This is a genomic window from Pseudomonas sp. SM4 (assembly GCF_051913165.1).
Taxonomy (GTDB): domain Bacteria; phylum Pseudomonadota; class Gammaproteobacteria; order Pseudomonadales; family Pseudomonadaceae; genus Aquipseudomonas.
This window is the reverse complement of record NZ_JBODOE010000005.1, coordinates 54,522-167,690: the sequence shown is the minus strand read 5'-3', so window position 1 is coordinate 167,690 and position 113,169 is coordinate 54,522. Positions and strand designations below refer to the sequence as shown.

Here is a 113,169-nt window from a genome sequence, read left to right as displayed (position 1 = left end):
ATAGCACCTGTTGATGATGCCGCCGTGAAGCAAAAGCGACTGGTGCTGGAACTCAAGAGACGTCGGAGTTTTGAGCAACGCTTGAAGGCCTACGGCGAAGCAAGCCAAGCGCTGAAAGAGTGCGTCACAATCGGTGAGTTGGCCGAGCAGCAGGTTCTGCTGTTACAAAAGAGACTACACAGCAGCGCTACAGCCTGGAGGAAAAAGATCTATTCCAGCGCTTTTCCTTCCACCAGCTTGGAGCTAGTGGATACCCGAATGAGCGGCGGCGGTGAGTTGCAACTGCTAGTAGGATTTAACACGCTCGCCGCACCAGCACAGCACGTATCGAACGCTTCAGCTCTACGCGCAAGCCTCTTGGGCTTCTACCTTGCCTACTGGCAGTACATGCTCAGCGAACGAGGAGGCTTGGAGTTACTTCTGCTGGATGATCCCCAAGAACTGCTTGATGGAGATAACCGCGATAGGTTCGCTGAAGCTATATATGAAATCTACAAAGCCAACGCGCAATTAATCATCACAACGCATGACACTCGCTTCGCCTTAGCAGTAGCTAGACGCCTACAAGGCAAGCCAGTTACTTTTAACCATCAATATATACATCCAGCTACAGCCACCCGCGGCACCATCTTTCTGACACCCAGCATCACCACCGTTCAAGCGGCATTTGAACAGTTCAGGGCTCACCCAGACGATGCAAGAACGGCCCAAGATTATCTCTCAGAATGTCGTGTATTTCTGGAGGGTCGAATGGGAGATCTTTTCGATGACCGTGCGTATCCTGCTGCCGCGACGGTGAGCTTCGCGCCCACACTCAGTGACCATCTGGGCCGACTGCGCGGCTTGATCAAGAATCCTCCAAATGAATTGTTCAAGAGCCCGGTCATCAGATCCTTCGTAGGCGACCACGCTCTAAACGATGGCTCTCCAACACTGGCGCTGCTCAACAAATCCCATCACAGGGATAAGGAAAGAATTCGCCCACAAGACGTGTCCGACATCAAAGAGCATCTCGAGCGGCTACGTAAGGGTGTAGAACGTGCGCATGAAGAGTTCCGCACCTTCAACCGCCGCGAGCCATTAACTATACCTTCTACGAAATTGCCGGCTTTATGCCCCGCCGAAGTTCCGGATTTTAAGGTTTTTATCCAAGCCTCCCTTAAAGCGTTTGTAAGAGGTGCCTCGGTCGGCGACTCCCAGGAAGTCGAATTTGAAGAAGTTAATTCCGACTGGTTCAAGTCCAAAGCCTTTTTTTATATCAGGTCGAACACATTAGGGTTCGCAGGTCCACAGGGTAGCGTGGCGATCGTAGAGATAGAGGCATCCGCTCCAGCGGATCACCAAATTGTCATCGCACGTACAGGGAAAGATGTTTTTGCCCGCCGGTTGCTGAAGCCGCAGCATTCAGAACTTATTACACTAGCCGCCGAATCACCTGATCCACGAAGAAGTCCTCCGACGCAGTTACTGCACGAAAATCAAGTGCTGCTGCATTCAATTGTAGGAATGTTCTTCGGCAGCCTTGATTTCGTGCCCAGTTCCAAAAATGAGGCAGTGCAGATACCGGCAGTTCCGCAGATCCAAAAAGTCCAGTCCGCTTACCGTATTAAAGAAGATAGCGCCATCCCCCTTGCGCTTCCTGGTCAGATTGCACTGGGCGGTGCAGCCATTGCATTGGGCGAGTTCGATGCTCATCTCGACGAATATGTTGCCTTGCACCTCGACGATGGCACCAGTCTATTCAAGCGAGTCGGGGCCCAACTACCTGCACCACTGCAACACCTTCGCCAATTTGAGTCTATTGGAGGACTGGGTTTGGCGGATATTCTTGCTATCGACTGTGAGCACAATGGACTTAGGAGAGTTATGCATGCTGTATCAATCATCGGCGTTTTGTATAGGTAAACCCGATGAAAACTTCACATGACGGCGTCCGAACTGGCTATCAATTCTCATTGGATAAATACTTAGATACTAAGCCAAACTCCACATAATGAGACACGATCTGATAGGACAACAACTGCAAGGGCGGGCTATCACTGCGCGCACCGATCAACTGGGCGCCCATAAAAAGGTGCTGATTTATTTTAAATAATAAACCAGCACTGTTTTTTGAGTGCTTTCAAACAACCAGAGAGATATTTTGAAAGTTGTGATTTCTACCTCCCCACTATGTAAATAGGTATCCAGTTTTTCGGAAACCCCTGTTCATTCCAGACCTTCGAAAACTTAGCTTGCCCCCAAAAGTCATCGGTAGCATAAAAGACGGCATAGAAAACACTATAATCCTTGTCCCCCGTATACCCTTTGACATCTGCAGCAATTTGCTCAATTGTGGATTTAAGCTTTTGCTCGTCCGCCGCATATTTATATTCCACAGCCGCATACAACTCGGGTATCAAAATATCCGGCTTATACTCTTTAGCTGTTTTTATGAAATTGCTTTTCGGCGATTTTGAGCTTGTAAAAATAAACCCAAGCGTTGACTTTACTGCGTTATATACTTCAGTCTCGGTCTTTGGGGAGAGATTATTTTTGGAAATAATCACAGCGGTATTCTTAAGGACCGTCTCTAGGTACTGCAACCCAGAGACTCTGTCGTATTTCTCACTGCTCGACTCCATAAATTCAAAAGACGAAAGAAACACATTCATCTTAGCTAGAAAAACACTGTAAGGCTCTCCTGACCAGTAATGATCCATCTCAAATTTATCACGATAATTAAGACACAAAGGATCACGACCAAATATCTTGTAAAAAACACCTAAGTAGTGTTCGAGGTTTCGCGTATCCAAGTAACAGACAGCGCTCAAATAAATGGATTGTAATATTCCATAGAAAGGACTTACAAATTCGTCATCGCCATCGAGCAGATATTGAGGTGGAATATCAGTTTCTTCTTTAAGCTCCCACACTCCCCAGTCAACTTGGTGTTGCGCGACTTTTATCTCAAGCTGCCTTGCTTGAGAAAGCAACACTTTAATTCGACTCTCTAGATATTCCAATGATCACCCCTACAACAAACACAATAAAAATCCATAAACAGCCAGCTGTACGCCGCACAAGCGTACACAGCGAGTAACTCGAGGAATTAGCCATACTTCATTGCCGCAACAAATACTCAAGCAAACCCCTCATTAAGTTTTTGATTTGATTTGTTGGCATCTTTGCCTCAAAGCCATTTGCATCTTTGAAACAGAAGCCTTCGCACGACCGGTGATCATCTGGAAAGGGGCTTATTCTACAATGCGCAACAGCGTTCCTCATGCGTCGAACTACCTCACTCAAATTCAAATCCTGTAACTCTTTGCCTACACCTGCATTTACAATGCACTCTGGACTGAACCCCCAAGACACCAATTCCTGGAGGGCGATTTCAGGTATTAATTCCCGCATTTTTTCATGCGGAAAAAACAAAAGCCCTATAAGTCCATTCAATAGCTGCGTAGTTTCATACTCACCATTGTAGGTATCAACAAGTTCTAGGCTACGACGCATAAAAACTCGTTCAAAATCGCCAAAGTAACTCACGCAGCCACCTCTAGTATATAAATCCCAACACAATTTACGTGACAACTTCCGCCACTCATTGTCCAGAGCCCCCTCAAAAGCTTATGAGTTCACTAATTGAAGCGAAAGCACGCGCAATGGAGTAAAAGCGAGAAAACCTACTCCGAGGCTACGAATTTTTTAGCCGTATGTCTATGACCGATAGATTACATCCACGTTGAACCGACTCTGGCCAAAGCTAAAAGGCTCATAACCACTAGTGCAAAATGCGCTACCCAAACTAAAACAACAAAATGACCAAGCCCACTTACTGCCTCGTTAACCTAGGCAAAACCACCCCCTCAGCCAACCTCTCCACCCCCAACCGCACCCTCTCCCCACCCTGCTCAATCACCACCCCATCCCCCTCCACCGCCACCAACGTCACCCCAGGCCCCACCTTCTCCCCCTGCAAAAAGCTCCTCGGCGGCCCATCGTTCAGGCTCAGTATCGCCACCGCCCCCCGACTCCCCGCCATCACCCCGCTCACCTTGATATCCACCGGCGCCGTTTGATTGGAAAACCACTGCAACGCCGGGCTATCACTGCGCGCTGCCAGCAACTGCGGGGCCGCTGCCGGGGTGTGGGATTCGGCGGAGGTCAGCAGCAGCGACGACCATGTCGCCACGCCTACCAGCGCGGCGAGCAGTGCGAGGGCCTGGACCATTTGGGGTGGGGAAATGCGTGCGGTGAAGGTCATGGGTTGAATCTCCTTTTTATCCCTGCTGTCAGCCTACGCGGCAATTCTCTCCGTTTTATTTCACACGCCTTACATGTTGGCCGTGCACGATGGCGCAGGACGCAAAGGAGCGCGCGCGCGATGAACAGGCAACAGGGTTTTACGCTGATCGAGTTGATGGTGGTGCTGGTGATCATCGGCATCGCCAGTGCGGCGATCAGCCTGAGTATCAAGCCCGATCCGTTGCAGTTGCTGCGCAAGGATGCCGAACGTGTGGCGCAGTTGCTGCAGGTGGCGCAGGCGGAGGCTCGGGCCGATGGCCGGCCGATTGTGTGGGTGAGTGATGCCAAGGGGTTTCGGTTTAGTCGGCGCAGTGACAGTGGCAAGGGGTTTGATCATTTCGCGCAGGATCTGCAGTTGCGGCCGCGTGCCTGGCAGAGTCCGAAGATGGAGGTGCGGGTGGAGCCGAAACAGAAGGTTGTGCTGAACGCTGAGTGGATTAATCCGCCGCTGCAATTGACGTTGTCGGATGGCTTGAATCGCTTGAGTGTGCTGCGTGATGGCAGTGGAAGGATCAGCCTGCAATGAAGCGCCAGCAAGGGTTTACGCTGATTGAGGTGATGGTCGCGATTCTGTTGATGGCGGTGGTGAGTTTGATTGCCTGGCGGGGGCTGGACAGTGTGACGCGGGCGGACAGTCATTTGCAGGCGAGCAGTGAGCAGAGTGACGGTTTGTTGCGCGCGCTGAACCAGTTGCAGCGGGATGTGGAGATGCGCGCGGGGGTTGAGTTGACCGAGCCGAAGAAGGTTGGGGTGGATGATGAGCCGCCGAGCGCCCCGCCCGCTCTGACTGTGCGCAGTAGCGACAGTAAGGGGTTTCGGCTGGACATTATTCGTACGGCGGCGGATCAGCCGGGGGCTTTGCAGCGGGTGCGCTGGTGGGTCAAGGGCGACACGTTGTATCGGGCGGTGGCTGAGGCGCGGAGTCGGTATCCGCTGCCGGCGCCTGGGAATGGGGTTGCTGTTTTGAGTGATGTCAGTGATGTGCAGGTGCGGGTTTGGGAGGTGGATAAAGGGTGGCGGCAGTTAAGTGGGAATCGGCGGGAGGATCCGTTGGGGTTGGAGATTCGGTTGAGTCGGGGGACGGCGCAGGGTGTGGAGAAGTATCGGCAGGTGATTGGGCCGTTGGAGTGACATATATCCCTTCTGATCGGATATTCCTGTAGGAGCTGCCGAAGGCTGCGATCTTTTGACTTTGATTTTGAAGATCAAAAGATCGCACCCTTCGGCAGCTCCTACATTTGGATTGGGGGTAGTCAGTTGGGGGGTGGTTGGCTGTGAGGCCGCCATCGCTGGCGAGCCAGCTCCCACAGGGGTTGGTGGTGTTGGCGGGTGTGGGTTAGCTGAGGACGACTACGCCGCCGGGGAGTTCGGTGCATTTGATGCCGTAGGCATCGCGGATGAGCAGTGCGACGCCGGCGAGTTGGTCGAGGCTGAAGCGGGCCTGGACGCGGCGTTGGCCGAGTTCGCGGTTGAGCAGCAGCAACATGCCGGGGCGGTAGCGGTTGATCTCGTCGATCATTTGGCTGAGGGTCGCGCCGTTGAAGACCAGGACTTGTTGGCGCCAGTTCATCACGGCGGCTGTGTCGACACTTTGTACGCTGCCGACTTGCCGTGCGTCGTAGGTCACTTGCTGGCCCGGTTCGAGGCGCAGGCTGCGACCTTCAATATCCACTTCAACCGCGCCATCGAGGCAAGTCACGCAAACTTGTTGATCGGTGTTGCGCAGGTTGAAACGTGCCTGACTGGCGCGCAACCACCCTCCTCCAGCCTGCATCGCCAGCGGCAACCGCGCGGTCTGCACTTCGACTTCGCCGCTGACCAGTTCAAAGCCCTGCACGCCGTTATCGATGGAGCGTTGATTGATCCGCGTCTGGGTGTTCAGCTCCAGGCTCACGCCTTGCGCCGGTTCGAAACGACGCTGCTGGCCGACTTCGGTGATGTAGTCGGCGCCGAGCCCTTCGAAGCCGCCGGGAATGGTCCCGCGCACCAGCAAAAACGCAGCCGACGCAGCAATCGCGCCCCCGAGAAAAGCACGTCGACCAAACCCGCGTGGCGCCTGCATTTGCTCCATGGCCGGTTGCAGTTGTTGCCACAACCGCTTGGCCTCTTCGAACGCGCGGGCATGCTCGGCGCTCTGCGCGCACCATTCGCGCAAGGCGCGGGCGTCGGCCACGGTGGCGCGGCCGGAGGTCAGCAGGACCAGCCAGTCGCGGGCTTCGCTGTGCAGATTGTCGGCCGCCGATGGCTCGGCAGGTGTCAGTCGAAAGATGTTCAAACGCGCAGATTCTCAACGAATTGATCGGGCACTATTCAGAAGACGGTTTTCCGGCCCCGCGACCGAACCGCTGAAACACTTTTCTTTCCAGTTTCGCGGCGCAGAAGCCCAGTGCGGCTTTGATTTCCTTCTCGACCATGCGCGTGGAGATGCCGAAGCGCTGGGAGATTTCCAGGTGCGGCGCCTCCTCCAGACGCGCGGCGATGAAGATTCGGCGACGGCGTGCGGGCAGTTCGTAGAGGGCGTTGAGCAGTGACTGGATTTCCTTTTGCCCACCGACCACTCGCGCCGGGTCGAGGGCTTCGTCGCCGATTTGCAGCAGCTCCTCGACTTCCTCGCCGGTGAGCAGGCGCGCATCGGCCTGGCGGCGGTCGGCGGCGATGTTCAGGGCCATGCGATAGAGGTAGGCATTCGGCCGCAGGACGTTCGGCGGCGTCTCCATGCGGTCGACGCGCAGGTAGGTTTCGTGCAGCACGTCGTTGGCCAGATCCTCCGAGCCGAGACGCCGGCGCAGGCGCACCCGAAAGTCCTCGTAGGACGTCAGGAACAGTTGGACCATCGAACCTTGTCCGGTGTCTTTCATCCCCCGGAAACTCCTTCCCATTTCGTGCATTCCATGCGTTTCCCTGACGACTCCGGTAACAACAGCAACGTGACCGGCTGACGCAAGGCGCTGGGCGTCGGCCGGTCGATTTTGAGATTGCGAAAACTTTCCACCAGCGCGTTGTCGCGCCGTACATCGCCGGTCGAAGTGACCAACCGGTTGTGTTGCACCAAGCCGTCGCGGCCGACCCAAACCTGCAACACCGCGCGATAACTGCCCGGACGGGTCATCGGCGAGCGGCACAGGTTGCGCTCGATCGCTGCTTGCACCGCTGTCGCGTAACTGCGGTTGACGGCGACGCTTTCCGGCGTCTGTTTTTGCGGCGGCGCGGGCACGTCTTCGACCTGCGCCACTTGCAACGTAAATGCATCGTCGCGGGCATAACGCGCCATCAAACCGCTGCCGCCGAGCAATCGACGCAGGGCATCGGCGGCGGTGAATTCACCATCCACCGCCAGCGAGCGACGACCGCGACTCAACTGGCTGTCGACCAGCACCGCAACGCCAGTAGCGTGGCTGTACTGATCCAGCGCGCGGGCCAGATCCTGTGCCGGAATGTGCAGCGTCATCCGCAGGTCTGCCGGCACCGCGTCGGCCATGGCGTGGCTCGCCGCACAGCCAAGCAGCCACCCCAGACACATCCGGCGCACAAGCCTCGTTGAACGCTGAAAACCGTCCGTGGAATTGCCTCGCTGCACGGCTGACGAATCCTTGGAAATCGTCATCCTGAGGGCTGTTTATGAATCTGGTGTGACGGGCGGTGCAAAAAAACCATCACGGGAATTGCGCACGGCTTGCACTAGACTCAAGCCAAAGCGCGGCCCCGTCGGGCCGGCCAGGAGGCGAGCATGAACACACTGTGGCGATTGAGCCTTGGCGGGCTGTTGTTGATGGCGCTGTCGAGCGCTTATGCCGAGCAGCCGTTGGGATGTGTCGAGGTAACGGTCGGCGGTTACAAGGCGCCGAATTACGACTGTTTGAGCCAGCAGATGGGCAACAACCCTGAAGGCGCTGCGGCGGCAGAGAAGAATCAAGAGGCGCTGAATGTGCCGGTGAATAAGCGTCCGCCGAATCAGGTTGGGCTGGCGACGCCGGCGGCGACCAGTACGCGGATGGGCAATACCTTTGGCACCTCGGTGAAACCGCAACGGCCGGCGAATTAGGGCAACGTCACAATCAAAAGATCGCAGCCTTCGGCAGCTCCTACATGGGATTTTGATCGTTCCCTGTAGGAGCTGCCGAAGGCTGCGATCTTTTGATCTTCAATCGCTAGGCGTTTGGCGAAAGCTCACCGCGAGGCGGTTCCAGCTGTTGATGGTGGTGACGGCCATGGTCAGGTCAACCAGTTCACCTTCGCTGAATTGCTCGCGCGCCTGCTGATACACCTCATCAGGCACGCGGCTTTCCGCCAACAACGTCACCACCTCCGCCCAGGCCAACGCCGCACGCTCGCGCGGGTTGAAGAAGTTGCTGTCGCGCCACACCGCAATCGCATACAGGCGCCGATCACTCTCCCCGGCCCGCCGCGCGTCCACCGAGTGCATGTCGGTGCAGAACGCGCAGCCGTTGAGTTGTGAAGCACGGATGCGGATCAGTTGCAGCAGCGGCTGCTCGATACTTAGGTTGGCGGTCAGCGCCTCCATGGCAATCATCGCTTTCATCGCCTTGGGCGAAGCGTTGTAGTAATCCAGGCGCGGGGACATGGCGGTTCTCGGTGGACGGAATAATGACTTCACCGTAAACGCCGACAGCGGCGCATTACAGCCCCAATTGCACGGAAAACCGCTACACCACTGAATCCCCGCCAAACACCAATCCCCCTGTAGGAGCTGCCGAAGGCTGCGATCTTTTGATGTGGTCTTTTGAAAAGCGAGATCAAAAGATCGCAGCCTTCGGCAGCTCCTACAGGGATTGCGCCAATTTTGGGTTTTTGGGGTGCGCAACTGTTGTGGATCACGCTTCAGCGGTAATCTGGCCGGCACGCCTAATAGCCTCGGGAGCCTCGTCGGTATGGAACTTCATGTCGTGATCAACGGCCGCAAGGATCTTGCCGGTCAGTTGTATCAGCAGTTGCGCGGTGCCATTGAGTCAGGGCGCCTGGCCGCTGGCACGCAATTGCCGCCCAGCCGTCTGCTCGCCGAGCAACTGGGGATTTCGCGCAAGACCATTTCCGACACCTACGCGCAACTGACCTACGAAAACTTCCTCACCGGGGTGATCGGCAAAGGCACCTACGTCAACGCGCGCCGGGCGCAGGTCCAGCGCAAGCAAAGCCACAGCGAACTGGCCAGTGCCGAAGTGATCGAGAGCTGGCGCAATCTGCCGGTGTTTCTGCGCCACCCGACGCTGGAAGGCTCGCTGCGCTACGACTTCATCGGTGGTGCGACCAGCAAGGGCCAGTTTCCGCAGGATGACTGGCGCCGCTGCGTCGCCCATGCGATGCGCCAGATGGGCCAGTCCAAGGGTTTCTACAGTGTCGCCGAAGGCCTGCCGGCGCTGCGCAATGCGATTGCCCGGCACATCGCGTTTTCCCGTGGGATCAACTGTCAGGACGAAGACATCGTCGTGTGCAACGGCGCGCAACAGGCGCTGGACCTGATCACCCGCGTGTTGATTCGCCCCGGCAGTCTGGTGGCGATGGAAGATCCCGGTTATCCGCCGGCACGCCTGCTGTTCGGCACCCATGGCGCCGAGGTGGTGGGGATTCCGGTGGATGCCGAGGGCATTCAGGTCGAGCACATTCCCGATGGCACGCGCCTCATCTATGTGACGCCGTCGCACCAGTTTCCGCTGGGCATGCCGATGAGTCAGGCGCGCCGTGAAGCCTTGCTGGCTCGCGCTCATGAGTTGGGCGCGATCATCATCGAGGACGACTATGACAGCGAGTTCCGCTACGAAGGCCGGCCGACCGATTCGCTGTTCAATCTCGATCAGCGCGGCATGGTCGCCTACGTCGGCACATTCTCGAAAACCCTTTTGCCGGAATTGCGCCTGGGTTATGCGATCCTGCCGCCGGCGATTCTTGAAGCGGTGATCCGCGCCAAGCAACTCACCGACCTGCACGCCTCGACCCTGCCGCAATGGGCGCTGGCCAAGTTCATCGCCGAGGGCTGCCTGCTCAAGCATATCCGCCGCTGTCATGCGATCTACGCGCAGCGCCGCGAGCGGATTCTCGCGCGTATGGCGACTGATCTGGCGCCATGGCTGGACGCGGTGCCGGCCAGCGCCGGGTTCCATATGGCGGTGTTCTGCAAGGTGCCGATCGACCTGGCGCTGGTGATCGAGCTGGCGAGAAAAGTCGAAGTCGGTTTGTACTCGATCAACGGCTTCTATTATCAGCAGCCGCCAAAAAACGGCCTGTACTTCGGCTTCGGCGCCATCGAAACCCTGGACATCGATATCGCCCTGGATCGCTTGCGCGACATCCTGCAACAAGTTGCCTGAATGATTGGCCTAAAGATTTAACCGCCGATTGGTTATTGGTGTTCAGGGGGTGCAGGCCTATCCTGCACAGGCGTTATCCCTCAATGAGCAGGATTCGTCCGGCCTGATTCAGGAGTGTGAGCAATGTCCAACGAAGTGATCAATACGGTCCAGGTGCAGGCCGCCGCCGGCCGCTCGGATGAACTGGGCAAGCAACTGCAGAAGATAGTTGAAACCCTGCGCGAAACGCCGGGCTGCGATTCCTACCTGGTCGACCGCTGCCCCGAGGACAGCCACCGCTGGACGGTCAGTGCGCGCTGGCAGTCGGAAGCGGCGATGCAGGCGCATTTCAACCGGCCCGAGGCGCAAGGGTTTATTGACCTGATCGATAGTCGATTGGCCAATAGTGTGGACTTCAATAGTTTCCCTATCGTCTGAGAGCAAGATCAAAAGATCGCAGCCTGCGGCAGCTCCTACAGGGTTTTGTGTCGTTCGATAATTAAATGAACGACACAAAAAACTGTGGGAGCCTGGCTTGCCAGCGATGGCGTACTCAAACACGCTGAATAACCTCCAATTGGTCACCCAATCTTCCCGAATATTGGCCGTTTGAATGCGCCACCCTGCGGACTACTGTGATTGCACCCCCAACCCTCACAGGTAGCCCGCCATGAAAACCCTGCCCTTCTTCGCCGCCGCCCTCGCCTTGAGCCTCTGCGCCTCGGCCGCTTTCGCCCACGACCCCTCGGAAAAAGTCACCGTCCTCCAGGACCAGATACTGAAAAACGCCCCTGGCAAAAAAGCCATGATGATCGAGGTCGACTACAAACCCGGCCAGTCCTCCATCGCCCACAAACACGACGGCACCGCGATGGCCTACGTGCTCGAAGGCGAGGTGATTTCCCAGGTGAAGGGCGAACAGGCGATCACCTACAAGAAGGGTCAATTCTGGTACGAGCCCGCCGGCTCCGAACATCTGGTCTCGAAAAACGCCAGCAAAACCAAGCCGGCGAAGTTGCTGGTGTTCATGGTGCTGTCGCCGGATGAGCAAGTGCTGATTCCGCTGAAAAACTGATGGATGTTTAATCAGCCATAAATAAAAAGGCGCAAATCATCGATTTGCGCCTTTTTATTTCCCGACGCAATTAACCGAATCGGGTTACAGCGAATAAAACTATTCAACAGCAAACCAGACAGCGAATTGTCAGGTTACTTAAAGCTTGACGGGGTTAGTCTGAATTAACTGCCGTCATTGACGACAACTTAAAACTTTCCGACTGATGTTGTTTCACGGGAGAAACACCATGAAACTTGCGTTTGCCAGTGTGTTGGCGATATCGGTTTTAACCTTGTCCGCCTGTTCGGTCCCTACCGCCCCGAAAGCAGTCTCATCCCTGGATACGTTGCTGCCTCATCCAACCGGCCGCAGCAGCGCCACGTTGGTCAAAAGCGGCCCCGGTGTTTCCCTAGGCGTGGTCTACAGCCCGAGCACCCAGACCAACCGCGAATACCTGCGCGACTACCAGGCCAACGCCGGCACCGGTTTCGGCCAGAGCCTGCTGGTGCAACCGATCCACGATGCCTACGTCGCCAGCTCAAAACCAGACATGGCGGTGGAATGGGTCAACGCCTCCTTACAGCGTCAATTCGGCTCAGTGACGGTGTATCCGGACATACAAAGCCTGCGTGCGGCCCGGCCAGATGTGGTGGCGATCGTCGACACCCACAGCCAACTGATTACTTCACGCAGCTCCGATATCAAGGCCGACGTCAGTGCCGATTTTTATGATGCGCGGTTGAACTATATTGGTACGGCGAAAGGTTCGGATGCACGGGAATTGACGCCGGTGTGGGCGGACTTCAAGCGTTCGGAAGAGATCGTGGCGGATATTAATCAGCAGCAGGATGTGCAAGTTCGGGCGCTGCAGAAGTTTGACCAGTCGCTCAACAATTTAGTCGCACGGCCTGCGGACAAAGTGTCGATGTTTGATAGTCAGCAAGGTCAGAAGTTGTATTGAGATAAAGGGCGCCATCGCGAGCAGGCTCACTCCTACAGTTGGAATGCGTTCCCCCTGTAGGAGTGAGCCTGCTCGCGATGGCGCCAGTTCTGACGACAAATTCTCTCCCAGTCATACGAAACCCAGGCCGTCCACTGTCAGAGTTGACAGTAGACGGTCATCGGTCGCCAGTTTCCTAATGAGCCTCTCCGATTTGAACGGCTGCAATGAATGTTCAAGTCATCGGAATATTGCAAACACGAGACTCAGTCATGACTACCGTACAGCTTGAACCGAAGATACCGGCCCATCTCGACTTTGATTTCGCCGGCAAAGGTGAGCTCATCATCAATATGCCAGACCACGAAATAGGCGTCGGTGCGGGTGTCGACACGGACGCCAACAACAATATCGTCTACGTCGCCAACTCCGATCGCAAGTTCGTCATTGGCAGGATTCGGCCAAACGGCGAACCTGATCTGACTTTCGCGGATGAAAGCCAGCTCAAAGATGAATTTGCCGAAGGTTATGCTTCGTCTGCAACCAGTGTTTCAGTCATGCCTGGCACCGGAAGAATTCTGCTCAGCGGCGGCTACACAGGCAAAATGGGGTACCTCCCCGCTTTCGCCCTGTTTGACTCGAACGGCAGATACGTAAGGGAGTTTGGCAATGAAGGCAAAGTCATTGTTGCCCTTCCCCTCGGAGCCCGAACACTGCAGCAGTCTGATGAGTCTGCACAGGCGTCAGTCAGCGTTAACAGCCATCCAGTCGTTACTAATGACGGAGGAATTCTGTTTGTTTCAAACGGGTACATCATTCGACTAAAAAGCGATGGCAGCACGGATGAGGGTTTCAACCATGGCATGGGCTACATCAACGTCACGCACGCGGAATATCAGCTGACTACCAACTGCCTGTTGCAGACCGACCCGGATTTTATTCTGGTGGGTGGCATTGCCCGGGTCAACGGAAAGCATTTCGGGATGATGGCTCGCTACCATATGACAGGCGAGCTGGACACAAACTATGCAAAAAACGGCTTTTACTTTCTCACCTCTTTGAAAGCGTTCAGCCGTCTCTTCAAATTAGTGGCCATCGATAAAAAAAGGGTGATTGGCATTGGCAGCTTTGACTCGGAGTCGAAAAAAGGGTTGCTCATTTGCGTGGATGAGAACGGAGAGACTGACCTCAACTTCAACAGCGGTGCCCCCGTACTGACACCCGATGATGCAATACCACATTTCGTTTGGAACAGCGGCGCAGTAGATACCGAAAACCGTGTGTTAACCGTTAGCGATTCAATGACCAACTTCGACGACCTCAACGCCATCGCGATTGCACGGTACTTGCCGAATGGAAGTCCTGACACCTCATTTGCCCCGCGAATCGGCTGGACACGAGCGAAAGCGTCTCAAGGGGAAGCCATCTCCGTTGATACGCTCGGGCGAGTTGTGGTCATCGGCACCACGGCATTTACTGAGAATCTTAAGCGTCCGAAGCTGCTGCGCTTTATTGCTTGAACCAACGCATCGCTCCTTAGCACCTGAACTGGACAGCTTTCAGGTATAAAAAAGCCCCGGCATCTCTCGACACCGGGGCTTTTTCATTCAGCCACTACTTACGCCAGTTCAAGCTCGGCATTCGCAGCAACCGCAGGCACTACCGCTTGCCCACTCAACGCCAGATCCAGCAGTTCACGGTTGGCCACTGCATACATGGCGTAGTCCGTGCCGCTCGCAGCGCGGATTTCCACCAGCATGGCGCGCCAGCGCGAGATCATGCTTTCGTGCTGTTCCATCCACAGCGCCAGGCGTGTTTCCACGTCCTGAGTGCCGTCGCCCTGTTGCAGGACGGAGATGGTGATCGCACGTTGTTGCCAGTCGACGTCGTCACGGAACGCTTCACGGGCCAGGGCTTGCCAGTTGTTTTCAACCGGCAGTGCGCTGATCTGTTGCAGGTACCAGGTGATGTCCAGCGCGCTGCCCACGGCGAAGTAGGCTTTCGCCACTTCGGCAGGGTTCTGGCCAGTCACGTCGGACGCTTCGATGATCGGCAGCAAGGTGTACAGGTGCGAGGTGCCCGCAACCATACGCGCCAGCAATTCCGGCACACCGGCTTCGACGTACGCCTGATAACGCGCCTGCCAGTTTTCACGGATTTCGCCGCTCAGCAGTTCGTCGAGTTTCAGGCCCAGCTCTTTCAGGTGCGGACCGAAATGCGCGACGTCACGGGCAGCGTTCTGCTCGTTGCGACGGGCACGCAGGAACCAGCGCGTGGCGCGACGGCCCAGACGCATCAGCTCGTCCATCAGTTCCAGCTGCACGTCAGCGCTGACTTGGTAGTCCAGCGCTTCGATCTGACGGAACCAGTGCGGGAGGTGGAAGATGTCGCGCACGATCACATAAGCGCCGGCCACGTTCGCCGGGCTCATGCCGGTCGACTCTTTGAGTCGTTGAACGAAGGTGATGCCCATGTGGTTGACCAGGTCGTTGGCGATCTGGGTGCTGACGATCTCGCGCTTCAGACGGTGACGACGCATGGCTTCGGAGAACTTGCTGACCAGCGTCGGCGGGAACGCCGTTTCCATGTCGCGGGTCAGGTAATCGTCGTCCGGCACCAGCGAGCCCAACAGCTGCTCTTTGAGATCGATTTTGCTGTACGAGATCAGCACCGACAGCTCAGGACGGGTCAGACCGTGGCCTTCGGCAATACGCTCGTTGATCTGCTCTTCGGTCGGCAGGAACTCGATGGCACGGTCCAGCTTGCCACGGCCTTCCAGATCGCCCATCAGACGCTTGTACTCAGCGATGCGCGCATAAGCACGACGCGCCGCCAGCGACAGCGCCTGAGTCTGCTTGTAGTTGTTGCCCAGCACCAGATTGCCGACTTCGTCGGTCATGCTCGCCAGCAACTGGTTGCGTTGCTTGTCGGTCATGTCACCGGCCTGAACCACTTCGTTCAGCAGGATCTTGATGTTTACTTCGTGGTCGGAACAGTCCACACCACCGGCGTTGTCGATGAAGTCGGTGTTGGAACCACCGCCATTCAGACCGAATTCGACACGACCCAGTTGGGTCATGCCGAGGTTACCGCCCTCGCCCACCACTTTGCAGCGCAGCTCGTTACCGTTCACGCGTAGTGCATCGTTGGCCTTGTCGCCGACATCGGCGTGGCTTTCAGTGCTGGCCTTGACGTAAGTACCGATACCGCCGTTCCACAGCAGATCCACCGGCGCCTTGAGCAAGGCGTTCAGCAGTTCGGTCGGGGTCAGCTTGTCAGCCTTGATGTCGAAGCGTTCCTGCATCTGCGGGGAGATTGCGATGCTCTTCGCGCTGCGCGAGAAGATACCGCCACCTTCGGACATGATGCTGGTGTCGTAGTCGGTCCAGGCCGAACGCGGCAGGTCGAACATGCGCTGACGCTCGACGAAGCTGGTCGCCGGGTTCGGGTTTGGATCGATGAAGATGTGCAGGTGGTTGAAGGCCGCGACCAGTTGCAGCTTGTCGGACATCAACAGGCCGTTACCGAACACGTCACCGGCCATGTCGCCGACGCCGACAACAGTGATGCTGTCTTCCTGAACATTGATGCCGCGCTCGCGGAAGTGACGTTGTACGCCGACCCACGCGCCTTTGGCGGTAATGCCCATTTTCTTGTGGTCGTAACCGGCCGAACCACCGGACGCAAACGCGTCACCCAGCCAGAAGCCGTAGTCGATGGCAATGCCGTTGGCGATGTCGGAGAAGGTCGCAGTGCCCTTGTCCGCTGCCACTACCAGGTACGGGTCGTCATCGTCGTGGCGAACCACGTTCAATGGCGGCACCAGCGCGCCGTCTTTCAGGTTGTCGGTGATGTCCAACAGACCAGAAATGAAGATGCGGTAGCAGGCGATGCCCTCGGCCGCGATCTCGTCACGGCTGCCGCCCAGTGGCAGGCGACGCGGCAGGAAGCCGCCCTTCGCGCCCACTGGCACGATGACCGAGTTCTTCACTTGTTGAGCTTTAACCAAGCCGAGGACTTCGGTACGGAAGTCTTCTTCACGGTCGGACCAGCGCAGACCACCACGAGCGACGTTACCGAAGCGCAGGTGCACGCCTTCAACGCGTGGCGAGTAGACGAAGATTTCGAACTTCGGCACTGGCTTCGGCAGTTCAGGGATCGCGTGTGGGTTGAACTTGAAGCTGAAGTACGACTTGTTCTGGCCGTTGGCATCAGTCTGATAGAAGTTGGTCCGCAGCGTGGCTTTGATCAGATCGAGGTAACGACGCAGGATGCGGTCTTCGTTGAGCACCTGAACGTCGTCCAGTGCGGTCAGAATCGCTTGTTCCAGACGCTGTTGCTTGTCTTCCAGATCGTCGTCGCTGAGCTTGCGCGCCAGATAGAAGCGGGTCTTGAACAACCGGGTCAGCTCACGAGCGATGTCGGTGTGGTTGTTCAGGGTGCTGGCGATGTAACCCAGATCGAAGCCCAGACGAATCTGCTTCAGGTAACGGGCGTAAGCGCGCAGCAGTGCGACGTCGCGCCAAGGCAGGCCGGCGGTCAGCACCAGACGGTTGAACGCATCGTTCTCGGCTTCGCCACGGACGATGTGGACAAAGGCGTCCTGCAGGGTGTCGTTGAGTTGCTGGATGTCGAGGTCCAGACCTTCAGCGGCGGTGAACGCGAAGTCGTGAATCCAGAACTCGCGGCCATTGGTGTGACGCAGACGGTACGGGAATTCACCCAGCACGCGCAGGCCGAGGTTTTCCAGAATCGGCAGCACGTCGGACAACGCCAGCGGCGTGTCGGCGTGGTACAGCTTGCAATGCAGCTCGCGTTGGCCGGAAACCTGACCGAGCGGCTGATAGAAGCTCATCACCAACGGATTTTTTTCGTTGAGGCTCAGCAGGTGCTGCATGTCGACCACGGCCGAATGCGCTGCGAAACGCTCGCGATAACCGGCCGGAAAGCCTTTCGGGAAGTCGGCCAGCACGTTGGTGCCGTGGGCTTCGCCGAAGCTTTCGACGGTCAGTGCAGCGTAATCGTCCTGCCAGCTGCGGCAGGCTTGCACGACTTCTTTTTCCAGCAGCACCGGGTCGATGTCGAGACGGTTTTTCGGGTCGACACGCAGAATCAACTGCACGCGCGCCAGCACCGACTCGGAGAAGAACGTCCAGAATTCGCAATCGGAAGCCTTCAGGCGCTCCATCAGCACTTGCTGGATCTTCTGGCGAACTTCGGTGGAGTAGATGTCGCGCGGCACGTAGGCCAGGCAGTAGCAGAAACGACCGTACGGGTCTTTGCGCAGGAACACGCGGATCTTGTTGCGTTCCTGGATCTGCACGATCGACATCACCGTGGTGAACAGTTCGTCGACCGGGGTCTGGAACAGGTCATCACGCGGCAGCACTTCCAGCACCTGCGCCAGTTCCTTGCCCAGGTGAGCCTTGGACTGGAAGCCGGAGCGCGTTTCGATTTCTTCGACCTTGCGGCGGATGAACGGGATGACCCGCACGCTCTCGCCATACACCGAGGAGGTGTACAGGCCCATGAAGCGGTGTTCCTTGATGACTTTGCCGTCAGCGTCGATTTCACGGATCGACACGTAATCCGGGTAAGCCGGACGGTGTACACGGCTCGGGTGCGCAGCCTTGGCGAACGACAGCAGGGTCGGTTCGCGCAGGTAGTTCACCGCGTAGTCTTCGATGCGCAGGTCATCGTAGGTCAGGCCGGTGCGCAGCAGTTTGGTCAGGCCGAGGAAGGAGTTCTGGTCGTACTCGATGTGGCCGCCATCGGCCTGATCGGTGACCACGAATTCTTCGTAGCCGAGGAAGGTGAAGTGGTTGCCCACCAGCCATTCCAGGAAGCTTTTGATTTCGTTCTTTTCGTCGGCATCGACGGCAAACGCGCTGTTGTCGAGCTGGGTGAGGATGTCCTGCACCTTGGCTTTCATCGGCTCGAAATCGGCGACCGCAACGCGGACTTCACCGAGAACCTGTTCCAGCTCTTTGCTCAGCACATTCAGTTCGGCCGCGTTGGCGCAGCGGTCGATTTCCAGGTACATCAGCGATTCGTGCAGAACGCCTTCGCCGGTGCTGCCCTTCGGCAGGATTTCCAGCAACTCGCCCTTGCTGCCACGACGCACGCTGAGCACGGTGGTTTGCAGGGTGTGGATGCTGTAGCCGCGACGGTTCAGTTCGGTACGAACCGAGTCGACCAGAAATGGCAGGTCGTGGTGCAGGACTTCGACCGCGGTGTGGGTCGACTGCCAGCCATGACGCTCGTAATCGGGGTTGTAGACGCGCACTTGCGGTTGCGCGTGATCGAAGCGCTCAAGCAGGCGCCACGCAGAGAGAGTACAGCCAGCGAGGTCGGAGAGACGACGTTGAGTCAGCTCGTCCAGGGAAATGATGCCGAAGAATTGTTCAGCGAACAGCGCCACTTGTGGCAGTGCCTGTTCACTGATGTGCTGCGCCAGTGCCGCTTGCAGTTGGTGCTGGAAGTCGGCTTTGCTGGCTGCGGTGAAGAACGCCATCTGTGGTACTCCGCTTAAGCTTGTTATTGATGGAAAGCGTCGCGTGCAACACCCCTTTCGGGGCTTGTGTCGCCCTGTTCCTGATTCTCGGGCAGAGGAAACAGAGGGACAGGTGGGTGAAGCTGGACGAGACACTCAGGTCACATTCACCTTCCATTGAATGGGCATCTGCAAAAGCGACTGCCGACGGTGCCGGCAATGCCTTTACGGGTGCTCATCCGTTGCGCAGCTTAATGGGTGCGACAATGTGTCTGCTTGCGGTGCTGCGACATATTCGGTCATCGGCACGTAAACCAAGGCTTTCGCACCGGTAAACACTAGCACTCGTGGCGCAAAACGCTGGTCTGAATCCCCGTTTTTACGGTACATGCGTGCCAGAAATGACCATTGACCCACGTCGCGTTCACGACACATCCTCTGACACTCTCACATGCAGAAATTCCCGAGGACTGGCAGAATCGCGCCCATTAGCGACCGACACGCCCCTTGAGGCAGGAATTGACCATGCAAATGACCACCGCCCTACTGATCGTCAACCCGTGCGACGACGAAGAAGACAACATGGCCATGCTGTGCTGCCACAGCGACAAGGGCGACATGTTCCTGATGAGCCGCTACCCGGATGAGGATGAGCTGGAGATCACCCTGGATGGCGAGCCTTCGACGCTCGACGGGGTGAAAGTCACGCTGACTTCGACGCTGCTGAAAATCGAGATCGCGGCGGCGGATGCCGATGCGTTGAATGGGGATGATGTGCTGGAGATCAGTTTCAATCCGGACATGGTGGACATGGATGAGGTTGTCGAGACCCTGAAGAACATCCTTGATGGGACGGGTACCTTCATTAACGAAGTTTGATGGTGTCCGGACTGGCCCCATCGCTGGCAAGCCAGCTCCCACAGGTATCAGCGGTGTGAACGCGATCTATGCAACACATCGGTCCCTGTGGGAGCTGGCTTGCCAGCGATGAGGCCTTCGCAGACAGCCAAAAGATCGCCGCCTGCGGCAGCTCCTGCATTGGAATGCAATCACCTGTAGGAGCTGCCGCAGGCGGCGATCTTTTGCCCTTTTCTACAAAATGCCGTTAGTCGCCACCCCCCGCGATGGATTAAAGTAACGCCCCCAGCCCCGGCGTTATCCGAACGCCCGTGGCCACCCCTTTCCAGGAACAGTCACCGATGGAACATCGTGAAGCGCTATTGGCGCTGCGAACCTTTCTTTCAACGCAGATTCTCGGCCAGGAAAAACTCATCGAGCGTTTGCTCATCGCCCTGCTCGCCGACGGCCATATGCTGGTCGAGGGCGCTCCGGGTCTGGCCAAGACCAAAGCGATCAAAGAACTCGCCGAGGGCATCGAAGCCCAGTTCCATCGCATCCAGTTCACCCCGGACCTGCTGCCGGCCGACATCACCGGCACCGAGATCTATCGCCCGGAGACCGGCAGTTTCGTGTTCCAGCAAGGGCCGATCTTCCACAACCTGGTGCTGGCGGACGAAATCAACCGCGCCCCGGCCAAGGTGCAATCGGCGCTCCTCGAAGCCATGGCCGAGCGTCAGGTCAGTGTCGGCCGCAGCACCTACGAGCTGTCGCCGCTGTTTCTGGTGATGGCCACACAGAACCCGATCGAGCAGGAAGGCACGTATCCGTTGCCAGAAGCGCAGCTCGACCGTTTCCTGATGCACGTAAAAATCGGTTTCCCGGATGCCGCCGTCGAACGCCGTATCCTCCAGCAGGCCCGTGGCGAAGCGCTGAACGGTGAGACCAAACCCGAGCGCCGTGTCAGCCAGCAGGCGATATTCGCTGCACGCAAGGAAATCCTTGGTTTGTACATGGCCGACGCCGTGGAGGAATACCTCGTGCAACTGGTCATGGCCACCCGTACGCCGGCCAAGTTCGACCCGGAAATGGCCGAGTGGATCGCCTATGGCGCCAGCCCGCGCGGTTCCATCGCCCTCGACCGCTGCGCCCGCGCCCATGCCTGGCTGGCCGGTCGCGATTTCGTCAGCCCGGAAGACATTCAAGCGGTGCTGTTCGACGTGTTGCGTCACCGCATCATTTTGTCGTTTGAAGCCGAAGCCGCCGGCATCGATCAGGATCGGGTGGTGCAGCGGATTCTCGACGTCGTAGCCGTCGCTTGACCCCCATGAACGCCCCCCTGCCGTCCGAACCGGGCATCCGCGTCAGCCTCGCCGAGCTGATCGAGATGCGCCACCGGGTGCGCGAAGTGCAGCTGTTTTCCACGCCGAGCCAGCGCAGCCCGCTGATCGGCCTGCACCACTCGAAATTCCGTGGTCGCGGCGTCGACTTTGATCAGGTGCGGGTGTATCAGGCCGGCGACGACGTGCGCACCATCGACTGGCGCGTGACGGCGCGCACGCAAGAGCCGCACACCAAGCTGTTCCATGAAGAACGCGAACGGCCGATTTTCATCATGGTCGAGCAAAGCACGCGGCTGTTTTTCGGCTCCGGGCTGATGTTCAAATCAGTGCTGGCGGCGCAAGCAGCGGCATTGATTGGTTGGGCCGCACTGGGCCACAACGACCGGGTGGGCGGGCTGGTGTTCGGTGACAACGAACACTACGAAATCAAGCCACGGCGCAGCAAGCAGAGCCTGCTACAACTACTCAACCGCCTGGTGAAGGTCAATCAGTCGCTGCACACCGAGCGTGAGCCGGATCGCGATGCCTTTGGCGTAGCCCTGCGCCGCGCCCGCGAAGTGCTGCGGCCCGGCAGCCTGGCCATCGTGATCTGCGATGAACGCGCGTTGTCCGACAGCGCCGAACAACAGTTGAGCCTGCTGGCACGCCATTGCGATCTGCTGATGCTGCCCATCTCTGATCCGCTGGATCACGCCCTCCCCGCTGCCGGCCTGCTGAGGTTTGCCGAGCGCGGCGCACAACTGGAACTCGACACGCTGAATTTCGACCTGCGCCAGACTTATCGCGCCCAAGCCGAAGCACGCATCGCCCGCTGGGAACTGCTCGCGCAAAAGTTGCGGGTGCTGCTGATGCCGCTGAGCACGCAAAGTGAAATGGTCGAGCAGATGCGCGAGTTCCTCAATCCGCAGCGTCCGGGGAAAGGTCGATGAACGGCCTCGAACAACTGCAACCGCTGATCTCGCCGCCACCGATTGCCTTCTGGCCTCCGGCGCCTGGCTGGTGGCTGCTGCTTCTGTTGCTGCCGCTGCTGGGTTTCGCCGCGTGGAAGCTGCGCCGTTTCATTCCCATGAAGAAACGCCCGATCGTACGCGCGGAGCAGCCGCTCGACCCGGTGCGCATCGCCGCCCTCGCCGAACTGGCGCAGATGCCCAAGCCCTACGACGGCGCCCCGGCCGGTGCCTGGCTGCAACAACTCAACGGCCTGCTCAAACGCCTGTGCCGCAACCATTATCCGTACAGCCAGAGCCACACCCTCAACGGGCGTAAATGGCTGGCGTTCCTTGATAACCGCTGCCCGGCGGCGGGCCTGACGCGCTGGATGGTGCTGGTCGAAGGCGCGTACAAACCGGAATGCAAACTCGACGATAAAGCCATCGCCGGCCTGACCCAAGCCGTCGACACGTGGATTCGCAAACATGTTTGAGTTCGCCTGGCCGTGGATCTTCGCGCTGTTGCCGCTGCCGTGGTTGATGCGCCTCGTATTGCCGGTGGCCGACAGCGGCGAACCGGCGCTGAAAGTCAGCTTTCTGTCCGACCTCGAAGGCCTCGCCCGCCGTCGCGCCCGCGCAAACCTGCCGGCGTGGCGCCAACAGGCGCCGTTCATGCTCCTGTGGCTGTTGCTGTTGACCGCCGCCGCGCGCCCGCAATGGCTCGGCGAACCGTTGCCGATTGCCGCCAGCGGCCGTGATCTGCTGGTGGCGGTGGACGTCTCCGGCTCCATGGATTTCCCAGACATGCAGTGGCAGGACGAAGACGTCAGCCGTCTTTCACTGGTTCAGCATTTGCTCGGTGACTTCCTGGAAAGCCGCGACGGCGACCGCGTTGGCTTGATCCTCTTCGGCAGTCAGGCGTACCTGCAAGCGCCACTGACGTTTGATCGCCACACGGTGCGCGTCTGGCTCGACGAGGCGCGGATCGGCATCGCCGGCAAGAACACCGCCATCGGTGACGCCATCGGTCTGGCGCTGAAACGCCTGCGCATGCGCCCGGCGCAAAGCCGTGTGCTGATTCTGGTGACTGACGGCGCCAACAATGGCGGTGAAATCGATTCATTGACCGCAGCCAGATTAGCCGCCAGCGAAGGCGTGAAAATCTATCCGATCGGCATCGGCGCCAATCCGGAAGACAGCGGTTCGACCGGTCTGCTCGGCGTCAATCCGAGCCTGGACCTCGACGAACCGGCGCTCAAGGCCATCGCCGAAGTCACCGGCGGGCAATACTTCCGTGCGCACGACGGCAAAGAGCTGCAAGCGATCAAGGACACCCTCGACCAGCTCGAACCGGTGACCCAACAACCGACCCAGGCGCGTCCGGCGCAAGCCTTGTATCACTGGCCGCTGGCGCTCGCCTTGTGGTTGAGCCTGTTATTGGTCGCCCGTGAATTGTGGCCGGATAACCCGCTGCAACGCCTGTTCACCAAGGAACTGTATCTGCAAAGTCCGCTGCCTGACTGGCGCGAGCGCCTCAAGCGCCTGCGTCTGCGGAGGCGCCGATGATCGCGCTCTGGCCGCACTGGTTCCGCCCTTGGTGGTTGCTGTTATTGCCGCTGCTCGGCTGGCTGATCTGGCAGCTCTGGCACCGGCAGAAACGTGCCGGGCGCTGGCAGATGATTTTGCCGCCGGCGTTTCATGCCACCTTGCTCAGCGGTGGCAGCGGGCGCGACAGCAAACTGCCGTGGATCGCCCTTGGCGTGGCGTGGCTGCTGACGATTCTGGCGCTGCTCGGGCCGAGTTGGGAGCGCGTCGAACAGACCAGCCAGAAACCCGCCGACCCGTTGGTGGTGGTGCTGGAACTGACCCCGGAGATGCTCGCCACCGACTCGCCGCCGACGCGGCTGGAACAGGCGCGGCGCAAGCTATTTGACCTGTTGCAGGCGCGCAGCGATGCGCAGACCGCGATTGTCGTTTACGCCGGCAGCGCGCACACGCTGGTGCCGCTGTCGGATGATCTGGCGACCAGTCGCAATCTGCTCGATGCGCTGAAACCGTCGCTGATGCCGGAAAGCGGTCATCGCGCCGATCTGGCGGTGAGCAAAGCGCTGGCATTGTTGAAACAGGGCGCGCTCGGTCAGGGACGGATTCTGCTGATCGGCTCTTCCTTGAACGAAGAGGAACGCCAAGGCATTCGTCGTGCGCTCAGCGGTGAATCGGCGCAACTGCTGATGCTCGGCGTCGGCACCGCTGAAGGTGCGCCGATTGCCCAGGAGGACGGCAGCTTCCTCAAAGATGAACAAGGCGCGATTCGTGTGCCGCAACTCGACAGCCCGGGCCTGAGCGCATTCCTCAACAGCGTCGGTGGTGAATACCACCCTGCCCGCCTCGACGAGGCGGATCTTGGTGCGCTCGGCCTGCTCAACGGCCCGCGCAGTCTGCGCGACGATGGCCAGACCGTACGCCTGGATACCTGGGCCGATCAGGGTTACTGGCTGCTGTTGCCGCTGTTGTTGCTGGCTGCGTGCGCCGGGCGGCGTGGCTGGTTGTTCTGCCTGCCGCTGCTGTTCTGCCTGCCGCAGCCGAGCTACGCTTTCGACTTCGAAGATTTGTGGCTGCGCCCGGATCAACAGGGCCTGCACTTGCTCAAGCAGAAACGCCCCGCCGAAGCGGCGCAACATTTTGCTGATCACCAGTGGCAAGGGGTGGCGTTGTACGAGGCCGGCGACTACAGTGGCGCCGCTCAGCGCTTCGCCGAAGGCAGCGATGCCCGCGCCCACTACAATCGTGGCAACGCGCTGGCAAAAAGTGGTGAGCTGGAAGCGGCGATCGATGCCTATGAACAGGCCCTGGAGCTGCAACCGGACTTGCGCCCGGCGCAAACCAACAAGGCGCTGGTAGAGAACCTGCTGAAGCAGAAACGTACGCCGCCGCCCGCCGAACCGGAACGCAAACCGACCGAGCAGAACCTGCCCGGCGACGAGCCGCCGCCCGCGACCGCCGCGCCGCCGGCCGTGAAAAGCGAAAGCCCGAGCGAAGCGCAACCGGCCGAGCCTGCCAGCGAACCGCCACCGACCACACCGCCGCAGCCCGGCCCCAATGAAATACCGGGCAGCGATGAGGAAGAGCAGACGGACACCGTGCCGACCCTGCGCCCAAGCGAGAACAACCTCGACGGCGAGCAGCGTCAGGCTCTGGAACAATGGCTGGGCAAGATCCCGGACGATCCGGGCGAATTGCTGCGACGCAAATTCTGGTACGAACAGCAACAACATCAGGATCAGGAAAACACTCGATGACCCGCTTCACCGCTCTCTTGCTGCCCCTGCTGATTTGCTCGGCCATCGCTGATGGCGCCGAGCTGACCGCCAGTGTGGATCGCAGTCGCCTGAACTCCGGCGAGACGGTCGAGCTCACCCTCGAAACCAGCGACGTCACCCAGTTTGGCAAACCCGACCTGACACCGCTGGAGCCGCTGTTCGAAGTGCGTGGCACGCGCCAGGTCAACCAGCTCAACACCCTCAATGGCGACAACCGCGCGACCACGCGCTGGATCATCACGCTGTTGCCGAAAGAGAACGGCAGCGTGGTGATTCCGCCATTGCAGATGGGCGACGTGCAGAGCCAGCCGATCACCGTGCAAGTGGTTGAAAGCGATACCCGCGAAGACAAGAACAGCCTCGATCCGGTGTTCATCGAAGCCAGCCTCGACCAGTCCAGCGTCTATGTACAGGCCCAGGCGATCCTGACGTTGCGCATCTACCATTCGGTGTCGCTGTACGACGACAGCAGCCTGACCCCGTTGCAAATCGCCGATGCGCGCATTGAGCAGTTGGGCGATACGCGCACCTACGAAAAAGACCTCAACGGCGTGCGGCATGGCGTGATCGAAATGCGATATGCGATCTATCCGCAGCACAGTGGTTTGCTGACGATTACCCCGCAAACGTTCAGCGCCACGCTGGTCGATACGCAGCCCGCACAAGACAACAATGCGCAGGGGCCGAAGCCGGGCAAACTGATGCGCGTCAGTTCCTCGGCGATCCCGTTGACGGTCAAACCCAAGCCGCTCACTTATCCGGTCGATGCCCCTTGGCTGCCGGCGCGCAGCCTGAGTTTGAGCGAGAGCTGGAACCCTGAACCGGAGCACACGCAGATCGGCGACTCGCTGACCCGCAGCCTGACTCTGAAAGTCGAAGGCCTGGCCAGTTCGCAACTGCCGGCACTGCCCGCCACCGACGTCAACGGTTTGCGCCGCTACCCCGATCAACCGGTGCTGAGCAATCAAAGCACCGAACGCGGGCTGGTCGGCAGCCGCGAAGAACGCGAAGCGCTGGTGCCGAGCCGCAGCGGCGCCATCGATTTACCGACGGTGGACGTGGTCTGGTGGAACACCTTCGAAGATCACCTGGAACACAGCAGCCTGCCCGCGCGCACGCTGCAAGTGGCCAACAACCCGAGCCTGCAGGTCGACACCCCGGCCGGTACGCTGCAACCGAGTGTCGTCGATAACGATGTGTTGTGGTGGTGGAAGCTCAGCACGCTGATTCTCGCCTGCACCACCCTGCTCGGCTTCGGCCTGTGGTGGCGCGCGCGCTGGCAGCCGGCGGTGCATCGCGCCGCCCAAACCGGCCCAAGCCCGCGCACCTTGATGGACGACATCAAACGCGCAAGCCAGGCCAACGACCCGCAAGCGACACGACAGGCGCTGGATGCGTGGGCACGTCAACAGCCGGAAACCCTGGCGGACATGGCGGCACGCTTTGTGCCCTTGTCGGATGCCCTCGACGGGCTCAACGGTGCGCTGTACAGCGAGACTGGCCAGCATTGGCAGGGTGAGGATTTGTGGCGAGCGATCCGCACGATTCCGACCGCTGAGCGCGTACACGACCCAGTGGGTGACAGTGGGTTGCCACCGCTTTATCCGAAGTAAAAGATCAAAAGATCGCAGCCTTCGGCAGCTCCTACAGGGGAGTGTATTCCCCGTGTAGGAGCTGCCGAAGGCTGCGATCTTTTGATTTGCTTTAGGTCGAGTGTTTCTATGGCAACTTGACCAGTACGATCTCATCAGAACCCTTTGGCAGTTCCAGCAAGTATTTCCAGGATTCAAGAACTTTTTGCCATTCCTGCAAGGTGAACTTGCTGTCTGGCTGGCCAATCCAGTCATCGTTGATCGATATATCGACTTGCACACCCTTTGTATCAATATTCAGAACAACGTCGTTTCCACCTGCACAAATTGATTGCTCTGTGCCGTTCATTACCGAAATCAAATACCCAAGCAACCGGTCGCAGGCAGCCGGGTGTTGTGCAATTGCAAGCAGTACGCTGCAGACATAAAGTTCATAACGTGCCCCTCCTGCCTGCCCAGGACTGACTTGCGCCATCTCATAAAACACCTCGCCCACGACAGGATGGTTTCCAGCAAAGTGATGAAAAAACTTCAATTCCATGAATTCTATCCAGCCTCAGGTGACTCATTTACTTCCTTTATATAAGAAGTAAAGCTTCCCCCCCCTAGATCCACATGCATCCGCCCGCACGGCTGGCATCGATAAACCGTAACTGCCCCTTGGTCTATCGTTTCGTAGAATTCTTCTTCAGACAGCCAGCGATTTGCTAGCGCACAGCCAATTTCATCTATCTTCTGTTCAGCCACCAGAGACATTTCAAACTCGGACGTCCCTCGCGACAGGTTAATAACGTGACCGCATACACAAGCAACCTTTGGCATGGCTACTGAAGCTTCCTTTTCTGTTCAAGCGCTGTCTTTGACTCACCGTAGTTCTTAAGAAAGAAACACATTGCGCACGGTGTCCATGTCCGACTGAATGGCTTTCAGTTCTTCGTCATCGGCCCCGGCTTCAACCAGACTCTCAACGCTGCACTGCCCGTACGTATCGATCAAAATAGTCAACATATCAACCGCGTAGGGACTATCTTTCGATAACTTCAGGCCTCGTCGGTGGCCTTCCATATAAATCGCAGTCTGCAGGATTGCATTCGGGCCATGTGCGTCTTTGCGCATCAGGCGCTCCAGTTCATCCTGAGCATAGGCAAACGCCTGCTCCGGACGAAATCCGAGCTCATCCATCGCGTGAAAATAAAGCCCTTTAACCATTCCTCTGGCCTGATTGAACAAGCTTTCAACGCGCATTTCCCTTCTACTCCGGGTCAATCAGCGGTAATTCGCAAGCAGCGAAAACGATATCAATATAGTGGCGCGATGGTAGGCAGCGGACGTCAGGGCGTCAATTTAGAAATCGACGTGATCGCGCGCGTCCTGCTCCCGGACAAGCCCCACCCGCGCAATAATCTGTAAACTCTCCCCTCTTTCGCCGCCCTTCATTTCCTCGCGGCCATCACCTCTTTAATTGTTGCGGAGTCCGCCTTGCGTCTGTTTCACACCTCCGACTGGCACCTTGGGCAAAACCTGCACGGCCAGGAGCGCGATTTCGAGCACGCCTGTTTTCTCGAATGGCTGCTGGATCAACTGAAACTGGCGCAGCCGGATGTGCTGCTGATTGCCGGTGACATCTTCGACACGGTCAACCCGCCGGTCAAAGCCCAGGAACGTCTCTACGACTTCATCGTCAGCGCCCACGAGCAGCAGCCGTTGCTGACCATCGTGATGATCGCCGGCAACCACGACTCCGGCTCGCGGATTGAACTGCCGGCGCCGTTGATGCGCCGTTTGCGTACGCACGCGCTGGGTCGGGTGTTGTGGCTGGATGACGGCCAACTCGATGCCGAGCGTCTGTTGCTGCCGTTGCCCAATGCCCAAGGCGAGATCGCCGCGTGGTGCCTGGCGCTGCCGTTCCTGCGCCCGGCGGAAGTGACGGGCGCGCATCTGGGCGACAACTATTTGCGCGGCATCGGTCAGGTGCATGAATGGCTGATCGAAGCGGCCAAGGCCAAGCGCAAACCGGGTCAGGCGCTGATTGCCATCAGCCATGCGCACATGGCCGGTGGCTCGGTTTCGGAAGATTCCGAGCGTAGCCTGATCATCGGCAATGCTGAAGCGCTGCCGGCCAGTCTGTTCGGGCCGAGCATCAGCTACGTCGCCCTCGGCCATTTGCACAAGCCGCAGAAGGTCAACGGTGAGGAGCGCATTCGCTACAGCGGTTCGCCGATTCCGTTGTCGTTCTCCGAGATCAAATATGAACATCAGATTCTCGACGTCCTGCTTGAGGGTGAAACCCTGATCAGCGTCGAGTCGAAACACATTCCTAGATCGGTCCAGCTCCAACGCATCGGCCCGGCACCGCTGCCCGAGATCCTGCTGCAACTGGCAGACCTGCCGAACATCGACCTGCTCGCCGAAACCCAACGCCAGCCGTGGCTCGAAGTGCGCGTAACCCTCGACGAGCCGCAACCGGATCTGCGCCACCAAGTGGAAAACGCCCTGCAAGGCAAAGCCGTGCGCCTGGTGCGTATCGCCGCTGAATACGCCGGCAACCGGGGCGCTGACGGCGAGGCGGACGGCACTACGCTGATCGAACTCGACCAACTGACCCCGCAGGAGTTGTTCAGCCGCGCCTGGCTCGACAACTACGGCAACGAAGTCGATGAGCAAACGCTGAAGGACTTCGCCGAACTGCTGCAAGACGTGCAACTGGAGGGCGAGCAGCCATGAAGATTCTCGCCATTCGCTTGAAGAACCTCGCCTCATTGGCCGGGCCATTCGAGATCGATTTCACCGCTGAACCGCTGGCCAGCGCCGGGCTGTTCGCGATCACTGGCCCGACCGGCGCCGGTAAAAGCACCCTGCTCGATGCGTTGTGCCTGGCGCTGTTCGGCGCCGTACCGCGCCTGAACAACACCGGCCGTGACGCCAAAGTCCCCGATGCCGACGGCGAAATCGCCACTGGCGACCCGCGCACCCTGTTGCGTCGCGGCACCGGTGAAGGTTATGCCGAAGTGGATTTTGTCGGTGTCGATGGCCGGCGCTATCGCGCGCGCTGGGAAGCCAATCGCGCCCGCGAAAAGGCCGGCGGCAAGTTGCAGGCCAGCCGTCAGAGCCTGCGCGACATCGATCAGGATCAACTGCTCGCCAGCCAGAAAGGCGAGTACAAAACCCAACTGGAAGCGGCACTCGGCCTGAACTTCGAACAGTTCACCCGCGCCGTGCTGCTGGCGCAGAGCGAGTTCAGCGCGTTCCTCAAAGCGGACGATAACGACCGTAGCGAACTGCTGGAAAAGCTCACCGACACGGCGCTGTACACCCGTCTCGGCCGCCGCGCCTTCGACAAGACCAAAGAGGCCCGCGAAGCGCACAAGCTGTTGCAGGATCAGGCCACTGGCGTCACTCCGCTCGCCCCCGAAGCGCGGGCGGAACTGGATGAGCGTTTCAACGCCGCGCAACAGCAACTGAAGTTGCAGCAGGCGCAACTCAAACAGCTTGAGCAACAGCACAGCTGGCTTAAGGATTTGCGGCTGTTGCAGGATGCACAGCAAGCTGCCACCGAACAATTGCACAGCGCCCGGCAGCAATGGGAAGGTCTGGCCGGCGAACGCGTGAAGCTCAACCGTCTGGAACAGCTCGGCCCGCAACGCCACCAGTTCGCGCGCAAAACCGAGCTCGATGCGCTGCTGACACCGTTGGCGGCACAGATTGCCGAGCACACCCGGCAGCACGCCGAACTGACTGAACGCCAGACGCAACTTGAGCAAGATCTCAGTGCGGCGAAAGTGGCCCTGACCGAAGCGCAGCAGCGTCAGTCGGAAAATGCGCCATTGTTGCGTCAGGCCTTCGAAGAGCAAAGCACCCTAGCCCGCCTGGCCAAGGATGTCGCCGCTTGCGCTGACGCCAAAACCAACGCGCAACAGCAGTGCAGCGACGGCCAGGGCGCCATTCAAGCCTTGCAGGAAAAACAGAGCGAGGTCGCTGAACGCTTGCAGCGCATCGCTGCCGAGCTTGCGCAAAGCGCGCATCTGGCGCCGTTGAGCGATGCGTGGAATGCCTATCGCGATCGTCTGCAGCAGCTGATGCTGATCGGCAATCGCCTGAACAAGGGCCAGGCCGAACTGGCGAGCCTCGAAGAAAACGCCACGCGCAGCGCCGATGAGTTCGCCAGCCAGAAGCAACAATTGGAGGTGCTGTTCAAAGAGGCCGGCGCCGAGCCGGATGCCGTCGCCGAACAGATCGGCATCCTCGGCACGCTGTTGCAGGACAACCGCAAACAACTGCGCGCCTTCGAAGACCTGTCGCGCCTGTGGGCCAGCCAGCAGGACCTGGACAAGCGCGGGGCCGAACTGCAACAACGCCAGCTCAGCGCTCAACAGGAACGCGAGCGCCTGACGCAGGACGGGGTGAAAAGCAAAGCCGAACTGACCGTCGCCGAGCAAACCCTCAACGTCACCCGCGAACTGCTTGAGCGCCAACGCCTGGCGCGCAGTGCCAGTGTCGAAGAGTTGCGTGCGCAGTTGCAGGACGATCAACCGTGCCCGGTGTGTGGCAGCAATGAGCATCCGTATCACCAGCCCGAAGCACTGCTGCAAAGCCTCGGCCGCCACGATGAAAGTGAGCAGGCCAACGCCCAGCAAGTGGTCGATCAGCTCAAAGAAAAGCTCATCGAACTGCGCGCTGAAGTCGGTGGCGTCATCGCGCAGCAGAAAGAACTGCTGCAACAGCAAGAACAATTGGCGAGCCAGCAACAGGCGCTTGCGCCGAGCCTCGAAGCCCATCCGTTGTCCGCGCAGTTGCTGAATCAGGACGCCGACAAGCGCGACGCCTGGCTCCTCCGCCAGAACGAGCAGTTGAACCAGAGCATCACGCAGGACGAACAGCGCCAGAGCGCCCTGCTCACCCTGCAACAGGATGCCGCGCGCCTGACTCAACAGTTGCGTCAGGCGGAAACCGCACATCAACAAGCCGCGCAGCACTTGAGCAATCAGCAGCGCGAGCTGAGCAGCGACCGTCAACGCCTCGACGAGGAACTGACGGCGTTTGGCACGCTGCTACCGGCCGACACCCTTGAAGCCCTGCGCCAGGAACCGGCGGCGACGTTCATGCAGCTCGACCGGCAGATCGCCGAACGCCTGGTGCAGGTCGAGCAGCAAAAGGAAGAACTGAGCGAACAGCAGCAACGCCAGCAGACACTGGAGAAAGAACAGGATCGACAGCTGACCCGCGTGCAGCAAGCGCAAGCGGCCGAGCAGCAATTCAACGCGCTGGCCGAACAGCAGCAAGTCTGCCAGCAAAAGCTCGCGCAATTGCTTGGCGAGCACAACTGCGCCGAGCACTGGCAGCAGAAGCTGGAACACGCCGTGGAACAGGCGCGCAACGCCGAAACCGCCACGGCGCAAGAACTGCAAAGCGTGCGCACGCAGTTGGTGCAGATCGCCGCTGAACTCAAGGCGCAGCAACAGCGTTTGCAGGCACTGGAAAGCGAGGACCAGGATCTGGCCGGCAAGATAGCCGACTGGCGCGCGCGCCATCCCGAGCTGGATGATGGCGGTCTCGAAGACTTGCTGCGAGTTGACGACGCGCAGTTCACCGAGCTGCGCCAGCGCTTGCAACTCAACGAAAAAGCCATCGAACAAGCCACGGTCTTGTTGCAGGAACGTGAGCGGTTACTGGTCGACCATCAAGCCCAAAGCAACGGCAATCTCGACGCTGAGCAACTCGCCACGGCCCTGACGGATCTGCAGAACCAGTTCACCGTCAGCGAACAGCAATGCGCCGAACTGCGTGCCGAACAGGTCGAAGACCAGCGCCGACAGAACGCCAATCAGGCGCTGGCCCAGCAGATTGCTGATGCCTACGCCGAGTATCAGCGTTGGGCGCGGCTCAGTGCGCTGATCGGCTCCGCGACCGGCGACACCTTCCGCAAGATCGCCCAGGCCTACAACCTCGACCTGCTGGTGCATCACGCCAACGTGCAATTGCGCCAACTGGTCAAACGCTACCGCCTGAAACGCGGCGGCAGCATGCTCGGTTTGCTGGTGATGGACACCGAAATGGGCGACGAATTGCGCTCGGTGCATTCGTTGTCGGGCGGCGAAACGTTCCTCGTGTCGCTGGCGTTGGCATTGGGCCTGGCGTCGATGGCGTCGAGCACGCTGAAAATCGAATCGCTGTTTATCGACGAAGGCTTCGGCAGCCTCGATCCGGAGTCGCTGCAACTGGCGATGGATGCGCTGGATGGTTTGCAGGCGCAGGGGCGCAAGGTCGCGGTGATTTCTCACGTGCAGGAAATGCACGAACGGATCCCCGTGCAGATTCAGGTGCAGCGTCAGGGCAACGGTTTGAGCACACTGGAGGTGAAATGAAAACGCTGTACTCGTTCCGCCGCTGCCCGTATGCGATGCGGGCGCGGATGGCGTTGCGTTATTCGGGTGTGCCGGTGGACATCGTTGAAGTCAGCCTCAAGGCCAAGCCAGCGGAGATGCTGGCGATCTCGCCCAAGGGCACGGTGCCGGTGCTGGATGCGGACGGTCGGGTGATTGATGAGAGCCTGGAGATCATGCGCTGGGCGTTGGCGCAGAATGACCCGCAGAACTGGTTGCTTGATGGCGATCCGCGAATTGCCGAGTTGATCGAGGCGAATGATCAGGGGTTCAAGGTTGATTTGAATCGCTACAAGTATGCCGAGCGTTATCCGGAGCAAGCGATGGAGGTTTATCGGGCTGAGGGTGCGGTGTATTTGCAGCGGCTGGAGGGGTTGCTGCAGGATCACGATTATTTGCTGGCGGATCATCCGAGCCTGGCGGATATCGCCCTGCTGCCGTTTGTTCGGCAGTTTGCGCATGTTGATCGTGAGTGGTTTGCGCAGACGCCTTATCCGCGTCTGCAGGCTTGGTTGCACAATTTCCTCGAGTCCGACCTCTTCACCTCGATTATGAAGAAATAACCCCACCTCTCCTGTAAATGGGTAACCCTGTGGTGAGGGGATTTATTGTGGCGAGGGGATTTATCCCCGTTCGGCTGCGAAGCAGTCGTGAAACCATTCTATGCGGTGTGTCAGGCAAATTTGAGTTGCAGGATTTGGGGCTGCTTTGCAGCCCATCGGGGATGAATCCCCTCGCCACAAATGTGTATATCTCCAGAAAAGTGGTCAGCCTGTTATAGGTTAGGCCAACACTTGGCACATCCCGAGCGCCATGCAATCCACTTCGAAGGGGCCGAGGAAATTGGCGGCGGCCTTCACCGGCGGATTCCCCGCCATCAGCCCCAACGTATTCGCCCGTTCGATGTTATGCGCAATGCTGTGATTGGCCTCTATGGCCCGCGCCAGGCCGCCCACCGAGCCTTGGCCGACGCCCAATAACGAGGCGCCGTTGGTCATGACCGCCAGACTGGCGATGACCCAAAGTCTGTAGCCTTTCATGCGCCGCCAACTCCCGCGAGTTCCGCCCGGTCGACCATCACGCTTTGCGAGCGGACTTCAAACTGGATGCCGGGGTGGGCGACGTCGATCGGCGCGTCGAAGGTGTGTTCCATCTGCGAGGCGATGCTGACGACCAACACCACGGCCAGGTAAAGACCGATGGTCAGGTAGGCGCCGCGTTTGGCTGAATGAAGGATTGCGCTGGCCATGGTGTTCTCCGTGGGCATGTTTCGATGGCCACAGGATTGATCAAAAAAGCCGGGGTAACCACTCAGGGTTTGCCATAGTGAACATCAGCTTCGTTGATTATTTAGCCGGTCTATTTGCGCATTCGAGAAAACCTATGACGCTACGAAACGCACACGAGGGCGACGATCAACACGCGCACAAACATGTAGGAGCTGCCGAAGGCTGCGATCTTTTGATCTTGAAAGTCAAAAGATCGCAGCCTTCGGCAGCTCCTACAGGGGAGTTGTGTGCAGGCGTTCAGTGTTGGGTTTTGTGATCCAGGGCGGCGTAGAAGTTGGCGCTCTGTTGCAGGTATTTTTGGGTGTAGCTCTGGGTGTGGGATTTTTTGCTGGCGATTTCAACGTTGGCACCGGCTGGCAGCACCACGGTGGCGGAGATGGCGGAAGCGGCGATAACGGAGAAGAGATTGAAGTTCATGGCGGTAACCCTCGTGTTCGGTTGGCTTGCTTGCCCGGTTGGGCTGTGAAGCAAACTTAACGCTCGAGGGTTGATCGCTTGAAATGCTTTGTAGCATTACCGGATATCAGCGCGATTAATACAAAGAGACAGGCCCCGTAAAACGGGGCCTGTGGCTTATTGTCGCACTAGAAACTTGAGATCGCTCGGGGCGTCCATTGGCAGTTTTTGCACGGTTTTGCCGAGCAAACCGGTCTTGCTGTCGCGTTCAACGACGACAATCTGGTTGCTCTTCTGGTTGGCAATCAGCAAGAACTTGCCGCTCGGATCAAGGCTGAATTCGCGCGGGTGATCACCTTCCACCGAACGCTTTTGCAGCTCTTTGAGCTGGGCGGTCGCCGGATCGATGCTGAACACCACCAGTTGATTGGCAGTGCCACGATTGCTGACGTAGAGGAACTTGCCATCCGCCGAGGTGTGCAGCGCAGCGCCGGCCTTGTCCGAGGTCGGCTGGCCGGCAGCCAGGTCAACCAGTTGCGTCTGGGTCAGTACGCCGTCGTTGTAATCGAACACCGCAACCTGCGCGCTCATTTCCATGCTCAGCCAGGCGTGTTTACCGTCAGCACTGAACAGCAGATGACGCGGGCCGCTGCCGGCCGGCAAGGCGACCGAGGCGGTTTTCGCCGGGGTCAGCGGCAAGTCCGGGTTGGCTTTCGGATCGAATTGGTAAATGAAGACCTTGTCCGCGCCCAGGTCATTGGAGAACACGTAGCGACCGTCCGGCGAGGAAACTGTCGAGTGCACGTGGTTCGAGGCCTGGCGCTCAGGATTGACCCGACTCGCCGGGTGCGCGCTCATTTGCACAACGGGTTTGAGCTTGCCGTCGGCACCGACCGGCAACACCGCCAGCGTTCCACCCGGATCTTCCACCACCGAATAGTTACTGACGAACAGATGGCTGGCGTCAGCGCTGAGGCTCGAATGGGTCGGCTCGTTGCCCAGGCTCTGCACTTGATTGATCAGGGTCAGGGCGTGGGTTTTCGGATCGATCGAATAGCTGCTGACGCGGCCGACCGGGTCTTTCTGGCCCGGGCCGTTTTCATTGACCACGAACAGACGGTGCTGGTCTTTGGACAGGGTCAGCCACGACGGGTTTTCGCTCTTGACCACTTGCAGCGGCTTGGCCTCGATCTGGCCAGTGGCGCTGTCGAAGTTCATGCGATAGATGCCTTGGCTGGTGCCGGCGGTGTAAGAACCGACCAGCAACTGAAAGCTTTCTGCAGAGGCCGTGGACAGGCCCATGGCACCGACGCTGCCGGCCATCAGCAGCGGCCAGAATTTACGCATTTTCATCAGTCTCATCCTCGTCGTCGCTGCTGCTGACGACATCGCCATGGCACACCAGGCGGTGTTCGCCGATCGCTTTGGTTTCATTGAAATAGCCGATGATCAACCAGCTCTGCAGCGAGTCATCAAACGTCGCCGCTGCCACCTGGGCCGGGGTGAATTCCCAATGCTTGGCCGCACGACCATCGATGCATTCGATGTGCAGGTTGTCGTCTTCGTCGAGGGCGAATTCGAAGGCATGCAGGCCGTCGATTTCGACCATACCGCAGTGTTCGAGGGCGTTGAGAAGGGTTTGGGCAGTCATGGCAGTAAAGTCTTTCAGGGGGGAAACCGGCAATGATAGCTCAAGAAGCACACTCCCCCCTGTAGGAGCTGCCGAAGGCTGCGATCTTTTGATGTTGTTTTTTTAGATCAAGATCAACAGATCGCAGCCTTCGGCAGCTCCTACAGGGGTGTTTTCAGAGGGCTTCGCGGCTAGGTTTGCCGTCGACCAGGCGCTGGATGCGCAATGGGTTGGCGTTTTTCAGCGGCTCGGGCAACAAGCTGTCCGGGTAGTTCTGGAAGCACACCGGGCGCAGGAAACGGTCGATGGCCAGCGTGCCGACGGAGGTGCCGCGCGCATCGGACGTTGCCGGGTATGGCCCGCCGTGGACCATCGAGTCGCACACTTCGACACCGGTCGGATAGCCGTTGAGCAGAATGCGCCCGACCTTCTGTTCCAGCAGCGGCGTCAGTTCGGCGAAGCGCTCGAAGTCCGCCAGCTCACCGATAATCGTCGCCGTCAGTTGCCCATGCAGGCCGTGCAGCGCGGCGCTGAGTTGGGCTTTGTCGGCCACTTCGACAATCACCGTGGTCGGGCCAAACACTTCTTCCTGGAGCACTTCATCGCCATCGATCAACAGGCTGGCGTCCGCCTTGAACAACTGCGGCTGCGCCTGATTGCCTTGCTGCGCATTGCCCGCCAGATGCTCGATGCCAGGATGCGCCATCAGCTTCTGCAAGCCTTTGCCGTAGCTGCCAAGGGTGCCAGCGTTGAGCATGGTTTGCGCCGGTTGATCACCGATCAAACCAGCGACCTGCTGCACGAACGCGCTGAACTCTGGCGAGCGAATCCCGATGACCAGACCCGGATTGGTACAGAACTGACCGCAGCCCTGCACCACCGAGGCGGTCAAATCGCGGGCGATGGTTTCGGATCGCTCGGCCAGTGCCTGCGGCAAAACGATCACCGGGTTGATGCTCGACATCTCGGCGAACACCGGGATCGGCTGCGGGCGCGCGGCAGCCATGTCGCACAGCGCACGACCCCCCTTGAGCGAACCGGTGAAACCGACCGCCTGAATCGCCGGGTGCTTGACCAGCCATTCACCGACGCCACCGCCGTAGATCATGTTGAACACGCCCGCCGGCATCGCGGTTTTTTCCGCTGCGCGGATCAGTGCATCGGCGACCAGTTCTGCTGTCGCCATGTGACCGCTGTGGGCCTTGAACACTACTGGGCAACCGGCGGCCAATGCCGACGCGGTGTCGCCGCCAGCGGTGGAAAATGCCAATGGAAAGTTGCTCGCGCCGAACACCGCTACAGGGCCGAGGCCGATGCGGTATTGACGCAGATCCGGACGTGGCAACGGCTGACGATCCGGCAACGGCAAATCAATTCGTGCACCGTAAAAATCGCCGCGACGCAGCACTTTGGCAAACAAGCGCATTTGCCCGCTGGTACGCCCGCGCTCCCCCTGAATACGACCGGCCGGCAACGCGGTTTCGCGGCAGACCACGGCAACGAAGTCATCACCCAGCGCGTCCAGCTCATCGGCAATCGCGTCGAGAAACTGCGCGCGGCGTTCGGCGCTGAGGCTGCGATAGGCCGGGTACGCGGCAGCGGCGGCTTTGGCGGCGGCGTCGACTTCTTCAACCGTGGCCTGAATGAAATCGTGGGGCAGTTGTTCGCCCGTGGTGGCGTCGACCGATTGCAGTTTTACGTCGCCAGCGGCACTGCGCTGACCGCCGATGTAGTTGTGACCGAGAATCTGAGTCATGGGATCTCCTTAAAGGGTGCCGATGCTGTCCGGTTCAAACGCCGCTGGAACCGGAACGATGCCGTTGACCAGCGGTGCGCCGAATTCGGCCTGGCTGATTTCGAAGACGTCGCCCGGCTGGGTGCGGATGCCATCGGCAAACGACAGGGTCGCGGTGCCGAAGAAATGGATGTGCACGTCGCCGGGACGCAGGAACTGGCTGTACTTGAAGTGGTGGTATTCGAGGTTGGCGAGACTGTGGCACATGTTCGCCTCGCCACTGAGAAACTCGTTCTGCCAGAGCACTTCGCCGTCACGCAGGATGCGACTGGTGCCTGCCAGATGTTGAGGCAATTGACCGGTGCGAAGTTCCGGGCCATAGCTGCAACTGCGCAATTTCGAGTGCGCGAGGTACAGGTAATTCTTGCGCTCCATGATGTGATCGGAGAACTCGTTGCCGACCGCAAAGCCCAGTCGATAAGGCTTGCCGTCGTTGCCGATGAGGTAGAGGCCGGCCATTTCTGGCTCCTCGCCGGCGTCTTCGGCAAACGGCGGTACCGGGAACGGCTGGCCGGGGCGGACGACGATGCTGCCATCGCCTTTATAGAACCATTCCGGTTGCACACCGGCCTGCCCCGCCGCCGGTTTGCCGCCCTCCACGCCCCATTTGAAGATACGCATGGTGTCAGTCATCGTCGCTTCGTCGCCGGCTTGCTGGTGCATCTTGTCGCGCGCCGAAGCGCTGCCCAGATGGGTCAGGCCGGTGCCGCTGATCAGCATGTGCGCAGGATCCGGGTGGTCGAGTGGCGGCAGGATGCGCAGTTGTGACAGCAGTTCGGCGTAGTCGTGGCTGATGCCGAGGCCCAAGGTTTGCACTTGCTGCTCAAGGGTGTTGCCGGCCTCGATCGCGGCCAGGGCCAGATCGCGCACTGTGCGGGCGTCCTGCACTTCGCGCACCAGACCGTTGTCGACCACGCCGACGCGGCGTTCGCGGTTGCTTAATTCGAATTGAACCAGATGCATGATTTTCTCCTGTGTTATTCGAAACACCGCAGATCCTTTTAGGAGTGAGCCTGCTCGCGATAGCGGTGTGTCAGCCAAAAAGTTGTCAACTGATAGACCGCTATCGCGAGCAGGCTCACTCCTACAGGGGACCGGTGTTGGTCAGTCAGGTACGGGTTGCACCGCGGGCGCTGGCGGCGAATTGGTCAACCGGCAGCACGTGTTTGCGTTCCAGTACACGGTAGACGATGCCGGTCAGGATCAAGCCGAACACCATCACCCCCGAGAGGAAGTACAGCCCTGACGCCAGATTGCCGGTGTATTCCTTCAACGCCCCAATCACGAACGGCCCGATGTACCCGCCGAGATTGCCCACCGAGTTGATCAAGGCAATCCCCGCCGCCGCACTCGCACCGGCAAAGAACCGCCCCGGCAAGGTCCAGAACACCGCCGTGCAGGAAAACAGCGCGAACGCTACCAGACACAATGCCGCCAGTTGCGCCACCGGCAACGACAGCCAAGCGCTCATGAACAGACCAATCGCGCCCAGCACATAAAGCACGGCGAGGTGCCCGTAACGATCATTCAAACGGTCAGAACTGCGCGGCACGATCAGCAGACCGATGATCCCGAAGATGTACGGCACCGATGAGACGAAACCGGTGACCAGATCACTGCCGCCGAACTGTTTGATCAGCGTCGGCAACCACAAACCCAAGCCATAAATGCTCAACGTCACCGGCAGGTAAAACAGCGCCAGCAGCAACACGCGTTTGTCTTTCAGCGCATGCAGCGGGTTGCCGTGGCGGGTCTGGCCGTATTCCTGCAGATCTTTTTTCAGCTCGCCGGTCAGCCAGTCTTTCTCGGCCTGATCCAACCATTTCACTTGCTGCGGGCCGTCCGGCAACCAGCGCAATACCGGCCAGGTCAGCAGGATCGCCGGGGTGCCGATGACGATGAACAGCCATTGCCAGCCGTGCAGGCCGAGCACGCCATCCATACCGAGCAAACCGCCGGACACCGGGCCGGTGATCATCATCGCGATCGGTTGCGAAAGGATGAACAGGCCAAGGATCTTGCCGCGATGGCGCACCGGGAACCATTGGGTGATGTAGTAGAGCACACCGGGGAAGAACCCCGCCTCGGCCGCGCCGAGCAGAAAACGCATCACGTAAAAACTGTGCGGGCCCTGAACGAAGGCCATGCCGATGGTGATCGCGCCCCAGGTGATCATGATCCGAGCGAACCAGCGTCGTGCGCCGAAGCGTTCGAGCATCAGGTTGCTGGGGATTTCGAGAAGGAAGTAGCCAATGAAGAACAGCCCGGCGCCGAGGCCGTAAGCCGCATCGCCGATGCCGATGTCGGCGCCCATGTGCAGCTTGGCGAAGCCGACGGCGGAGCGATCCACATAGGCGATCAGGTACAGCAGGATCAGGAAGGGAATCAGTTTCAGCGTAATGCGCCGTATCAGCCGCAGTTCCTGGCTCATGAGATCGGTCTCCGATTGTTGTTTTTATAGAACCTCGGGGGACGCCTCTCTCGGTAAACCGTCAGGGCCATCCCTCCGTCGAAAACGACTATATAGTAATACTAATTCACCAACAACACTTCCAAACCTAGGATTTTGAGCTTAGATTAAGCCGTAGCTGGAACACTATAGTCATACAATAAGAGAATCGATCATGTCTGATAAGAAACCCACCCTGCGCTCCGCCCAATGGTTTGGCACGGCCGACAAGAACGGCTTCATGTACCGCAGCTGGATGAAGAATCAGGGCATCGCCGACCACCAGTTCCATGGCAAGCCGATCATCGGCATCTGCAACACCTGGTCGGAACTGACCCCGTGCAATGCGCACTTCCGCCAGATCGCGGAGCACGTCAAACGCGGGGTGATCGAGGCCGGTGGTTTTCCAGTGGAATTCCCGGTGTTCTCCAACGGCGAATCGAACCTGCGCCCGACCGCCATGCTCACCCGCAACCTGGCGAGCATGGACGTCGAAGAAGCGATTCGCGGCAACCCGATTGACGGCGTGGTACTGCTGACCGGTTGCGACAAAACCACCCCGGCGCTGCTGATGGGCGCGGCCAGTTGCGATGTGCCGGCGATTGTCGTGACCGGCGGGCCAATGCTCAACGGCAAGCACAAGGGCAAGGACATCGGCTCGGGCACGGTGGTCTGGCAGCTCAGCGAACAGGTCAAGGCTGGCACCATCACCATCGACGATTTCCTTGCAGCCGAGGGCGGCATGTCGCGTTCGGCGGGCACCTGCAACACCATGGGCACCGCGTCGACCATGGCCTGCATGGCTGAAGCACTCGGCACTTCGCTGCCGCACAACGCGGCGATTCCGGCGGTGGATGCGCGACGTTATGTGTTGGCGCACATGTCCGGCATGCGCGCGGTGGAGATGGTGCGCGAAGACCTTCGTCTATCGAAGATCCTCACTAAGGAAGCCTTCGAAAACGCTATTCGGGTTAACGCGGCCATCGGTGGTTCGACCAACGCGGTGATTCACTTGAAAGCCATCGCCGGGCGCATCGGTGTCGAGCTGGATCTGGATGACTGGACGCGCATGGGGCGCGGCATGCCGACCATTGTCGACCTGCAACCGTCCGGGCGTTTCCTGATGGAGGAGTTCTATTACGCCGGTGGTTTGCCAGCGGTGCTGCGCCGTCTCGGTGAAGCCAATCTGATTCCTCATCCGAATGCGCTGACAGTGAACGGCAAGTCGATCGGTGAGAACACCAAGGACGCGCCGATCTATGGCGAAGACGAGGTGATCCGCACGCTCGACAATCCGATTCGCGCCGACGGCGGAATTTGTGTGTTGCGCGGCAATCTGGCGCCACTCGGTGCGGTGCTCAAGCCGTCCGCTGCAACGCCGGAACTGATGCAGCATCGCGGCCGCGCGGTGGTGTTCGAGAACTTCGACATGTACAAGGCGCGGATCAATGATCCGGAGCTGGACGTCGATAAAGATTCAATTCTGGTAATGAAGAACTGCGGGCCGAAGGGTTATCCGGGTATGGCTGAAGTCGGCAACATGGGTTTACCGGCAAAGCTGTTGGCGCAGGGTGTGACGGACATGGTGCGTATCTCCGATGCACGGATGAGCGGCACCGCGTACGGCACGGTGGTCTTGCACGTGGCGCCGGAAGCGGCGGCCGGCGGGCCTTTGGCGACGGTGAAGGAAGGCGACTGGATCGAGCTGGATTGCGCCACCGGGCGTTTGCACCTGGATATTCCGGATGCCGAACTGGCGGCGCGCATGGCAGATTTGCAACCGCCGCAGCAATTGTTGGTGGGGGGGTATCGTCAGTTGTACATCGACCATGTGCTGCAGGCGGATCAGGGCTGTGACTTTGACTTCCTGGTCGGTTGCCGAGGGGCTGAAGTGCCGCGCCATTCCCATTAAGAGCAAAAGATTGCAGCCTTCGGCAGCTCCTACATTGGAATGCATTCCCCTGTAGGAGTGAGCCTGCTCGCGATTGCGGTGTGTCAGTCAGCAATTGTTCATCTGACACACCGCAATCGCGAGCAGGCTCACTCCTACATTTGCTTTTGTGTACTCCCTCAAGTTTGTCTGGTGCCTGCTATGATGCGCGGCATCTCCATCGCTCAGGATCGCGCCGTTCCCCATGGATTACCGCAAACCCTCCGACCGCAAAAGCATGCACTCGCGCATCGTCCAGGAACTGGGCATGCAGATCGTCTCCGGACGCTTCAAGCCCGACGACAAACTGCCCGCCGAAGCCTTGCTCTGCGAGGAGTACGCGGTCAGCCGGCCGGTGTTGCGTGAAGCCACGCGGGTGTTGGTGGCCAAAGGTCTGGTGTATTCCAGGCCGCGTGTGGGAACAGTGGTCAAGGCACGCCGCGAATGGCACATGCTCGACCCGGACGTACTGCATTGGCTGATGCAAAGCAGCCCGCAGAATGAATTTTTCAATGTGCTGACGAGTGTGCGCAGCATTATTGAACCGGCCGCCGCTGCCCTCGCTGCTCAGCACGCGACCGATGCCGATATCGCCGCCATTGGTGAGGCGTATCAGCGCATGGAAGCGGCGCCGACGCCAGAAGCGTTGTTGCAGCCGGATCTGGATTTCCACAGCCGGATTGCCGATGCGACGCACAACGATTTGCTGGCGAATCTGTGCAACATGCTCTCGGTGGCGATTGCCGAGGCGTTGAAGCATTCGAATCAGCGGCCGAATCTGCATGAGCTGGCGTTGCCGCGGCACAAAGCAATTCTGACCGCCATCGAAAACCGTGATGCCCTTGGCGCTCGCCACGCAACGCTGGTGCAGCTGGATGATGCGCGCAGTGCGCTCAGCGTAGTGCTCGGCACAGAACTCTCCTGAACACAAAAAAACCTGTGGGAGCTGGCTTGCCAGCGATGAGGGCTTAACATTCAACACTGATGTTGGCTGATAAGTCCGCTATCGCTGGCAAGCCAGCTCCCACAGGGTTTTGTGTGGATCATAAAATGTAAAAAAGCCGCAACCCTAGGTTGCGGCTTTGTCGTTTCAGCCCTTCAGATCAATGCGCAAACAGCGAGTTACCCTTCTGCCCCGCCAGTTTCTCCGGCTTGATCAGGAACTTCGCCAGTGCCGGCAGCAGCCACAGCGCACCGAACATGTTCCACAGCAGCATGAAGGTCAGCATCAGGCCCATGTCGGCCTGGAACTTGATCGCCGAGAAGATCCACGTGCACACGCCGATCGCCAGGCACAGACCGGTGAACAGCACCGCTTTACCGGTGGATTTCAGCGTCTGGTAATAGGCTTCCTGCAACGGTAGCCCTGCGCGCAGGAAACTTTCCAGGCGGCTGTAGATGTAGATGCCGTAGTCGACACCAATGCCCACACCCAGCGCCACCACCGGCAACGTCGCAACCTTCACGCCGATACCCATGAACGCCATCAGCGCGTTGCCGAGTACGGAGGTCAGCACCAGCGGCAGGACAATGCACAAGGTCGCCGCCCACGAACGGAAGGTGATCATGCACATCACCGCCACGCAGATGTACACCAGAATCAGGATGGTCAGCTCAGCCTGTTTGATGACTTCGTTGGTGGCCGCTTCGATCCCGGCGTTACCGGCGGCGAGGATGAATTCCAGGCCGTCCTTGTTGTTGTCCTTGGCGAACTCCTGCACCGCGTGAACGGCACGATCCAGAGTTTCAGCCTTGTGATCGTTGAGGAACACCAGCACCGGTGCCAGCGAGCAACTGTTGTTGTAAAGACCGTCGGCGCGGGCAATCGAGTTGTTCAGCACGTCCGGGTTACGCGACAGGGTTTCCCACTTCAGGTTGCCCTCGTTCATGCCCTTGATCATCTGCTTGGACACGGTCACCAGCGAGATCGCCGATTGCACGCCCTCGGTGTTCTGCATCTTCCACATCAGCTCGTCGATCGGCGCCATGGCTTCGTAGCGTGAGCAGCCTTCCGACTTGGTCTTGACCATCACCACCAGCACGTCAGAACTGGTCGAGTAGTTGTTGATGATGAAGTTGTTGTCCTTGTTGTAGCGCGAGTCCGGACGCAGTTCCGGTGCGCCCTGGTCGAGGTCGCCGATTTTCAGGTTCTGGCTGTACCAGAGGCCGCCACCGAAGGCGATCAGCGCCAGCACTACCGAGATGCGTGCAACTTTCGGGTTGGCGAAGTTCGACAGCAAGCGCCAGAAAGGATGTTCGCGATTCGCGTCTTTCTTGCTCTTGGCGATGGCGCGCTTGCTGATGCCGACATAGGAAATCGCCACCGGCAGCAGGATCAGGTTGGTGAACACGATCACCGCCACGCCGATCGACGCGCCAATGGCCAGTTCACGGATCACACCGATATCGATGATCAGCAGCGTGATGAAACCCACCGCATCCGCGAGAATCGCGATCATCCCCGGCAGGAACAGTTGCCGGAAGGTGCGCCGCGCTGCGGTCAGGGCGTTGTCGGCCTCGCTGGATTGCAAGGCGATACCGTTGATCTTCTGCACGCCGTGGGAAATACCGATGGCAAAGATCAGGAACGGCACCAGCATCGAATAGGGATCGAGCCCGAAACCGAAGAAGTGCATCAAACCAAGCTGCCAAACCACCGCCACCAGCGTCGTACTCAGTACCGCGATGGTGCTGCGCACGCAGTTGGTGAACCACAGCAGCAGGATCAGGGTGATGACAAACGCGATGCCGAAGAACAGCACCACCATCACCAGACCGTCGATCAAGTCGCCGACTTTCTTGGCGAAACCGACGATGTGGATCTTGATGTTGGGGTTTTGCGCTTCGAACTTGTTGCGGATCTTGTCTTCGAGTTCATGGGAGAACTGGCGATAGTCCAGCGCCAGCAACTTGCCCTGATCCTGCGGGTCCGGATAGGACTCCAGCAGCGGAATGTCGACGATGCTCGACTTGAAGTCGTTGGACACCAGACGCCCGACCTGGCCGGACTTGAGCACGTTGTTGCGCAGCAGATCGAGGCTGTCCTGCGAGCCGTTGTAGCTCTGCGGGATCACTTCACCGCCGGCAAAACCCTCTTCGGTCACTTCGGTCCAGCGTACGCTCGGGCTCCACAGTGACTTCAGGCCGGAACGGTCGACGCCGGAAATGTAGAACACCTCGTCGTTGATCTGACGCAGGGTCTCCATGTATTCCTTGGAGAAGATGTCGCCGTCGGTGGCTTCGACCGAAATGCGCACGGTGTTGCCAAGGTTCGCCAGATCGTTGCGGTGCTCCATCATCTTCTCGATGAACGGATGCTTGAGCGGGATCATTTTTTCGAAACTGGTCGACGGCCGGATCAGCGTCGCCTGCCAGAACAGGAAAATGCTCACCACCAGACAGATCAGGATTACTGCCGGGCGGTTGTTGAAAATCAGGCGCTCAAGAAACGTCGCCTTTTCCTGCTGAGGAGTGATCAAGGAAGTCATAGCCCCGCCTTCTTATTATTAACTTCGGCGCCGTTTGGCTGGGTCGTGTGCAGGCCACCCTGCCCGGTCAGAATCAGGTTGCCGTCGCCGGCCGCGGTGACGGAAGACAGCGAGATGCGATCCGGACGGTTGAACACGCTGAACGTTTCGCCGTTGTCGCTGCTGCTGATCACCGAGCCGCCGTTGCCGACGATCACAATCGAACCGTCCGGCAGCAAGGTTGCGCCTGAGAGGCCGAACTCCAGCGCACCGCGCGCGGCTTTCAGCTCGACCTGCTCCCAGCTGCTGCCGAAATCGGTAGAGCGGTAGAGGTTGCCGCGCAGCCCATAGGCCAACAGGGTTTGTGGCTGGGCCGTGCCGATCACGCCGAACAGCGAACCTTCGTACGGGCCTTCGAGTTTTTCCCAGGTCTGGCCGTCGTCGGCGGAGCGGAACATGCTGCCCGACTCGCCGACGATGAACAGCCCGGCATCCTTCACCGCCGCGATGGCGTTGAGGTGGAACTGGTCTTCGTTGTCGAGGCGATCGCTGACGTCTTGCCAATTCTTGCCGCCGTCGGTGGTTTCCAACAGCGCACCGTAAGCGCCCACGGCGAAGCCGCTGTTGACGTCCTTGAACCAGACATCGAGCAGCGGCGATTCACGTTTGAGGTCTTCAAATTGCTTGGTCCAGGTCAGACCGCCGTCTGCGCTGGCGAGGATTTGTGCGTCATGCCCGACCACCCAGCCGTGTTTGTCGTCGACAAAATACACGGCGGTGAGCAGTTGCCGGCTCGGCACCTTGGCCTGGGTCCAGGTTTTGCCCTGATCATCGGAATAAAGGATGTGCCCGCGATCCCCGACCGCCACCAGCCGGGTTCCGGCGTGGACAACATCGAGAATCAGGCTTTTCGCGGCTTTGCCGGATTCGGTGGCATAGACCACGTCGGCTGGGGCCTCGGCGGCGATCACCGGTGCCGATAACGTGGCCAGACCCAGCATGGACAGTGCTGTGGCCAGCAACGCGGTGTTGCGTAACGCCGGCGGGCGGCAACGACTCATAGACCTTCCCCTCTTTATTATTGTTAGGCCATCTGGCCTTCAAGGGCGCCGCAAGTGTGCTCCGCTGATGGCTGCTCAGGAGCATAGTCCTGAAACCCGCAATCCAGAGCCACTTCGGAAGCTGGCTCATCCTATCGGGCTTTCGAAACGTCTGACAATCGGCGCCACGTTATCTTTTGTTAACCGCACGGAATGAACGCATCCCCCTGTAGGAGCTGACGAGTGAAACGAGGCTGCGATCTTTTGATCCTGGTCTTTAAAGATCAAAAGATCGCAGCGTGCCGCAGCTCCTACAGGGATTTCGCGTTGTGATGACGGAGGATTCGTCGGATGGATGAGGGGAATCTTGCGGAGGGGACTTGCACGATCGGTATTATGGTATACCATCAGACGCACAGACACTCTCAATCCCCTACGGAGCAGCTCATGAGTTTCGAAATTCGCAAGATCGTCAGCTATGTCGAAGAAACCTTCATCGAAGGCGGCAAAGCCACTGACAAGCCAGTGACCATGGTCGGCCTCGCCGTGGTGATGAAAAACCCTTGGGTGGGCAACGGTTTCGTCGAAGACCTCAAGCCGCAGATCCGCGCCAACTGCTCCGACCTCGGTGCGCTGATGGTTGAGCGTCTGGTCGGCATCATCGGTGGCGCGGAAAAAATCGAGGCCTACGGCAAAGCCGCCGTGGTCGGCGCTGACGGCGAAATCGAACACGCCTCCGCCGTGATCCACACCCTGCGCTTCGGCAACCACTACCGTGAAGCCGTCAACGCCAAGAGCTACTTGAGCTTCACCAACAAGCGCGGCGGCCCGGGCACCTCGATCCAGATCCCGATGATGCACAAAGACGACGAAGGTCAGCGTTCGCACTACATCACTCTGGAAATGCAGATCGAAGACGCGCCGCGTGCCGACGAAATCGTTGTCGTGCTGGGCTGCGCCGACGGTGGTCGCCTGCACCCGCGCATCGGCAACCGCTACATCGATCTGGAAGAACTGGCCGCCGAAAAAGCCCAGTAATCACAATAAAAAGGCATTGCAGGAGCGCTCCATGATTCGGCTCACCGCTGAACTCACCCCGGCTGGCACCAGTTACCTGGCGACCGGCCAAGGCCAGCCCGTGGTTTTGATCCACGGCGTGGGCCTGAATAAAGAAATGTGGGGCGGGCAGATTGTCGGCCTGTCCAGCCAATACCGGGTGATCGCCTACGACATGCTCGGCCATGGCGCCAGCCCGCGACCGGCCAGCGGCACCAGCCTGCTCGGTTACGCCGATCAGTTGCTGGAGCTGCTTGATCATCTGAATCTGCCGCAGGCAGCGGTGATCGGTTTCTCCATGGGCGGTCTGGTCGCGCGGGCCTTTGCCCTGCATTATCCGCAGCGCCTGCAAAGCCTGGTGGTGTTGAACAGCGTGTTCAACCGCAGCGAAGAACAGCGTGCCGGCGTCATTGCTCGTACCGCGCAAGCGGCCGAACATGGCCCGGACGCGAATGCCGAAGCGGCGCTGTCACGCTGGTTCAGCCGCGAATATCAGGCGGCCAATCCGGCGCAGATCGCCGCGATTCGCCAGACCCTGGCCGGCAATGATCCGCAAGGCTACCTGACTACTTATGAATTGTTCGCCACCCAAGACATGTACCGCGTTGACGACCTGGGCAGCATTCAGGCGCCGACGCTGATCGCCACCGGCGAACTCGACCCGGGTTCGACTCCGGAAATGGCCGAGCAACTGGCTCGACGCATCCCCGGTGCAAAGGTTGCCGTGCTGCCCGAGCAACGGCATATGATGCCCGTAGAATCGCCGCGTCTGGTCAATCAGACGCTGCTGGAATTTCTCCAATTCGCACACTCCCGACAAAACCATATAAAGGGGATCGTTGCATGACACTCGCACGCTTCCAGATGTGCATCGGCGGAGAATGGGTCGACGCCCTCTCCGGCAAGACCTTCGAAAGCCTCAACCCGGCCACGGCGCAAGCCTGGGCCGAGCTGCCCGACGCTGATGAGGCGGACGTCGAGCGCGCCGTGCAATCGGCACAGACTGCTTTCGACAGCCCGGCGTGGCGCGGCCTGACCGCCACCGCACGCGGCAAGTTACTGCGCCGTCTCGGTGATTTGATCGCAGAGAACAAGGAACAACTGGCGCAGCTGGAAAGCCGCGACAACGGCAAGCTGATCCGCGAAACCCGTGGCCAGGTCAGTTATCTGCCGGAGTTCTTCCACTACACCGCCGGCCTTGCCGATAAGCTTGAAGGCGGCACGCTGCCACTGGATAAGCCGGATCTGTTCGCCTACACCGTGCACGAAGCGATGGGTGTGGTCGCGGCGATCATTCCGTGGAACAGCCCGCTGTATCTGACCGCAATCAAACTCGCCCCGGCCCTCGCCGCCGGCAACACGATTGTGATCAAGCCGTCCGAGCACGCCTCGGCAACGATTCTTGAGCTGGCGCGTCTGGCCCTCGAAGCCGGGATTCCGCCGGGTGTGGTCAACGTCGTCACCGGTTACGGCCCGAGCACTGGCGCCGCCCTCACCCGCCATCCGCTGATCCGCAAAATCGCCTTCACCGGCGGCGCGGCGACAGCGCGGCATGTGGTGCGCAGCAGCGCCGAGAACTTCGCCAAGCTGTCGCTGGAACTGGGCGGCAAGTCGCCGAATATCATCTTCGCCGACGCCGACCTGGACAGCGCGATCAACGGCGCGATTGCCGGGATCTACGCAGCGTCCGGTCAGAGCTGCGTGTCCGGTTCGCGGCTGTTGGTGCAGGACGAGATCTACGACGAGTTCGTCAATCGACTGGTCGAACGCGCCCAGCGCATTCGCATCGGCAACCCGCAGGAAGACAACAGCGAAATGGGCCCGATGGCCACCGCGCAGCAACTGGCGGTGGTCGAAGGTTTGGTCGCCGATGCCATCGCTGAAGGCGCGCGTCTGCGTACCGGCGGCAAGCGGCCAACCGATCTCGGCGAAGGCTGGTTCTACGAGCCGACGCTGTTCGAATGCGACCGCAATTCGATGAAGATCATGCAGGAAGAAGTCTTCGGCCCGGTGGCTTCGGTAATCCGCTTTAAAGATGAAGCGGAAGCGCTGGCGATCGCCAATGACTCGCAGTTCGGCCTCGCGGCGGGCATCTGGACGCGTGATTTGGGCCGGGCTCATCGCCTCGCTCGCGATGTGCGTTCGGGGATTATCTGGGTCAACACTTACCGCGCGGTGTCAGCGATGGCGCCGATCGGCGGTTTCAAGAACAGTGGCTATGGACGCGAAAGCGGCATCGATTCGGTGCTGGCCTACACCGAACTGAAAACGGTGTGGATCAACTTGTCTCAGGCGCCAATGCCTGATCCGTTTGTGATGCGCTAGGAGTCCTGCGAAATGATCGAACCCGGCATTTACAAAGACGTCATGAGCTCGTTCCCGTCCGGCGTCACGGTGGTTACCACTGTTGACCCGGAGGGCGGGATCGTCGGCATCACCGCCAGTGCGTTCAGCGCGCTGTCGATCGACCCGGCGCTGGTGCTGTTCTGCCCAAACTACGCCTCCGACACTTATCCGATTCTGCGTGACAGCAAGAAGTTTGCGATTCACTTGCTGTCGGCTGACCAGACTGCCGAGGCCTATGCTTTCGCCGGTAAAGGCAAGGACAAGGCCGCCGGTATCGAGTGGCATTTAAGCGAACTCGGTAACCCGATCCTCGCCAAAGCCACCGCGATCATCGAGTGCGAGTTGTGGCGGGAATATGATGGTGGTGATCACGCGATCATCGTCGGTGCGGTGAAGAACCTGATCCTTCCCGAGCAACCGGTGACACCGATGATCTACCACAAAGGCAAGCTCGGCCCGTTGCCTACCCTGGCCTGACAGATCCACACACATCCCACTGTGGAACTGCCCATTGTGGTGAGGGGATTTATCCCCGACCGGCTGCGAAGCAGCCGTAAAACCATCGCACGCGGTATGTCTGGCAAATCGCGGTTGCAGGTGTTGGGGCTGCTTCGCACCCCGTCGGGGATAAATCCCCTCACCACAGGGTTCATTCCAACAAGAGGATCTGCATTGTGAGGAGGAATGATGAGTAACGAAAAGTATGAAAAAGGCCTGAAGATCCGCACTCAGGTATTGGGCGAAGCCTACGTGCAGCGCTCGATCGAGAACGCCGACGACTTCACCCGCCCCCTGCAGGAAATGGTCACCGAATACTGCTGGGGCCATGTCTGGGGGCGTGAAGGCTTGTCGCTCAAGGAGCGCAGCATGATCAACCTGGCGATGATCTCGGCGCTCAACCGTCCGCACGAACTCAAGCTGCATGTGCGTGGCGCCTTGCGTAACGGCCTGAGTCGTGAGCAAATACGCGAAATTCTGCTTCAGGTCGGCATTTATTGCGGCGTTCCGGCAGCCGTGGACAGTTTCCGGCTGGCCCGTGAAGCCTTTGCCGAAGCCGAAGCCGACGCCGAAGCCCCAGTTAACCCCTCGGCTGTTTAGATGCCCGTCTGGCATGGACAGCCAACCGAAAGAGCGGACCCCATGAAACGCCAGCCCCTCGACGACAGCTTCAAGGTCAATCGCAACCCCGTTACCCTGCGCGAAATCGTGCTGGATAAACTGCGTAGCGCGATCATGAATTTCCAGCTCATGCCCGGTGATCGTCTGGTCGAGCGCGATCTGTGCGATCGCCTGGGTGTCAGCCGCACCTCCGTGCGTGAAGCCTTGCGTCACCTGGAATCCGAAGGCCTGGTCGAGTTCGCCGATGCCAAAGGCCCGCGCGTGGCGATCATCACCCTCGCCGATGCCGTCGACATCTACGAACTGCGTTGCGTACTCGAAGGTTTGATCGTGCAGCTGTTCACCCTGCGCGCCAAAGCCAAGGACATCAAAGCCCTGGAAAAAGCCCTCGACGAGAACCGCAAGGCGCTCAAGGACGGCGAACTGCAACAGGTGATCGACTCGGTGCAAGGTTTCTACGACGTGCTGCTCGAAGGTTCGGGCAACCATGTTGCGGCCACCCAGTTGCGTCAGTTGCAGGCGCGCATCAGCTACCTGCGCGCGACTTCGGTATCGCAGGAAAACCGTCGCGGCGCGAGTAATCAGGAAATGGAAAAAATGGTCGAGGCGATCAAGGGCGGCGATCCGCTGGTGGCGCATCAGGCCTGTGTTGATCACGTACGCGCTGCCGCTGCGGTAGCGCTCGACTACCTCAAGCGCAAACAGGAAGAGACCGGCGCAACCCCGGCCATGACCCTGCCGATCGCGCTGAAAGAACCCCGTATAGGTCACTGATATGTTCAGCCCGAGCTTTTGCCCGAAATGCGGTGGCCCTGACCTCGGTCAGCAGATACCGCCGGGCGATACGCACGAGCGCTTGATGTGCCGTGGCTGCGGTTACATCCACTACATCAATCCGAAAATCATTGCCGGCTGTATTATCGAGCAGGACGGCAAATACCTGCTGTGCCAACGGGCAATTCCCCCGCGCCCGGGCACCTGGACGCTGCCCGCCGGTTTCATGGAAAGCGGCGAGACCACCGAGCAAGCGGCCGTCCGCGAAGTCTGGGAAGAAAGCGGCGTGCGCGCGGAAATCGTCTCGCCGTACTCGATTTTCAGCGTGCCGAAGATCAGCGAGGTGTACATCATCTTCCGCGCGATCGCGCTGGAGATTACCGGGCAGTATGGGCCGGAGACCATGGATTACAAATTCTTCGCGCCTGAAGACATTCCGTGGGAGCAGATTTATTACCCGGCGATCCGGCAGATTCTTGAGCGCTATATCGAAGAGCGTCAGGCTGGGGTGTATGGGATTTACATGGGCAATGACGACAGCGGCAAGATCCACTTTATCCGCTGATTCAGCATGATCGTTCCCACGCTCCGCGTGGGAATGCAGCCCGGGACGCTCCGCGTCCCTGAAACGCCGAACGCGGAGCGTCCGAAGAGGCATTCCCACGCGGAGCGTGGGAACGATCACTAAGTGGTGTTGCTTAAATTGGGGCGATGCCTTCGACGATGATGATTTGCGCCCTCGCCCATTCTTCGCGGTAACTTTTCGCTTCCTGGTACGCCGCCGAGTGGTAGCACGCCACAGCCTTTTCATAGCTCTCGAACTCGATCACCACGCTGCGCTGCGGCGTCTCGCGCCCTTCCATCGCCTCGCTGCGCCCGCCTCTTGCCAGAAACTTCGCGCCAAACGCGGCGAAGGCTGCCGGCGCGCGCTGGGTGTATTGGCTGTAGTGATCGGTATCGGCTATATCCACATGAGCAATCCAGTACGCCTTCATAGTGACCTCTTTGTTGATTTTGTATTATGGTATACCAATATATTTCCAACGAACCCTGAGAGTCCAGCATGGCCTTCAACAGCATTGAAGAAATCATCGAAGATTATCGCCTCGGCAAAATGGTTTTGCTGGTCGATGACGAAGACCGCGAAAACGAAGGCGACCTGTTGCTGGCCGCCGACCGTTGCACGCCTGAGGCGATCAGCTTCATGGCCCGTGAAGCGCGCGGGCTGATTTGCCTGACGCTCACCGACGACCACTGCCAGCGTCTGGGCCTGGAGCAAATGGTGCCGGCCAATGGCAGCGTGTTCAGCACCGCGTTTACCGTGTCGATCGAAGCGGCGGTTGGCGTGACCACCGGTATTTCGGCGGCTGATCGCGCCTGCACCGTTGCCGCCGCTGTCGCGCCGAATGCCCGCGCTGAAGACCTGGTGCAGCCGGGCCACATCTTCCCGCTGCGCGCCAAGGAAGGTGGCGTGTTGACCCGCGCCGGGCATACCGAAGCGGGTTGCGACCTCGCCCGTCTCGCCGGTTTCACCCCCGCCTCGGTGATCGTCGAGGTGATGAATGACGACGGCACCATGGCCCGCCGCCCGGATCTGGAGGTGTTTGCGCGCAAGCACGGGATCAAGATCGGCACCATCGCCGACCTGATCCACTATCGCCTGAGCACCGAACACACCATCGAACGGATTGGTGAACGCGAGCTGCCGACGGTGCATGGCACGTTCCGTTTGATCACCTTTGAGGATCGCATCGAGGGCGGCGTGCACATGGCGATGGTCATGGGCGATTTGCGCCGTGAAGAGCCGACGCTGGTGCGCGTGCACGTGATCGATCCGTTGCGCGATCTGGTCGGCGCCGAGTACAGCGGGCCAACCAACTGGACGCTGTGGGCGGCGCTGCAACGGGTCGCGGCTGAGGGGCATGGGGTTGTGGTGGTGCTGGCCAATCACGAGTCGTCGCAGGCGCTGCTGGAGCGGGTGCCGCAATTGACCCAACCGCCACGGCAGTTCAGTCGTTCGCAATCGCGGATTTATTCCGAGGTGGGGACTGGCGCGCAGATTCTGCAGAATCTGGGGGTTGGCAAACTCCGCCATCTCGGCCCGCCGCTCAAATACGCCGGGTTGACCGGGTATGACCTGGAAGTGGTCGAAAGCATCCCCTTCAGCGAATAACCCACGACGAACACAAATCCAAATGTAGGAGTGAGCCTGCTCGCGATTGCGATGTGTCAGTCAACATTATTGCTGAATGTCACACCGCTATCGCGAGCAGGCTCACTCCTACAGGGGGGTTGCATTCCAGATCCATTTCTTCGAACCACAAAAAAGGACGGCCGCCAGATAACCGGTAAGGCAAAGTGCTTGCACAAAGTTTGGAATACCATAATATGATATTCCATAGACCGGACGCTTCAACGAACGTCCAGCTACTGCTCCCGACAGGCGGGCAACAACGCAAGCCCGCTCAAAAACACAACAATGAGGGCGTGAACATGGTGTTGAACAAAGCTGCAACCGCGATCTTTTTTGCGGGACTGCTCAGCGTCACCGGCCAGGCTGCAATGGCGGCCGAAAGCGTGAACTTCGTCAGCTGGGGCGGAAGCACCCAGGATGCACAGAAACAGGCCTGGGCCGATCCGTTCAGCAAGGCCAGCGGCATCACCGTCGTGCAGGACGGCCCGACCGACTACGGCAAACTCAAAGCCATGGTCGAGAGCGGCAACGTGCAATGGGACGTGGTCGATGTCGAAGCCGATTTCGCCCTGCGCGCCGCCGCTGAAGGCCTGCTCGAACCCCTCGATTTCAAAGTGATTCAGCGCGACAAGATCGACCCGCGTTTCGTCAGCGATCACGGCGTCGGCTCGTTCTTCTTCTCCTTCGTCCTCGGCTACAACGAGGGCAAACTCGGCGCCAACAAGCCGCAGGACTGGAGCGCCCTGTTCGACACCAAAACCTATCCCGGCAAACGCGCCCTGTACAAATGGCCAAGCCCTGGCGTGCTCGAACTGGCGCTGCTGGCCGATGGCGTAGCCGCCGACAAGCTCTACCCGCTAGATCTCGATCGCGCCTTCAAGAAACTCGACACCATCAAGAAAGACATCGTCTGGTGGGGCGGCGGCGCGCAGTCGCAGCAACTGCTGGCGTCCGGTGAAGCGAGCATGGGTCAGTTCTGGAACGGTCGCATTCACGCCCTGCAAGAAGACGGAGCGCCCGTCGGCGTGAGCTGGAAACAGAACCTGGTCATGGCCGACATTCTGGTGATTCCAAAGGGCTCGAAAAACAAGGACGCGGCGATGAAGTTCCTGGCCAGTGCCAGCAGCGCCAAAGGCCAGGCCGACTTCTCCAACCTGACCGCCTACGCCCCGGTCAACCTCGACAGTGTGGAGCGTCTGGATTCGACGCTGGCCCCCAACCTGCCGACTGCCTACGCTAAGGATCAGATCACTCTTGATTTCGCGTACTGGGCCAAAAACGGCCAGGCCATCGCGACACGGTGGAACGAATGGCTGGTCAAATGAAAATGGCGGCCACCGCGTCCCGTCCCTCCACTGCCACCGGCAGCGCCCAAGGCGCTGCCGGCTCGGCCCACGGAACACAGGCGGTTGCGATGCAGCAAGCCCCGTCCCTCAAACAACGCTGGCGCGGCGCCGGCAACCTCGTACCGGCGCTGCTGTTCATCGGCCTGTTTTTTCTCGCGCCGTTGATTGGCCTGCTGTTGCGCGGCGTGCTCGAACCGACGCCTGGCCTTGGCAACTATGAACAATTGTTCGCCAACTCCGCTTATGCGCGAGTGCTGCTCAACACCTTTTCGGTGGCCGGGTTGGTAACGCTGTTCAGCCTGCTGCTGGGCTTTCCACTGGCCTGGGCGATCACGCTGGTGCCGCGCGGCTGGGGTCGCTGGATTCTCAACATCGTGCTGCTGTCGATGTGGACCAGCCTGCTCGCCCGCACCTATTCGTGGCTGGTGTTGCTGCAAGCATCCGGCGTAATCAATAAAGCCTTGATGGCGATGGGCATCATCGATCAGCCGCTGGAAATGGTGCATAACCTCACCGGCGTAGTGATCGGCATGAGCTACATCATGATTCCGTTCATCGTCCTGCCATTGCAGGCGACCATGCAGGCCATCGACCCGATGATTCTGCAGGCCGGCTCGATCTGCGGCGCCAGTCCATGGACCAACTTCTTCCGGGTGTTCCTGCCGCTGTGTCGGCCGGGTCTGGCCTCCGGTGGCTTGATGGTGTTCGTCATGTCGCTCGGTTACTACGTGACCCCGGCGCTGCTCGGCGGGGCGCAGAACATGATGCTGCCGGAGTTCATCATTCAGCAGGTGCAATCGTTCCTCAACTGGGGCCTGGCCAGTGCCGGCGCTGCGTTGCTGATCGCGATCACTCTGGTGCTGTTCTACTTCTACCTGAAGCTTCAGCCGGAATCCCCGGTTGGCGCCAGTAACGCGAGGTAAGCCGACATGCTCCTGACCCCCAATGCGATGAGCCGGCGCATGCGCTTCGGCTTGTATGCAACCACCGGGCTGATCGGTCTGTTCCTGCTGTTGCCGATCGTCTTCATCGTGCTGCTGTCGTTCGGCTCCTCGCAGTGGCTGGTATTCCCGCCGCCGGGCTGGACGCTGAAATGGTACGGCCAGTTCTTCTCCAACCCCGACTGGATGAACGCCGCCGCGGCCAGCCTCAAGGTTGCTGTGCTGACCACGATCTGCGCCGTGGCCCTTGGTTTGCCGACTGCGTTTGCGCTGGTGCGCGGACGCTTCCCGGGCCGGGAAATGCTCTACGGCCTGTTCACCCTGCCGATGATCGTGCCGCTGGTGATCATCGCCGTGGCGGTGTACGCGCTGTTCCTCAAGCTCGGTTACACCGGGACGATGTTCGCCTTCGTCGTCAGCCATGTGATCGTCGCGCTGCCGTTCACCATCATCTCGATCATCAACTCGCTGAAGCTGTTTGATCAGTCGATTGAAGACGCGGCGGTGATCTGCGGCGCCTCACGGTTGCAAGCGGTGTTCAAGGTGACGTTCCCGGCGATTCGCCCGGGCATGGTTGCCGGCGCCCTCTTCGCCTTCCTCGTTTCGTGGGACGAAGTGGTGCTCAGCGTGATGATGGCCAGCCCGACCCTGCAAACCCTTCCCGTGAAAATGTGGACCACCCTGCGCCAGGACCTGACGCCAGTGATCGCCGTCGCTTCGACGCTGCTGATCGGCTTGTCAGTGTTGGTCATGGTCATCGCCGCCGCGCTGCGCCGGCGCAACGAAATCAGCGCCTGAGCGCCAGGAGTACGACATGAGTGCCGTGATCAAAGACGCTTCCCAGCAGAACGACAAACCCCTGGTCAGCCTGCGCAACCTGAACAAGCACTACGGCGACTTTGCCGCCGTCGACAACATCTCGCTGGACATCAAGGACGGCGAATTCCTCACCTTCCTCGGCTCCAGCGGCTCGGGCAAAAGCACCACGCTGTCGATGCTCGCCGGGTTTGAAACGCCGAGTAGCGGCGAAATCCTCGTCAACGGTGAATCGCTGGTGAATGTACCGCCGCACAAGCGTGACATCGGCATGGTGTTTCAACGCTATTCGCTTTTCCCGCATTTGTCGGTGCGCGACAACATTGCCTTCCCGCTGGCGATTCGCAAACTCGCGGCCGCCGAACGTGAAAAGCGCGTCGATGCGATGCTGAAACTGGTGCAACTGGAACAGTTCGCCCATCGTCGCCCTTCGCAGTTGTCTGGCGGCCAGCAACAACGTGTCGCCATCGCCCGCGCCTTGGTCTACGAACCACGCATTTTGCTGATGGACGAACCGCTCGGTGCGCTGGATAAAAAACTGCGTGAGGATTTGCAGGACGAACTGCGCCAACTGCATCGCCGTCTGGGCATCACCATCGTTTACGTGACCCACGATCAGGAAGAAGCCATGCGTTTATCGCAGCGCATTGCGATTTTCAGTCATGGCAAGATTGTGGGATTGGGCAGCGGTTACGACCTTTATCAGAACCCGCCGAATGCGTTTGTGGCGTCGTTCCTCGGCAACTCGAACTTCCTCAAACTCAAGGCGCAGAGCAATGCGGCGGCTTCGTTTGAAGGACAGTCATTATCGATTCGCCTGACCGCTGGTTTGTACACCGATCAGGATGTGCTGCTTATGGTGCGTCCGGAAAAAGCTCAGGCATTGAGCCTGTCGCAGGCAATCAGCGAACCTTTACCATCGGGTTGGAACGAGGTTTCAGCGAAGGTCGTAGAAGTGCTGTTCCTCGGCGAAAGCCAGACCTGCAGCGTGGTCACCTCGGGCGGCACGTCGATGACGGTGAAAGCACTGTCGGCGGCGGGCATGCCGCTCAAGGCTGGCGACCCGGTGCAAGTGCGCTGGGCCACGGCTGACGCCTGCGTTTACACCGAATGGACCGAAAGCGACCTCAACAAAGCCGCCGGCGCCCACTGAAACCCCCTGTAGGAGCTGCCGCAGGCTGCGATCTTTTGATCTTGCTGTGAAAAAACAAGATCAAAAGATCGCAGCCTCGTTTCACTCGACAGCTCCTACAGGAATGCATTGCAAATGTCGGAGCGGGCTTGCTCGCATAGAGGCTATCGCGAGCAGGCTCACTCCTACAATTGAACCGTGTTTGCGCCTCAGGGCCGCGGTGGCACTTTTTTTGATCTCAAGGCGCGACCGTTACATCGCCCTGACCGCTCTCGGCGAGTGCGGCAGCGACAAACCCCTCAGCCTTCTTGCGCTCGACAAACGACCGCACGTACGCCGCGCCTGCCTCCCGCCCACGGGGCACCGCCATGGCCTGGCGAATCGCCGTGAATGCACCGTCCAGCACGCGGTAACGCGCGTCGGCATCCGCGACTTTCTGCAATGGCTGACGGACACCGGCGGCGGCATCCAGGTGTTGCTCGATAAACAGATCGACCGCCCCAGCGGAGGTTTCTGCACGCTCAAGTTGCGCGTGCTTCAGCGTGCGACTGAGGAACAGGTCATAGGCTGCGCCTTTGCCAACGGCCAGTCGCAATCCTGGCTGATCGAGATCCTCGACGTTGCGATACGGTGCCTGCGCTTCGATCAGATAAGTCCCTTCAATAATCACGTACGGCTCGCTGAACGCAATCTGCGCCTCACGCACCGGCTCGATGGCGAGGAATGCCAGGTTCCACACGCCCTCCTCCAGCGCCGCGAAAACCTTGCCCGCCGCATCAAAGGTGCGCATCTCCAGTTCGACACCCAGCTCGGCAGCCAGCGCGATCGCCAAAGCCACCGAAACACCTTGCGGCGCACCATCTGCTCTGCGCTGCGCCAGCACCGGGTTACCGAAGTTGATGGCGGCATGCAGCACGCCGTCGGGCGCGAGATCGGCCATCACGGCCGGGGTGATTGCACTCATCGTGTTGCTCCCTGATTAGATAAGAAATCAGTGTGTGTCGTGACTGACAACTGTCGAGGACACAACACCCAGCGCGTAAGCCTTATGTCGGTGCCTGACAGGCACTCAAATGTTCCAGCGCCCGACGCGTCACCGCATCAATGTAAGCCGCGTCACCATAGACCCGCGCCAGCAGAATCGCCCCCTCGTAATCCGCCACCCATTGTCGAGCGGTCAGCAAGGCTTGCCCCTCATCGACCTGACCTTCCAGCAAATGCGCAAACGCCTTGGCCCATGCATCGAAAAAGCCGCGAATCGGCTCCAGCAATTCACTTTTACCGTACGCCGCATCGACCGCCACCACGCCCATCAGGCAACCAATCGAGTCATCCTGAAACAGCCGCGCAGCCTTGCGGCCCATTTTGCTCAGGCGTTCTTGTGGCGTGAGTTTTTCGTCGAAGGCCACGGCAAACAAGGTCTGGTTGATGACGTGGTGCGTCCAGTCGAGCACGTCACGCAGCAAGGCCTCCTTGTTCGGATAGTGGTGATAGAACGAAGCCTTGGTAAAGCCGCAAGCGGACGCAAGCACGTCCATGGTGGTGCCATGATAGCCAAGGCGCTTGAAGGTATTGGCGCACCGCAGAAGCAGCTCTTCACGGGGGATTTTCAACGGTCGCACGAGTATTTCCTGATCCGGATAACTGGCGGTGATTCTATGACATAAGCCTGCCCTTCTCAATTTGACGGTTACCAACTGTTCGTTTAGTTTCTATTTACCGAACAGATGGTCAGTAACTGGCCGCCGACAAAAAATCAGGGAAAGCAGAGATGAACGAAGCCAACAGTGGCCCCGGCCGAGTCACCCGCGAACAACGCGGTCAGTTGTTTTTGATCGGTCTGGATCGCGCCGGCAAACGCAACGCATTCGACAGTGCAATGCTGACGGACCTGGCATTGGCCATCGGCGAGTATGAGCGCAATGACGAACTGCGCTGCGCCGTGCTGTTCGCGTATGGCGAGCACTTCACCGCAGGCCTGGACTTGATGGAGCTGACGCCGAAACTGGTGTCAGGCGCCTTCAAGTATCCTGAAGAAGGCATCGACCCATGGGGCGTTTCCAAACCGCGCAGGCGTAAACCAGTGGTGGTTGCCATTGAAGGCATTTGCTGGACGGCGGGCATCGAATTGATGCTCAACGCCGACATCAGCATTGCCGCCACCAGTGCCCGTTTCGCTCATCTGGAAGTGTTGCGCGGGATCTCACCCGCCGGCGGTTCCACCGTGCGCTTCACCCGCGCAGCGGGCTGGACCGCCGCCATGCGCTACATGCTCACGGGGGAAGAGTTCGATGCCACTGCCGCCCTGCACATGCGCCTGCTGACCGAAGTGGTCGCACCCGGTCAGACTCTGGCACGCGCCATCGAATACGCCGAACGCATTGCCAAGGCTGCACCTCTGGCGATTCAGGCGACGCTGCAATCGGCGTTTCTGGCGCAGGATCAGGGAGACGATGCGGCACTGTCGAAGCTTGATGAACAACTGCTGGCCCTGATCAAAACCGAGGATGTCCGCGAAGGCGTCATGGCGATGATGCAAAAGCGCGAACCGCAGTTCAAAGGTCGCTGAAGGCTTTGCTCAACTCACTCGGAACAATTTCATGAACACCATGGCCGCAGCCTTCACCGAATCGATCCAGAGACAGGACATCGCCCTCATTGCCCGCGATGGTTATCCGTTGTCAGCCAAGCGCTACAGCGCGCCGGGCGCGGTCAAAGGCAACCTGATCATGGCCGGCGCCACCGGGGTGCAACAGCGCTTTTATCGGCGCTTTGCCGAGCATGCAGCGCGTCAGGGCTTCAATGTCCTGACCCTCGATTACCGGGGCATCGGTGAATCGAAGCCGGCTTCCCTCAAAGGCTTTGAGATGTCTTATCTGGATTGGGCTTATCAGGATCTGGCGGCGGCAGTGGATCTGCTAAGCCAGGAAGCGTTGCCGTTGTATTGGGTCGGTCACTCGTTTGGTGGCCATGCGATTGATCTGTTGCCCAATCACCCCGCCCTGACAGCTTGCTACACCCTGGGCAGTGGCGCGGGGTGGAGCGGCTGGATGTCCCGAACCGAGGCCTGGATAATCCGTCTGATGTGGACGTTTGTGCTGCCGGTGATTGTCGCCCGCAAAGGCTACATGGCCTGGAGCATGCTAGGCATGGGCGATGATTTGCCGCTGGGCGTTTACAACGACTGGAAACGCTGGTGCAAATTCCCCCACTACTACTTCGACGACCCCGAGATGAGCCATCTGCATGCGCTCTACGCCGAGGTCACAACGCCATGCGTTTTCGCCACGTCGGTCGATGATCCGTGGGCGCCGCCGCGTTCGCGCGATGCGTTTGTCAAAGCCATGGTGAATGCGCCGCTGACATTGCTGGATCTGCAGCCGCCACTGGGCAGCAAACCGTACGGGCACATGGGTTACTTCCGTGAAAGCGCACAGCCGTTGTGGGATGAGGTGCTTGATTGGCTGCAAAGCATCCCTGCATACACCACATAACTTGTAGGAGCTGGCGCAGGCTGCGATCTGTTGATCTTGCTGTTAAAAAAAAGATCAACAGATCGCAGCCTCGTTTCACTCGACGGCTCCTACAGGGGGTTTGTGGTGTTTAGGTGATCGGGGAGTAGCCTTCGATTTCGTCCGGCCAGGCGGTGAGGATTTCGAAGCCGGTTTCGGTCACCGCCACCATATGCTCCCACTGCGCCGACAACGAGCCATCCTTGGTCAGCACCGTCCAGCCATCGGGCATGTTCTTCACATGACGTTTGCCGGCATTGAGCATCGGCTCAACGGTAAAAATCATCCCGGCCTTGAGCTTCATGCCCTGATTCGGGAAGCCGTAATGCAGAATCTGCGGTTCATCGTGATAGACCTTGCCGATGCCGTGCCCGCAGTACTCGCGCACGACGCTGAAGCCTTCCTTCTCCGCCAGCGTCTGGATCGCGTGGCCGATGTCGCCCAACGTCGCGCCCGGTTTCACCACGCGAATCCCCGCGCACATGGCGTCATAGGTAGTCTTGATCAGATGCTGCGCCTCGGGTGTTGCCTCGCCGACCACGTACATGCGGCTGGTGTCGCCGAACCAGCCGTCCTTGATCACCGCGATGTCGAGGTTGACGATGTCGCCATCCTTCAACGGCGTGCCCGACGGAATGCCATGACACACCACATCGTTGACCGAGGCGCAGACGGTTTTCGGAAATCCGTGATAACCGACGTTGGCCGGCACGGCTTTCTGCACGTTGACGATGTAGTCGTTGCACAGCTGATCGAGTTGGTCAGTGGTGACGCCGGCCTTGACGTGTGGCACCAGCATCGCCAGCACTTCAGCGGCGAGTTTGCCGGCAGCGCGAGATTGCGCGATGTCGGCCGGGGTGTTGATCTTGATCTGGTTTCTCATGCGCTGACGGCTTCCTGAGTCAGTTGTTGCAGATCCAGCCCGCCGTTCTGTTCGGCGCGGATCAGCAAGCGGCAAATGGCGCTGTGGTCGAGGTTGGGATGCAGTTCGGCGAGCATGCCGATGCGCATCCAGTGCTCGGCCTGCGCGTTGATCGAGCGGCTGAGGGCGTTGCTGGAGATACGCAGGTTCTCGTGCATGTCCTCTGAAATCTTTACGATGCCCATATATGAATCCGATACGATGTGTATATGGAACGTATATTAGCCAAGCCTTATGCGAAATTGCAAATCAACCCAGCGCCGCATCGAAAAACGATGAGATAAGCCGACTGGAACGCCGCTCGGCCAGGCAGTACAGATAAGTTTCGGTAAAGAGTTCTTCGCCATCGATTCTGATCGTGCGGATTTTTGGATCAGCAATGAACTCCGCTTCCGACACCACACCCAGCCCCAACCCGCGCACCACCGCTTCACGCAACGCCTCACGACTGCCGATTTCCATGGCGATGCGCGGTTTTACCTGCGCCGCATTCAGTGCCTGCTCCAGCACCAGCCGCGTGGTCGAACCGGGCTCACGTTGCAGCAGGCGCTGCCCTTCCAGTTCTTCCAGGCGCACGCTGCCGCGATGGGCCAGCGGATGCTCATGGTGGGCAAAGAGGATGATCGCGTGCCGCGCATAACGCACCGAACACAATGCCGGATCATCCTGACGCCCGGCCAACACCGCGATATCGGTCACATAGTTTTCCAAATCCGACAACACCTGCGCCGAGTTACCCACGCGGATCGACACGTCGATATTCGGATGCTGTTGCAGGTAACTGTCGACCATTTCGATCACATGAAACGGCCCCACCGCACCGACCTTGAGCTGGCCGCTGTCGAGCCGCCCGGAATCACGCATCAGGTTATGCGCTTCCAGTTCCAGCAGGGCGATGCGCTGAGCGATAGGCAGCAGTTGCCGACCCACATCCGACAACTCGATCCGCCGCCCACGCCGGTGGAAAAGCTCAACATTGTGCTGACGTTCCAAGGCCTGCACCTGAGTGGTCAGGGTCGGTTGGCTCAAGCCTGACGCCCGCGCCCCGGCACTGAAACTGCCGTGGCGGGCGACGGCGAGAAAGGCCCGCAACTTAGCGCTCGACATCCATAGACTCCATCAATAGTTAACTGCCGTTTCCCATATTGAATTGATTGAATGACTGTCACGTGACAGACCTAGCCTGTGGCAACTCCCAACCACACCGTGGAATGCCATGAAAACAATTAACCAGTTTCTGCGTGCCGCCAGCCTTGCCGTACTTGCCTTGAGTGCCAGCCAGGTCTGGGCCAAGGACAAACTGACCATTGGCCTGATCCCTTCGGAAGACTCCCAAGCGATGATCGAATCGAGCAAACAAGTGCTCGACGATCTGCAAGCCAAAATCGGCATGCCGGTGGTGCCGTTCGTGGCCACCGACTACAACGGCATCATCGAAGCGCTGCGCTCGGGCAAACTCGACGTCGCCTACCTCGGCCCATTCTCCTACGTGCTGGCGACCTCGGTAGCCGATGTCGAAGCGTTCTCCGTGGCGGTGACCAAGAAGACCGGCCAGAGCGCTTACAAAAGCGTGATTCTGGCACGCAAGGACAGCGGCATTCATTCGCTGGCCGACCTCAAGGGCCATACATTCGCGTTCGTAGACCCGAGTTCGGCATCCGGTCATCTGTTCCCGAAAGCAGGATTGGAGCAGGCAGGGTTCGCCCCGGACACGCTGTTCAAACGAGTGATTTTCTCCGGTTCCCACGACGCCAGTATCCTCGCGGTCGAGAACAAGAAAGTCGACGCCGCCGCCGTGGCTGACCGCATCTTCGCCAGCGCCGTGGCCAAAGGCGTGGTCAAGCAGGATGACTTCGAAATTGTCTGGAGTTCCAGGCCGATTCCCGAATCGCCGATGGTCTGGCGCAAGGCGCTTGATCCGGAATTGAAGAAAAAAGTCGCCGACGCACTGGCCTCGATCAAGGACGTGCCGTGGGGTGATCAGGGCGTGCTCAATGGCTTCCAGCCCACCACCGACGCGTCGTATGACGTGGTGCGCGAAACCGCCAAGGTGCTCGATCTCGATTTGCGGAGCATGAAATGATCAGCATCCGCCAACTGAGCAAACACTACGGCAGCAACCCGGTGTTGCGCGGCATCGACCTTGACGTCGCTGCGGGCGAATTCGTCGTGGTGCTCGGTCAGTCCGGCGCCGGCAAATCGACCTTGCTGCGTTGCATCAATCGTTTGGCGCAGGCCGACAGCGGCACGCTGAACGTGGCGGGCATTGATGCCCTCGCCTGCCCCGACACCAGCGTTTTGCGCCGTGAAGTGGCGATGATTTTTCAGCACCACAACGTCGTGCCGCGCCTGAGCGTATTGAAGAATGTGCTGACCGGTCGCCTCGGTTCAGTCGGCACCCTCGCCTCGATTCTGCAACTGTTTCGCCGTGACGATGTGGCGCTGGCAATGCAATGCCTGGAACGCGTCGAACTGGCGCACAAGGCCGGTGAGCGAACCGATTCATTGTCTGGCGGGCAGAAGCAGCGCGTCGGTATTGCCCGCGCCCTGGCGCAACGACCGCAGGTGATTCTGGCCGACGAACCGATCGCCAGCCTCGACCCGAAAACCGCGCGACTGGTGTTGCAGTACCTGCGCGATGCCACCCGCGAACTGGGCATCACCGTGCTGTGCAATCTGCATCAGGTCGAATACGCCCGCGAGTTTGGCGACCGCGTGGTCGGCCTCGCTCACGGCAGTCTGGTGTTCGATGGCAAAGCGTCGAGCATGACCGACGCCGATCTGGCGCGAATCTATCCCGGGCAATCGGCAGAACACTCCGCTGACGTCCCGGCGCCCACCCTGAACTACCGCGCCGCTTCGAGGGCTTGAGCATGCAATCGCAAAATTATCAGTGGGTCGGCGAGCGTCCCCGCGGCACACGCAGTTGGCTGACCACCGCTGGTATCGTCCTGATCGTGCTGTGGACGCTGAACTGGAGCGCGCAAGGTGCGCAACTCAGCCTCGGTGAACTGGCAGCGGGGTTGCCGCAGATTGGTGACTTTCTTTCGCGCACCTTTCCGCCGGATCTGAGCATCCTGCCGCGGCTGGTCGCGCCAGCGGTGGAAACCTTACAGATCGCCATTTGGGGCACCCTGCTCGGCGTGTTGCTGGCGATTCCGCTGTCCTTCCTCGCCGCGCGCAATCTGAGCCGCAATCGCTGGGTGTTTCACATCACCCGTCAGACGCTGAATTTCACCCGCAGCATCAACGAATTGATCCTCGCGCTGATCTTCGTCTCGGCCGTTGGCCTCGGCCCGTTCCCCGGCGTGTTGGCGCTGGCGCTGCATGGTCTGGGCATGCTCGGCAAGTTCTTCGCCGAAAGCATCGAAGAGATCGATCAAGGGCCGATTGAAGCGCTGCAAGCCACCGGTGCGCGACCATTGCAAGTGATCGTGTTTGGCGTTTTGCCGCAGGTGATCACCGCGTGGATTGCGGTGATTTTGTACCGCTTCGAAGTCAATCTGCGCTCGGCCACGGTGCTGGGCATGGTCGGCGCCGGCGGACTGGGTTTCGAACTGGTGAGCAGCCTAAAACTGTTCAAATACCCGGAAATCGCGACTTGCATCATCGTCATCACCTTCATGGTGATCGTCGCCGACACCCTCTCCAGCCGCCTGCGCGCGGCGATCCAGAGCGGTTCGGCACACTGACGTCGAGCGGCTATCGGCTGAGCCGATTCAAACCTGCGAATTATCGATTTGAGCCGTTGTCGACGGGCGCTGAGTATGGCGCCACACGACAACAACAATAAGGATCCACCATGACTGCCCGCTTCCAGAACCCAGTTGATACCCGTTTCGGCTGGGGCAGCCTGCAAGACCTCGCTGCCATTACCGAACAGCAAACCGTGGCCCTCGTCACCTTCCCCGAGGCCCGTGGGCTGGGGTTGGTCGATCGCCTGCAAGCGTTGCTCGGTGAGCGTCTGGTCTACGTGTTCGAAGACGTTCAGCCCAACCCGGACGTCGCCCATTTGCGCAGTACTTATGAGCAGTTCTGGCAGCAGGCCGGCGATTGCGATGTGGTGCTCGCGGTCGGTGGCGGCAGCGCCATCGATACCGCCAAAGCGTTGATCGTCGGCACCGAATCCGGGCATTTCGATGAGTTGTTGACGCTGCTGGCGACCGGCAAGGCGTTCACTCCCGCGCGTTGCAAACAGCTGATCGCCGCACCGACCACCGCCGGCACCGGCAGCGAAGTCACGCCGTGGGCGACGATCTGGGACAGCGCCAGCCAGAAGAAATACTCGCTTCATCTCGACTGCACCTGGCCGCGCGTAGCGATCATCGATCCGCAACTGATGCTCACCGTGCCGGCCAGCGTCACCGTGTCCACCGGGCTTGATGCGTTGTCCCATGCGCTGGAAGCGATCTGGAACGTCAACGCCAATCCGGTCTCCGACACTTTCGCCATTTCTGCGATTGAAGACATTCTCGAATGCCTGCCGCGTTTGCACAAAGATCTGTCGAGCCAAGAGTTGCGCACGCGCATGGCACTCGCCGCGCTCAAGGCCGGGCTGGCGTTTTCCAACACCAAAACCGCACTGGCGCACTCGATTTCCTACGAGATGACCCTGCGCCACGGCTTGCCCCACGGCATCGCCTGCTCTTTCACCCTGCCGCTGGTGCTCGGTCTGGCCTGGGGTCACGACGCGACGCGTGACCGCATCCTGCAACGAGTATTCGGCGAGGATCTGCTCACCGCGCAACAGCAATTGCGCGAGTTCCTCCACCACCTAGGGGTGAAGACCGAGTTCGCCGATTACGGCGTCTCGGCCAAGGACGCCGAAGACATCATCCACCTCGCGATGCAGGGCGCGCGCGGCAAGAACTTCATCGGTGCCCAAGCGGCCTGACGCCCGACGCCACCCGATCCACCCAAGCACCGCCTACGGCTTATAGCCGTGGTGATTTCCTGCCGCACCGAAAAAGAGTGCACCCGCCGACGACAAACGGCGGGAACCCACAACAATAAGGAAAAGATCATGAATCGTGCCCAAACCATGCCTGGTCTCGCCGTACGTTCTGCCTCATTCCGGGTCGCGCAGTGGCGCATGCTGCTGGCGGCGATGTTCTGTTACCTGTTTTTCTACACAGGGCGGCAGACCTTCGGTTTTGCCATTCCGGGGATTCAGGCCGAGTTCGGTTTGAGCAAGGAAACTCTTGGCTGGGCTTCTGCGGCGATGCTTTGGGCCTACGCCATTGGCCAGGCCATCAACGGCAACCTCGCCGATAAGTTCGGTGGCCGGCGCATCATGACTCTCGGCGCAGTGCTGTCCTGCGCGGCGAACTGGGTGACCAGTTTTGCCGGCGGTTTCACCAGCCTGATCCTGCCGTGGGGCGTCAACGGCTACTTTCAGGCCTTGGGCTGGGCGCCGGGCGGTCGGCTGATTGCCAACTGGTGGGCGGCCGGCGAGCGCGGCAAGGTCTATGGCTTCTACACCTTCGCCGCCGGTTGCGCGTCGATTCTGTCGTACGTCACCTCCATCGTCGTGCTCGAAGTGCTGCAACTGGAATGGCGCTGGATCTTCCGTTTGCCGGTACTGCTGATGCTCGCCGGCGGGATCATTTTCTATCTGGTTGCCCGTGAACGCCCGCAGGATCTGGGCTTCGAACCGGTAGGCGATACCGGCGTGGCCAACGCTGACGACAAACATCAGGAAGCCGCGCATGGCGAAGTCGAGACCTCGGCGCAACGCTATAAAGCCGTGCTGAAGAATCCGCGCCTGCTGATCGCCGCGCTGTCACTGGGCTTTCAGAACGCGGCGCGCTACGGCTTGATCGTCTGGGTGCCGGTGCACTTTCTCGGCGCTGACTGGAAAAGCGGTGACGGCATGATCGATCCGAAATGGATCACCGTCGCCCTCCCCGTTGGCATGGCGGTCGGCGCGTTGAGCAACGGCTGGGTGTCAGACAAGCTGTTCGGCTCCAAGCGTTATCTGGCGATCATGCTCTACATGTTCCTTGGCGCCGCGACCAGTCTGTGGATGTGGAGCCTGCCGCCGCACAGCGTGATCGGCCTGGTCGCGCTGTTCCTTTGCGGCTTCTTCGTCTACGGCCCGGCGTCGAGTTTCTGGGCACTGTGTCCGGATCTGGTCGGCGCCAAACGCGCCGGCACCGCGACCGGGATCATGAACTTTTCGTCCTACCTGTTTGCCGGCCTCGCCGAGCCTTTGATCGGTCGTTTGCTTGACACCACGGCAAACACGTCTCTCATCTTCATAGTGGTCACCAGCGCCTGCCTGTGCAGCGCGGCAGTGGCATTGTTCATCCGACGCTGATGGGGCTTGCATGTACCAGTATCACAAGTGGTTGCGTTCGTTTCATGCGGTGGCCAAAACCGGCAGCTTCACCCTCGCGGCGGAGTACCTCAGCGTCGGTCAGCCGACCGTCAGCGAGCAGGTCAACGCACTGGAGAAAACCTTCTCGGTCGAGCTGTTCCATCGGCGCGGGCGCTACATCGAGATGAGTTCCGCCGGGCACAAGCTTTACGCAATCACTCAAGGTTTGTTCGGCCAGGAAGATGAAGCGGTGCAACTGCTGCAGAGTTTCAAGCAGCGCAAAAACGGCATGCTGCGGCTCGGCGCGGTGTCGCCGCCGATTGCGATGAATCTGACCTACGAGCTGATGCAGCGGCACCCGGACATCGAACTGGAAACCTCGTTTTCCTCGGAAAAGGAAACCCTAGCGCGGCTGTTCAACTTCGATATCGACGTGGCGATTCTGGCGTTGTCGGAATTCGATGAGCGCTTTCACACGCGGTTGTATCACCGCTATCCGATCATTGCCGTGGTGCGCGATGACCATCCGTGGGTCAGCCAGTCGCAGGTTCACATCAGCGAAATCAGCCGCGAGAAGTGGGTGATGCGCGAGCAAAGTGCGCGCACCCGGCAACTGGTCGAAGAAAGCTGCAAGCGCCTCGGCATCGACCTCAACCGCGTCATGCAACTCAACAGCCGCGAAGCCATCGTGCACGCGATCGTCAAAGGCATCGGTATCGGTTTCGTCTCGGCGGTCGAGTACGCCGAAACCCCGGGCACCACGCCGATCACCTTTATCGATCACCCGTTTTTCATCGAATACCACCTGTGCTGCCTCGGCATCCGCCGCAACCGCCCGGTGATTGCCGAACTGTTTGATTCGAATCCACCGCTGACCTGATCAGCATTGACCCTTGAAACCGCCTACCTCATTGCCGAGGGACGGCCCACGCTTACCCGAAAACGGAGATTGACCATGCAGTATAAAAACCCGACTCACCTGCAAGCCGCGATCCTTGACTGGGCCGGTACCGTTGTCGACTTCGGCTCGTTTGCGCCGACGCAGATTTTTGTCGAGGCCTTTGCCGAGTTCGGCGTCGCGGTATCGCTGGAAGAAGCGCGCGGCCCAATGGGCATGGGCAAATGGGATCACATCCGCACGTTGTGCAACCTGCCGCAGATCGCCGAGCGCTATCGCGCCGCGTTCGATCGTTTGCCGAGTGACGAAGATGTGACGGCGATCTACGAGCGTTTCATGCCGTTGCAGATCGAGAAAATCGCCCTGCATTCGGCGGTGATTCCCGGTGCGCTCGAAGCGATTGCGGCGTTGCGCGACAAGGGTTTGAAGATTGGTTCGTGCTCGGGGTATCCGGCGGTGGTGATGGCCAAGGTTGTCGAACTGGCGCGGGACAATGGTTACGTCGCTGACCATGTCGTCGCCACCGATGAAGTGCCGAATGGCCGGCCGTATCCGGCGCAGTCGTTGGCCAACGTGATTGCTTTGGGCATCGATGATGTGGCCGCGTGCGTCAAGGTTGATGACACCTGGCCGGGGATTCTTGAAGGGCGTAGTGCGGGGATGTGGACGGTGGCGCTGACGTGTTCCGGCAACGCGCTGGGCCTGACTTACGAACAGTTCAAGGCGCTGCCGTCAGATCGTCTGGCGGAAGAACGTGAGCGCATCGGCAAGATGTTCGCGCCTTCGCGCCCGCATTACCTGATCGACACCATTGCCGAACTGCCTGAGGTCATTGAAGACATCAACGCACGCCTGGCGCGCGGCGAAACCCCACAGTCCTGCTGACGCATTCCCCTTACCCCTGATCGTTCCCACGCTCCCGCGTGGGAATGCAGCCCGTGACGCTCCGCGTCACTGGACGCGGAGCGTCCCTAGAGGCATTCCCACGCAGAGCGTGGGAACGATCAGTGGTTTGCTTCGCTCAAATCGCAGGCAAAAAAAAGCTGCCACGAATGGCAGCAGAAACTTCAAGAACACGCGATGTATTGAGCCAAGCATAGACGCTGAATAATGACAGTGTCATGACAGCCGTAAATTCACTGAACCGCCCCTGCCCCGTCATCAGGCTGTCATCAAGATCACGGCAGAATCCTCGCAAACCGTCCTGCGCCGCGTGACGGTTGTTTTGCAAGGATTCCCATGAAAGAACACGCCCCGCTGTTCGCTGCCATCGACTTGGGTTCGAATGCCTTTCGCCTGATGATCGGCCAGTCGGTGCGCAGTCGCAAAGGCTTCCTGATTCAGGAAGTGAAAACCCTGCGCGAACCGGTGCGTCTTGCCGAAGGTTTTGACGGTGGTGCGCTGGATGCGTTGGCGCTGGATCGGGGCTGGCAAGCGTTGGCGCGGTTCGGCAAAAAACTGCGCGGTTTCGAGGCCGGCCGGGTGCGTGCGGTGGCGACCAGTGCGGTGCGTGAAGCGGACAATGCGCAGCTGTTTCTGGCCAGTGCCGAACGGCATCTGGGCTTCCCCATCGACGTGATTTGCGGCCATGAAGAGGCGCGCCTGGTCTACGCCGGCGTGACTCACGCCTTGCCGAGCGCCGAAGACCTGCGCCTGGTGGTCGACATTGGCGGCGGTTCCACCGAGCTGATCCTCGGCCAGGGTTCACAGCCGTTGCTGACCGAGAGTATCGCCATCGGCAGCGGCACCTTGAGCACGCGCTTCTTTCGCGGCGGCGATGTGTCCGCCGGCGCGCTGCAGGAAGCCGAGCGCTTCGCCATCCTGCAGTTTGAAAAAGTTGCCCGGCGCTATCGTGCTCAGGGCTGGCAGCAGACCATCGGCTCTTCCGGCACCGCGCGCATGCTGGCCAAAGTGCTCAAGGCCAACCGCCTCAACGATTTGGGTCAGGACGGCATCACCTACGGCGGACTGCTGCGCCTGTCGCTGCTGCTGCTGAAAGTCAACAACGTCCAGCAACTGCAACTCGCCGGCCTGCAACCGCACCGCCAAAGCATTCTCCCCGGTGGACTGGTGTTGATGCTGGCGGCGTTCAAAGTGCTTGGCATCGCGCAAATGCTGCCCTCCGAACCGGGCCTGCGTTTGGGCGTGTTGCACGGTTTGATGAGCCAACACTAATCCTCGCTGCGGCAGATTCGTCTCCCCTTCAGCGGCTTGATCGACTACCATGCCGCCGCCGGTTCCCGAAGGGGACTAAGAGGGAATCCGAGGTGCTCGCACAGCACTGACCGGAACTGCCCCCGCAACTGTAGGTGCCGAGCCTGCTCCACGACTGCCACTGGGTGAATCCCGGGAAGGCCGGAGCCAGGCGATGACGCATCAGTCAGGAGACCTGCCGGCACAGTGACTGACTAACCGGCGGGGTGTCCGGGAAGGACATCGTGCCGTGCGCATCTTCAATGGATGACCGGCCTTGCGCTGTTGCCCTGACCGCGTTCGATGGTGTGTTTCCAATCCGTACTCTCCCGCTCCGCGTACGGATTCCCCGGAGACTGCCTCATGCTGCTGCCCCGCGTTGCCACCTTCATCACTGGCCTGAGCCTTTGCACCCTGGCCCACGCGGCACCGACCGCTTACCCGCTGACGGTGGAAAACTGCGGCAGCACCCTCACCTTCCAATACGCCCCGACGCGCACGGTGACCATTGGCCAGGCCGGCACGGAAATGCTTTACGCCTTGGGTCTGGGCGACAAAGTCGTCGGCACTTCGCTGTGGTTCAACAACGTGCTGGCCAAGTACAAGGCGCAGAACGACCAGATCGAGCGCCTGGCCGATAACGAGCCGAGTTTTGAATCGGTGATCGGCAAGCGTCCGGAACTGGTCGCTGTGGAGCTGGAATGGATGGTCGGCCCGCAAGGCGCGGTCGGCACTCGCGAACAGTTTCATGAACTGAAGATTCCGACGTACCTGCTGCCCTCCGATTGCGAAGCCAAGGACAACCTCGTCGGCGCCGACGGTACGCGCCTGGCACCGTTTCGCATCGACACGATCTACAAGAGCGTGAGTCAACTGGCGCAAATCTTCGATGTGCAGGAGCGTGGCCAGCAGCTCAACGACGCACTCAAGGCCAGTCTCGCCCGCTCGATTGCCATCGCCCAGGGCAAACAGCTGAAGGACGCCAGCGCGCTGGTCTGGTTCTCCAGCGCACAGATGGACATCGAGCCATTCGTGGCCGGGCACAAAGGCATTCCCGATTTCATGCTCAGCACCCTCGGCGTGCGCAACGTGGTGCAATCCGATGAAGAGTGGCCAACGGTTGGCTGGGAAACCATCGCCAAGGCCAACCCGACCTTCCTCGTCATTGCCCGCATGGACCGCCGACGCTTCCCCGCTGACGACCATGAAAAGAAACTCGCCTTCCTGCGCAGCGACCCGGTGACGCGCAACATGGACGCGGTGAAACACAACCGCATCATCGTTCTCGACGCCATGGCGATGCAGGCCAGCCTGCGCATGTTCGATGGCCTGGAACAACTGGCCACGGCCATCAACGGCTATGACCTGTCGCAATGAGTGCAAGCCTGATCCGTACGCTGCTGGCCTTGGCGACACTGTTGATTGCAGTGGTTGCCGGCGTGGCCATCGGTGAGACCTCGATTGAACCGGGCGTGGTGTTGCAAGTCCTCGCCAACAAACTGTGGGGCGCCGGCTACGCGCTCGACCCCATCGACGAAGGCATTGTCTGGAACTATCGATTGACTCGCGCATTGGTCGCGGCGGCCTGTGGTGCCGGGTTGGCGACATGCGGGGTGATTTTGCAGTCGCTGTTGCGCAACCCGTTGGCCGATCCGTATCTGCTGGGCATTTCCGCCGGCGCCTCGACCGGCGCGGTGATGGTGGCATTGCTCGGCGTCGGCGCCGGGGTGGTTTCGCTGTCGGCGGGCGCGTTTGCCGGGGCGGTGACGGCGTTCGTGCTGGTGATTGTGCTGGCGCGGGTCAGCGGCTCGGCCAGTGGCACCGGACAAATCATTCTCGCGGGCATCGCCGGCTCGCAGCTGTTCAATGCACTGACCGCGTTTCTGATTACCCGCTCAGCCAGCTCGGAACAGGCGCGCGGCATCATGTTCTGGCTGCTCGGCAATCTCGGCGGCGTGCGTTGGCCGTCGGTGTGGCTGGCAGTGCCGGTGGCCTTCGCCGGTCTGGTCGTGTGCCTGTGGCATCGTCGTGCGCTGGATGCGTTTACCTTTGGCGCAGACTCGGCGGCGTCCCTCGGCATTGCGGTGCGCCGGGTGCAGATTCTGCTGATCGGCTGTGCGGCGCTGGTGACAGCGGTGATGGTCTCGATTGTCGGCTCGATCGGCTTTGTCGGGCTGGTGATTCCGCATGCCGCACGCCTGCTACTCGGCACCGGGCATGCTCGGCTGTTGCCGGCCAGTGCGTTGGGGGGCGCGGTGTTCTTGATCGCCGCCGACGTGTTGTCGCGCACCTTGATCAAGGGGCAGGTGATTCCGGTCGGCGTGATTACCGCGCTGGTCGGTGCGCCAGTGTTCGCGTTGATTCTGGTCGCACGCAGGTCTGCTCGATGAGCAGCGTTCTGAGTTGTTCCGGGTTGACCTTCAAGGTGCGTGGTGCCGAGTTGCTCAACGGTGTCAGCCTTGCGGTCGAGCGCGGCGAGACCCTAGGTATCGTCGGGCCCAACGGTTCGGGCAAATCGACCCTGTTGAAACTGTTGGCCGGGTTGCGTGAGCCGAGCGCTGGCGAGGTACTGCTCGACGGTCAGCGTCAGGGCAAAATGCCCCGCCGCAGCATTGCGCAGAAACTTGCAGTGGTCGAGCAACAGGCTGACACCGACGACGGCATTCGCGTGTTCGACGCTGTAGCGTTGGGGCGCACGCCGTGGCTGTCGGCGCTGCAACCGTGGTCGGCGGCTGACGACGCCATCGTCCAACAGGCGCTGACCGACGTTGACGCGACGCACCTGCGCAATCGTCTCTGGCGCAGCCTGTCGGGTGGTGAGCGACAACGGGTACACATCGCTCGGGCATTGGCGCAGCGACCGCAAATTCTATTGCTGGATGAGCCGGCCAATCATCTCGACATTCAGCATCAACTGACCATTCTCAACGTGGTGCAGGCGTTGCCGGTGACCACGTTGATCGCCCTGCATGATCTGAATCAGGCGTTAAAATGCGATCGTCTGGCAGTACTGGAGCGCGGCCGGTTGGTGGCGTTGGGCGAACCGCTGGAGGTGCTGACACCGCAGCGGTTGCAGGAAACATTCGGGGTCAGAGCGCATTACCTGACGGACCCGTTTGACGGGGCGCAGATTCTGCGTTTTCACGCATGACTGCGTGCATGTGTGTGGTCTGCCACACCGGGTCAGCGTCGACATCGATGATCTCGAAACCCTGCCGCTGCCAGAACGCGATGGCGCCCGGCAGAAACGGATGGGTGTGCAGGTAAATCACGTCTACTGCGTTGGCGAGTGCCAGATCCTTGAGTGATCGATACAGTGCGCCGGCCAGCCCTGAACGGCGCTGCGCAGGCAGGACGAACAGACGCACGACCTCCACCACGTTGCGGTCGGGATAGGCAAGGTGCGGGAAGCGTCGGTCGTAAGGGAGATAGCCGATGGACGCGACGATTTGCCCTTCGTGGCGAGCGATCAGAAAGCGCCCTTCCCCACGCAGATAAACCTCGGCAAAACGCGCCAGATCGTCGGGCATGCCCGTCGCGCTCAGCTTCGGGAAAAGCTCGGCGCGGGCCTTTAGAACAAAATCCAGCACCTGGGCAACGTCTGCTTCAGACACTGCCTGAATAATCGGTTGATGACTCATGTAACGGCAAACACCTGGACTGCGGCTGGCCACAGTAGCAACAGCCTCCCGGTGATGCCAGCCATCCGTCTACCTGTAGGAGCTGCCGCAGGCTGCGATCCTTTGATCCTGTTTTCTAACAGCCAACATCAAAAGATCGCAGCCTGCGGCAGCTCCTACAGGGGGGTGTTTATTCGTGTCAGGCCAGCTCTTTGCGCAGTTGGCGGGCGGCGGTGACCATGTGCACCAGCGCCGCTTCCGTTTCCGGCCAGCCACGGGTTTTCAAACCGCAGTCCGGGTTGACCCACAGGCGTTCTGCCGGAATACGCTTGGCCGCCTTGCGCAGCAGATTAGCCATTTCCGAAGCATCCGGAATGCGTGGCGAGTGGATGTCGTAGACGCCCGGGCCGATGTCGTTCGGGTAGGCAAAGGCTTCGAAGGCGTCCAGCAGCTCCATGTCCGAACGTGAGGTTTCGATGGTGATCACGTCGGCATCCATCGCCGCGATCGACTCGATCACGTCGTTGAACTCGCTGTAGCACATGTGCGTGTGGATCTGCGTTTCGTCGCGCACACCCGAGGCGCACAGGCGGAATACTTCTGTCGCCCAATCCAGATAAGGCTGCCACTGCGCCTGACGCAACGGCAGGCCTTCACGGAACGCCGCTTCGTCAATCTGCACGATCTTGATGCCGGCGGCTTCCAGATCGACCACTTCGTCACGGATTGCCAGCGCCAGTTGCCGAGCCTGCACTTCACGGCTGACGTCTTCACGCGGGAACGACCACATCAGCATGGTCACCGGACCGGTCAGCATGCCTTTCATGACCTTGTCGGTCAGGCCCTGGGCGTAGCGGATCCACTCGACGGTCATGGCTTTCGGACGGCTCAAGTCGCCGAAGATCACTGCCGGTTTCACACAACGCGAACCGTAGCTTTGCACCCAGCCAAAGCGGGTGAACACGTAGCCGTCGAGTTGCTCGGCGAAGTATTCGACCATGTCGTTGCGTTCGGCTTCACCGTGCACCAGCACATCAAGGCCCAGACGCTCCTGGATTTCCACCGCGTGGCGGATTTCGCTGTGCATCGCTTCGGTGTATTCGGAAAGGGTCAGCTTGCCTTGCTTGAACGACTGGCGGGCAAGACGGATCGACGCGGTTTGCGGGAACGAACCGATGGTTGTGGTCGGGAACAGCGGCAGATCGAGACCAGCGCGCTGCTTGGCAATGCGCTTGGCAAACAGCGATTGACGCTGGCTGTCCTTGGCGGTGATTGCCGCCACCCGAGCCTGAACGGCAGGCCTGTGAATACGTGGCGACGCCGCGCGGGCGGCCTGCACCGAACGGCTTTCGGTCAGGGCACGCAGCACTTTCGGCGCTTCCGGTTGGTTGACGGCTTGAGCCAGCACCGCCACTTCTTCGCACTTCTGTACGGCAAAGGCCAGCCAGCTTTTCAGCTCGGCATCGAGCGTGTCTTCACGGCCCAGATCCACCGGGCTGTGCAGCAACGAGCAGGACGGCGCGACCCACAGTCGATCGCCCAGACGCTCGTGCGCATGCTGCAAAGTCGCCAGGGCATTTTCCAGATCGCAGCGCCAGACATTACGGCCGTTGACCACGCCCAGGGACAACACTTTATAAGCCGGCAAGCGATCAAGAATGGTCGGGTATTGCTCCGGTGCGCGCACCAGATCGATGTGCAAACCGTCGACCGGCAGGTTGGCGGCCAGGCCGAGGTTTTCTTCCAGGCCCCCGAAGTAAGTCGCCAGCAGCTTCTTCAGCGGATCACGCTGGATCTGGTTGTAGGCACGCTCGAAAGCGTTCTTCCATTCCTGCGGCAGGTCGAGCACCAGAATCGGCTCATCGATCTGCACCCACTCGACGCCTTGGGCCGCGAGACGCGAGAAGATCTGCCCGTACAGCGGCAGCAGGCGATCAAGCAATTCGAGTTTGTCGAACTCCGCGCCTTTGGCCTTGCCCAGCCACAGGTAAGTCAGCGGACCGATGATCACCGGTTTGACGTTATGGCCCAGTGCGCGCGCTTCTTCGACTTCTTCGAACAACTGCTCCCAGCCCAATTGGAACTGTTGATCCGCACTGAATTCCGGGACCAGATAGTGGTAATTGGTGTCGAACCACTTAGTCATTTCCTGAGCGTGTGCACCGCCGCAGCAACTGTCGCTGACGCCGCGCGCCATGCCAAAAAGGGTGTGCAGGTTGGCTTTGCCGTCGTGCGGACGGAAGCGCTCAGGGATCACACCGAACATCAGCGAGTGCGTCAGCACCTGGTCGTACCAGGCGAAATCGCCAACTGGCAGCAACTCGATGCCGGCGTTTTTCTGCAAGTCCCAATGGGCCTTGCGCAGCTCGCGACCGACGTCACGCAGGCCTGCCTCGTTCAGTTCTCCTTTCCAGAACGCCTCTTGCGCTTTTTTCAGTTCGCGGTCGCGACCGATGCGCGGAAATCCAAGGGAATGGGCCAGTGCCATAACAAACAACTCCAATGTCTTGTTGATGGCGGCCATTGTCGGCAGCAGCGCCTAGTGAGACAAACTCATTTTAATCTTGATCATCGCGAGTTTCCCTCATGATCAACTAATCGCAGCCTGTCACCTGAAAACACTGCAAAGTTGAAATCGCGGACGACGGTTGAACGGTTTTTGCGGCAGGAAATTTCTCGGCAATTCAAGCTGTTCGTCGCCATGAAGACGCCCTTTGAAAACTCAATGACGCCTCCGTATAAACGCCCCCAAAAGCACCCCGGCAGGTCTTTGATTTCGATCTATCGTTAGATCGAATTGGCTGTATTGGCGACGGACTAATGGTTGCGACAGAGGATGTCTGAGCCTATGTTGCACGCGAGTCTTTTCCCCGCGATTGGAACGCGATCAACACCACTAAGAGGTGAAGAAATGTCAAAGGAATCACGCCCTGCCGTACTTGGGCTGATCGGCAATACTCCGCTGGTGCAAGTCACCCGCTTCGATACCGGGCCGTGCACGCTGTTTCTCAAACTTGAATCGCAGAACCCCGGGGGGTCGATCAAGGACCGCATCGGTCTGGCGATGATCGACGCCGCCGAACGCGATGGGCGTCTGCAACCCGGTGGCACCATTGTTGAAGCCACTGCCGGTAACACTGGCCTGGGCCTGGCACTGGTTGGTCGCGCCAAAGGCTATCGTGTGGTGCTGGTGGTGCCGGACAAAATGTCCACCGAAAAAGTCCTGCACTTGAAGGCCATGGGCGCCGAAGTGCACATCACCCGCTCCGACGTCGGTAAGGGCCATCCCGAGTATTACCAGGACGTCGCCGCGCGTCTGGCCAAGGACATTCCCGGCGCATTCTTCGCCGACCAGTTCAACAACCCGGCCAACCCGCTGGCCCACGAATGCAGCACCGCGCCGGAAATCTGGGCGCAGACCGAACATGATCTGGATGCCATCGTCGTCGGTGTCGGTTCGGCCGGCACGCTGACGGGCCTGAGCCGTTTCTTCAAACGCGTGCAGCCGGATCTGGAAATGGTCCTGGCTGACCCGGTCGGTTCGGTCATGGCCCAATACAGCCGTGACGGCACAATGCCGACGCCCGGCTCATGGGCGGTGGAAGGCATCGGCGAAGACTTCATTCCGTCGATCACCGACCTCTCCAGCGTGCGCCACGCCTACTCGATCAGCGATGAAGAAAGCTTCGACCACGCCCGTCAGTTGCTCAAGGCCGAAGGTATCCTCGGAGGTTCGTCGACCGGTACCCTGCTCGCCGCCGCACTGCGTTATTGCCGCGAACAGACCGAGCCGAAACGTGTGGTGAGTTTTGTCTGCGACACCGGTACGCGTTATCTGTCGAAGGTCTACAACGACCAGTGGATGACCGATCAAGGCCTGTTGCAGCGTAAGGGCTACGGCGATTTGCGTGACTTGATCGCCCGCCGTTTCGAAGACGGCCGGGTGATCAGTGTCGGCCCTGACGACACCCTGCTGACCGCGTTCCAGCGCATGCGCCTGGCGGATGTCTCGCAATTGCCGGTGCTGGTGGAAGGCAAGCAACTGGTCGGCGTGATCGATGAATCGGACATCCTCCTGCCAGTGCATGAAGACGCCGCTCGCTTCAGCCAATCGGTCTCCAGCGTGATGACCGACAAACTGCAAACCCTTGCACCCGGCGCCAGCCTGTCCGAGCTCGAATCGGTACTCAGCCGTGGCCTCGTCGCCATCATTGCCGATGCATCGGGCTTCCATGGCCTGATCACCCGCACCGACATGCTCAACCAATTACGGAGATCCCTCGCATGAGTCAGCACGACGACAAATCCCAAGGCTTCGCGACCCGGGTGATCCACGCCGGACAAACGCCGGACCCGACCACCGGCGCACTGATGCCGCCGATCTACGCCAACTCCACCTACCTGCAAGACAGCCCCGGCGTACACAAGGGTTTCGATTACGGGCGCTCGCACAATCCGACGCGCTTTGCCCTGGAGCGCTGCGTCGCCGACCTTGAAGGCGGCACTCGCGCGTTCGCCTTCGCCTCCGGTCTGGCGGCCATTTCCACAGTGCTGGAACTGCTCGATGCCGGCTCGCACATTGTCTCTGGCAACGACTTGTACGGCGGCACCTTCCGCCTGTTCGACAAGGTCCGTCAGCGCAGTGCCGGGCACCGCTTCAGCTTTGTCGATCTGGCCGATCTGTCGGCGTTCGAAGCGTCTTTGCAGGACGACACGCGCATGGTCATGGTCGAGACCCCGACCAACCCGCTGCTGAGCCTTTCGGATCTGGCCGCGATCGCCCGTATCTGCCGCGCTCGCGGGATCATTTGCGTAGCCGACAACACCTTCGCCAGCCCTTATATCCAGCGTCCGCTGGAGTTGGGTTTCGATATCGTGCTGCACTCGACCACCAAATACTTGAACGGTCACTCCGATGTGATCGGCGGCATTGCCGTGGTCGGCCAGAACGAAGAACTGGCCGAGAAGCTGGGCTTTTTGCAGAACGCCGTCGGTGCGATTGCCGGGCCGTTCGATGCGTTTCTGACCCTGCGCGGGGTGAAAACCCTGGCGCTGCGCATGGAACGCCATTGCAGCAACGCACTGGATCTGGCGCGGTGGCTGGAGCAACAGCCGCAAATCAAACGCGTCTACTATCCGGGCCTTGAGTCGCACCCGCAGCATGAGTTGGCCAAGCGCCAGATGCGTGGTTTTGGCGGGATGATTTCCGTCGATCTGAACAGTGATCTGGCGGGCGCGCGGCGCTTCCTTGAGAACGTGAAGATCTTCGCCCTTGCGGAAAGTCTCGGTGGCGTGGAAAGCCTGATCGAGCATCCGGCGATCATGACTCATGCAACCATTCCAGCGGATACCCGCGCGAAGCTGGGGATTGGCGATGGTCTGGTGCGTCTGTCGGTGGGCGTCGAGGACGTCGAAGACCTGCGCGCCGATCTGGCGCAGGCGCTGCAATCGATCTGACCTGGCAAGAACGACAAAGCCCGCACGAAGCGGGCTTTGGTGTTCGAGCAGGCGGCCAGTGCTGGTCTCTGGCTTACAAGGTTTATCGGGCTTCCCACAGTACCGGGCCAATTTGAAAAGGTACGGCCTCGGCTGCTTCACACGGCATAAGGGCTGGATCTCAGCGCGGAGATCTTTCTAACCGTGTACCTTTCGGAGCGCGCCCCACGCCCCCTTGCTATCCGATTGCGCATCAGTCTGCGTCTTCGCCTACCTCTTTGAGACTAGCAAAGGCTCGCCGAACCGCTTCGTCGTTTTTAGATTGATTTCAACTGTGTCTGACCGGTACAGGAAGAGAAGCGCCTAACGCCCGTCGATCCCCCCGCCACGCCGCCTCGCTAGCGCGATCTATACTCAACCAGTTCGATCATGATTATGTCGACACCCGCACGCCAGACGGTGTGCCCGTGCCTTTCGCCCACCAGACTGACCCAAGCCAATGAGTCGCAGCGCCAACGAATAAGCGACGAACGATGCCTCATCGCGTTGTGGCTGACGGGTCATGGAGAAAACTATGAAACACAAGCTGTTGTCAGGCGTGCTTCTGGCGGTCGTGGCGACCGTTGTGGTGCCCAATGTCTGGGCGGCGCAGCCGCAGGCGTTGGCGTCCGATGGGGCCGATCATGTCGGTGCGGGCGCGGTGGCTTCTGACGGCGCCGATCATGTCGGTGCGGGCGCGGTGGCTTCTGACGGCGCCGATCATGTCGGTGCAGGCGCGGTGGCTTCTGACGGCGCCGATCATGTTGGTGCAGGCGCCGTGGCTTCTGACGGCGCCGATCATGTCGGTGCAGGCTCGGTGGCGTCTGACGGCGCCGACCATGTTGGTGCAGGCGCGGTGGCTTCTGACGGCGCCGATCATGTCGGTGCAGGCGTGGTGGCTTCTGATGGGGCTGACCATGTTGGTGCGGGCGCGGTCGCTTCCGACGGGGCTGAGCATGTCGGTGCGGGCGCAGTCGCTTCTGATGGTGCCGATCATGTCGGTGCAGGCGCATTGGCGGCTGATGGCGCTGATCGTACCGGTGTCAACCGAGTTGCCTATTCGCGGGTCGGCGTCGGCTCTGATCGGGTCGCCTCCGCATTGATGACAGGCAGTTATTCCGACCAGTTCAACAGCCCTCAGTAATCATCCCTTGGCCCAACGGGCGGTTCCCACGAGCCGCCTGTTGAGCACCGCACTAGCACATTTGTGCTAATCGACCGCCTCCTCACCTGGCGTTATATTCCCCGCATCCCCGATGCTCCTCGACGTTGCCTGTTCGCAGCGTGCGGATCGTTGTGCCTGGAAATCAGAACAACACCAAGGAAGAAACACTATGAAATCCCTGATCGCAACACTCACGCTTAGCGCCCTGTTCCTCACTGGCTGCGCCACGCCGAAACAATGGGAAGCCACTGGCGGCAGCAAAAACGATGGCGTCGTCCAGGTCTCTTATGAACTGGGCCAATTCGAAAGCGGCCAGACCAGCGCCGAACAAGGCCTGACCGTCGCCGCGCAACGCTGCAAGACCTGGGGCTACAAAAACGCCGAGGTCACCGGCTCCGAGAAAAACATCTGCCGCACCATGGGCCAGTACAACTGCCTGCAGACCACCATCACCCAGGATTACCTGTGCAAACGCTAGACGCTTGACCCTGTAGGAGCTGTCGAGTGCAACGAGGCTGCGATCTTTTGATCTTGCTCTTCTCATCAACATCAAAAGATCGCAGCGTGCCGCAGCGCCTACAGACCCATGGACACCTACAAGGCATTTTCGGTGAGTTCGGGCTGGCGATCGCGCAGGGCTCGCAAGGTCGCGCGCAGTTCGGCCGGGCGTACCGGTTTGGACAGAATGGCGATGTCACGGTCGTGCAGGGCTGCCTGGATTTTTTCGACGTCATGTCCGGTGATGATCATCGCTGGCACGGCCCAACCGCGTTGCCTGCGCACATCGTCGATGCATTCGATTCCGGTAGCGTGGGTGCCGAGGTCATAGTCGGCAACGATGATGTCGCAGTCGGTAACCAGATTCTGCGCACTTAGCTCCGCCTGCACCGAGCAGCCCCAACGCTCCAACAGCGCCGAAGTCGCGAGCAATACGTTGCGATCATCCTCCACCAGACACACCTTCAGCCCGGTCAGCAAACCGACCTGACGCGCCTCATCCCGATTGACCGCTGACTGCGGCGGTGAGGTGATCGGCAACCCGTACAAGGTCACCGCCGTTCCCCGCCCGAGCCGCGAGCGCAGGGCAACACTTACGCCGATCAACTCTCCCAGACGCTTGACGATCGCCAGCCCCAGCCCCACGCCTTCGACGTCTTTGTCACGCACTTGCCGCACCCGATAAAACTCCTCGAACACCTTGGCCAGATGCTCTTCGGCAATTCCGTGGCCTTGGTCATAAATCACGATGGCCAGCCCTGCCCCGCGCCGACGCACGCCGATCAAAACCGGCCGATGCGCACCGTATTTGAAGCAGTTGGAAAACACGTTTTGCACCATGGTCGCCAGCAGTGCCGGATCGGTCTGAACCCAGTACGGGCAAGGTCGCAAGCGCAGCTCAACGCCGGCCCAACGTGCGGCTTCAGCGTTCTGGCGAATCAGCTCCGCCAGCCATTCGCCCAGATTCACACTTTGCAGTTTCGGCAGGACGCGACCGTTATCGAGGGTGTACAGATCGAGAATCGAGCGAAACAGCTGTGAAACATTGAGCAATGAACGGTCGATATTGTCGACCAGACGCCGCTCCTCATCGCCTAATCGTGACTCACGCAGGCACGCGGTGAACAGGCCGATAGAGTGAATAGGCTGGCGCAAATCATGACTGGCCTGGGCAAGAAACCGCGACTTTTCCAGATTCGCCGCCACCGCCTCTTCGGAGGCCTTGCGCGTACGCTCCAACAGCAAGTGCGCATAAAACGGGATCACCGTGCTGGTGATGATCAGCATCAACACCATGAACGGTTGCGCCTGCCACACCGGGGTCAGGCGATAAACACACACCAGCGCCAGCAACGCCAATGCCGTGGCAATCGCCAGATAACGCGAGCCATAGCGCATACCATTGCCGAGGTTGACCCAGATGATCACCGCATACAGCGGCAACGCCGCCTCGCCACCGACCACAAGGCCAAAGCAGGTGCCGGTGTAATCGTGGACCATGGCGAAAATCCGCCGCGCCGGATAATGCCCCGGCCAACGCGCAATCGCCTGACGCAAGCCGATCGAAGCCAGCAAAAACACAAAGATGTAGGTGACCACCGGCAGATACGTATCGAAGCGCTGGCCCGGCAAAAAACCGAGGATGAGCATGTAAACCACGGCAATACTGGCGATGATAATGCGCAGATTGGCCTGGTCGAGTTCGGTGTTTTTCTCGAACTTCATGGGAAACGTCCTTGTGCGGCAATCGTCAGTTTCCGAATCAGCCTACAGGCAACCTTCGCGCCCGGTGCTAAGGTGCATGCCTTGAGTAATGCCTGACCCAGGGAGGGTCACGCCATGACCTGCCGAATTATCATAGCCGACGATCACCCGCTGTTTCGCGAAGCAATGCTGCACACGGTTCAGCGTTTGCTGCCCGAAGCCGTTATCGACGAAGCCGGTGACCTCGACGCCGTACTGGCCCTGCTGCCCTTGGGTGACGAACCCGAGACGCTGATTCTCGATCTCAGGTTCCCTGGGCTGACCTGCGTCAGCCAGTTGGCCGAACTGCGTCGACGCTTGCCGCGTACCACGTTGATAGTGGTGTCGATGGTGGATGATGAGTCGCTGATCAGCGAAGTCATGGCCGCCGGGATCGACGGTTTTATCGGCAAGAACATTGCCCCCGATGAAATCGGTCAGGCGATTCTGGCGATTCGTGAAGGTGAGGTGCTGGTGAAGTTTGCGCCTTCGGGCTTGTTGCCGCTTGAAACCGGCGCCGCCCTCACGCCTCGTCAGCAGGACGTGCTGCGCTTGATTGCCCAAGGCAAGACCAACAAGGAAATCGCCCGCGAACTGGATATTTCACCGTTCACGGTACGGATTCATGTGTCTTCGTTGTTGCGCACGTTAAACGTGCCCTCGCGGGCGGCAGCCGTGAAATACGCAGGAACTCTGTAGGAGCTGCCGCAGGCTGCGATCTTTTGACTTTGTTTTTAAAGACAAGATCAAAAGATCGCAGCCTTCGGCAGCTCCTACACGTAGACGGTGTGTTATGGGTCGACTTGGGCCATCAGTTCCGGCACCGATTCCGGGCGCTTTGCGTAGCGCTGGGCCAGGACGGCACAGACCATCAACTGAATCTGATGGAACAGCATCAACGGCAGGATCAGCACGCCAATCGTGCTGCCGGCAAACAGCACCTGCGCCATCGGCACGCCGGTGGCCAGGCTCTTTTTTGAACCGCAGAACAGGATGGTGATGCGGTCTTCCTGATTGAAGCCAAACACCTTGCCCAACAAGGTCGAGGCCAGCAGCACCAGCGCCAGCAGAATGCAGCAGACCACCACCAGCCCCAGCAACTCGATCAGCGGAATCTGATGCCAGATGCCTTCGTTGACGGCCTCGCTGAACGCACCGTAAACCACCAACAGAATCGAACCCTGATCGACGAACTTCAGCCAGTTCTTGTTGCGCCCGACCCACGCGCCGATCCAGCGACGGGCGATCTGCCCGGCAATGAATGGCAACAGCAATTGCACGCTGATTTTCAGGATTGCATCAAGCGTCGAGCCGCCATCACCGTGGACGTTGAGCAGCAGGGTCACCAGCAACGGCGTGAGGAAAATCCCGAACAGACTCGACGCCGCCGCGCTGCAAATCGCCGCCGGAATATTGCCCCGCGCCAAAGAAGTGAAAGCAATCGCCGACTGCACCGTGGCGGGCAGTGCGCAGAGATACAGCATGCCCATGTACAACTTGTCGCCGATCATCGGTGACAGCAGTGGTTTCAGCGCCAGGCCCAATAACGGGAAAAGCACAAAGGTCAGGCCGAATACCAGCAAGTGCAGGCGCCAGTGGCCGGCGCCGGCAATGATCGATTCACGGGACAGTTTGGCGCCATGCAAGAAAAACAGCAGGGCAATCGCCAGGTTAGTCAGCCAGCCGAAGCCGACCGCGACCTGGCCGCTGGCCGGCAGAAAACTCGCCAGCAGGACCACGCCGACCAGCGTGAGGGTGAAATTGTCGGGTAAAAATCTGGGGCGCGTCATGGTGTATTCATCCGGGGGTTGCCAGTGCGTGCCGACAACTCTAACGTGACTGCAAATTACCGACTAACGCCGAAGGGCCACAAGATGCCGCCTAAAGGACATGACAAAAGCGTTCGGCGCAGCATTCCCGGGCTGCCCAGCCTGCCGCGTCCGCTGTACGGGCGCACCGAATCGCTGCCCAATCGCGCCCTGACCCGGCGCCACAGTCATCCGTGGGTGCAGTTGTCTTACGCGATTCAGGGCGTACTGGAAATACAGACCAGCGCAGGACGCTTCGTCGCCCCGCCGGAGCGCGCCGTGTGGATTCCGGCGGGTGTGCCGCATCGGGTGTTCAGCTCGCCGCACACCGAAATGCGCAGTCTGTACATCGATTGCAGCGTTGCCGGATGGGCGATCGACCGCTGTCATGTACTTGGCGTAAGCGATTTGCTCAGAGAGTTGATTCGCGCGTTCAGTCAGGTCCCGGTGGAATACGACCAGAGTGGCCCGCATGGACGTCTGGCCCAGGTCATCCTTGATCAACTGGCCGACGCCCCGCAGATCGATCTGATGCTGCCGCTGCCGCAGGACCCACGATTGCGGCAGATCTATCAGAGCCTGGAACAACATCCGGAACAACAGACCACGCTGAGCCACTGGAGTGAGAAATTCGGCGTCACTGAAAAAACCCTCACCCGCCTGTTCCTGCGCGACACCGGCCTGACCTTCCGCGCCTGGCGTCAACGCCTGCGCTTGCTCGGGGCGCTGACGCCGCTGGAGAAAGGCGAACGCGTCACCGATGTGGCGCTGGCCTGCGGCTACGACTCGACGTCGGCGTTTATCGCGGCGTTCCGACAACAGTTTGGCGAAACGCCGGGGGAGTTTTTTCGCTGATCAACGCTCCGCGAGTTCTTCCAGCAGATCGGCTGAAGGTACGAAGTACAAGCCGCCGGTGACGGCGGTGCTGAAGTCGAGCAACTTGTCATAGTTGCCCACCGGCTTGCCGACAAACATGTTCTCCAGCATCTGCTCCATCGGTTCAGGCTTGCGTGCGTAACCGATAAAGAATGTGCCGAATTCGCCAGCGCCCGGCCGCCCGAACGGCATGTTGTCACGGAGGATCTTCACTTCCTCGCCCTCCGCCGTGGTGATCGTCGTCAGCGCACTGTGCGAGTTGCTCGGCTTCACCGATTCGTCCAGTTCGATGTCGGAGAGTTTCTTGCGACCGATCACCCGTTCCTGCGCTTCGACACTCAGCGAATTCCACGCAGTCATGTTGTGCAGGTACTTCTGCACCAGCACATAGCTGCCGCCGCTGAAGTCCGGATCTTCGTCACCGACGATGGTGAAATTGACCGCTTTGCGCCCGACCGGGTTTTCCGTGCCGTCGACAAAACCGATGATGCTGCGCATGTCGAAATAGCGGAAACCCTGCACCTCGTCGACCACGGTGACGACGTTGCCCAGCACGGCCATGACTTGCGTGGCCAGTTCAAAGCACAGGTCCATCTGATCGGCACGGATGTGCAACAGCAGGTCGCCCGGAGTTGACGGTGCGTGGCGCCCTTCTCCACCGAATTCGCGAAAGCTGTGCAGGGACGCCGGGCGCGGGTGGCTGAACAGGCGATCCCAGGCGTTCGAGGAAAAGCCGCAGATACAGGTCAGATTGCCTGACGGCACGCGCTTGCCGACCGACCGCACCAGTCCGGCAACATCACCGCACCAGCCTTTCACGGTTGCGGCGGCGTCGGCCCCCTCATTGAGTGTCGCGACGATAAAAATCGCGCTGCGGGTGATCGGGCTGCACACGGCTTGCGGTTCGAGAATGTCGGTTTGCATGGCTGAAAATGCCGCTCCGTAAGGGTGACACCAACGGTGCGACCCGAAAATCGAGGAAAGAATCGGATGCCCCTGTTGGCCCGAGACTTCGTTTTTATCGAACTCTACCGCAGAAATAAACGATTTTTCTTGCCCGCCAACGCGCCGCTAGCATGGCTTCGTCTGAGCCTAATCGAATCACAGAGAGGGAGCGTGACATGCCAGCCACTCACATCAACATCGGCGAACCCTGGATGTGGGCCGCCTTCGTCGTCTTCGTGCTAGCGATGCTGGCATTGGACCTGTTTGTTTTCGGCGGACGCAAGGCGCATCGGGTGTCAGTGCGCGAAGCCTTGTCCTGGGTCATTGCCTGGTGCTTGTTAGCGCTGAGCTTCGCCGCCCTGCTCTGGTGGTACCTGAACGGCACGTTCGGCGCGGATATCGCCCGGCAGAAGACTCTGGAATTTCTCACCGGTTATCTGATCGAGCAATCGCTGTCGATCGACAACATGTTCATCTTCGTGATGATCTTCAGCTACTTCGCCGTGCCGCCCGAGTTGCAGCGACGGGTGCTGCTGTACGGCGTGCTCGGGGCGATTGTGATGCGCGCGGCGATGATCTTCGCCGGCGTGTGGCTGGTGTCGCAGTTCGCATGGCTGCTGTACGCGTTCGGTGTGTTCCTGATCATCACTGGGGTCAAGATGCTGGTTTTCGCCGAGCAACAACCGGATCTCGACAACAATCCGTTGCTGCGCTGGGTACGCGGGCATTTGCGCATTACCAGCGGCTTTCATGGCGAGCGGTTTTTCATTCTGCAAAACGGCGTGCGTTGGGCGACGCCGATGTTTCTGGTGTTGGTGTTGATCGAAGCGAGCGACTTGATGTTTGCGGTCGACAGCATCCCGGCGATCTTCGCTGTGACCACTGACCCGTTCATCATTTTCACCTCGAACATCTTCGCGATCATGGGCCTGCGGGCGCTGTACTTCCTGCTGGCGGACATGGCTGAGCGCTTTCATTTTCTCAAGTATGGGCTGGCGATTGTGTTGGTATTTATCGGCGCCAAGATGGTGTTGATGCCGTGGCTGCACATGCCGGTGGAGTGGTCGCTGGCGGTAGTGGGTGGGGTGATTCTCGGCTCGGTCCTGTTGAGCCTGCTCATCTCCCGCAAAGAGAACCGCACAAACCTCCTGTAGGAGCTGCCGCAGGCTGCGATCTTTTGATCTTGTCTTTTAAAACAAAGTCAAAAGATCGCAGCCTGCGGCAGCTCCTACACGGGTTGTTTTCACGATCCGGCGATGTAATAGAAACAGAGGGTTATTTGTCGGATTTGATGTTGGTCCAGACGCGGGTGCGTACGCGTTCCAGTTTTTGCGGCAATGGCTGGACGACGTAGAGGTTTTTCAGCGCCTCCGGCGTTGGTGTCAGGTTCGGGTTATCGGTGATTTCCTTGTTGATCAGCGGGATCGAATCCTTGTTCGCATTCGGGTAGCCGAGGAAGTCACTGATGGGCGCGATCACTTTCGGATCAAGCAAGTTGTTGAGGAATTCGTGAGCCTCTTCGACATTTTTCGCGCTCTTCGGAATCGCGAAGGTGTCGAACCAGATTGGCGCGCCTTCCTTCGGCAAGCGCCAGTCGACCACGACACCGTTTTTCGCCTCTTTGGCACGGTTGCCGAACTGGTAGAAACTGCCCGAATACCCGATGGCCACGCAGATGTCGCCGTTGGCGATGTCGGTCATGTACTTGGCCGAGTTGAAGTAGGTCACGTAGGGGCGAACCTTGAGCATCAGCTCTTTGGCTTTCTCGTAATCGGCGGGGTTCTGGCTGTTTGGATCGAGCCCCAGATAATGCAGGGCCAGCGGCAGAATTTCCGTCGGTGAATCGAGCATTGCTACGCCGCAGGATTTGAGCTTTTCCATGTTCTCCGGCTTGAACACCAGATCCCAACTGTCGACCGGCGCGTTATCGCCCAGCGCAGCCTTGACCTTGGCCGGGTTGAAGCCGATCAGCACGGTGCCGACCATATAAGGCACGCCGTACTGGTTGCCCGGGTCGTTCTTGCCCAGCAGTTTCAACAGCTCCGGATCCTGGTGGCTCCAGTTCGGCAGTTTCGACTTGTCGAGTTTCTGGAACACGCCCGCCTTGATCTGCGTTTCGAGGAACTGGTTCGACGGCACGACGAGGTCGTAGCCGGAGTTGCCGGTGAGCAGTTTGGCTTCCAGCGATTCATTGGTGTCGAAGGTATCCCAGATCACTTTGATGCCACTTTTTGCAGCAAAATCCTTGGGCACCGACGGCAGAATGTAATCCGCCCAGTTGTATACCCGCAGTTCGCGTTGCTCGGCCTGGACGGCGCTGGCCAGCAGCGTCAGCCCACACACGGTGGCACCCAGAATGCGTTTCATCGTGACCATGGTTGTATCCCCAGAATGCGGCGTGAGTTCGATGGTTTTTATGTTCTGTACACGGCAGCGGCTGTAAGGGTAGCCGGGGTAAAAAGGTCCAGCGTCTAGTTGTGGTTTTGATTCTTGCCGACAGCGTAGACGGATCACAGTGGGGGATGGGCCAAAAGGGGATCGATGTGGCCAATATGAATGACCACCCGGATGCGCGAGCATCCTGCAAATCACTTGTGGCGAGGGGATTTATCCCCGATGGGCTGCGAAGCGCCCCCCGTTCAATCCCAGGGAGGAACGCATTCGCTGATTTCACGACTGCTTCGCAGCCGATCGGGGATAAATCCCCTCGCCACAGTTTTGGCTGCGGGGGGACTCAGTCTGTGTAGCCCAGTTTTGCCACCCTGCTCTGCTGCGCTTGGCCACGTGTCGCCAGGCAGTAATACAGCGGCACAGTAACCACCAGACCAACCAGCCAAGACAAGTCCGCACCATCCACCAGATTGGCGTAAGGCCCTACGTACAGCGAAGTGTTGGCAAACGGCAACTGCACAATGATGCCAATGAAGTAGGCAACGATCGCGTGCAGATTGAAGCGACCGTAGATGCCGCCGTCAGCCTGGAAGATCGAGGTGATGTCGTAGCAGCCACGCTTGATCAGGTAGAAGTCGATCAGGTTGATCGAAGCCCACGGCACCAGCACCAGCAACAGCGCCAGAATCAAACCGATGAACTCGGAAATGAAATCCGCCGAAGCCCCCAGCGCCACCACGCAGCAACCGGCCAACACCACGCTCGACAGCACCACGCGCACCTTAATGCTTGGCGTCCATTGGCTGGCGAAGGTCTGGATCGAGGTGATGATCGAGAGCACCGCGCCGTACAGATTCAGCGCGTTGTGGCTGATGATATTGAGCAAGAACAGCACCATCAGAATCGGACCCAGCCACCCGGTGGACTGCTTGACCGCGACCATCGCTTCAGTGCCTTCCGGCGTCGCCAGCACGGCCACGGCGCCAAACGTGAAAGACAAAATCGTGCCCAGCGTCGCGCCCAGATACGTCGCCCAGAACGGCTTGGCGATACCAATATCGGCCGGCAGGTAACGCGAATAGTCAGAGACGTACGGCGAGAAACTGATCTGCCAGATGATCCCCAGCGACACCGTCGCCAGCCAGCCCGACAGGTTGAAACTGCCGCGCGTAAAGAAGTCCGCCGGCAAGTCATGGGCAAAGATGTAGATGAAACCAGCCAGTAACGCGCTACCCATCACCCAGGTACCGATGCGGTTCAGCGTGTGAATGAAGTTGTAGCCGATCACGCCAATCGCCGTGGCCGCCAACGCACCGATCAAAATGCTCAGCGGCGCCGGCACTGACGGCGCGATGCCGACGATGGATTTACCGGCCAGCACGATGTTGGAAATGAAGAAGCCGATGTAGATGATCGCCGCAAAAAACACGATCAGCAGCGCACCATAGCGGCCGAACTGACCGCGGCTCTGGACCATCTGCGGAATGCCCATGCGCGGGCCCTGGGCCGACGCCAGCGCGATCACCACGCCGCCGATCATGTGCCCCAGCGCAATCGCCAGCAGCCCCCAGAACAAATCGAGATGGAACACTTGAACCACCATGGCGCCGGTGACAATGGGCAGTGGCGCAATGTTGGTGCTGAACCAAAGGGTGAACAGGTCGCGGGCCTTCCCGTGGCGTTCCGCGAGTGGGACGTAGTCGACCGTATGATTCTCGATCAACGGATCTTGCCGGGACATCTGGGACATATGCATGAACTCGAGTTTGTCTGTTCTTATCGTTGTATGAAGCCAAACCGGGGGGACTCTCTGGTCGCCCCTCAGATGCAAACCATATTATGGTATTCCAAACTTTGCACAAGACTGATCCGCTAATTTGAACGCTATCTGATCCGCCATCCTCGCTGATTCCGCACGCCTCTGACCAGGTGAAAGCCCCGTAAACATTGACTTTCCGACGAAAGCAGCACGTTTATCGGTTCACCTGAAAATCCCTTGCAAAGAATGTATTACGGTATACCATCAGACCTACAAACACATAAAAACCGCGTCACACCACCCGAGGACCACCCAATGATCGATGCTGCCATCTACAAACAAGTCATGGGCTCGTTCCCGTCCGGCGTCACTGTCATCACTACGCTGGACGACGATGGCCAGATCGTCGGCCTAACGGCCAGCGCGTTCAGTTCATTGTCGATGGACCCGGCGCTGGTGCTGTTTTGCCCCAACTACAGCTCCGATTCCTATCCAGTGCTGATCAAGAACAAACGTTTTGCCATTCACCTTTTGTCCGGCGGCCAGCAAAGCGAAGCCTACGCCTTCGCCCGTAAAGGCAAGGACAAGGCGCAAGGCATCGAGTGGACGTTGAGCGAGTTGGGCAACCCGATTCTGGCCAATGCAACGGCAGTGATCGAGTGCGAGCTGTGGCGCGAATATGAAGGGGGTGACCACGCGATCATGGTCGGCGCAGTGAAGAACCTGATCGTGCCCGAACAAGTTGCCGGGCCGTTGGTGTACTGCCACGGCAAGATGGGCGCCCTGCCCGCTGTGGCCTGATCCTCTTTTCAACACATAACCCTGTGGGAGCTGGCTTGCCAGCGATAGCGTCAGTGCAGTCAGCATTAATGTTGACTTTGATGACGCCATCGCTGGCAAGCCAGCTCCCACAGGTTTTTTGGTATTTGGGCTGGCGCGGTCAGGTGCGGAAGCGGCTCACCAGTTGATTCAATGTCTGTGACAACGCCGTCAGGTTTTGCGCGTCCTGGCGGGTTGAATCCGCCAGACTGGCCACCAACTGCGCATCGCCATGGATCTGGCTGATGTGCCGATTGATGTCTTCGGCTACTTGATGCTGCTCCTCCGCCGCCGTGGCGATCTGCGTGTTCATGTCGCGGATCACGTCCACCGACTCGCGAATCAACTCGAAACTCGCCCGCGCCTCATTGATCGACACCACGGTCTCCTGCGACACCTCGAGGCTGGCGTGCATCTGCTTGCCCATTTGATGGGTGCGTCGCGCCAGATTACCCAGCAGCGCGTCGATCTCGCCGGTGGAATCCGCCGTGCGTTTGGCCAGCGCCCGGACTTCATCGGCAACCACCGCAAATCCACGGCCCTGCTCGCCCGCTCGCGCCGCTTCGATCGCCGCATTGAGCGCGAGCAGGTTGGTCTGCTCGGCAATCGAACGGATGGTGCCGAGAATCGACTGAATATCGTTGCTGTCCTTCTCCAGCTGCTGCATCGACTCGGCGCTGTGACCGATCTCCTGACTCAGCCGGCCGACATTGCTCACCGCCGCATCGATCTGCTGCTGCCCGGTGTGCGCCTGACGCTGGCCGTTATCGGCCGAGTCCGCTGCCTGGCTGCACGAACGCGCGACCTCGTTGGAGGTGGCGACCATTTCATGAAATGCCGTCGAGACCATCTCGACCGCCTCGCGCTGCCGCAAGGCGACTTCGGCCATTTCCGCCGAAACCTCGGTAGCGCTGCCGGAGCTACTGTGGATCTGCCCGGCCGCCTGACCGATGCGCTGAATCAGGGTACGGATCGCCTCAAGAAACTGGTTGAACCAGCCCGCGAGTTGCGCGGTTTCATCTTGCCCGCGCACCGTCAGCCGCGCGGTCAGATCGCCTTCGCCTTGGGCAATGCCTTCCAGACCGCTGGCCACACCACGGATCGGCTTGACCATCAACCCGGCAAACCACGCACCGGCCATGGCAAACAGCAACGCGCACACCACCGCGATGGCGCCGATGATCCACGTCAGCCGCGTGGCGCCGGCCATGACTTCACTGGCCTTGACCAGCCCGACAAAACGCCAGCCCAGTGTCTCCGATGGCCAGACCAGCGCCATGTAACGCTCGCCGGCCAATTCCACTTCCACCAAGCCCTTGCCGGCCTCGGCCAGTTGTTTGTAGCCATCGCCCAGATCGTTGAGTTTTTTGAAGTTGTGCGCCGGATCGCTGGGGTCGACCAGCACGGTGTTGTTGGCTTCCATCAGCATCAGGTAACCACTGTCGCCGAGGCGGATCTGCTTGACCAGATCGGTCAGTTGCTTGAGCGACACGTCGATGTTTACCACACCGGCGTTGCTGCCCAACTGATTGTTGAAGCTGCGCACAGTACTCACCAGCACCACGTCATCGGCCGCCCAATAATAGGCGTCGGTGCGCAGGGTTTTGCCAGGATTGGCCATCGCGGTTTTGTACCAGGGCCGCGTGCGCGGATCGTAACTGGCCAGCTTCGGGTCACCCGGCCAGAACAGATAACCGCCCTCCTGCGTGCCCAACGACAGATAGGTGTAAGCCGGATGGGCCTTGGCCAGTCCAGCGAACAAACTGAATACCTGCTGATCCTGCGGCCCCACCGGGATCTGCTCGGCATCACTGCTCAGGTAGCGCTTGAGGCTGCCATCAATCCCCTGCAATTGCGGATGTTCAGCCAGATACGCCACGTTCTGGCTGATACCTTCGAAGAACAGCTGCATGGCGTTTTCGACCTGACGCACCTCCCTCCCGGTGCTGTCGATAAAGGTGTCCCGCGCACCATCGCGTACGTTGAGGATGATCAGCAGTGCCACCAGCAACACCGGCAGGCTGGCGATCACCGCGAACGCCATGGTCAATTTTTGTTTTATGTTCATCTACTGCGCCTTCCTTGTTCGAAGTGTCGGTCAGAAATATTTTGCGGATATTCCGTATTATGGTATACCAATATTCAATCAACCGACCAGCCGTCCTCGAAGGCGTGCTTGAATGGTGAGAAGACTTGCGAGCGTTCAGCGCTCATGCCAGTGACACAGGCCCGCAAACGACCGGCCATCAACAAAAGATCCGAGGTAGCGTCATGAAATTTTCCCTGTTCGTACACATGGAGCGCTGGGACGAAAGCGTCAGCCACCGCCAACTGTTCGAAGACCTGACCGAACTCACCCTGATGGCCGAGGCCGGCGGTTTCAGCACCGTGTGGATTGGCGAACACCACGCCATGGAATACACCATCTCGCCAAGCCCGATGCCGCTGCTGGCCTACCTCGCGGCGAAAACCACCACCATTCATCTCGGCGCCGGCACCATCATTGCGCCGTTCTGGCACCCGTTGCGGGTCGCCGGTGAATGCGCCCTGCTCGACGTCATCAGCAACGGTCGCATGGAAGTCGGGCTGGCCCGTGGCGCCTATCAGGTTGAATTCGATCGCATGGCCGGCGGCATGCCTGCCTCAAGCGGCGGCCAGGCGCTGCGCGAGATGGTTCCGGTGGTCCGCGCCCTGTGGCAAGGCGATTACGCCCACGACGGCGACATCTGGAAATTCCCCACTTCGACCAGCGTGCCGAAGCCGATTCAGCAGCCGAACCCACCGATGTGGATCGCCGCTCGCGACCCGGATTCGCACAACTTCGCCGTGGCCAACGGCTGCAACGTCATGGTCACACCGTTGATGAAGGGCGACGAAGAAGTCCTCGACCTGAAGAACAAATTCCAGACGGCGCTGGACAACAACCCGGACGTGCCGCGCCCGCAATTGATGGTGCTGCGCCACACCCACGTACACACTGCCGACGATCCGGACGGCTGGAAAGTCGGCGCCAAAGCGATCTCGCGCTTCTACCGCACCTTCGATGCGTGGTTCGGCAACAAGCAAACGCCGGTCAACGGTTTCCTCGCGCCAAGCCCGGAAGAAAAGTTTGCCGGACGTCCTGAGTTCGAGCTGGAAAGCCTGCACAAGACCGCGATGATCGGTACGCCGGAAGAGATTATTCCGCGCATCAAGTACTACCAGGAGCTGGGCGTGGATGAGTTCAGTTTCTGGTGCGACAACAGCTTGCCGCATGAAGAGAAGAAAAAGTCGCTGGAGCTGTTTATCAAGCACGTGGTGCCGGCGTTTCGCTGAGTGATCTGCTGATCAGGCCTGGCCAATGAAAACGCCCCGATTGATTCGGGGCGTTTTTTTAACAGTCCTGACAACTTTATTGCCAATGAAATTCGGGGCGGATTTCGCAAGTCACTCCAGCAGCCAGAAGACTCTTTCGAACCTTTAAAACCTCTTGCGCCTGACCGACCATCACTAGAGGAAGGTCCTGCTGCAGCAAAGTTCTTGCCTCTAAAAGATTGCCACCGGTCGCTCCTGCTACCGCTCTGACATGCGCCTGATCTCGATAGTCCCCGCGACAGTGCACCTCATATTGGGTCTCATCCATTTCCACAGGCGAAAAATGGGTGGTCACCACCGATGCGCCACACTGGACACACTGTAAGCCCTGAGTGCGGCCAGCCTTAAAAGCAACCAATCCTGCGCCACACTGCTCGCACGCCATCAGACATTCCCCTCCCCCACGGCGGATCACAATTAAACAGCCCTTTGACGAGAAAGCGAGCCAGCCTCACAGCCACTCGCTGCGATGCCACCTCAACTTCTCAAGCGAATCGGCTAACGCGCTCTACTCAACACCCATATTTTTGAGCAACCTGATCACCGGACAGCAGAGCATCGTCGACGTCGGACAAAATACAAGGCCAGAGTTTCGCAACGCTCAAAAAGAACACCCGGTACATCAATCTCGAGTGTTGTGTATGGTCAAGGTTTATTTCAATCAGCGATTGGGGAGGATCACCCAATACGTTCTGCCACTCCAGACGATCTTCGCTGTCGTACATCTCGTAAAACCAATACTCCGGAAGCAATGACAGCCATATATCCGAGTCGCCTTCACCGATTGTCCCCCGAGGCTTCCCGCCAGTGTTAACGAATCCACCGGCGGCGAGAACAGCCGCTCTGAAATCTTCTACGGTTAGTTTTCTTGAGGAAATGATCATTGCGGATAACGACATTTACTCCGGCCTCCTCTGCTGGATCAGGGTCAACTCATCGCGGCTGACAATCTGGCCGCACGCTCGGATAAAACAGGAATCTGCGCCTGGGACAGTCGCCGCAAAGACCTGCACACATTCAACACTGTCGGTGTCCTTGGCTTCGAACGCGGCCTCCAACTCCCGAAGCACGTAATCCTTGGGCACTAACAAGCCCGGAAAATATACCTCAATGCGCAACGCCGAGCCGCGTGGACACGTCTTGCGGTGCAAGCACACGACCATCCTCGGCCATCAGCTCCAACTTGCGCAGCGGTTGGCGATGCTGCGCATCGACCATCACCGAGCCCGGCTCGCCCGGCGCGTACATGAATTCGCCACCCCATTGCGACAACGCCACGATCACCGTCTGCAGGGCTTTGCCACGCTCGGTCAGCACGTATTCCTTATGCGCACCGCCATCCGCTGCGGGCACCGTTTGCAGGATGCCCTGCTCGACCAGGCCCTTGAGCCGAGCGCTGAGCATGTTCTTGGCGATGTCCAGGTTCTTCTGAAAATCACTGAATCGCCGAATCCCCTCCAGCGCATCACGAATGATCAGCAACGACCACCAGTCACCGATCAGATCCAGTGTCCGCGCCACCGGGCAGGCAGCGCCTTGCAGGCTTTTGCGCTTCACGAAAGGTACTCCACTGACGGATCAAAGGTAGCATCATACAACTCTGCTGTGGATTAGCACCTGTATAACCCAGCACCTGCATACAAGTAGCCGTCGCGCTTTGCGCCGATAGTGAAGTCGGCCATTTCGGCTTTACGAGCGATCCCTGACGCAAGGAGTTTGCATGAGCACGTTCTTCACTCAAGACGGCATCGAAATCTATTACAAGGATTGGGGCAGCGGTAAGCCCGTGCTGTTCAGCCACGGCTGGCCGCTGGATGCCGACATGTGGGAATACCAGATGGAATACCTGAGCAGTCGCGGTTACCGCACGATCGCTTTCGACCGTCGCGGTTTCGGGCGCTCGGAACAGCCGTGGAACGGCTACGACTACGACACCTTCGCCGACGACATCGCGCAACTGATCAACCATCTCGACCTGCGAGACGTCACCCTGGTGGGCTTCTCCATGGGCGGCGGCGATGTCAGCCGCTACATCGCCCGGCATGGCAGCGAACGCGTTGCTGGCCTTGTGTTGCTGGGCGCGGTGACGCCGTTGTTCGGCAAAAAGCCTGACTTCCCGCAGGGTGTCGACAAGTCAGTGTTTGACGGCATCAAGGCGGGTTTGCTGAAGGATCGTGCGCAGTTCATCGCTGACTTCGCGGCTCCGTTTTATGGCACCAATCAGGGCCAGACCGTTTCTGCCGGCGTGCTCACCCAAACTCTCAACGTCGCACTGCTGGCGTCGCTTAAAGGCACGGTGGACTGCGTGACGGCGTTCTCGGAAACCGACTTCCGCCCGGACATGGCCAAGATCGATGTGCCAACCCTGGTGATTCATGGCGACGGCGATCAGATCGTGCCGTTTGAAACCACGGGTAAGCAGGCGGCTGCGCAGATCAACGGCGCCGAGCTGAAGGTTTATGCGGGGGCACCGCATGGATTTGCGGTGACGCATGCACAAGCACTGAATGAAGATTTGCTGGCATTCCTCAACCGATAAACCCTCTAAGGTTCCCGTAACCACTGTGGTGAGGGGATTTAGCGAAACGTCGCACCGCCCCGTTGGACTGCGCAGCAGTCCCTTTTTTTGAAATCAAAAGAGGGGCCGCTTCGCGACCCAACGGGGATAAATCCCCTCGCCACAGGATCGCACGCTGGTTGAAGATTTTTGTTTGTAGTTGCAGGTTCGTCCACTGCTAGAACCCCCGGATTTAAAGGCCTTAACCTCCCTGCATCAGAATTTTATCTTCACATCCCAGCTTAATAATATTTTACCGATATCGCCCCTCTCCCTAGTCTGACCTCAAGCCAAACGGACAAGCCAACAGCGCCCGAATCCAACTGCCTTGCTAGGAAGGATGTAGAGATGACCACTGAAATAATAAAAACAGACACGCTGATCGTGGGTGCCGGCCAGGCAGGCGTAGCCATGAGCGAGCACCTGAGCAAACTCGGTGTGCCGCACCTGGTGCTGGAGCGCAATCGCATCGCCGAACGCTGGCGCACCGGGCGCTGGGATTCGCTGGTCGCCAACGGCCCGGCGTGGCACGACCGCTTTCCGGGTCTGGAATTCGATGACGTCGACCCCGACGGTTTCGCCCCGAAAGAACGTGTGGCCGATTACTTCGAAGCCTATGCGAAGAAATTCAACGCACCGATTCGTACCGGCGTCGACGTGAAAAGCGTGGTGCGCAATGTCGGTCGCCCCGGTTTCACCGTCGAGACCTCCGAAGGCGTGATCGAAGCCAGCCGCGTGGTCGCCGCCACCGGCCCGTTTCAGAAACCGGTGATCCCCGCGATCGCCCCGCAAGACGAACGCCTGCTGCAAATCCACTCCGCTGACTATCGCAACCCGCAGCAACTGCCTCAGGGCGCAGTGCTGGTGGTCGGTGCAGGCTCGTCGGGCGTGCAGATTGCCGATGAACTGCAGCGCTCGGGCAAGCAGGTTTACCTGTCTGTCGGCGCTCACGACCGCCCGCCTCGCGCTTATCGCAACCGTGATTTCTGCTGGTGGCTGGGCGTGCTCGGCGAGTGGGATCAAGCGGCGATGAAACCGGGTCGTGAGCATGTGACCATTGCAGTCAGTGGTGCCCATGGTGGCCGCACCATCGACTTCCGTGGCCTGGCCCATCGCGGCATGACCCTGGTCGGCGTCACAGAATCGTTCAACAACGGTGTGGTGACCTTCAAGCAGGATCTGGTCGGCAACCTCAATCGCGGTGACGAAAACTATCTGGCGCTGCTGGATGCGGCCGACGCCTACATCGAGCGTAACGGCCTCGATCTGCCGGAAGAACCGGAGGCTCGCGAAACGTTTCCAGAGCCTGAGTGCGTGAAAAATCCGCTGGCCGATCTCGATCTGGCCAAGGCTGGCATCACCTCGATCATCTGGGCCACTGGTTTTGCCGTGGATTATTCCTGGCTGCAAGTCGCGGCGTTCGATGACAAAGGCAAGCCTGTGCATCAGCGCGGTGTGTCGAGCGAACCGGGTGTGTATTTCCTCGGTTTGCCGTGGCAGTCGCGTCGCGGCTCGTCGTTCATCTGGGGTGTTTGGCACGACGCCAAACACGTCGCCGATCACATCGCCACCCAGCGCAAGTATCTCGACTACCGCGATGCCGAGCAGCGTGAAGCCGAACTGCACTCGCCTGCGCACAACAAAGTCGCCGACACCGTCGACGCCTGATTTCCCTCTTTCGCTCCGGCGCCGATCGCGCCGGGCAAACCTGATTCTGGAGCTGCACATGAGCAAGCCAACCCACACGCGCATTCGTATGTTCAACACCAAAGACACTTACCCGAACCAGACGCTGGACAACGACCTGTGTCAGGCCGTGCGTGCCGGCAACACCGTCTATGTGCGTGGTCAGGTCGGCACTGATTTCGACGGCAACCTGGTGGGGCTGGGTGATCCGCGTGCGCAGGCGGAACAAGCCATGCGCAACGTCAAGCAACTGCTGGAAGAAGCCGGCAGCGACATGAGCCACATCGTCAAGACCACCACCTACCTGATCGACCCGCGTTATCGCGAAGCGGTGTATGGCGAAGTGGGCAAGTGGCTCAAGGGCGTGTTCCCGATCTCCACCGGTCTGGTGGTGTCGGCGCTGGGGCAACCGCAGTGGTTGATGGAGATTGATGTGATTGCAGTGATTCCCGAGTAAGGCATCACACCTCGTTATGGCCATCGCTGGCAAGCCAGTTCCCACAGGGTTTTGGGTTGTTCCAAATTTTGTGACCCCCTCAATACCTGTGGGAGCTGGCTTGCCAGCGATGAGGCCCTCAAGGACAACATCTTCCTAGAAAGGAGTAAGCAGATGACCTTTTCAATCGCAGCCCGCTGCGCCGAAACCGGCCAGTTCGGTGTCGCCATCAGTTCCTCCAGCATCGCCGTCGGCGCGCGCTGCCCATGGCTGCTGCCGGGCGTCGGCGCGGTATCGAGCCAGAACATCACCCTGCCCTCCCTCGGCCCGGAAGTCCTCGCGCTGATGGAGCAAGGCCTGGCCCCGGACGACGCGCTGGACAAAGTTCTCACGCGCAACGGCTACAGCCAGTACCGCCAGATCACCGCGATCAATCATCTGGGCCAGACCGCGCATTTCAGCGGTTCGCAAACCCTTGGCGTGCACAATGCGGTCTCCGGCGAACAGTGCGTCGCTGCCGGCAACATGCTCGCCGGGCGCTCAGTCATCGAAGCCATGGTCAGCGCCTTTGAAGACGGCGAAGGCCAACTCGCCGACCGTCTGCTCAAAGCCCTGCACGCCGCGCAAGCCCTCGGTGGCGAAGCCGGCCCGGTGCATTCGGCAGCGGTCGTGGTGGTCGGCGAACAGACCTGGCCGATCGTCAATCTGCGCGTCGACTGGGCCGATGAAAACCCGATCGGTCAGTTGCAAAAACTTTGGGATGCCTACCAACCACAGTTGCAGGACTACATCGACCGCGCGCTCGATCCGGCCAAAGCCCCGGGTTACGGCGTCGCCGGTGATGATCGATGAACAGCGTCGAGTTGCTCAGAGCGCTGGTGGGTTTCGACACCACCAGCCGTGAATCCAACTTGCAACTGATCGAATTCGTCCGCGATTACCTCGAAGGCTTCGACGTACCGTGCGCGCTGATCTACAACGACGAGCGCAGCAAAGCCAATCTGTTCGCCACGATCGGCCCGGTGGATCAACCGGGCATCGTGCTGTCCGGGCACACCGATGTGGTGCCGGTCGACGGTCAGCCGTGGACGCTGCCACCGTTCGAACTTACTGAGCGCGATGGCAAGCTGTTTGGCCGAGGCACGGCGGATATGAAGGGCTACATCGCCTGCGTGCTCGCCTTGGTGCCGGCGCTGGTGCAGGCGTCGTTGCGCGTCCCGGTGCACATCGCCTTGTCGTATGACGAAGAAGTCGGCTGCCTCGGCGTGCGCTCGCTGCTCAGGGTTCTGCAGCAACGTCCGGTCAAACCGCTGCTGTGCATCATCGGCGAGCCGACCGAACTGAAACCGGTGCTCGGGCACAAAGGCAAACTGGCGATGCGCTGCGATGTGCACGGCCATCCGTGCCATTCGGCCTACGCCCCGCTTGGGGTCAACGCCATCGAGTACGCCGCCGAACTGATCGGCGAGCTGGGGCGCCTCGGCCAGCAACTGAAAGCGCCGGAGCATCACGACAAGCGTTTCGATCCGCCTTACAGCACCGTGCAAACCGGTGTGATCAGCGGCGGTAAAGCGCTGAACATCGTGCCGGCCGATTGCCGTTTCGATTTCGAAATCCGCGCCCTGCCCTCGCAGGATCCAGCCTTGGTCGCCGAAGCATTGAAGCGCTATGCCGAGCGTGAAGTACTGCCGCGCATGCGTGCGGTCAGTGCGCAGAGTGAAATTCGTTTCAGCGAGTTGTCGGCCTATCCAGGGCTGGTCACCGATGCGCAGAGTCAGGCTGCCGAGTTGATTGCGGCGTTCTGCGGCTCAACGGAATTCGGCACGGTGGCGTTCGGTACTGAGGGCGGACTGTTCGACGCCATGGGCATTGCCACCGTGGTCTGCGGCCCCGGCAGCATGGATCAGGGCCACAAACCCGATGAGTTTGTCAGCCTCGATCAACTGAGTGCTTGCGATGACATGCTCCAACGTGTGCTGGCGTATATCCGCGATTGAAACCCGGCTCGACTGCGCTCAAGCGTACAGTCGGGCCAATTCCTCACGGCAATGGTCGACAAACAACTGCACCGGTTTGGTCAGTTGCACGCGTCGCAACCACGCCGCCGACAAGCCCGAACCGGTCACCGTTTCCGCCAACGGCACACAGACGACTTGCTGGCCGTCGTAGGTGTAGTCGCTGAACGGTTTGGTCACCAGAATCGAAAAGCCGAAACCGTTGCCGACCATGCCGCGCACCATCTCGATCGACGGTGAGCTGAAGACGATATTCGGCGTCAGTCCGCGCTCTTCGAAGATGCTCACGAAGTAGGTGCGGCTCGGCACCACGTCGAGCAGGATCATTGGTTCCAGCACCAGATCATGCAGCGAGACCTTGGCCTGTTGCGCGAAGCGATGATTGGCAGGAAGCAAGGCGTACGGCTGCTGCGGTGGCATCAGTGGCGTGGTTTCGATGGTGCTGTCGAGGTCGTGTTCGAACATCATCGCGACGTCGATGCTGCCAGCGGTCAGGGCTTGCACCAATTCCTGTTGTTCGCCGTCGCGGATGCGGATTTCCACGCCGGGCCAGCGCTTTTTGAAGCCGGCGATCAGGCGCGGCAGATACAGCGGCGCGACAGTTTCGAAACAGCCGATATCGATCTGCCCGGACACCACGTCGTTGTCGGCCAAAGCGTTTTGTTCGAATTCGTGGGCAACGCGCAACAGCTCCAGCGCCTTGCGGTAGAAGCGTGAGCCGCTCGGCGTCAGCGAAACGCCCTGGGCGTGGTGGCGGATGAACAGCTGCACGCCGAAGCTTTCTTCCAGATGCTTGATCGCGGTGGAGACCGACGGCTGCGCGATGTACAGCTTGCGCGAGGCTTCGGCGACGCTGCCGCAATCGGCGGTGGTGACGAAGTATTTGAGCTGGCGCAGGTTATAGGCGGCCATGGGAATCTCCAGAAAATCAAAGGAACGCTGTGGCGAGGGGGTTTATCCCCGATGGGGCGCGAAGCGGCCCCTGTTTTTAAAGTCAAAAGAGGGGCCGCTGCGCAGCCCATCGGGGATAAATCCCCTCACCACAGGACCCTCATTGCAGATAAGTCTCTGCTTGCAGGTAAATCCATCATCACAAAGGGTCACTGACTACTGGAGGCGAACATACCGGAGCACCGCCTCCCCCAGAGCATATTTTTTTTAACGTCTGTAGCAACAAACTTACTAATTTATCTATCCCGACGCTTTACCCATGATCGCTTCAACAAGAATTGCGCCGCCCGTGCCGGCGCTTGCCGAAGTACGTCCACGTACTCATCCTTGCCTTGGAGTTCGTCATGGCTACCCCTGCAGCATCCTCCGCTCCGCTGATTGAAAAACACACGATAGGATACGTGCCCCCCGAAGATCGCCACGGAAAGGTCAGGGATCTGTTCACGCTCTGGTTCGGCGGTAACATCGCGCCGTTGCCCATCGTCACCGGTGCGCTGGGCGTGCAGTTGTTTCACTTGAATCTGGTCTGGGGCATCGTCGCGATTCTCGTCGGCCATCTGGTCGGCGGCGTGCTGATGGCGCTGCACTCGGCGCAAGGCCCGCAGATGGGCATTCCGCAGATGATTCAGAGCCGCGCCCAGTTCGGCTCCCTAGGTGCGCTGCTGGTGGTGTTGATTGCCGGCGTCATGTACATCGGTTTCTTTGCCTCCAACATCGTCCTTGCCGGCAAGTCGTTGCACGGCGTGGTCGACAGCGTTCCAGTGCCGGTCGGCATTGTCATCGGCGCCGTGGGTTCGGGGATCATCGGCATCATCGGCTACCGCTTCATCCATGTGCTCAACCGCATCGGCACCTGGGTGCTGGGCATCGGCATCGTTGTGGGATTCGGCTACATCTTCACCCACATCCAGACCGATGACTTCCTTACCCGCGGCAGCTTCAACCTCTCCGGCTGGCTGGCCACCGTGTCGCTGGCCGCGTTGTGGCAGATCGCGTTCGCGCCGTACGTGTCCGACTATTCGCGTTACCTGCCGGCCGACGTCAAAGTCTCCTCGACGTTCTGGACGACGTACCTGGGTTCGGCGCTCGGTTCAAGCCTGGCGTTCATCTTCGGTGCCGTTGCCGTGCTTGCCACACCGGTTGGCATGGACACCATGGACGCGGTGAAAATGGCCACTGGCTCGATTGGCCCACTGATGCTGGTGCTGTTCCTGCTCAGCGTGATCAGCCACAACGCCCTCAATCTTTACGGCGCGGTGCTGTCGCTGATCACTCTGGTGCAGACCTTCGCCTACCGCTGGATCCCGACCGCCAAGAGCCGCGCAGTGATCTCGATCATCGTGTTGCTGGCCTGCTGCTTCGCCGCTGTCGGCGCCTCTAAAGACTTTATCGGTCACTTCGTCGACATGGTTCTGGTGCTGCTGGTGGTGCTTGTGCCGTGGACGGCGATCAACCTGATCGACTTCTACGCGATCCACAAAGGCCAATACGACATCCAGTCGATCTTCCAGGTCGATGGCGGCATCTACGGCCGCTACAACCCGCAGGCCTTGCTGGCCTACGCGATCGGCATCGCCGTGCAGATCCCGTTCATGAACACGCCGCTGTACGTCGGCCCGGTGTCGGCGCACATCAACGGCGCGGATCTGTCGTGGCTGGTGGGCTTGTTGGTGACGTCGCCGCTGTACTTCTGGCTGGCGAATCGGGATACGTCCTATCGTCGGAGGATGATGGGCGGGAAGTTGGCGAGCAGTCTGTAATTTGATTGGATGAAAAAAGAAGGCCCGCCATGTGCGGGCCTTCTTCGTATCGGTGTGGTATTTCTTTACGTCCGACGACCTGATGGAAAGGACATCCGATGCTGCGAATACTTGGCAAAGCCTCATCGATCAATGTACGTAAGGTGCTGTGGACCTGCGCCGAATTGCAGCTTCCGTTCGACCGGGAGGATTGGGGTTCAGGGTTCAAAACGACGCATACGCCGGAGTTCCTCGCGCTCAATCCCTGCGCCATGGTGCCAGTGATTCAGGACGGCGATTTCACGTTGTGGGAATCGAATACGATCATTCGTTATCTGGCCTCGCGCTATGGTGGCGCGCAGCTGTATCCGACTGAGCCGATGGCCCGGGCGCGGGTCGATCAGTGGATTGACTGGCAGGCTTCGGAACTGAATCGCTCGTGGTCGTATCCGCTGATGTCGCTGGTGCGCAAGTCACCTGATTATCAGGACGGCACTGCGCTGGCGGTCGGGATCGAGCAATGGTCGAAGAACATGGAGATTCTGAATCGACAGCTGGAATCTACCGGTGCTTACGTCAGCGGCAACGAGTTTTCACTGGCGGACATCCCGATCGGACTCTCGGTTAACCGCTGGTTCGAAACACCGCTCAAGCATCCGCACTTGCCCGCCGTCAGCGCCTATTACGAACGCCTGAACCAACGCGAGGGCTATCGCCTGTACGGCCGAAACGGCACGCCATAACGCCAAAAACCGCTGATCCCGGATTCTCGGGATTAGAGGTTTCAGCGGTTCAGAGCTGCAGTCACTCTTCCGCGCGCACCACCCCGCGCTCTTCAAGCAACCGCACGAACATGCTCAAACTGCGCGACACCGTGCCCCGTCGCCAAACAAGCCACGTGGTCAGATAGCGGAAATCCTTCGCCAGCGGCCAGACGCTGACCGTCGCACTACCGGGCATGCTTTGCAGCATTTTGCGCGGCATCAGCGCCAGCCCAGCACCTGCACTGACACACGCGAGCATGCCGTGGTAGGACTCCATTTCGAAAATCTTGCCCGGCACGGCGGCATCGGTGCTGAACCATTTTTCGAAGTGATGACGGTAGGAGCAGTTGGAGCGGAAGGCGTAAATATTCTCGCCATTCACATCCGCTGCACGCTTTACCGGGGCGTGATTGAGTGGCGCGATGATGACCATTTCTTCTTCGAAGGCCGGTACGCCTTCCAGCGTCGGATGCAGCACCGGGCCGTCGACGAATGCTGCCGCGAGACGCCCGGAGAGCACGCCGTCGATCATCGTCCCCGAGGGCCCGGTGGACAGGTCCAGATCAACTTTCGGATGAAGTTGGTTATACGCCGCGAGCAGTTCGGGGATGCGCACCGCTGCTGTACTTTCCAGTGAACCCAAAGGAAACGCGCCCTGCGGTTCTTCGCCCGCCACGGTGGCGCGGGCCTCTTGCACCAGGTCGAGAATGCGCCGCGCGTATTCGAGAAAACTCCATCCGGCCGGCGACAGGCGCAGACGACTTTTCTCGCGAATGAACAGATCGACACCCAGATCCTGCTCAAGCTGCTTGATCCGCGTGGTCAGGTTCGACGGCACGCGGTGGATCTGCGCGGCGGCGGCGCTGATGCTGCCGTGTTCGGCAACGGCTTTGAAGATTTCCAGCTGCACCAGATCCACAGTCATTCTCCAATCGTGAAAGAAACGATCTTTATTATTCAGTTTCCAGAAAACAAACACCACCCTACTCTAGGCTCATCCGACGAACATGCAGGACGAGACCATGAGCCAGATTTCCAGCCAGACCCACGCCATCTCGATCAACCCCGCCACCGGCGAGCAGATCGGCCACTACGCCTTTGAATCCGCCGCCGCACTCGACGCCGCGCTGACCCGCGCGGCTTACGGCTTCGGCAAATGGAAACGCAAGCCACTGAAGGATCGCTCGCGTTTGCTCACCGCCCTTGCTGGCGCGCTGCGTGACACCGCTGAAGCCATGGCAACCATGATCACCCAAGAAATGGGCAAGCCGATCGCTCAGGCCCGTGGCGAAATCGAGAAATGCGCCAAGCTGTGCGAGTGGTACGCCGAAAACGGCCCGGCCATGCTCGACGCGGAGCCGACTCAGGTTGAAGGCGGCAAGGCACGCATCGAGTACCGTCCGCTCGGCCCGATCCTTGCCGTGATGCCGTGGAACTTCCCGATCTGGCAAGTGCTGCGCGGCGCCGTTCCTGCGCTGATCGCCGGCAACACTTACGTGCTCAAGCATGCGCCGAACGTGATGGGCAGCGCTTATCTGCTGCGCGACGCCTTCACCCGTGCCGGTTTTGCTGACGGCGTGTTTGAAGTGATCAACGTCACCCCGGAAGGCGTTTCGACCGCCATTGCCGACCCGCGCATTGCTGCGGTGACCCTGACCGGTAGCGTCCGTGCCGGCATGGCGATCGGCGCTCAGGCCGGTGCTGCGCTGAAGAAATGCGTGCTTGAATTGGGCGGCTCCGACCCGTTCATCGTGCTCAACGATGCTGATATCGACGAAGCCGTGCAGGCAGCAGTCATCGGCCGCTATCAGAACTCCGGCCAGGTCTGCGCAGCGGCCAAGCGTCTGATCATCGAAGAAGGCGTGGTTGAAGAGTTCACCCGCAAATTCGTCGAAGCCACGCGCAAGCTGAAAGTGGGCGACCCATTGGCCGCCGACACTTACATCGGCCCGATGGCGCGTTTCGATCTGCGTGATGAACTCGATCAGCAAGTGCGCGACACCCTTGAAGAAGGCGCGACGCTGTTGCTCGGTGGCGGCAAAACCGCAGGCGCCGGCAACTACTACGAGCCAACCGTGCTGGCCGATGTCACCGACCGCATGACCTCGTTCAAACAGGAACTGTTCGGCCCGGTCGCCTCGATCATTACCGCCCGCGATTGCGCCCATGCAGTAGCGCTGGCCAACGACAGCGAGTTCGGCCTGACCGCAACGATCTACACCGCCAACGTGCAACTGGCCCAGCAACTGACCAGCGAACTGGAAACCGGCGGCGTGTTCATCAACGGCTACTCCGCCAGCGACCCGCGCGTAACCTTCGGCGGCGTGAAGAAAAGCGGTTTCGGCCGCGAACTGTCGCACTTCGGCGTCCGCGAATTCTGCAACGCCCAAACCGTATGGCTCGACCGCAAATAACCGATCCGACGCCATGTAGGAGCTGCCGAAGGCTGCGATCTGTTGATCTTGTCTTAAAAACAACATCAAAAGATCGCAGCCTGCGGCAGCTCCTACAGGGTTGGATGCGCGAAGGCGTGGCGTCAGTCAAAACAGATGTTCACTGGAACGCCGAAGCATAACCTTGAACCAGACACTCATTCGCCAGACCTGTTGGGGTTGGGGTGTGTGTTTGCAGACGTGGTCAGCGAATCCCGCACGCAAACCATTGCCCCTGTAGGAGCTGCCGCAGGCTGCGATCTGTTGATCTTGCCTTTTAAAAAACAACATCAAAAGATCGCAGCCTGCGGCAGCTCCTACGGGGGAGCGTCTATAGTGATCAGGTCTTTGCTGTCGAGCGTTGTCCATGGTCAACACCGAACACCTGATCATCTGCGAGCACTGCGACTGCGTGTATGAAAAAGCCGTGCTCGGCAAACACCAGAAAACCTCGTGCGTACGCTGCGGTGGCGTGCTTCAGCGCTTCAATGGTTTGAGCGTTGAGCAGCGGCTCGCGCTGACGTTCACGGCGGCGGTGCTGTGGCTGTTTGCCAACTTCTACCCGGTGATGAGCATCAGCATGAAAGGCCTGAAAAACAGCGCGACGCTGTGGGACTCGGTGCTGGCGCTGAGTCAGGGGCCGATCACCTTCATTGCAATGGTCGCCGCGATCTCGATCATCATCGCGCCGGCCTTCCAACTGGTGCTGCTGATCTGGGTGCTGGGCTTCGCCCTCGGCGGACAGCGTGCGCCGGGGTTCAAGCTGTGCATGCGCTGGCTGGAAACCCTGCGCCCTTGGAGCATGCTCGAAGTGTGTTTGCTCGGCGCCATGGTCGCGGTGTTCAAACTCGCCGGCTTGCTCGACGTGTTGCCCGGCATCGGCCTGTTCGCGCTGGCGGTACTGAGCCTGATGATGATCCGCATTGCCGGTCGCGACATCCGTGACCTCTGGGACATTCTATGAAGCGACCACCGACCGCCAGCGAACTCAATCTGTGCCTGTGTCACAGCTGCGGGCTGGCTTGCGACATGACCGACGAGCCGCATGAATGTCCGCGCTGCGACGCGCCGCTGCATCGGCGCAAGACCAATTCGCTGACGCGCACCTGGGCCTACATGCTCGCCGCGCTGGCATTTTACGTGCCGGCCAATCTCTTGCCAGTGATGAACACCACCATGCTCGGCAGCGGCGCCGACAGCACGATCATGAGCGGCGTGCTGGAGTTCTGGGAGGCTGGGGCGTGGGACATTGCGCTGATCATCTTCATCGCCAGTATTGCCGTGCCGGGGATCAAGTTTGTTGCCCTGACCCTGCTGCTGACCACCGTGCAACGCGACAGCGCCTGGGCGCGCAAAGAGCGTTCGAAACTGTACCGCTTCGTCGAGCTGATCGGCTATTGGTCAATGCTCGACGTGCTGGTGGTGGCGCTGGTCGCGGCGCTGGTGAAATTCCAGGCGCTGGGCGATATCGAGCCACGACCGGGCATTCTGTTTTTTGGCCTGGTCGTGGTGTTCACCATGCTTGCGGCGATGAGCTTTGATCCGCGCCTGATCTGGGACAAGGACACGGGCAACGACCTCAGCGACGTTGAACCTCAAGCAGCACCTGCAACGGGTGGCGCAGTGCCTGATCCGACTGGCGTTTGACCTGGCTGCGGCAAGAATAACCGGTGGCCAGTGCTTCGCCCTTCTCTGCCGGCGCATCGACCTGACGCGCCCACGACTGCTGGTAAATCACCGCTGAGGTTTCACGGTTGCGCGCCTCGTGGCCATAGGTGCCGGACATGCCGCAGCACCCCGTGGCCTGCGTCGCCAGTTGCAAACCGGCACGCTCGAACACCTGCTCCCACTGGCGGGTCGCGGCCGGTGCGTTGGTTTTTTCGGTGCAGTGGGCGAGCAGTCGAAATTCTTCGCGATGATCCTGAGGCGCTTGCTCCGGCATGACCTTGAGCAGCCATTCCTGCACCAGCGCCACGTCCGGGCATTGTTGCATGCCGGGTACTTTCAAATATTCCTGGCGATAGACCAGGGTCATGGCCGGATCAAGGCCCAGCAGCGGCACGCCAACATCCGCCAGTTCACGCAACTGCCGCGCATTGCGCAACGCCGCGCGATTGAACGCCGACAGGAAACCCTGCACGTGCAACGGCTTGCCATTGGCGCTGAACGGTGCCAGATAAACCTGATAACCAAGACGCGAAATCAGCTCGACCAGGTCGGCCAGCAGCGGTGCTTCGAAGTAACGCGTGAACGCGTCCTGGACGATCACCACACTGCGTTCACGTTGCGCCTCGGTCAGTGCGGACAAGGTCGAGACCGTGGCCGGTTGCACCTGCCAGCGACGCATGGCGGCATGAAAATCAAAACGACTGAGCAACGGCACATCGACCATGCCGCCGACACGCTCCAGCAGACCACGCACCCACGCAGCGCCCATCATGCCGTTGTACAGCGCCGCAATTCGCGCCATGTACGGAATGCTGTACTCCAGCGAGGCGATCAGATAATCCCGCGCCGGACGCAGATAGCGGCTGTGATACAGCTCAAGAAAGCGCGAACGAAACTCCGGCACATTGACCTTCACCGGGCACTGCCCCGCGCAGGACTTGCACGCCAGGCAACCGGCCATGGCGTCGTAAACCTCATGAGAGAAATCTTCGGACTGCTGACGCGTGTTGCGCCAGCGCTGCCACAGCGTGCTGAAAAACGCCGGTTTGCGCATGGCATCAGACAACACATCGACGCCCGCCTCGCCCTGCAAACGCAGCCACTCGCGGATCAACGACGCGCGCCCCTTCGGCGACTGCGAACGCTCGCGGGTGGCCTTCCATGACGGGCACATCGCATCATCCGGGTCGAAGTTGTAGCAGGCGCCGTTGCCGTTGCAGTGCATGGCCGCGCCGTAGTCCTGCCAGACCTTTTCGTCGATCTGCCGATCGAGTTCACCGCGCAGGGTCACTTCGTCGATCTTCAGCAACGCCGCATCGGTGTTGGCTGGGGTGGCGATCTTGCCGGGGTTGAACTGGTTGAACGGGTCGAACGCCGCTTTCAGTGCTTGCAGCGCCGGATAGAGTTCACCGAAAAATGCC

At 59.7% G+C, this 113,169-nt stretch carries 104 protein-coding genes, 2 pseudogenes and 1 riboswitch (2 of these 107 running past the window's edge); of the genes and pseudogenes, 65 read left to right on the top strand and 41 right to left on the bottom strand.

Annotation, left to right across the window (positions count from 1 at the left end):
• A protein-coding gene (locus ACQ4MY_RS11530) for an AAA family ATPase (protein WP_440095164.1) crosses the window boundary here: on the top strand, positions 1-1,905 show its end. 1,989 nt of this gene lie to the left of the window's left edge; the window shows 1,905 of its 3,894 coding nt (coding positions 1,990-3,894); its start codon lies beyond the left edge, outside the window; it ends in the stop codon at positions 1,903-1,905.
• A 254-nt stretch (positions 1,906-2,159) separates the two neighbouring features.
• On the opposite strand, the gene ACQ4MY_RS11525 is transcribed toward ACQ4MY_RS11530, so the two are convergent.
• The 3 genes from ACQ4MY_RS11525 to ACQ4MY_RS11515 form a co-directional block, all read right to left on the bottom strand.
• Positions 2,160-3,005 (bottom strand): hypothetical protein, encoded by an 846-nt coding sequence (locus ACQ4MY_RS11525; RefSeq protein ID WP_440095162.1) that lies wholly within the window; start codon positions 3,003-3,005, stop codon positions 2,160-2,162.
• 97 nt (positions 3,006-3,102) lie between these two features.
• Positions 3,103-3,531 (bottom strand): HEPN family nuclease, encoded by a 429-nt coding sequence (locus ACQ4MY_RS11520; protein WP_440095160.1) that lies wholly within the window; start codon positions 3,529-3,531, stop codon positions 3,103-3,105.
• A gap of 286 nt (positions 3,532-3,817) precedes the next feature.
• Positions 3,818-4,249, bottom strand: coding sequence for a type II secretion system protein N (locus tag ACQ4MY_RS11515; protein WP_440095158.1), 432 nt, complete (start codon positions 4,247-4,249; stop codon positions 3,818-3,820).
• Positions 4,250-4,369: 120 nt separating this feature from the next.
• Between ACQ4MY_RS11515 and gspH the strand changes: the two genes are divergently transcribed.
• Together gspH and ACQ4MY_RS11505 are read left to right on the top strand one after the other, a co-directional pair.
• Positions 4,370-4,816: a type II secretion system minor pseudopilin GspH gene (gene gspH, locus ACQ4MY_RS11510; RefSeq protein WP_440095156.1), complete on the top strand. Its 447-nt coding sequence runs from the start codon at positions 4,370-4,372 to the stop codon at positions 4,814-4,816.
• Complete coding sequence (locus ACQ4MY_RS11505) at positions 4,813-5,421, top strand: prepilin-type N-terminal cleavage/methylation domain-containing protein (protein ID WP_008087982.1); 609 nt, start codon at positions 4,813-4,815, stop codon at positions 5,419-5,421. Before gspH ends, ACQ4MY_RS11505 begins: the two co-directional genes overlap by 4 nt.
• 205 nt (positions 5,422-5,626) lie before the next feature.
• Here the strand turns inward: ACQ4MY_RS11505 and ACQ4MY_RS11500 are convergent, their stop codons facing one another.
• From ACQ4MY_RS11500 to ACQ4MY_RS11490, 3 genes are read right to left on the bottom strand one after another with little or no spacing between them, the layout of a single operon-like run.
• Positions 5,627-6,565 carry a FecR family protein gene (locus ACQ4MY_RS11500; RefSeq protein ID WP_440095154.1) on the bottom strand — a complete coding sequence of 313 codons (939 nt, stop codon included), beginning with the start codon at positions 6,563-6,565 and terminating at the stop codon, positions 5,627-5,629.
• A gap of 31 nt (positions 6,566-6,596) precedes the next feature.
• Entirely contained in the window at positions 6,597-7,148 is a 552-nt protein-coding gene (locus tag ACQ4MY_RS11495) for an RNA polymerase sigma factor (protein ID WP_008087984.1), read from the bottom strand.
• A complete protein-coding gene (locus ACQ4MY_RS11490) occupies positions 7,145-7,810 on the bottom strand; it encodes a secretin and TonB N-terminal domain-containing protein (protein ID WP_440095316.1) in 666 nt (221 codons plus the stop codon). Before ACQ4MY_RS11490 ends, ACQ4MY_RS11495 begins: the two co-directional genes overlap by 4 nt.
• A 207-nt stretch (positions 7,811-8,017) precedes the next feature.
• Here ACQ4MY_RS11490 and ACQ4MY_RS11485 point away from each other — a divergent pair, with 207 nt between their 5' ends.
• Positions 8,018-8,332 carry a hypothetical protein gene (locus ACQ4MY_RS11485; RefSeq protein WP_008087988.1) on the top strand — a complete coding sequence of 105 codons (315 nt, stop codon included), beginning with the start codon at positions 8,018-8,020 and terminating at the stop codon, positions 8,330-8,332.
• Between the two features lie 99 nt (positions 8,333-8,431).
• Here the strand turns inward: ACQ4MY_RS11485 and ACQ4MY_RS11480 are convergent, their stop codons facing one another.
• A complete protein-coding gene (locus tag ACQ4MY_RS11480; RefSeq protein ID WP_440095152.1) occupies positions 8,432-8,872 on the bottom strand; it encodes a carboxymuconolactone decarboxylase family protein in 441 nt (146 codons plus the stop codon).
• Between the two features lie 307 nt (positions 8,873-9,179).
• Here ACQ4MY_RS11480 and pdxR point away from each other — a divergent pair, with 307 nt between their 5' ends.
• The 5 genes from pdxR to ACQ4MY_RS11455 all read left to right on the top strand — a co-directional run bounded on the left by pdxR (position 9,180) and on the right by ACQ4MY_RS11455 (position 14,109).
• Complete coding sequence (gene pdxR / locus ACQ4MY_RS11475; RefSeq protein ID WP_440095151.1) at positions 9,180-10,613, top strand: MocR-like pyridoxine biosynthesis transcription factor PdxR; 1,434 nt, start codon at positions 9,180-9,182, stop codon at positions 10,611-10,613.
• 123 nt (positions 10,614-10,736) lie between these two features.
• Complete coding sequence (locus ACQ4MY_RS11470) at positions 10,737-11,030, top strand: putative quinol monooxygenase (RefSeq protein WP_008087993.1); 294 nt, start codon at positions 10,737-10,739, stop codon at positions 11,028-11,030.
• Positions 11,031-11,262: 232 nt separating this feature from the next.
• On the top strand, positions 11,263-11,667 hold the full coding sequence (locus tag ACQ4MY_RS11465) for a cupin domain-containing protein (protein WP_440095150.1): 405 nt from the start codon (positions 11,263-11,265) through the stop codon (positions 11,665-11,667).
• 229 nt (positions 11,668-11,896) lie between these two features.
• Positions 11,897-12,610 carry an ATPase gene (locus tag ACQ4MY_RS11460; protein WP_440095149.1) on the top strand — a complete coding sequence of 238 codons (714 nt, stop codon included), beginning with the start codon at positions 11,897-11,899 and terminating at the stop codon, positions 12,608-12,610.
• 251 nt (positions 12,611-12,861) lie between these two features.
• Positions 12,862-14,109: a hypothetical protein gene (locus ACQ4MY_RS11455; protein ID WP_440095147.1), complete on the top strand. Its 1,248-nt coding sequence runs from the start codon at positions 12,862-12,864 to the stop codon at positions 14,107-14,109.
• 98 nt (positions 14,110-14,207) lie between these two features.
• Here the strand turns inward: ACQ4MY_RS11455 and ACQ4MY_RS11450 are convergent, their stop codons facing one another.
• A complete protein-coding gene (locus tag ACQ4MY_RS11450) occupies positions 14,208-19,103 on the bottom strand; it encodes an NAD-glutamate dehydrogenase (RefSeq protein ID WP_440095146.1) in 4,896 nt (1,631 codons plus the stop codon).
• 504 nt (positions 19,104-19,607) lie between these two features.
• Here ACQ4MY_RS11450 and ACQ4MY_RS11445 point away from each other — a divergent pair.
• From ACQ4MY_RS11445 to ACQ4MY_RS11415, 7 genes are all read left to right on the top strand, one after another.
• Positions 19,608-19,961, top strand: coding sequence for a hypothetical protein (locus tag ACQ4MY_RS11445; RefSeq protein ID WP_008088001.1), 354 nt, complete (start codon positions 19,608-19,610; stop codon positions 19,959-19,961).
• Positions 19,962-20,281: 320 nt separating this feature from the next.
• The gene (locus ACQ4MY_RS11440; protein WP_003218556.1) at positions 20,282-21,241 is read left to right on the top strand and encodes an AAA family ATPase; all 960 of its coding nucleotides are present in this window, start codon (positions 20,282-20,284) and stop codon (positions 21,239-21,241) included.
• 5 nt (positions 21,242-21,246) lie between these two features.
• Complete coding sequence (locus tag ACQ4MY_RS11435) at positions 21,247-22,191, top strand: DUF58 domain-containing protein (protein WP_008088002.1); 945 nt, start codon at positions 21,247-21,249, stop codon at positions 22,189-22,191.
• Entirely contained in the window at positions 22,188-22,685 is a 498-nt protein-coding gene (locus ACQ4MY_RS11430) for a DUF4381 domain-containing protein (protein WP_064119837.1), read from the top strand. The genes ACQ4MY_RS11435 and ACQ4MY_RS11430 overlap by 4 nt, the downstream gene beginning before the upstream one ends.
• On the top strand, positions 22,678-23,757 hold the full coding sequence (locus tag ACQ4MY_RS11425) for a vWA domain-containing protein (protein WP_440095144.1): 1,080 nt from the start codon (positions 22,678-22,680) through the stop codon (positions 23,755-23,757). The genes ACQ4MY_RS11430 and ACQ4MY_RS11425 overlap by 8 nt, the downstream gene beginning before the upstream one ends.
• Entirely contained in the window at positions 23,754-25,490 is a 1,737-nt protein-coding gene (locus ACQ4MY_RS11420; protein ID WP_440095143.1) for a tetratricopeptide repeat protein, read from the top strand. Before ACQ4MY_RS11425 ends, ACQ4MY_RS11420 begins: the two co-directional genes overlap by 4 nt.
• Positions 25,487-27,124 (top strand): BatD family protein, encoded by a 1,638-nt coding sequence (locus ACQ4MY_RS11415; RefSeq protein WP_440095142.1) that lies wholly within the window; start codon positions 25,487-25,489, stop codon positions 27,122-27,124. The genes ACQ4MY_RS11420 and ACQ4MY_RS11415 overlap by 4 nt, the downstream gene beginning before the upstream one ends.
• A gap of 106 nt (positions 27,125-27,230) precedes the next feature.
• Here the strand turns inward: ACQ4MY_RS11415 and ACQ4MY_RS11410 are convergent, their stop codons facing one another.
• Both ACQ4MY_RS11410 and ACQ4MY_RS11405 read right to left on the bottom strand, forming a co-directional pair.
• On the bottom strand, positions 27,231-27,644 hold the full coding sequence (locus tag ACQ4MY_RS11410; protein ID WP_440095141.1) for a hypothetical protein: 414 nt from the start codon (positions 27,642-27,644) through the stop codon (positions 27,231-27,233).
• A 335-nt stretch (positions 27,645-27,979) separates the two neighbouring features.
• Positions 27,980-28,348 carry a hypothetical protein gene (locus tag ACQ4MY_RS11405; protein WP_440095140.1) on the bottom strand — a complete coding sequence of 123 codons (369 nt, stop codon included), beginning with the start codon at positions 28,346-28,348 and terminating at the stop codon, positions 27,980-27,982.
• 234 nt (positions 28,349-28,582) lie between these two features.
• On the opposite strand from ACQ4MY_RS11405, the gene ACQ4MY_RS11400 reads away from it, so the two are divergent.
• From ACQ4MY_RS11400 to ACQ4MY_RS11390, 3 genes are read left to right on the top strand one after another with little or no spacing between them, the layout of a single operon-like run.
• Complete coding sequence (locus ACQ4MY_RS11400; RefSeq protein WP_440095138.1) at positions 28,583-29,827, top strand: exonuclease SbcCD subunit D C-terminal domain-containing protein; 1,245 nt, start codon at positions 28,583-28,585, stop codon at positions 29,825-29,827.
• Positions 29,824-33,465 carry an AAA family ATPase gene (locus tag ACQ4MY_RS11395; RefSeq protein ID WP_440095137.1) on the top strand — a complete coding sequence of 1,214 codons (3,642 nt, stop codon included), beginning with the start codon at positions 29,824-29,826 and terminating at the stop codon, positions 33,463-33,465. The genes ACQ4MY_RS11400 and ACQ4MY_RS11395 overlap by 4 nt, the downstream gene beginning before the upstream one ends.
• Positions 33,462-34,046, top strand: coding sequence for a glutathione S-transferase (locus ACQ4MY_RS11390; protein WP_440095136.1), 585 nt, complete (start codon positions 33,462-33,464; stop codon positions 34,044-34,046). Before ACQ4MY_RS11395 ends, ACQ4MY_RS11390 begins: the two co-directional genes overlap by 4 nt.
• 219 nt (positions 34,047-34,265) lie before the next feature.
• Here the strand turns inward: ACQ4MY_RS11390 and ACQ4MY_RS11385 are convergent, their stop codons facing one another.
• The 8 genes from ACQ4MY_RS11385 to ACQ4MY_RS11350 all read right to left on the bottom strand — a co-directional run bounded on the left by ACQ4MY_RS11385 (position 34,266) and on the right by ACQ4MY_RS11350 (position 41,024).
• Positions 34,266-34,523 (bottom strand): hypothetical protein, encoded by a 258-nt coding sequence (locus ACQ4MY_RS11385; RefSeq protein WP_440095135.1) that lies wholly within the window; start codon positions 34,521-34,523, stop codon positions 34,266-34,268.
• Positions 34,520-34,732 carry a hypothetical protein gene (locus tag ACQ4MY_RS11380; protein ID WP_008088023.1) on the bottom strand — a complete coding sequence of 71 codons (213 nt, stop codon included), beginning with the start codon at positions 34,730-34,732 and terminating at the stop codon, positions 34,520-34,522. Before ACQ4MY_RS11380 ends, ACQ4MY_RS11385 begins: the two co-directional genes overlap by 4 nt.
• 277 nt (positions 34,733-35,009) lie before the next feature.
• On the bottom strand, positions 35,010-35,189 hold the full coding sequence (locus ACQ4MY_RS11375) for a hypothetical protein (protein ID WP_008088024.1): 180 nt from the start codon (positions 35,187-35,189) through the stop codon (positions 35,010-35,012).
• Between the two features lie 156 nt (positions 35,190-35,345).
• Positions 35,346-36,521: a lactonase family protein gene (locus tag ACQ4MY_RS11370; RefSeq protein WP_440095134.1), complete on the bottom strand. Its 1,176-nt coding sequence runs from the start codon at positions 36,519-36,521 to the stop codon at positions 35,346-35,348.
• On the bottom strand, positions 36,508-36,819 hold the full coding sequence (locus tag ACQ4MY_RS11365; protein WP_440095133.1) for a DUF5629 family protein: 312 nt from the start codon (positions 36,817-36,819) through the stop codon (positions 36,508-36,510). Before ACQ4MY_RS11365 ends, ACQ4MY_RS11370 begins: the two co-directional genes overlap by 14 nt.
• A gap of 154 nt (positions 36,820-36,973) precedes the next feature.
• Entirely contained in the window at positions 36,974-38,554 is a 1,581-nt protein-coding gene (locus tag ACQ4MY_RS11360) for an aldehyde dehydrogenase (NADP(+)) (protein WP_440095131.1), read from the bottom strand.
• 9 nt (positions 38,555-38,563) lie between these two features.
• The gene (araD1, locus tag ACQ4MY_RS11355) at positions 38,564-39,556 is read right to left on the bottom strand and encodes an AraD1 family protein (RefSeq protein ID WP_440095130.1); all 993 of its coding nucleotides are present in this window, start codon (positions 39,554-39,556) and stop codon (positions 38,564-38,566) included.
• Between the two features lie 145 nt (positions 39,557-39,701).
• The gene (locus tag ACQ4MY_RS11350) at positions 39,702-41,024 is read right to left on the bottom strand and encodes an MFS transporter (protein WP_440095128.1); all 1,323 of its coding nucleotides are present in this window, start codon (positions 41,022-41,024) and stop codon (positions 39,702-39,704) included.
• Between the two features lie 193 nt (positions 41,025-41,217).
• On the opposite strand from ACQ4MY_RS11350, the gene ACQ4MY_RS11345 reads away from it, so the two are divergent.
• Together ACQ4MY_RS11345 and ACQ4MY_RS11340 are read left to right on the top strand one after the other, a co-directional pair.
• Complete coding sequence (locus ACQ4MY_RS11345) at positions 41,218-42,954, top strand: IlvD/Edd family dehydratase (RefSeq protein WP_008088043.1); 1,737 nt, start codon at positions 41,218-41,220, stop codon at positions 42,952-42,954.
• A 223-nt stretch (positions 42,955-43,177) separates the two neighbouring features.
• The gene (locus ACQ4MY_RS11340) at positions 43,178-43,897 is read left to right on the top strand and encodes a FadR/GntR family transcriptional regulator (RefSeq protein WP_008088045.1); all 720 of its coding nucleotides are present in this window, start codon (positions 43,178-43,180) and stop codon (positions 43,895-43,897) included.
• Between the two features lie 178 nt (positions 43,898-44,075).
• Here the strand turns inward: ACQ4MY_RS11340 and ACQ4MY_RS11335 are convergent, their stop codons facing one another.
• Together ACQ4MY_RS11335 and ACQ4MY_RS11330 are read right to left on the bottom strand one after the other, a co-directional pair.
• Positions 44,076-46,460: an efflux RND transporter permease subunit gene (locus ACQ4MY_RS11335; RefSeq protein ID WP_008088046.1), complete on the bottom strand. Its 2,385-nt coding sequence runs from the start codon at positions 46,458-46,460 to the stop codon at positions 44,076-44,078.
• Positions 46,457-47,500: a WD40/YVTN/BNR-like repeat-containing protein gene (locus tag ACQ4MY_RS11330; protein ID WP_440095126.1), complete on the bottom strand. Its 1,044-nt coding sequence runs from the start codon at positions 47,498-47,500 to the stop codon at positions 46,457-46,459. Before ACQ4MY_RS11330 ends, ACQ4MY_RS11335 begins: the two co-directional genes overlap by 4 nt.
• 426 nt (positions 47,501-47,926) lie before the next feature.
• Between ACQ4MY_RS11330 and ACQ4MY_RS11325 the strand changes: the two genes are divergently transcribed.
• The 7 genes from ACQ4MY_RS11325 (at position 47,927) to ACQ4MY_RS11295 (ending at position 53,339) form a co-directional block, all read left to right on the top strand.
• Positions 47,927-48,517 carry an amino acid synthesis family protein gene (locus tag ACQ4MY_RS11325; protein WP_007917992.1) on the top strand — a complete coding sequence of 197 codons (591 nt, stop codon included), beginning with the start codon at positions 47,927-47,929 and terminating at the stop codon, positions 48,515-48,517.
• 31 nt (positions 48,518-48,548) lie between these two features.
• On the top strand, positions 48,549-49,382 hold the full coding sequence (locus tag ACQ4MY_RS11320; RefSeq protein ID WP_440095125.1) for an alpha/beta fold hydrolase: 834 nt from the start codon (positions 48,549-48,551) through the stop codon (positions 49,380-49,382).
• Positions 49,379-50,860: an aldehyde dehydrogenase gene (locus tag ACQ4MY_RS11315; protein WP_008088056.1), complete on the top strand. Its 1,482-nt coding sequence runs from the start codon at positions 49,379-49,381 to the stop codon at positions 50,858-50,860. The genes ACQ4MY_RS11320 and ACQ4MY_RS11315 overlap by 4 nt, the downstream gene beginning before the upstream one ends.
• A 12-nt stretch (positions 50,861-50,872) precedes the next feature.
• A complete protein-coding gene (locus tag ACQ4MY_RS11310; protein ID WP_038368096.1) occupies positions 50,873-51,358 on the top strand; it encodes a flavin reductase family protein in 486 nt (161 codons plus the stop codon).
• Between the two features lie 210 nt (positions 51,359-51,568).
• Positions 51,569-51,979: a carboxymuconolactone decarboxylase family protein gene (locus ACQ4MY_RS11305; RefSeq protein WP_440095124.1), complete on the top strand. Its 411-nt coding sequence runs from the start codon at positions 51,569-51,571 to the stop codon at positions 51,977-51,979.
• A 42-nt stretch (positions 51,980-52,021) separates the two neighbouring features.
• The gene (locus tag ACQ4MY_RS11300; RefSeq protein WP_008088077.1) at positions 52,022-52,774 is read left to right on the top strand and encodes a GntR family transcriptional regulator; all 753 of its coding nucleotides are present in this window, start codon (positions 52,022-52,024) and stop codon (positions 52,772-52,774) included.
• Between the two features lies 1 nt (position 52,775).
• The gene (locus ACQ4MY_RS11295) at positions 52,776-53,339 is read left to right on the top strand and encodes an NUDIX hydrolase (RefSeq protein WP_008088079.1); all 564 of its coding nucleotides are present in this window, start codon (positions 52,776-52,778) and stop codon (positions 53,337-53,339) included.
• 133 nt (positions 53,340-53,472) lie between these two features.
• Here the strand turns inward: ACQ4MY_RS11295 and ACQ4MY_RS11290 are convergent, their stop codons facing one another.
• Entirely contained in the window at positions 53,473-53,769 is a 297-nt protein-coding gene (locus ACQ4MY_RS11290; RefSeq protein ID WP_440095122.1) for a DUF1330 domain-containing protein, read from the bottom strand.
• Positions 53,770-53,837: 68 nt separating this feature from the next.
• On the opposite strand from ACQ4MY_RS11290, the gene ribBA reads away from it, so the two are divergent.
• The 5 genes from ribBA (at position 53,838) to ACQ4MY_RS11265 (ending at position 59,224) form a co-directional block, all read left to right on the top strand.
• Positions 53,838-54,947 (top strand): bifunctional 3,4-dihydroxy-2-butanone-4-phosphate synthase/GTP cyclohydrolase II, encoded by a 1,110-nt coding sequence (gene ribBA / locus ACQ4MY_RS11285; RefSeq protein ID WP_440095121.1) that lies wholly within the window; start codon positions 53,838-53,840, stop codon positions 54,945-54,947.
• A gap of 320 nt (positions 54,948-55,267) precedes the next feature.
• Positions 55,268-56,293 (top strand): ABC transporter substrate-binding protein, encoded by a 1,026-nt coding sequence (locus tag ACQ4MY_RS11280; RefSeq protein WP_008088087.1) that lies wholly within the window; start codon positions 55,268-55,270, stop codon positions 56,291-56,293.
• A complete protein-coding gene (locus tag ACQ4MY_RS11275) occupies positions 56,290-57,237 on the top strand; it encodes an ABC transporter permease (protein WP_110720957.1) in 948 nt (315 codons plus the stop codon). Before ACQ4MY_RS11280 ends, ACQ4MY_RS11275 begins: the two co-directional genes overlap by 4 nt.
• Positions 57,238-57,243: 6 nt before the next feature.
• Positions 57,244-58,053, top strand: coding sequence for an ABC transporter permease (locus tag ACQ4MY_RS11270; protein WP_007918021.1), 810 nt, complete (start codon positions 57,244-57,246; stop codon positions 58,051-58,053).
• Positions 58,054-58,069: 16 nt separating this feature from the next.
• Complete coding sequence (locus ACQ4MY_RS11265) at positions 58,070-59,224, top strand: ABC transporter ATP-binding protein (protein WP_440095120.1); 1,155 nt, start codon at positions 58,070-58,072, stop codon at positions 59,222-59,224.
• Positions 59,225-59,441: 217 nt separating this feature from the next.
• Here ACQ4MY_RS11265 and ACQ4MY_RS11260 read toward each other — a convergent pair whose 3' ends face one another.
• Together ACQ4MY_RS11260 and ACQ4MY_RS11255 are read right to left on the bottom strand one after the other, a co-directional pair.
• The gene (locus ACQ4MY_RS11260; RefSeq protein ID WP_440095119.1) at positions 59,442-60,167 is read right to left on the bottom strand and encodes a transporter substrate-binding domain-containing protein; all 726 of its coding nucleotides are present in this window, start codon (positions 60,165-60,167) and stop codon (positions 59,442-59,444) included.
• A gap of 82 nt (positions 60,168-60,249) precedes the next feature.
• A complete protein-coding gene (locus ACQ4MY_RS11255) occupies positions 60,250-60,825 on the bottom strand; it encodes a TetR/AcrR family transcriptional regulator (protein ID WP_440095118.1) in 576 nt (191 codons plus the stop codon).
• A 149-nt stretch (positions 60,826-60,974) separates the two neighbouring features.
• Here ACQ4MY_RS11255 and ACQ4MY_RS11250 point away from each other — a divergent pair, with 149 nt between their 5' ends.
• Positions 60,975-61,772, top strand: coding sequence for a crotonase/enoyl-CoA hydratase family protein (locus tag ACQ4MY_RS11250; protein ID WP_110720953.1), 798 nt, complete (start codon positions 60,975-60,977; stop codon positions 61,770-61,772).
• A gap of 31 nt (positions 61,773-61,803) precedes the next feature.
• Positions 61,804-62,697, top strand: coding sequence for an alpha/beta hydrolase family protein (locus ACQ4MY_RS11245; protein ID WP_440095116.1), 894 nt, complete (start codon positions 61,804-61,806; stop codon positions 62,695-62,697).
• Between the two features lie 109 nt (positions 62,698-62,806).
• On the opposite strand, the gene map is transcribed toward ACQ4MY_RS11245, so the two are convergent.
• From map to ACQ4MY_RS11230, 3 genes are all read right to left on the bottom strand, one after another.
• Positions 62,807-63,598 (bottom strand): type I methionyl aminopeptidase, encoded by a 792-nt coding sequence (map, locus tag ACQ4MY_RS11240; RefSeq protein WP_064119869.1) that lies wholly within the window; start codon positions 63,596-63,598, stop codon positions 62,807-62,809.
• Positions 63,595-63,822: a ParD-like family protein gene (locus tag ACQ4MY_RS11235; protein ID WP_007918027.1), complete on the bottom strand. Its 228-nt coding sequence runs from the start codon at positions 63,820-63,822 to the stop codon at positions 63,595-63,597. Before ACQ4MY_RS11235 ends, map begins: the two co-directional genes overlap by 4 nt.
• 64 nt (positions 63,823-63,886) lie before the next feature.
• A complete protein-coding gene (locus ACQ4MY_RS11230; RefSeq protein WP_440095115.1) occupies positions 63,887-64,744 on the bottom strand; it encodes a LysR substrate-binding domain-containing protein in 858 nt (285 codons plus the stop codon).
• A 109-nt stretch (positions 64,745-64,853) separates the two neighbouring features.
• Here ACQ4MY_RS11230 and phnD point away from each other — a divergent pair, with 109 nt between their 5' ends.
• The 7 genes from phnD (at position 64,854) to phnX (ending at position 71,739) form a co-directional block, all read left to right on the top strand.
• Positions 64,854-65,720, top strand: coding sequence for a phosphonate ABC transporter substrate-binding protein (gene phnD, locus ACQ4MY_RS11225; RefSeq protein WP_122660899.1), 867 nt, complete (start codon positions 64,854-64,856; stop codon positions 65,718-65,720).
• Positions 65,717-66,508: a phosphonate ABC transporter ATP-binding protein gene (gene phnC / locus ACQ4MY_RS11220; protein ID WP_440095114.1), complete on the top strand. Its 792-nt coding sequence runs from the start codon at positions 65,717-65,719 to the stop codon at positions 66,506-66,508. Before phnD ends, phnC begins: the two co-directional genes overlap by 4 nt.
• A 2-nt stretch (positions 66,509-66,510) precedes the next feature.
• Complete coding sequence (gene phnE, locus ACQ4MY_RS11215) at positions 66,511-67,329, top strand: phosphonate ABC transporter, permease protein PhnE (RefSeq protein WP_440095113.1); 819 nt, start codon at positions 66,511-66,513, stop codon at positions 67,327-67,329.
• Between the two features lie 110 nt (positions 67,330-67,439).
• Positions 67,440-68,531, top strand: coding sequence for an iron-containing alcohol dehydrogenase PsrA (psrA, locus tag ACQ4MY_RS11210; RefSeq protein ID WP_440095112.1), 1,092 nt, complete (start codon positions 67,440-67,442; stop codon positions 68,529-68,531).
• Positions 68,532-68,660: 129 nt separating this feature from the next.
• The gene (locus ACQ4MY_RS11205) at positions 68,661-69,956 is read left to right on the top strand and encodes an MFS transporter (RefSeq protein WP_440095111.1); all 1,296 of its coding nucleotides are present in this window, start codon (positions 68,661-68,663) and stop codon (positions 69,954-69,956) included.
• Positions 69,957-69,966: 10 nt separating this feature from the next.
• A complete protein-coding gene (locus ACQ4MY_RS11200; RefSeq protein ID WP_440095110.1) occupies positions 69,967-70,836 on the top strand; it encodes a LysR substrate-binding domain-containing protein in 870 nt (289 codons plus the stop codon).
• A gap of 75 nt (positions 70,837-70,911) precedes the next feature.
• Entirely contained in the window at positions 70,912-71,739 is an 828-nt protein-coding gene (phnX, locus tag ACQ4MY_RS11195; protein ID WP_440095108.1) for a phosphonoacetaldehyde hydrolase, read from the top strand.
• A gap of 136 nt (positions 71,740-71,875) precedes the next feature.
• On the opposite strand, the gene ACQ4MY_RS11190 is transcribed toward phnX, so the two are convergent.
• Positions 71,876-72,085 carry a hypothetical protein gene (locus ACQ4MY_RS11190; RefSeq protein ID WP_440095107.1) on the bottom strand — a complete coding sequence of 70 codons (210 nt, stop codon included), beginning with the start codon at positions 72,083-72,085 and terminating at the stop codon, positions 71,876-71,878.
• 8 nt (positions 72,086-72,093) lie between these two features.
• Here ACQ4MY_RS11190 and ACQ4MY_RS11185 point away from each other — a divergent pair, with 8 nt between their 5' ends.
• The 4 genes from ACQ4MY_RS11185 to ACQ4MY_RS11170 all read left to right on the top strand — a co-directional run bounded on the left by ACQ4MY_RS11185 (position 72,094) and on the right by ACQ4MY_RS11170 (position 76,198).
• Positions 72,094-73,029, top strand: a complete 936-nt coding sequence (locus ACQ4MY_RS11185) for a Ppx/GppA phosphatase family protein (protein ID WP_440095106.1) — start codon at positions 72,094-72,096, stop codon at positions 73,027-73,029.
• 42 nt (positions 73,030-73,071) lie between these two features.
• Positions 73,072-73,265: riboswitch (cobalamin riboswitch) on the top strand.
• Positions 73,266-73,410: 145 nt separating this feature from the next.
• Positions 73,411-74,424: an ABC transporter substrate-binding protein gene (locus tag ACQ4MY_RS11180; protein WP_440095105.1), complete on the top strand. Its 1,014-nt coding sequence runs from the start codon at positions 73,411-73,413 to the stop codon at positions 74,422-74,424.
• Positions 74,425-74,432: 8 nt separating this feature from the next.
• Positions 74,433-75,437, top strand: a complete 1,005-nt coding sequence (locus tag ACQ4MY_RS11175; RefSeq protein ID WP_177323340.1) for a FecCD family ABC transporter permease — start codon at positions 74,433-74,435, stop codon at positions 75,435-75,437.
• A complete protein-coding gene (locus ACQ4MY_RS11170) occupies positions 75,434-76,198 on the top strand; it encodes an ABC transporter ATP-binding protein (protein WP_440095104.1) in 765 nt (254 codons plus the stop codon). The genes ACQ4MY_RS11175 and ACQ4MY_RS11170 overlap by 4 nt, the downstream gene beginning before the upstream one ends.
• Here ACQ4MY_RS11170 and ACQ4MY_RS11165 read toward each other — a convergent pair.
• Both ACQ4MY_RS11165 and metE read right to left on the bottom strand, forming a co-directional pair.
• On the bottom strand, positions 76,137-76,688 hold the full coding sequence (locus ACQ4MY_RS11165) for a GNAT family N-acetyltransferase (RefSeq protein WP_008087139.1): 552 nt from the start codon (positions 76,686-76,688) through the stop codon (positions 76,137-76,139). The two genes, ACQ4MY_RS11170 and ACQ4MY_RS11165, sit on opposite strands and share 62 nt — an antisense overlap.
• A 178-nt stretch (positions 76,689-76,866) precedes the next feature.
• A complete protein-coding gene (gene metE / locus ACQ4MY_RS11160; protein WP_440095102.1) occupies positions 76,867-79,155 on the bottom strand; it encodes a 5-methyltetrahydropteroyltriglutamate--homocysteine S-methyltransferase in 2,289 nt (762 codons plus the stop codon).
• A gap of 423 nt (positions 79,156-79,578) precedes the next feature.
• Between metE and ACQ4MY_RS11155 the strand changes: the two genes are divergently transcribed.
• From ACQ4MY_RS11155 to yecR, 4 genes are all read left to right on the top strand, one after another.
• Positions 79,579-80,955: a pyridoxal-phosphate dependent enzyme gene (locus ACQ4MY_RS11155; RefSeq protein ID WP_008085127.1), complete on the top strand. Its 1,377-nt coding sequence runs from the start codon at positions 79,579-79,581 to the stop codon at positions 80,953-80,955.
• Positions 80,952-82,124: a cystathionine gamma-synthase gene (locus tag ACQ4MY_RS11150; protein WP_440095101.1), complete on the top strand. Its 1,173-nt coding sequence runs from the start codon at positions 80,952-80,954 to the stop codon at positions 82,122-82,124. The genes ACQ4MY_RS11155 and ACQ4MY_RS11150 overlap by 4 nt, the downstream gene beginning before the upstream one ends.
• A gap of 553 nt (positions 82,125-82,677) precedes the next feature.
• Entirely contained in the window at positions 82,678-83,286 is a 609-nt protein-coding gene (locus ACQ4MY_RS11145; protein WP_440095099.1) for a phage infection protein, read from the top strand.
• A gap of 190 nt (positions 83,287-83,476) precedes the next feature.
• The gene (gene yecR, locus ACQ4MY_RS11140; protein WP_008082757.1) at positions 83,477-83,785 is read left to right on the top strand and encodes a YecR family lipoprotein; all 309 of its coding nucleotides are present in this window, start codon (positions 83,477-83,479) and stop codon (positions 83,783-83,785) included.
• 116 nt (positions 83,786-83,901) lie between these two features.
• Here the strand turns inward: yecR and ACQ4MY_RS11135 are convergent, their stop codons facing one another.
• A complete protein-coding gene (locus ACQ4MY_RS11135; RefSeq protein ID WP_440095097.1) occupies positions 83,902-85,530 on the bottom strand; it encodes an ATP-binding response regulator in 1,629 nt (542 codons plus the stop codon).
• A 114-nt stretch (positions 85,531-85,644) separates the two neighbouring features.
• Here ACQ4MY_RS11135 and ACQ4MY_RS11130 point away from each other — a divergent pair, with 114 nt between their 5' ends.
• Complete coding sequence (locus ACQ4MY_RS11130; RefSeq protein WP_440095096.1) at positions 85,645-86,247, top strand: LuxR C-terminal-related transcriptional regulator; 603 nt, start codon at positions 85,645-85,647, stop codon at positions 86,245-86,247.
• Positions 86,248-86,339: 92 nt separating this feature from the next.
• On the opposite strand, the gene ACQ4MY_RS11125 is transcribed toward ACQ4MY_RS11130, so the two are convergent.
• On the bottom strand, positions 86,340-87,338 hold the full coding sequence (locus ACQ4MY_RS11125; protein WP_440095095.1) for a bile acid:sodium symporter family protein: 999 nt from the start codon (positions 87,336-87,338) through the stop codon (positions 86,340-86,342).
• A gap of 84 nt (positions 87,339-87,422) precedes the next feature.
• Between ACQ4MY_RS11125 and ACQ4MY_RS11120 the strand changes: the two genes are divergently transcribed.
• Complete coding sequence (locus tag ACQ4MY_RS11120) at positions 87,423-88,211, top strand: AraC family transcriptional regulator (RefSeq protein ID WP_440095093.1); 789 nt, start codon at positions 87,423-87,425, stop codon at positions 88,209-88,211.
• Here the strand turns inward: ACQ4MY_RS11120 and ACQ4MY_RS11115 are convergent, their stop codons facing one another.
• Positions 88,212-89,156: a Dyp-type peroxidase gene (locus ACQ4MY_RS11115; RefSeq protein ID WP_440095092.1), complete on the bottom strand. Its 945-nt coding sequence runs from the start codon at positions 89,154-89,156 to the stop codon at positions 88,212-88,214. It abuts the gene before it with no gap.
• Between the two features lie 197 nt (positions 89,157-89,353).
• Between ACQ4MY_RS11115 and ACQ4MY_RS11110 the strand changes: the two genes are divergently transcribed.
• Positions 89,354-90,331 carry a TerC family protein gene (locus ACQ4MY_RS11110; protein ID WP_440095091.1) on the top strand — a complete coding sequence of 326 codons (978 nt, stop codon included), beginning with the start codon at positions 89,354-89,356 and terminating at the stop codon, positions 90,329-90,331.
• Positions 90,332-90,452: 121 nt separating this feature from the next.
• Here ACQ4MY_RS11110 and ACQ4MY_RS11105 read toward each other — a convergent pair whose 3' ends face one another.
• Positions 90,453-91,553, bottom strand: coding sequence for a polyamine ABC transporter substrate-binding protein (locus ACQ4MY_RS11105; protein ID WP_008082750.1), 1,101 nt, complete (start codon positions 91,551-91,553; stop codon positions 90,453-90,455).
• A gap of 358 nt (positions 91,554-91,911) precedes the next feature.
• Positions 91,912-93,318 (bottom strand): purine-cytosine permease family protein, encoded by a 1,407-nt coding sequence (locus ACQ4MY_RS11100; protein WP_008082749.1) that lies wholly within the window; start codon positions 93,316-93,318, stop codon positions 91,912-91,914.
• A gap of 324 nt (positions 93,319-93,642) precedes the next feature.
• On the opposite strand from ACQ4MY_RS11100, the gene ACQ4MY_RS11095 reads away from it, so the two are divergent.
• Positions 93,643-94,128: a flavin reductase family protein gene (locus ACQ4MY_RS11095; RefSeq protein WP_440095089.1), complete on the top strand. Its 486-nt coding sequence runs from the start codon at positions 93,643-93,645 to the stop codon at positions 94,126-94,128.
• A gap of 139 nt (positions 94,129-94,267) precedes the next feature.
• On the opposite strand, the pseudogene ACQ4MY_RS11090 reads toward ACQ4MY_RS11095, so the two are convergent.
• Both ACQ4MY_RS11090 and ACQ4MY_RS11085 read right to left on the bottom strand, forming a co-directional pair.
• Positions 94,268-94,867, bottom strand: a pseudogene (locus ACQ4MY_RS11090) (methyl-accepting chemotaxis protein); the annotation flags it as partial.
• A gap of 306 nt (positions 94,868-95,173) precedes the next feature.
• Positions 95,174-96,058: pseudogene (locus ACQ4MY_RS11085) on the bottom strand (cache domain-containing protein); the annotation flags it as partial.
• Between the two features lie 359 nt (positions 96,059-96,417).
• Here ACQ4MY_RS11085 and ACQ4MY_RS11080 point away from each other — a divergent pair.
• Complete coding sequence (locus ACQ4MY_RS11080; RefSeq protein WP_008086129.1) at positions 96,418-97,461, top strand: LLM class flavin-dependent oxidoreductase; 1,044 nt, start codon at positions 96,418-96,420, stop codon at positions 97,459-97,461.
• A 551-nt stretch (positions 97,462-98,012) separates the two neighbouring features.
• On the opposite strand, the gene ACQ4MY_RS11075 is transcribed toward ACQ4MY_RS11080, so the two are convergent.
• Together ACQ4MY_RS11075 and ACQ4MY_RS11070 are read right to left on the bottom strand one after the other, a co-directional pair.
• The gene (locus ACQ4MY_RS11075) at positions 98,013-98,399 is read right to left on the bottom strand and encodes a hypothetical protein (protein ID WP_008086125.1); all 387 of its coding nucleotides are present in this window, start codon (positions 98,397-98,399) and stop codon (positions 98,013-98,015) included.
• A 208-nt stretch (positions 98,400-98,607) separates the two neighbouring features.
• The gene (locus ACQ4MY_RS11070; protein ID WP_440095088.1) at positions 98,608-99,057 is read right to left on the bottom strand and encodes a winged helix-turn-helix transcriptional regulator; all 450 of its coding nucleotides are present in this window, start codon (positions 99,055-99,057) and stop codon (positions 98,608-98,610) included.
• 163 nt (positions 99,058-99,220) lie between these two features.
• Here ACQ4MY_RS11070 and ACQ4MY_RS11065 point away from each other — a divergent pair, with 163 nt between their 5' ends.
• The 5 genes from ACQ4MY_RS11065 to argE all read left to right on the top strand — a co-directional run bounded on the left by ACQ4MY_RS11065 (position 99,221) and on the right by argE (position 104,176).
• Positions 99,221-100,039: an alpha/beta fold hydrolase gene (locus tag ACQ4MY_RS11065; RefSeq protein ID WP_158830885.1), complete on the top strand. Its 819-nt coding sequence runs from the start codon at positions 99,221-99,223 to the stop codon at positions 100,037-100,039.
• Positions 100,040-100,405: 366 nt separating this feature from the next.
• Positions 100,406-101,725: a flavin-containing monooxygenase gene (locus ACQ4MY_RS11060; RefSeq protein ID WP_008086117.1), complete on the top strand. Its 1,320-nt coding sequence runs from the start codon at positions 100,406-100,408 to the stop codon at positions 101,723-101,725.
• Positions 101,726-101,783: 58 nt separating this feature from the next.
• A complete protein-coding gene (locus ACQ4MY_RS11055; RefSeq protein ID WP_008086115.1) occupies positions 101,784-102,200 on the top strand; it encodes a RidA family protein in 417 nt (138 codons plus the stop codon).
• A 153-nt stretch (positions 102,201-102,353) separates the two neighbouring features.
• Positions 102,354-103,031 (top strand): DUF1028 domain-containing protein, encoded by a 678-nt coding sequence (locus ACQ4MY_RS11050; RefSeq protein ID WP_008086113.1) that lies wholly within the window; start codon positions 102,354-102,356, stop codon positions 103,029-103,031.
• Positions 103,028-104,176 (top strand): acetylornithine deacetylase, encoded by a 1,149-nt coding sequence (gene argE / locus ACQ4MY_RS11045; RefSeq protein ID WP_440095086.1) that lies wholly within the window; start codon positions 103,028-103,030, stop codon positions 104,174-104,176. The genes ACQ4MY_RS11050 and argE overlap by 4 nt, the downstream gene beginning before the upstream one ends.
• Before the next feature lie 18 nt (positions 104,177-104,194).
• Here argE and ACQ4MY_RS11040 read toward each other — a convergent pair whose 3' ends face one another.
• Positions 104,195-105,106: a LysR family transcriptional regulator gene (locus ACQ4MY_RS11040; protein ID WP_008086110.1), complete on the bottom strand. Its 912-nt coding sequence runs from the start codon at positions 105,104-105,106 to the stop codon at positions 104,195-104,197.
• 383 nt (positions 105,107-105,489) lie between these two features.
• Between ACQ4MY_RS11040 and ACQ4MY_RS11035 the strand changes: the two genes are divergently transcribed.
• Both ACQ4MY_RS11035 and ACQ4MY_RS11030 read left to right on the top strand, forming a co-directional pair.
• Positions 105,490-106,905: a purine-cytosine permease family protein gene (locus ACQ4MY_RS11035; protein ID WP_282357007.1), complete on the top strand. Its 1,416-nt coding sequence runs from the start codon at positions 105,490-105,492 to the stop codon at positions 106,903-106,905.
• A gap of 98 nt (positions 106,906-107,003) precedes the next feature.
• Positions 107,004-107,627 (top strand): glutathione S-transferase family protein, encoded by a 624-nt coding sequence (locus ACQ4MY_RS11030; RefSeq protein ID WP_440095085.1) that lies wholly within the window; start codon positions 107,004-107,006, stop codon positions 107,625-107,627.
• A 61-nt stretch (positions 107,628-107,688) separates the two neighbouring features.
• Here the strand turns inward: ACQ4MY_RS11030 and ptrR are convergent, their stop codons facing one another.
• Positions 107,689-108,567: a putrescine utilization regulator PtrR gene (gene ptrR / locus ACQ4MY_RS11025; RefSeq protein ID WP_008086098.1), complete on the bottom strand. Its 879-nt coding sequence runs from the start codon at positions 108,565-108,567 to the stop codon at positions 107,689-107,691.
• Between the two features lie 103 nt (positions 108,568-108,670).
• On the opposite strand from ptrR, the gene ACQ4MY_RS11020 reads away from it, so the two are divergent.
• From ACQ4MY_RS11020 to ACQ4MY_RS11010, 3 genes are all read left to right on the top strand, one after another.
• The gene (locus ACQ4MY_RS11020; RefSeq protein ID WP_440095083.1) at positions 108,671-110,062 is read left to right on the top strand and encodes an aldehyde dehydrogenase family protein; all 1,392 of its coding nucleotides are present in this window, start codon (positions 108,671-108,673) and stop codon (positions 110,060-110,062) included.
• A gap of 385 nt (positions 110,063-110,447) precedes the next feature.
• On the top strand, positions 110,448-111,044 hold the full coding sequence (locus ACQ4MY_RS11015) for a paraquat-inducible protein A (protein WP_440095082.1): 597 nt from the start codon (positions 110,448-110,450) through the stop codon (positions 111,042-111,044).
• Positions 111,041-111,727 (top strand): paraquat-inducible protein A, encoded by a 687-nt coding sequence (locus ACQ4MY_RS11010; protein ID WP_158830875.1) that lies wholly within the window; start codon positions 111,041-111,043, stop codon positions 111,725-111,727. The genes ACQ4MY_RS11015 and ACQ4MY_RS11010 overlap by 4 nt, the downstream gene beginning before the upstream one ends.
• Here ACQ4MY_RS11010 and ydiJ read toward each other — a convergent pair.
• Positions 111,660-113,169, bottom strand: the 3' portion of a protein-coding gene (gene ydiJ / locus ACQ4MY_RS11005; protein WP_440095081.1) for a D-2-hydroxyglutarate dehydrogenase YdiJ. 1,517 nt of this gene lie beyond the right edge of the window; only the last 1,510 of its 3,027 coding nucleotides appear in the window; its start codon lies off the right edge, out of view; the stop codon is at positions 111,660-111,662. The two genes, ACQ4MY_RS11010 and ydiJ, sit on opposite strands and share 68 nt — an antisense overlap.

Excerpts from the sequence above, each read along its gene's own strand:
- ACQ4MY_RS11130 (WP_440095096.1), top strand. The coding sequence starts at position 85,645 with ATGACCTGCCGAATTATCATAGCCGACGATCACCCGCTGTTTCGCGAA.
- ACQ4MY_RS11105 (WP_008082750.1), bottom strand. The coding sequence starts at position 91,553 with ATGGTCACGATGAAACGCATTCTGGGTGCCACCGTGTGTGGGCTGACG.
- ACQ4MY_RS11350 (WP_440095128.1), bottom strand. The coding sequence starts at position 41,024 with ATGAGCCAGGAACTGCGGCTGATACGGCGCATTACGCTGAAACTGATT.
- ACQ4MY_RS11450 (WP_440095146.1), bottom strand. The coding sequence starts at position 19,103 with ATGGCGTTCTTCACCGCAGCCAGCAAAGCCGACTTCCAGCACCAACTG.
- araD1 (WP_440095130.1), bottom strand. The coding sequence starts at position 39,556 with ATGCATCTGGTTCAATTCGAATTAAGCAACCGCGAACGCCGCGTCGGC.
- phnD (WP_122660899.1), top strand. The coding sequence starts at position 64,854 with ATGAAAACAATTAACCAGTTTCTGCGTGCCGCCAGCCTTGCCGTACTT.
- ribBA (WP_440095121.1), top strand. The coding sequence starts at position 53,838 with ATGGCCTTCAACAGCATTGAAGAAATCATCGAAGATTATCGCCTCGGC.
- ACQ4MY_RS11295 (WP_008088079.1), top strand. The coding sequence starts at position 52,776 with ATGTTCAGCCCGAGCTTTTGCCCGAAATGCGGTGGCCCTGACCTCGGT.
- ACQ4MY_RS11430 (WP_064119837.1), top strand. The coding sequence starts at position 22,188 with ATGAACGGCCTCGAACAACTGCAACCGCTGATCTCGCCGCCACCGATT.
- ACQ4MY_RS11345 (WP_008088043.1), top strand. The coding sequence starts at position 41,218 with ATGTCTGATAAGAAACCCACCCTGCGCTCCGCCCAATGGTTTGGCACG.
- ACQ4MY_RS11300 (WP_008088077.1), top strand. The coding sequence starts at position 52,022 with ATGAAACGCCAGCCCCTCGACGACAGCTTCAAGGTCAATCGCAACCCC.
- ACQ4MY_RS11360 (WP_440095131.1), bottom strand. The coding sequence starts at position 38,554 with ATGACTCAGATTCTCGGTCACAACTACATCGGCGGTCAGCGCAGTGCC.
- ACQ4MY_RS11485 (WP_008087988.1), top strand. The coding sequence starts at position 8,018 with ATGAACACACTGTGGCGATTGAGCCTTGGCGGGCTGTTGTTGATGGCG.
- phnC (WP_440095114.1), top strand. The coding sequence starts at position 65,717 with ATGATCAGCATCCGCCAACTGAGCAAACACTACGGCAGCAACCCGGTG.
- ACQ4MY_RS11410 (WP_440095141.1), bottom strand. The coding sequence starts at position 27,644 with ATGGAATTGAAGTTTTTTCATCACTTTGCTGGAAACCATCCTGTCGTG.
- ACQ4MY_RS11110 (WP_440095091.1), top strand. The coding sequence starts at position 89,354 with ATGCCAGCCACTCACATCAACATCGGCGAACCCTGGATGTGGGCCGCC.
- ACQ4MY_RS11230 (WP_440095115.1), bottom strand. The coding sequence starts at position 64,744 with ATGTCGAGCGCTAAGTTGCGGGCCTTTCTCGCCGTCGCCCGCCACGGC.
- ACQ4MY_RS11480 (WP_440095152.1), bottom strand. The coding sequence starts at position 8,872 with ATGTCCCCGCGCCTGGATTACTACAACGCTTCGCCCAAGGCGATGAAA.
- ACQ4MY_RS11320 (WP_440095125.1), top strand. The coding sequence starts at position 48,549 with ATGATTCGGCTCACCGCTGAACTCACCCCGGCTGGCACCAGTTACCTG.
- ACQ4MY_RS11435 (WP_008088002.1), top strand. The coding sequence starts at position 21,247 with ATGAACGCCCCCCTGCCGTCCGAACCGGGCATCCGCGTCAGCCTCGCC.
- ACQ4MY_RS11125 (WP_440095095.1), bottom strand. The coding sequence starts at position 87,338 with ATGACGCGCCCCAGATTTTTACCCGACAATTTCACCCTCACGCTGGTC.
- ACQ4MY_RS11260 (WP_440095119.1), bottom strand. The coding sequence starts at position 60,167 with ATGAGTGCAATCACCCCGGCCGTGATGGCCGATCTCGCGCCCGACGGC.
- ACQ4MY_RS11365 (WP_440095133.1), bottom strand. The coding sequence starts at position 36,819 with ATGACTGCCCAAACCCTTCTCAACGCCCTCGAACACTGCGGTATGGTC.
- ACQ4MY_RS11155 (WP_008085127.1), top strand. The coding sequence starts at position 79,579 with ATGTCAAAGGAATCACGCCCTGCCGTACTTGGGCTGATCGGCAATACT.
- ACQ4MY_RS11065 (WP_158830885.1), top strand. The coding sequence starts at position 99,221 with ATGAGCACGTTCTTCACTCAAGACGGCATCGAAATCTATTACAAGGAT.
- ACQ4MY_RS11395 (WP_440095137.1), top strand. The coding sequence starts at position 29,824 with ATGAAGATTCTCGCCATTCGCTTGAAGAACCTCGCCTCATTGGCCGGG.
- ACQ4MY_RS11020 (WP_440095083.1), top strand. The coding sequence starts at position 108,671 with ATGAGCCAGATTTCCAGCCAGACCCACGCCATCTCGATCAACCCCGCC.
- ACQ4MY_RS11490 (WP_440095316.1), bottom strand. The coding sequence starts at position 7,810 with ATGTGTCTGGGGTGGCTGCTTGGCTGTGCGGCGAGCCACGCCATGGCC.
- ACQ4MY_RS11440 (WP_003218556.1), top strand. The coding sequence starts at position 20,282 with ATGGAACATCGTGAAGCGCTATTGGCGCTGCGAACCTTTCTTTCAACG.
- ACQ4MY_RS11200 (WP_440095110.1), top strand. The coding sequence starts at position 69,967 with ATGTACCAGTATCACAAGTGGTTGCGTTCGTTTCATGCGGTGGCCAAA.
- ACQ4MY_RS11245 (WP_440095116.1), top strand. The coding sequence starts at position 61,804 with ATGAACACCATGGCCGCAGCCTTCACCGAATCGATCCAGAGACAGGAC.
- ACQ4MY_RS11425 (WP_440095144.1), top strand. The coding sequence starts at position 22,678 with ATGTTTGAGTTCGCCTGGCCGTGGATCTTCGCGCTGTTGCCGCTGCCG.
- ACQ4MY_RS11050 (WP_008086113.1), top strand. The coding sequence starts at position 102,354 with ATGACCTTTTCAATCGCAGCCCGCTGCGCCGAAACCGGCCAGTTCGGT.
- ACQ4MY_RS11420 (WP_440095143.1), top strand. The coding sequence starts at position 23,754 with ATGATCGCGCTCTGGCCGCACTGGTTCCGCCCTTGGTGGTTGCTGTTA.
- ACQ4MY_RS11055 (WP_008086115.1), top strand. The coding sequence starts at position 101,784 with ATGAGCAAGCCAACCCACACGCGCATTCGTATGTTCAACACCAAAGAC.
- psrA (WP_440095112.1), top strand. The coding sequence starts at position 67,440 with ATGACTGCCCGCTTCCAGAACCCAGTTGATACCCGTTTCGGCTGGGGC.
- ACQ4MY_RS11235 (WP_007918027.1), bottom strand. The coding sequence starts at position 63,822 with ATGGGCATCGTAAAGATTTCAGAGGACATGCACGAGAACCTGCGTATC.
- ACQ4MY_RS11180 (WP_440095105.1), top strand. The coding sequence starts at position 73,411 with ATGCTGCTGCCCCGCGTTGCCACCTTCATCACTGGCCTGAGCCTTTGC.
- ACQ4MY_RS11095 (WP_440095089.1), top strand. The coding sequence starts at position 93,643 with ATGATCGATGCTGCCATCTACAAACAAGTCATGGGCTCGTTCCCGTCC.
- ACQ4MY_RS11310 (WP_038368096.1), top strand. The coding sequence starts at position 50,873 with ATGATCGAACCCGGCATTTACAAAGACGTCATGAGCTCGTTCCCGTCC.
- gspH (WP_440095156.1), top strand. The coding sequence starts at position 4,370 with ATGAACAGGCAACAGGGTTTTACGCTGATCGAGTTGATGGTGGTGCTG.
- argE (WP_440095086.1), top strand. The coding sequence starts at position 103,028 with ATGAACAGCGTCGAGTTGCTCAGAGCGCTGGTGGGTTTCGACACCACC.
- metE (WP_440095102.1), bottom strand. The coding sequence starts at position 79,155 with ATGGCACTGGCCCATTCCCTTGGATTTCCGCGCATCGGTCGCGACCGC.
- ACQ4MY_RS11335 (WP_008088046.1), bottom strand. The coding sequence starts at position 46,460 with ATGACTTCCTTGATCACTCCTCAGCAGGAAAAGGCGACGTTTCTTGAG.
- ACQ4MY_RS11030 (WP_440095085.1), top strand. The coding sequence starts at position 107,004 with ATGCTGCGAATACTTGGCAAAGCCTCATCGATCAATGTACGTAAGGTG.
- ACQ4MY_RS11470 (WP_008087993.1), top strand. The coding sequence starts at position 10,737 with ATGTCCAACGAAGTGATCAATACGGTCCAGGTGCAGGCCGCCGCCGGC.
- ACQ4MY_RS11165 (WP_008087139.1), bottom strand. The coding sequence starts at position 76,688 with ATGAGTCATCAACCGATTATTCAGGCAGTGTCTGAAGCAGACGTTGCC.
- ACQ4MY_RS11455 (WP_440095147.1), top strand. The coding sequence starts at position 12,862 with ATGACTACCGTACAGCTTGAACCGAAGATACCGGCCCATCTCGACTTT.
- ACQ4MY_RS11405 (WP_440095140.1), bottom strand. The coding sequence starts at position 28,348 with ATGCGCGTTGAAAGCTTGTTCAATCAGGCCAGAGGAATGGTTAAAGGG.
- ACQ4MY_RS11340 (WP_008088045.1), top strand. The coding sequence starts at position 43,178 with ATGGATTACCGCAAACCCTCCGACCGCAAAAGCATGCACTCGCGCATC.
- phnX (WP_440095108.1), top strand. The coding sequence starts at position 70,912 with ATGCAGTATAAAAACCCGACTCACCTGCAAGCCGCGATCCTTGACTGG.
- ACQ4MY_RS11460 (WP_440095149.1), top strand. The coding sequence starts at position 11,897 with ATGAAACTTGCGTTTGCCAGTGTGTTGGCGATATCGGTTTTAACCTTG.
- ACQ4MY_RS11010 (WP_158830875.1), top strand. The coding sequence starts at position 111,041 with ATGAAGCGACCACCGACCGCCAGCGAACTCAATCTGTGCCTGTGTCAC.
- ACQ4MY_RS11290 (WP_440095122.1), bottom strand. The coding sequence starts at position 53,769 with ATGAAGGCGTACTGGATTGCTCATGTGGATATAGCCGATACCGATCAC.
- ACQ4MY_RS11135 (WP_440095097.1), bottom strand. The coding sequence starts at position 85,530 with ATGAAGTTCGAGAAAAACACCGAACTCGACCAGGCCAATCTGCGCATT.
- ACQ4MY_RS11265 (WP_440095120.1), top strand. The coding sequence starts at position 58,070 with ATGAGTGCCGTGATCAAAGACGCTTCCCAGCAGAACGACAAACCCCTG.
- ACQ4MY_RS11040 (WP_008086110.1), bottom strand. The coding sequence starts at position 105,106 with ATGGCCGCCTATAACCTGCGCCAGCTCAAATACTTCGTCACCACCGCC.
- ACQ4MY_RS11330 (WP_440095126.1), bottom strand. The coding sequence starts at position 47,500 with ATGAGTCGTTGCCGCCCGCCGGCGTTACGCAACACCGCGTTGCTGGCC.
- ACQ4MY_RS11315 (WP_008088056.1), top strand. The coding sequence starts at position 49,379 with ATGACACTCGCACGCTTCCAGATGTGCATCGGCGGAGAATGGGTCGAC.
- ACQ4MY_RS11370 (WP_440095134.1), bottom strand. The coding sequence starts at position 36,521 with ATGAAAATGCGTAAATTCTGGCCGCTGCTGATGGCCGGCAGCGTCGGT.
- ACQ4MY_RS11205 (WP_440095111.1), top strand. The coding sequence starts at position 68,661 with ATGAATCGTGCCCAAACCATGCCTGGTCTCGCCGTACGTTCTGCCTCA.
- ACQ4MY_RS11270 (WP_007918021.1), top strand. The coding sequence starts at position 57,244 with ATGCTCCTGACCCCCAATGCGATGAGCCGGCGCATGCGCTTCGGCTTG.
- ACQ4MY_RS11185 (WP_440095106.1), top strand. The coding sequence starts at position 72,094 with ATGAAAGAACACGCCCCGCTGTTCGCTGCCATCGACTTGGGTTCGAAT.
- map (WP_064119869.1), bottom strand. The coding sequence starts at position 63,598 with ATGAGAAACCAGATCAAGATCAACACCCCGGCCGACATCGCGCAATCT.
- ACQ4MY_RS11170 (WP_440095104.1), top strand. The coding sequence starts at position 75,434 with ATGAGCAGCGTTCTGAGTTGTTCCGGGTTGACCTTCAAGGTGCGTGGT.
- pdxR (WP_440095151.1), top strand. The coding sequence starts at position 9,180 with ATGGAACTTCATGTCGTGATCAACGGCCGCAAGGATCTTGCCGGTCAG.
- ACQ4MY_RS11380 (WP_008088023.1), bottom strand. The coding sequence starts at position 34,732 with ATGGCCAGCGCAATCCTTCATTCAGCCAAACGCGGCGCCTACCTGACC.
- ACQ4MY_RS11075 (WP_008086125.1), bottom strand. The coding sequence starts at position 98,399 with ATGTCGTTATCCGCAATGATCATTTCCTCAAGAAAACTAACCGTAGAA.
- ACQ4MY_RS11385 (WP_440095135.1), bottom strand. The coding sequence starts at position 34,523 with ATGAAAGGCTACAGACTTTGGGTCATCGCCAGTCTGGCGGTCATGACC.
- ACQ4MY_RS11120 (WP_440095093.1), top strand. The coding sequence starts at position 87,423 with ATGCCGCCTAAAGGACATGACAAAAGCGTTCGGCGCAGCATTCCCGGG.
- ACQ4MY_RS11515 (WP_440095158.1), bottom strand. The coding sequence starts at position 4,249 with ATGACCTTCACCGCACGCATTTCCCCACCCCAAATGGTCCAGGCCCTC.
- ACQ4MY_RS11145 (WP_440095099.1), top strand. The coding sequence starts at position 82,678 with ATGAAACACAAGCTGTTGTCAGGCGTGCTTCTGGCGGTCGTGGCGACC.
- ACQ4MY_RS11505 (WP_008087982.1), top strand. The coding sequence starts at position 4,813 with ATGAAGCGCCAGCAAGGGTTTACGCTGATTGAGGTGATGGTCGCGATT.
- ACQ4MY_RS11115 (WP_440095092.1), bottom strand. The coding sequence starts at position 89,156 with ATGCAAACCGACATTCTCGAACCGCAAGCCGTGTGCAGCCCGATCACC.
- ACQ4MY_RS11250 (WP_110720953.1), top strand. The coding sequence starts at position 60,975 with ATGAACGAAGCCAACAGTGGCCCCGGCCGAGTCACCCGCGAACAACGC.
- ACQ4MY_RS11325 (WP_007917992.1), top strand. The coding sequence starts at position 47,927 with ATGAGTTTCGAAATTCGCAAGATCGTCAGCTATGTCGAAGAAACCTTC.
- ACQ4MY_RS11100 (WP_008082749.1), bottom strand. The coding sequence starts at position 93,318 with ATGTCCCAGATGTCCCGGCAAGATCCGTTGATCGAGAATCATACGGTC.
- yecR (WP_008082757.1), top strand. The coding sequence starts at position 83,477 with ATGAAATCCCTGATCGCAACACTCACGCTTAGCGCCCTGTTCCTCACT.
- ACQ4MY_RS11015 (WP_440095082.1), top strand. The coding sequence starts at position 110,448 with ATGGTCAACACCGAACACCTGATCATCTGCGAGCACTGCGACTGCGTG.
- ACQ4MY_RS11445 (WP_008088001.1), top strand. The coding sequence starts at position 19,608 with ATGCAAATGACCACCGCCCTACTGATCGTCAACCCGTGCGACGACGAA.
- phnE (WP_440095113.1), top strand. The coding sequence starts at position 66,511 with ATGCAATCGCAAAATTATCAGTGGGTCGGCGAGCGTCCCCGCGGCACA.
- ACQ4MY_RS11305 (WP_440095124.1), top strand. The coding sequence starts at position 51,569 with ATGAGTAACGAAAAGTATGAAAAAGGCCTGAAGATCCGCACTCAGGTA.
- ACQ4MY_RS11080 (WP_008086129.1), top strand. The coding sequence starts at position 96,418 with ATGAAATTTTCCCTGTTCGTACACATGGAGCGCTGGGACGAAAGCGTC.
- ACQ4MY_RS11465 (WP_440095150.1), top strand. The coding sequence starts at position 11,263 with ATGAAAACCCTGCCCTTCTTCGCCGCCGCCCTCGCCTTGAGCCTCTGC.
- ACQ4MY_RS11415 (WP_440095142.1), top strand. The coding sequence starts at position 25,487 with ATGACCCGCTTCACCGCTCTCTTGCTGCCCCTGCTGATTTGCTCGGCC.
- ACQ4MY_RS11035 (WP_282357007.1), top strand. The coding sequence starts at position 105,490 with ATGGCTACCCCTGCAGCATCCTCCGCTCCGCTGATTGAAAAACACACG.
- ACQ4MY_RS11375 (WP_008088024.1), bottom strand. The coding sequence starts at position 35,189 with ATGAACTTCAATCTCTTCTCCGTTATCGCCGCTTCCGCCATCTCCGCC.
- ACQ4MY_RS11495 (WP_008087984.1), bottom strand. The coding sequence starts at position 7,148 with ATGAAAGACACCGGACAAGGTTCGATGGTCCAACTGTTCCTGACGTCC.
- ACQ4MY_RS11150 (WP_440095101.1), top strand. The coding sequence starts at position 80,952 with ATGAGTCAGCACGACGACAAATCCCAAGGCTTCGCGACCCGGGTGATC.
- ACQ4MY_RS11275 (WP_110720957.1), top strand. The coding sequence starts at position 56,290 with ATGAAAATGGCGGCCACCGCGTCCCGTCCCTCCACTGCCACCGGCAGC.
- ACQ4MY_RS11390 (WP_440095136.1), top strand. The coding sequence starts at position 33,462 with ATGAAAACGCTGTACTCGTTCCGCCGCTGCCCGTATGCGATGCGGGCG.
- ACQ4MY_RS11280 (WP_008088087.1), top strand. The coding sequence starts at position 55,268 with ATGGTGTTGAACAAAGCTGCAACCGCGATCTTTTTTGCGGGACTGCTC.
- ACQ4MY_RS11060 (WP_008086117.1), top strand. The coding sequence starts at position 100,406 with ATGACCACTGAAATAATAAAAACAGACACGCTGATCGTGGGTGCCGGC.